Below are 114,109 nucleotides of genomic sequence, written 5' to 3'. Positions count from 1 at the left end.
CTTTCTGTTAACTATTGAACTTTAGAAGCTTGTGTAACACAGGTCGGACATGTTCCGTAAATCTCCATACGATGGGAATTCACTTTGAATCCAGTAACGTGAGAAGCTAAATGTTCCACTTCATCTAAACCTGGATAATGGAAATCAACAATTTTGCCACAATCATCACAAATGATGTGATAGTGATCGTTTGTAACGAAATCAAATCGGCTGGATGAATCGCCATACGTTAATTCTTTTACTAATCCGGCTTCTCTAAAAACCCGAAGATTATTGTAGACCGTCGCAACGCTCATGTTTGGGAATTTTCCTTCAAGCGCTCTATATATATCATCTGCTGTTGGATGAATCATGGATTGAATGAGAAATTCTAAAATTGCATGACGCTGTGGTGTAATTCTGACTCCTGTTGATTTCAAATTATCCAATGCGTCACGTAAATGCATTTCAGTCATCGCCATGCACCTCACTTCATAAAGATTCTTATTTTATAATCGTTACAATTAGTATAAGAAAGAAGTAAGGAAAAAGTCAACAAAAAACCCATTACATCCAGGTATTACTCTGCATGAAGCCCGATTTCCTTTTGACCAAGTCGCATGTTAATGAAGCGTGCAGCTACAAACAAGAAATCGGATAAACGGTTTAAATAGGCCAATACAAGAGGAGATACTTGTTCCCCTATACTTACTGCAGCACGCTCGGCACGACGTACAATGGTGCGGGCTACATGAAGAGTTGCCCCAGCTGGGTGACCGCTTGGTAAAATGAAATTTTGCAAAGCAGGAAGATGTGAATCCCATTCGTCAATTACATTTTCAAGTTTTGTGATTTCAGTTTCTTCCAATTTCCATTTCACTTCTTTTCCTGTTGGCGTAGCAAGTTCTGCCCCTACATGAAATAGTGTCGTTTGAATTTGATGGAAAACTCGTTGAACATCCTCTTTTTCTTCAATAAATTCATTCTGAATATAACTCATGGCAAGGCCAATCATGGAATTCGCTTCGTCGCATGTACCATATGCCTCTACCAATGCATCATTCTTCGCAACACGTGACCCGTAGATAAGTGAAGTTGTGCCTTTGTCGCCTGTTTTTGTGTAAATTTTCATGTTAGTACCCCTTTTCCAAGTCTATGACATTTTGAAAATTTGTTCCTACTCCAATCCATTCATGAAGGTTGTGTCTGAAAATCTTAAGAGCTCTAGGAACATATTCAGAAGAATGGCTGGAAACATGCGGTGAAACAATAACCCCTTCCATTTTCCAAAGTGGATGATTCTCATTAAGAGGTTCATTCTCGTAGACATCCAGGACTGCGTAGGATATTTGACGTTCCTGCATCGCCTGAATGAGTTGTTCCTCTTTTATAAGATCTCCACGGCCAAAGTTCATGAAAATAGCTTCTTTCTTCATTAATACAAAATGTTTGTATGTAAGTAGACCTCTTGTTTCAGGAGTGCTTGGCAAAACTGAAATGACAATATCAACTTTTGGTAGTACGTCACTTAATTGGTCAAAATTAATCATGGAATTCATATTAGGAGCATTTTTCCCAGAGCGATTGCAACCTATAGTCGTAACTCCAAATGTTTGAAGCAACCGGCCAATTTCACTGCCGATTGCACCCGGACCAATAATCAGTGCTGTACTTCCAAAAAGCTCAGTTGATCCCGAGCGCTTACTCCATTCACTATTTTCCTGTTGTTTATACATCCAGGGCAACGCACGTTTAATCGCGAGCAAGTGTGCCATGACGGATTCAGTCATTGGAGTCTTGTGTATCCCTTTGACATTGGTTACAAAAATGTTCCGCTCCGCGATTTCACTAAGTGGCATCTTCTCTAATCCCGCTGAAGCAACCATGAGCCATTTTAACGCGAGCGCTTGATCTAATGTAGAAACAGAAATATCTTCGCCATACGTAACAATGACTTCAGCACGTTCAAGTGCGTCTTGATCTTTGCTTGAAGAAAAAGTGAATTTTACCTCAGGAAATTCAGTGAGTAATTCTTCTATCAAATATTCTTTAACAGGGAAAGTAAAAAGGACATTAGTCATTGAGCAGTTACCAAATCACGCAAAGTTACGAGAGCGTCTTCCACGTGACCTTTCACTTTCACTTTTCTCCATTCTTTTATAACAGTTCCAGTCGGGTCAATTAGGAAAGTGGAACGTTCGATTCCCATATATTCTTTGCCATACATTTTTTTGAGAACCCATACACCATACGCTTCAGAAACTGTGTGGTCCTCATCAATCAATAATGAAAAAGGCAGACCATGTTTCTCAATGAACTTTGTATGTGCACGCTCACCGTCTGGGCTTACGCCTAAAATGACGGCATTCAAATCGCGGAAGGATTCGTGCATATCTCGGAAATCACACGCTTCAGTCGTGCATCCTGGAGTAGCGTCTTTCGGATAAAAATAAAGCAAAACATATTCTTTTCCAGCGTAATGATGAAGTGAGACTTCTTCCCCTTTTTCATTTCGCAATGTGAAATCTGGTGCTTGCATTCCTTCAAGTGTTGTCATGAACATTCCCTCCACTTTACCATTTCCTTAATCGTACCTAAGAATCGCAGGAGTTTCAATTTTCTTGGCGTTCTACTTCCTTTTTGTCTATTATTAAGGATGGATGAAAATGAACGGAGGATATATATATGAACAGAACAAAATCAGAAGCATTACATGAAGAAGCATTACAACATATTGTTGGTGGTGTTAACAGCCCATCTCGCTCATACAAAGCGGTAGGTGGCGGTTCTCCAACAGTAATGGAAAGAGCACAAGGAGCATACTTTTGGGATGTGGATGGAAATAAGTACATTGACTATCTTGCAGCTTACGGTCCGATTATCACTGGGCATGCCCATCCACACATTACGCAAGCCATTACAAAGGCAGCGGAAAATGGGTTACTTTACGGTACACCTACGCCTCATGAAGTGAAATTTGCCAAAATGCTGAAAGAAGCAATGCCTGGAATGGATAAAGTCCGTTTTGTGAATTCGGGGACGGAAGCTGTTATGACGACGATTCGAGTATCTCGTGCATATACAGGACGTACTAAAATCATGAAATTTGCTGGTTGCTACCATGGACATTCGGATTTGGTGCTTGTTGCTGCCGGTTCTGGTCCTGCAACACTTGGTACTCCTGATTCGGCTGGTGTTCCTAAATCAATTGCGAAAGAAGTCATCACCATTCCATTTAATAATCCAGAAGCATTCAAAGAAGCCATGGACAAATGGGGGGACGAAATTGCCTGTATTTTAGTGGAACCTATTGTAGGAAATTTCGGGATTGTTGAACCAAAGGAAGGCTTCTTACCTCTTGTACATGATATTGCTAAACAAAAAGGTGCACTTATTGTTTATGATGAAGTAATTACAGCATTCCGTTTTCACTACGGCGGAGCTCAAGATTTATTAGGTTTAACACCTGACCTGACTGCTCTTGGGAAAATCATCGGAGGCGGCTTGCCAATCGGGGCTTACGGCGGGCGAAAAGAAATTATGGAGCAAGTCGCACCACTCGGACCTGCTTATCAAGCGGGAACTATGGCTGGAAATCCTGCGTCTATATTATCTGGAATCGCATGTTTGGAAGTATTGAAGCAACCGGGTATATATGAAGAAATGGATCGATTGGGTGCACTCTTGGAAGAAGGCATTTTGAAAGCTGCTGCTAAACATAACGTGACAATCACAATTAATCGTTTGATGGGCGCATTGACAATTTACTTCACAGATGTGAAAGTAGAAAATTACGATCAAGCCGAAGCAACCGATGGTGAGATTTTTGGTCGATTCTTTAAACTGATGCTCGAACAAGGAATCAACTTGGCTCCTTCTAAGTATGAGGCTTGGTTCTTAACTACCGCTCATACAGAAGAAGATGTGAAACAATCGTTAATCGCGGTCGATCACGCATTTTCAAAACTTTAATAAACGATTTCTTTAAGAAGTATTGTCTTAAGAAATTAGAAAGGACATACCACATCTATGAAACTTGGTGCACGAATCGTTAAAACGGGAGTCGCAATCGTCTTTGCCCTGTTCTTGGCGGATTTAATGCATTTACCGTCACCCGTATTTGCGGGAATCGCGGCGATATTTGCCATTCAACCTTCCATTTATCGATCCTATTTAACGATTATTGAACAAATTCAATCAAATCTGATCGGTGCTGGTATAGCCGTAATTTTTGCTCTAATTTTTGGACACCATTATGTGGCAGTAGGTCTGGCTGCTGTTATCACAATTGCCATCATGCTGAAATTAAAGTTGGAGAAATCCATTTCATTAGCACTTGTAACGATTATTGCGATTATGGAAGTACAGAGTGATGATTTTATCACCTTTGCACTAATCAGATTTGCGACGATTGTCGTTGGTGTATTGGCTGCATTTGTAGTGAACTTGGTCTTTATGCCGCCAAAATATGAAACAAAGTTGTTTCAAGCAATCCATTCAACAACCGATGAAATCATCAGATGGACACGGTTAGCTGAACGACAGGCTTCCGAACATACGGCGACGAAGCAGTCACTAGAGAAACTACGGGAACGTCTGATAAAAGTAGATCAGTTTTATTTGTTTTATAAAGAAGAACGAAGCTACTTCCGGAATGAAAAACGTGCGAAAGCCCGCAAACTCGTGGTGTATCGCCAAATGATTTCAGCAGCCAATAAAAGCTGGGATGTGCTGAAACGACTTCATTTACATGAAAATGAACTAGCGAATTTACCGGATCAATTTCGTCTGATGATTCAAGAGCGACTGGACTTCTTACTGACGTATCACGAACAGCTTCATTTGAAATATACAGGGAAATTAAAACCTGAACATTCCTTCTTGAGCGGAAGTGAAGCAATGCTCCAACGCCATGAAGTGATGGAAGTATTCGCGAGAGAAATTGCCCTTTCCAACACAGAAGAGTCTTTTTCTTCCTATCATTTACTTCATGTACTGTCTGCTATATTGGACTATGAAGAACAATTGGAACACTTAGATACGCTGATTATTTCTCACCAGAATTACCACGGGGCAGAAATCAAAGTGGAGCTTGAAGATGGATTTTAAGTATTAAGCAGTCGTCTCTTATTGAGATGGCTGTTTTTATTGTAATTCGCTTACATATTTTACCTTTCACAAAGAAAGTCTGTATTTTTCCTACTAAAACCCTCTTTCGTACAACGAAACCTCCAAATAGTCCACCTAAACTCTCCTTTTGTCCAACTAACCACCGTTTCGCCAACAAAATACGTATAAAACCTCATAAAAAGAAGCCATCCCTTATAAAAGGAATGACTTCTTCTCTAACTATTAGCTCTTCATGCGTGGATCCAATGCATCCCGCAATCCGTCTCCCATTAAATTGAATCCCAGAACCGTAAGCATAATGGCGATACCTGGGAAAATCATGGTCCAAGGAGCGTTGATTAAATACATTTTGGAATCAGCCAGCATTTTGCCCCACTCCGGAGCTGGAGCTTCTGCACCAAGACCAAGGAAACCAAGTGCTGCCGCTTCAATAATGGCCGTTGCTATGGCAAGTGTACCTTGCACGATAACTGGAGCCATTGAGTTCGGTAAAATATGCGAGAACAGTATTCGTATATCCTGCATGCCGATTGCTTTAGCAGAAGTGATGTACTCTTCTTCTTTAATACTCAAAACTTTGGATCGAATCAATCGACCAAAGTTCGGAATATTAATGATGGCAATAGCAATCAATGCATTTTGCAAGGAAGGTCCCAATACCGATACAACAGCGATTGCTAGTAAGATACTTGGAAATGCCAGCATGATATCGAAAATACGGGAAATAATTGCATCTACCCACTTACCGTAATACCCTGCCACAATTCCTAAAATACTCCCTGCAACTACCGAACCGATTACTGAGAAAAATCCAACCCATAATGAAATACGTGCACCATGAATAATGCGAGATAATATATCTCGGCCCATATCATCTGTTCCGAACCAATGATCAACAGAAGGTGCCTGCAATCGATTAGGTAAATCTTGTTCATTTATGCCTTGTGGTGCTATCCAAGGTCCGATGAATGCCACGATGATAAAGAAGAGAACAATCCCAGCTCCGACTACGGCGACTTTACTTTTCTTAAAGCTTCGCCAAGCTTCATGCCAAGGGCCCGCTACTTTATCTTGTTGTGCTATTATATCTGATGGTTTAGGCGCGAATCCGACCATAATGAGATTCCTCCTTCTTAATCGTATTTAATTCGTGGATCAATCAAACTGTAAAGAATATCAATGAACAAGTTAATCATTACGAAGATAAATGCCACAACAAGAATCCCTGATTGGATAACTGGGTAGTCGCGGAAATTGATCGCTTCGTAAATATAACGGCCAACTCCTGGCCATGCGAAAATGGATTCCGTTAAAATGGCACCGCCAAGCAGTAATCCCATTTGAAGACCGATAATTGTCAGTACTGGAATGATGGCATTTTTCAATGCATGCTTGTACACAACCCAGAACATTTTTTGACCTTTCGCTCGTGCAGTACGAACATAATCCGATCTCATCACATCAAGCATGCTAGAACGAGTCATTCGGGCAATTATTGCCATCGGAATTGTTGCAAGGGCTAGCCCTGGTAAGACCAGATGTTTCAAAACAATGCCTAATTGATCAAAGCGTCCTTGAAGGATGGTATCCAGTACATATAAATTGGTCATCGAATCAATCGGATTCCTTACTTCCTCTCGGCCTGTTGTTGGAAGAATCCCTAGTTCAATGCCGAAAATATATTGCATCATCAAACCAAGCCAGAAAATCGGCATTGACACGCCAACTAGCGCTAATATCATGGCTGTATAGTCAAACCATGAGTTTTGGAACCAAGCAGAAATGATGCCTGCATTGACACCGACAATGACTGCTATAAGAACTGCAAATAGAGATAATTCAAATGTGGCAGCTAGATACGGCCATATTTCTTCAGATACTGGTGTAGTTGTTCGTAAAGATTCTCCAAGATCACCTTTTAACAAGCCACCTAGATAGTCAAAATATTGGACATACCACGGATTGTCTAATCCGAGCTTTGCTCGTAATGCCTCAATCGCTTCTTTCGTCGCTTGTTGACCCAAAATTACTTGTGCTGGGTCACCAGGAATGGCACGAATAATCATAAAAACGACAAACGTCATGCCCAGCAAAACTGGGATTAATTGCAATAGTCTTCTCCCGATATAGTGAAGCATTGTCTTCACCTCTCCATCTGATGCGATATGTAACTCATTTCGATTTTGCTTGTAAATAAAATGGGGAGAAATCACGTAGACTTCTCCCCATCAGTCAGTCTTTTACTTGAAGTCTACTTCTGCTAACTTATCAGAACCAGTCGGATGTGGTAAGAAATCTACCAAATTCGCTTTACCTGCAAGAAGTGGAGTAGAGTGAGCAAGCGGTACCCACGGAGCGTCTTCGAAAATGATTTCTTGAGCTTGACCGTAAAGTTCATTTCGCTTGTCTTCATCAACTTCTGATTGTGCTTCAATTAGGATGTCGTGTAATTCGTCGTTGCTATAGTATGAATAGTTATTGCTTCCAATATTGTCTTTATCAAGTAATACGTATAGGAAGTTATCCGCATCACCATTATCACCAGTCCAACCTAACATGAATGCATCTGCTTCTCCGTTACGAGCTTTTTCCAAGTATGTTGCCCACTCGAATGTAACGATTTTCGCTTTGATTCCAACATCAGCTAAGTTCGATTGGATAACTTCAGCCACTTTTTGGCCGTCTGGCATATATGGACGTGGTACAGGCATTGCCCAAAGTTCCATTTCAAAGCCTTCTGCTAAACCAGCTTCAGCCAATAATGCTTTTGCTTTCTCAGGATCGAACTCGTAACCTGGGATGTCGTCATTATAGCCACTGATTACTGGAGGCATTGGGTTTTTCGCTACTTCAGCACGACCTTCGAAGAATGCATCTACGATCGCTTGTTTGTCAATTGCATGGTTGATTGCTTGACGCACTTCCACTTTATCGAAAGGAGGACGAGTGCTAGTCAAACCTAAGTAACCAACGTTCATTGATGGACGTTCGAATAATTGCAATTTAGAATTACCTTCAACCGATTTACCATCAGCTGGGTTTACGCCATCAGCTAAATCGATTTCACCTGTGTTCAAAGCGTTCAAACGAGCTGAGTTATCAGGAATTGCTTTGAATACTACTTTATCAAGTTTAGGAAGGTCCTTAACCCAGTAGTCTTCGTTCTTTTCAATTGTGATAGAGTCGTTACGCTTCCACTCAACAAATTTGAATGGTCCAGTACCTACTGGATTATCACCGAATTTTTTACCTTGTTCTTCAAAAGCTTTAGGACTCGCAATACCAAACGGGCTCATCGCTAAGTTTTTAAGGAATGGTGCTTGTGGACGTTTTAACTTGAACACGACTGTGTTATCTCCATCTGCAGTTACAGATTCGATAACATGCCCTTCGTCACCTTTGTAACCACCGAACATTGAAGAATAGTAATAGAAGTCTTCACCAGAACCATTTGCCCAACGCTCAAAGTTAGCTACTACAGCTTCAGCATTGAAGTCAGTGCCATCATGGAATTTGATGCCTTCTTCAAGTTCGAATGTATAAGTCAATCCATCTTCTGCAGCTTCCCATTTTTTAGCTAGACCTGGGTTGATTTCTGTATCTTGTTTACCAAAGTTAACAAGTGTTTCAAAGATGTTTTGTGTTACTTTAAATGATTCGCCATCAGTTACTGTTGCCGGATCTAGAGATACAGAATCCCCACCACGACCAAATACTAAAATCTTCGGCTCTCCGTTGTCTTCGCCGTTGCCATCTGATGAATCAGATTGACAGCCCGCTAAAATCGTTGAGAGGACTAGCATTGTTAATAAAGCGAGTGACCACAGTTTCTTCTTACTCAAATTGACCCCTCCAAAATTGTTTTTTATATCATTGTTGCGCATGTTCACTGTATAGGTGGCAGGCAACAGAATGACCTGGTTCAACTTCTTCTAACTTTGGTACGATTTTTGTACAAACATCCATTTTAAAAGGACAGCGGGTATGGAATGTACATCCCGATGGAGGATTTGAAGGACTAGGAATATCTCCTTTTATAAGGATTTGCTCCCTTACAAAGTTCGGATCCGGAACTGGTACAGCAGACAATAAAGCCTGTGTATATGGGTGGAGTGGCTTATCATAAAGCAACTCACTTTCTGCAAGCTCGACCATTTTGCCAAGATACATAACCCCTACTCGATCACTTATATGACGAACAACCCCCAGATCATGCGCAATAAAGATATAAGTAAGATTTAATTCTTTTTGTAAATCCTGCATTAAGTTCAACACCTGTGCCTGAATCGACACATCGAGCGCTGAAACAGGCTCATCCGCGATAATTAGTTTAGGGTTTGTCATCAGTGCTCTGGCAATGCCGATACGCTGACGTTGTCCTCCGCTGAATTGATGTGGATAGCGTTTCGCATGGTAGCTGCTTAACCCGACAATCTCAAGGAAGTCATGGACTTTCTTTTTGCGCGTTTTCGCATCACCGATTCCATGAACAATCAAAGGCTCCTCCAAGATTTTCTCAATGGTATGTCTAGGATTTAATGAAGCATATGGATCCTGGAAAACCATTTGAATTTCCCGGCGTGCCTTTCGCATATCATCATTTGAAATACTCGTCAGTTCCTTACCATCAAAGACAACTTTTCCTTCTGATGGTTCTAGCAATCTCATAAGCATGCGGCCAGTAGTAGATTTTCCACAACCTGACTCGCCCACGATGCCAAGCGTTTCGCCTTTATTGACATAGAACGATACATCGTCAACTGCTTTTACATGCCCAGATACTCGACTGAGTATTCCTTTACGAATGGGAAAATACTTTTTAAGTCCTTCAACTTTCAACAAGGGTTCTGTCATGAGTAGATACCTCCTGATCTTCGTACAAGAAGCATCTTGTCTTGTGTACAGTTTCAGTTTGATACAATTCTGGATTCTGCGTTAGGCACTTGTCGAATGCAAATTCGCAACGTGCAGCAAAGCGACACCCCATATTTATGGAACCTGGTTTTGGTACATTACCAGGAATCGAATATAAACGTTGTTTTTTATACCGCATATCGGGCACGGATTGTAATAATCCTTTTGTATATGGATGTTGAGGATCTTTGAATATTGTTTGAACTGGACCTTCTTCAACAATTTGTCCAGCATACATAACAACGACTCTTTCACACGTCTCTGCAACAACACCCAGATCATGTGTGATTAATAGAACGGCTGTATTCAATCGTTCATTCAAGTCTTTCATCAATGCCAGGATTTGAGCTTGAATGGTTACATCAAGTGCAGTTGTTGGTTCATCTGCGATCAAAACTTTTGGATCGCATACGAGCGCCATGGCAATCATGACACGCTGCCTCATACCTCCTGATAATTGATGAGGATACTCTCTCATCAATTCGTCTGCACGAGGAAGACCTACTAGCGTCAACATTTCAATTGCACGAGCACTTGCCTGTTTTTTCGACCAGCCTTTTTTATGAATAAGAATAGCTTCCATCAATTGATTTCCTATAGTAAATAGAGGATTCAAAGATGTCATCGGCTCTTGAAAAATCATTGCTACGTCGTTGCCTCGTACATTCCGCATTTCTTTATCACTTAATTTAGTTAAGTCCTTGTCGCCGAAAAGTATTTTACCACCAGTAATTTTTCCTGGCGGGCTCGGTACTAACCCCATTATGGATAAAGATGTAACACTTTTTCCACAACCAGATTCCCCTACAATACCGAGTACTTCTCCTTCATGAACGGAAAAATCAATATTATCTACTGCGGGAATTACTCCGTCATCTGTGAAAAAGGATGTTTGAAGACCTTTTACTTGAAGAATCGCTTTACGTTCACTCATGATGTCCCTCCTTTTTCCTAGCATACGAAACGAAATAGTTTACTAGTATCATTGTTTCAGAAAATTCGATATGTTCTATATTATACAAACAATAATTATAATTGCAATACTTATTTTATAAGTCATACTTCTATTATTTTCATAAAAAAAAGGTTCTCCATTTAAGGAGAACCTTTCTAGTCGATATCCAGTTGTTGAACTTGAAATAAGTTGTAATATATTCCTTTAGATTGCATCAGTTCTTCGTGTGTTCCTTGTTCTTTAAGCTCACCATGATCAATAACAAAGATCTGATCAGCATGTGTGATGGTAGATAAACGATGAGCGACAATAATCGTTGTGCGGTTATGTGCCAATCGCTCTAAAGAGTCTTGTATCAAGGATTCACTCTCTAAATCTAGAGCAGAAGTTGCTTCGTCCAAAACTAAAATCGGAGGATTTTTCAAGAACACGCGCGCAATAGCCACACGTTGTTTTTGACCACCAGACAACTTAACTCCACGTTCCCCTACTTTCGTTTCGTACCCTTCCGGCAGCGATACAATAAAGTCATGAGCATTCGCAGCTTTTGCCGCTTCAATTACTTCGTCTTCCGAAGCGTCTGGACGTCCCATGAGTATATTTGCTTTCACCGAATCGCTGAACAGAATATTATCTTGCAAAACTATTCCAATCTGTTCGCGTAACGAATGAATTTTCACATCTCTAATATCTAGGTCATCTATTTTAACTGATCCACTTGTTGCATCATAAAAACGGGGAATCATGCTGATGATAGTTGATTTCCCACCACCACTCATACCTACAAAAGCGGCTGTTTGACCAGGCTCCACCGTGAAATTCATGTTGTTCAATACGAGATTATTTTCTTCTTCGTATCTGAAAGAAACATGATCAAACTGCAGCTTTCCTTTAATAGCCGGCATATGTTTAGCATTTGGTCCATCTTGAATATCGTATTTTTCATCCATCAACTCGAACACTCGGTCCATCGATGCAAACGCTTGTGTCAAAGTAGTAGAAGAACTAACCAATCGTCTCAATGGACTATATAGACGTTCGATATACGCGATAAATGCAACCATCGTTCCGACAGATAAATTCCCATGAATAACTTGATATCCTGCGTAGGCGATAACTAAAAGAGGTGCCACATCCGTTATGGTATTAACTACTGCAAAAGCTTTTGCATTCCATTTCGTATGATCAACAGCCTTTTCTAAAAACTCGCCATTTGCTTTATCAAAAATTTGCTGCTCATGTTTTTCGAGAGCAAAGCTTTTAATGATACTCATTCCTTGAACACGTTCATGCAAGTAACTTTGGACACCTGCAAGTGCCTGTGATCTTTTTCCAGTCAAATCTCTCAGTCGCCCGAAGAAGTATTTTACACTGAACGCATAAAAAGGGAATGCTAATAATGTGACTAGCGTTAATGGAACATCCATTGTCAGCATGATCGCAACAGCAATTAAAATCGTGGCTAAATCCAACCATAAATTCATTAACCCGATCATCACAAAGTTTTTGGTTTGTTCCACATCATTGATTACACGAGAAATGACTTCTCCCACACGAGTGTTCGAATAAAACCTTAAACTCAGTCGTTGCAAGTGACCATATAGCTCTTGTCTTATGTCATACAATATTTTGTTACTGACAAGCTGCGCATAGTATTGACGGTAATACTCAATCGGCGGTCTCACAATAAAGAAAACGAGCGCCGTTCCACCAAGCCAATAAAATAATTGACGAGTTTTCTCGGCATCCGTCATTGTATCAACAGTAACAATATCGTCAATCACAATTTTAATTAGTAATGGTATAAATAAAGGAATGGCAAATTTCAGAACTCCAATGGCAACCGTGAGAACAATTTGCCACGTATATGGTTTAACAAACTTCATGTATCTTTTCGTACTACTCATCCGTACACTTTCCTTTCCAAATGAAAAACCTGTTGGGATTCAACAGGCATCATTTACTCACGTATTCTCAGTTGCTTGTGAAATAGGTAACGGTTTGTCCACACCTCGATAAAATCTGGTGCAAATGGTCCTTTGCGTTGTTTAATCCAGCTAATTAGTTTTTCCACATTACGATGTAATATCGTATCAATAACCTCAGGATAATTCATTTGTTGTTTATGATCTTCAAATTCATCTTCGTCCAAAATGGTATACGTCATATCTGGGAAGACTTTAACATCTAAATCGTAATCAATGTATTTTAAAGATTGGTTATCGTAAACGAATGGTGAACTGATATTACAGTAATAGTACACACCATCTTCACGCAACATACAAATGATATTGAACCAGTGTTCAGCATGGAAATAACAAATCGATGGTTCCCGAGTTAACCAAGTGCGACCGTCTGACTCGGTTACGAGCGTTCGTTCGTTCGCGCCAATGACAATATTCCTTGTCCCTTTCAGAACCATTGTTTCTTGCCAGACGCGGTGGATTTTGCCGTTATGCTTGTAGCTGTGGATCTGAATCGTTTCTCCTTCTGCTGGTATTGACATGGATAAGCCCACCTTTTCGTCAAAGCACAATATATATATAATCTTGCATTGTGTACTCATTATAACAACCAATTTACAAAAACTGTAGCAAAAAAAATCAGCGAAGGCATAAGCCCTCGCTGATTGGTGGTGAATAACATTATTTTGTTGAATTATTGTTGCGGTTTGCTTGTGGACCAGAAGCATTGTTTTTCTTCTGAGCAGATTGTTGATTGCGTTGGATCACTTCATTTACATCAGTTTCAGAAGCGAACTCTGTACGGTAGTTACCTTGTGTACCAGTTGTTTTTTGCGCAGATTGTTGATTGCGTTGGATCACTTCGTTTACATCAGTTTCAGAAGCGAACTCTGTACGGTAGTTACCTTGTGTACCTGTCGTTTTTTGTGCAGATTGTTGATTTTGACGACGTACCTCTGCAGCGTTTGTTGGTTGGTTGTTGTTTTTGTTTGGCATGAATTTTCACCTCCATGCTCATTAATGTGTGCAATTAGGGAAAACTTATGCCAACAAAAAAATTTTTTTACATGACGATTGATCGTCCGCCATCTACAATGATGGTTTGTCCGCGAATCATATCCGAACCATCCGAAATTAAGAACATGGCTGTCTTGACCATATCTTCGATTTCAACCATGCGTCCTGCAGGTGTGTTTTTCCTTGCGTCATCCAATAACTCTTCGCGATTAGGGAAATGTTTTAATGCATCCGTATCAAGCGCTCCACCGGAAACCGTGTTTACTGCAATTCCTTTAGCCGCAAGTTCAACTGCTAAATAACGTGTAATGGATTCAATCGCAGCTTTGGATACACCGACAGTCGTATAATTTTCCAAATAACGAATGGAGCCCAATGAGCTAATTCCTACGATTTTGCCGCCGCGATCCATCAGTTTTGCTGCTTCTTGAGCACCAAAAAGCATGGCTTTAGCATTAATATTCATCGTCCAGTCCCAATGAGATTCTTCCAATTCCATTACTGGTCGAAGCACACCAGAAGCGGCATTGCTTACAAATACGTCCAGACGACCAAATTCTTCACGAATTGTTTCAAACATTGCTTTTAATTTTTCAATATCACCTACGTTTGCACGTACTAGTAGTGCTCTCTGCCCTAGTGCTTCAATTTCTTTCACTGTTTCAAGTGCTGCTGTTTTACTGCGTGCATAGTTTACAACAATATCATATCCGTTTTTTGCAAGTTCAATCGCAAGTGCTTTTCCAAGTCCTCGGCTGCTTCCTGTAACGAGTGCCACTTTGTTTGCTGTCATTGTCATTTTCCCCTCTCCATATATGCCTGCCAGATTTTCAACATCGGGACTGGCATCGGAACTTCTTTGATTTCTTCTATTGTTAACCACTTACAAGTTTCCGACAGACTTGTTTCAACTCCATGTCCAGAGAAACTATTCATCTCCCATGTTAAATGAGAAAAGACATGTTTGAAAGAACCTAAATCCATTTCTTTTGTAAAATGTATTCCATATCGATTTTGCAATAGTGGAATAGTCTCTTCACCTTTAATGATTTGTTCAACCATTGGGAATTGCCACATGTTCGCCAACAGTCCCGTTTCAAGTCTTTTTTCCATAAGAAATTGTTTGCGATCATTTTGGGCAATATAAACATCATAATGTTGTGCTTTCGTTTTTTTGTTTTTCGTCTTTATTGGCAAGTCATTTTGTTCACCTGCATAAAAAGCAGCACAATTTTCCCGAACAGGACACAACAGACACTTTGGCGATGTTGGTGTACAAATAGTAGCCCCGAGTTCCATTAACCCTTGGTTAAACGATGATGGATCCTGAGGGTCAATGATTTCGGTAACTGCTTGTTCAAAAGTTTTTTTCGTTTTCGGTTTTGCTATATCTTCTTTAATTAAAAGGACCCGCGAAAGTACACGCATGACATTCCCATCAACGGCATGTTCAGGTCTCCCGTATGCAATACTCAATATTGCACCAGCAGTATACGGTCCAACACCTTTCAGTGTAGATATCTCATCTCTTGTTGATGGTACAACACTGTTATAAGTCTCAACCACTTCCCTTACGCCTGCTTGCAAATTTCGAACACGGGAATAATAGCCGAGACCTTCCCACTGCTTCAATAATTTTTCTTCTTCGGCATTCGCCAATTCTTCAATTGTAGGAAAAGCTTCAATAAAACGATTGTAGTATGGGATGACCGTTTCCACTCTTGTTTGTTGAAGCATGATTTCTGAAACCCATATTTTATAGGGATCTGATGTTTCTCTCCAAGGAAGATTTCTTTTTTCTTCTAAGTACCAGTCGATTAACGATTTACGAAATTCAAATTTGTTGAATTCATTCATACTTTTCACCTACATTCTCGTTGATTACATGCTCCCCAATTCGGGTATACCAAATTGTAGAATGCAAGGAATCTCGGAAGTCTAACCGTTGTTATTTTATCAAAAATATCTTATGATGAACAAAATTATTCGGGCAGTCTCCGTTCAAAGGAGTTGATACAGTTGGATACAGGTACTCATGTTGTCATGGGAATCGCGTTAGGTGGACTAGCCATGATTGACCCAGTGGTCGCTGAGCATTCTTTGACTGCGACAGCTGTAATTGCCGGGACAATTATCGGATCTCAAGCTCCTGACGTAGATACAGTTTTGAAATTAAGAAATAATGCGGTATACATTCGCCACCATCGCGGCATTACCCATTCAATTCCGGCTGTATTATTATGGCCACTCGCAATTTCGGGTGTCCTTCATTTAATCATGCCTGGCGCTGATTTTCTACATTTATGGTTATGGACATTCATTGCCGTCTTTTTGCACGTTTTCGTGGATATCTTCAATTCATATGGAACCCAAGCACTTCGCCCCTTCTCAAATAAATGGGTAGCACTTGGCGTAATCAATACGTTTGACCCCATTATTTTTGGTCTGCATGTGGTTGCCTTGATGTTCTGGGCATTCGGAGCTAATCCGGTTTACACAATGCTTATATTGTACGCAATCGTATTTGTTTATTATTTACTACGATTCGCAGTCCAGCACGCGGTCAGACATGCGGTCAAAAATACAATTCCGACAGCAGATGAAATTATCATCGCTCCAACCATCCGTTTTTTCCAATGGCGTATTGCAGCCATTTCTAAAACGCATCACTATGTAGGAAGAGCATATGGACGTTCCATTAATATTTACGATCGTTTTGACCGTAAAACAATTCCAGATTCTCCTCTTGTAAAAGCTGCTCTCAAAGACAAGAATTTACAAGCTTTCATATCATTTTCTCCTATTTATCGATGGGAAATCACTGATCATGATCACATTCACGAAGTACGTCTCATTGATTTGCGCTACCGTAGTAATGACTACTATCCATTTGTGGCAGTTGCCCATTTAAATGAAGAGTTGGAAATCGTCAATTCGTATACCGGTTGGATATTCAGTGAAGAAAAACTCCACAAAAAATTAGATTTCATTTCAGATTAAAAAATACACGACAAATTTTGTCGTGTACTTTTTTTATTGTAGATTATCATCGTCCACTTGTAATAAATGGGCATATTTCGGATTGTTCCCTGCGAACTCATGAATCCGTTCGCCGTAGCTTTCAATCCATTGACGGATTACTTTTTCGGTTACTTCAGACCCTTTGTAATCATAGCCCGCTTTTGCATAAGAGGACTCAAAATCTGACCATAATAACTCGATCCATACACGTGCTTTTGAAACAGACAGCGACTCATTCTTTGCCGCAAGTTCCTGTACTAATTGTTCGATTTGCTGTTGCATTTATTTTCCCTCCTTCAATGATTTCAACATGGATATCGGCAATGCTTCTGTAAATTTCTCCCCACCAAGTCGGTAACCCCAGGCAAAACGGCCTTTTAAATAATCTACTTGGAAAAATACGCCTGGATCTCCTTCAATACGGTACATTTCTCCAGGTACGATCGACGACGGATCTACTAAATATGCTTGAGCCATAATTGCTTTTCGCTCCAGAACAGCATATTCATTTACATGACCAAGCTGACTTGCCTTTCTTGCCTGCTCCAATAAATTGGCAATGGCTTGGCGTAACTCCTGCTCAGTCATTTGACTATATTTTTTTTCAGTTACCATCTTCTTCGAGCTCCTTTTTTTCAATAAACATTTCGATTTGTTCTGCAGGAAAACCTTTTACATACAAGGCTTGCTTTACTCTGCGCTTACGATCAAATCCGGTATATTTCGAAGAAAATATCCGCCATATTTTATCTCCCTGATCGGCAATCATTTCTTCCCATTCTTCAGGTTCTGTTTCAAATTCTATATCTTCAATTGCTTTGCTTATAATGGCATATGAATAGCCCTTGCGCAATAAGGTGTCTTGAATTTTTTGCTTCACTTGCCTTGGCGTTTTGGAAGAATGCTGATTGGCTATTTTTTCTGCTAATCCTTGCGCAATTTGAGCTTGGTCTTCTTCCGTATACGTTTCTAGCACTTCTTCTTGAAGGGATTTATCAATTCCTTTTTTCTTCAGTTCCTGTTGAATCGCTCGCGGACCTTTTTTGCCTGTTTTCTTTTGCGTTTCAAGTAATGCCTTTGAAAAAGATTCGTCGTTTAAAAAATCTAATTGATACAATTTTTGAATGGCTTCCAAAACAACGGCTTCTCCGTATTCAGCATCAAGCAACTTCTTTTTAACTTCATGTTCACTACGCATGCGGAAACTTAAAAAATGAAGGGCTTTGTTAAAGGCTTTCCGGACTTCGTCGTCATAAACGATTTCATCTCTTTCCCAATCTTCCAGCACTTTACCTTTAGACAATTGGTACTTGATCAGCAGAGATTCATCTACTGCAAAAGCGTATTTTTCTTCTAGATAAACATTATAACGTTCGGGATTATTTTTTTGACGCATTATCTTTGTAATTACTGACACTTAACTCACCTCATTGTTCAAGTATACACGTAATTAGAGGCACATTCATTTGCGTACACTTATGGAAGAAAGGGTATTATACATCTAATAGGTTATATAAAGGAGGAATCATAAATGAAAGTAGCGATTACTGGAGGAAGTGGATTTGTCGGGCAGGAAATTACAAAGCAACTAACTGACAAAGGTCATGAAGTGTATATTTTGACGCGTTCCGATAAAAAATCGGACGGCTCGGTACATATGATTAAGTGGCTTGCAGATGGGGCCAAACCGGAAGAACATTTGGATGGAATGGATGCATGGATCAATCTAGCTGGTGCTTCTATAAATGAAGGACGTTGGACGCCGGAACAAAAACAAAAAATTTATGATAGCAGAATGAAAGCAACGGATGAAGTTCTGCGTATTTTTAAAGCAGTGTCAACCAAACCTTCTGTCTTGGTGAATGCAAGCGCAATTGGCATTTACCCTCCATCTGAACAAGCAACGTATACCGAACACTCTTCGGCTCGCGGGTCGGATTTCCTCGCAAAAACCGTTGAGGACTGGGAAAGTAAAGCAACTGAAGCGGAACAATTAGGAACACGTGTGGCTGCTGGACGGTTCGGCATAGTCCTTGGAAAAGACCAGGGTGCTCTTCCTCTTATGGCATTGCCTTATAAAATGGGTGTTGGCGGAAAAGTTGGAACAGGAGAGCAATGGGTTTCTTGGGTTCATGTAGCTGACGTTGCCAAAGCAATTCTATATGTCATTGAGAATGAAGATTTTACAGGTCCATTCAATTTAACTGCACCCGATCCAAAGCAAATGAATGATTTTGGGGAGATTTTGGGGGAAGTATTGCATCGACCTCATTGGATTCCTGTACCTTCCATCGCATTGAAACTTGTACTTGGCGACAAGAGTCAACTTGTATTGGAGGGACAAAGAGTCATTCCTGATAAATTACTTACGCATGGATTCAAATTCACCTATCCTGATTTGTATCGGGCACTTGAAAATATTTATGCATAAGATTATTGAGACAACGCAACCTATCTGAAAAGAAAGGTTGCGTTTTTTATGATATGGAAACATACAGTAGGCATCATTGCCTCTTGTGCAATATTAATTTTGGGCATCTTGTTGAATCCATTTCAAGTAGATGCAGAATCTCTATTTTGGGGATTCCAAAAATCAAAACAAGAAAAACAAGCTCAAGCTGGAAGTGCATTTGACGAGCTCCTAAAAAAATATGGTGCTTATTACAAAGGTTCTCCCGACGAAAAAATCCTATACCTGACATTCGACAACGGCTTTGAAAATGGCTATACCGCTTCTATTCTCGATACTTTGAAAAAAGAAAAAGCACCTGCCACATTTTTTCTGACAGGTCATTATGTAGAAAGCGCTACGGACCTAGTAAAACGCATGGTGAAAGAAGGACATGAAATCGGAAACCATTCATATGGTCACCCGAATATGGCCAATTTATCTGAAGAACGAATGAAAGAAGAGTGGCAGAAATTCGATCGAATTCTCGAAGAAAAAACAGGCGTCAAGAAAACACGCTTTGCTCGCCCACCTGAAGGGGTTTTCAGTGAAAAATTACTTGCCTATGGAAATGAACTCGGCTATCGCCATATGTTCTGGTCAATCGCGTTTGTTGATTGGCACGCTGATCGACCACAAGGTAAGGAATATGCTTATAACCATTTGATGAGTCAACTTCATCCTGGGGCAATCATATTGATGCATACGGTTTCTCCAGATAATGCCGCGGCATTACCTGATTTTATTCGTGACGCAAAAGCAAAAGGCTATACATTCTCATCGTTAAACGCATTGGTCAATGAAGCAACTGAATTCCCGTTGTCTTTTCATTAACTCGTCTGTCCTATATACTGTAGAAACCAGTAGTAAAGGACGTGAAACCATTTGTCTCAACAAAACATTATCGAAGTCGGCCAAAAATTCCCGCTGACCATCAAACGCCTTGGCATTAATGGAGAAGGCATTGGCTATTATAAGCGCAATGTCGTCTTCGTTAAAGGGGCCCTTCCAGGAGAAGAAGTGACCGCTCAAGTACAGGTAGTCAAGCGCAATTTTGCTGAAGCGGTTATTCTTAAAATCCGCAAAGCCTCACCTCACCGTCAAGAACCACCCTGCCCCGTTTATGAAGCTTGTGGCGGGTGTCAATTACAACATATGACTTATGAACAACAACTGAAAGAAAAACGCGACATGATTGTTCAATCACTTGAACGTTACGTAAAAGACATAGCGAACGATATTGAAGTCCGACCGACAATCGGCATGGAAAATCCTTGGCATTACCGAAACAAGAGTCAATTCCAGGTACGTAAAGATGGCAAGCGAGTAAAAGCTGGTCTTTTTGCGGAAGGAACACATCAGTTACTCGATATCGATGAATGTATCGTACAACACCCACATACAACGCTTGTGACGAATGCAGTAAAACGAATTCTCGAAAAGCTTAAAATACCGATCTACGACAGCGAAACTGGTAATGGTCTGGTGCGTACCATTGTTGTGAGGACTGGTATTAAAACCGGTGAAATTCAGTTAGTACTTGTAACTACACTTGCTGAAATGCCGAAGCGCCAACTTCTCATCGATAAATTGGCAGAGATCGATCCTGCCATTGTCTCGATTGTCCAAAATGTCAATCCGAAACAAACATCTTTAATCTTTGGTGAACGTACGATAGTTCTTCATGGCAAGAAAACACTGCACGAAGAATTAGGCGAACTTTCATTTGATCTATCAGCCCGTGCATTCTTCCAATTGAACCCGGCTCAAACCGTTCGTTTATATAACGAGATTAAATCTGCCGCAGCACTTACAGGTCAGGAAACCGTTGTAGATGCCTACTGTGGTGTAGGAACCATTGGATTATGGTTAGCCGATCAAGCAAAAGAAGTACGAGGAATGGATATCATTGCGGATAGTATTTACGATGCTAAGAAAAACGCAGAGAAAGATGGATTTACACATGCAACCTACGAAACCGGAACTGCTGAAGAATGGCTTGCCACTTGGAGTCGTGAAGGATTTTCTCCTGATGTCCTAACAGTGGATCCACCTCGTACTGGCTTAGCTGACAGTTTGTTGCACACGATTTTAAACGTGCGACCAAAGAGATTTGTCTACACGTCATGTAACCCATCTACGTTAGCGAAAGATTTAAGCGAATTACGTAAGGTTTACAATATTGTTTACATCCAACCTGTCGATATGTTCCCTCAAACGGCTCAAATCGAGAGCGTTACGTTGTTGGAGAGAAAATAACTTGTAGGTTATTTGGAGTTGCAACGGTTTTATATGGGGTTGGATAGCATTTAATTGGTGTTGCAGTGAGGATATCTGGGGTTAGAAGCCATTTAATTGGGGTTGCGGTAAAGATGACTGGGACTGGATGTAATTAACTCTGACTTGCAGCGACTCCTCCTCAAAAACATCTTTTCAAGAAGCTTATTTATCCGCGAAGGATAGAAGATATTCTTAGACATATTAAAGCATGCTCAAATTGAGCGTGCTTTTTCTTTTTGTTTAAAATGAAGGATTATTATTTTTCATTCTAGGGAATAAAGACAATAAGTTACGAAAAAGAAAAAAGCTAAATTGGATAGATGGAGGAATTGCTATGAAGTGGAGAGGTCGAGGGCAAAGTGCGAATGTTGAAGATCGCAGAGGAATGGGTGCCGGTGGAATAGGAATTGCCGGCGGTGGAATTGGTCTTGTTATCGTTATTATTATGACGTTATTAGGTGGCGGTGGTCCTGGCGACATTCTGAATAATATCCAAGGAAACGATACGAACCAAACTGGAACTTACGAAGAAACCGAACAGGAAAAAGAACTGGCTGACTTTGTTTCCGTAGTTCTGGCAGATACCGAAACTGTCTGGAGCGAGCTTTTCAAAGAGGCTGGGACTGAATACCAGGAACCAGTCATGGTTCTTTACAATGGTCAAGTCCAATCCGCTTGTGGCGCTGCTGGCTCATCTGTTGGACCATTTTATTGTCTGGGAGATTATAAACTTTACATTGATTTAAGCTTCTATGAAGAATTGAATAAGAAATTCCAAGCCCCTGGTGACTTTGCAATGGCCTATGTTGTTGCCCATGAAGTAGGTCACCACGTTCAAACCCTTTTAGGTACAAACAAAGAAGTAATGGCACTGCGCAATAAAATGAGCGAAGAAGAGTTTAATCAATATTTAATTCGACTTGAGTTGCAAGCCGATTATTATGCTGGCGTTTTCGCCCATTACGCAGAAGGCGAAGGATATTTAGAAGTTGGAGATATCGAAGAAGCGATTACAGCAGCAAGTGCAGTAGGCGATGATAATATTCAAAAGAAAACGCAAGGTTATGTCGTGCCGGAAAGTTTTACACATGGTACTTCAGAGCAACGCATGAAATGGTTCAAAAAAGGATATGAAGCAGGAACAATTGAAGACGGTGACACGTTTAAAGCAAAAGATCTATAAAGGCCTACTAACTGAAAACAGCCTGTCCTTCGATATCAAATCGATTGGACAGGCTGTTTTTTCGTTTTTACTAAACTTAATATACTTAATGTTAACAAAAATATGGCAATGAGCCATAAAAAGCTGAAGCCTTCAAAGTATTCAAGAAACACTCCGCCCAAAAATGGTCCAGTTAAACTCCCGATACTGAAGAAAATGCCACATAGTAAATTTCCTGTCGGCAACAAGGCTTTAGGCGTCATATCAGCCATGTAAGAAATCCCAAGTGAAAATGTGGAGCCGACGAATAATCCTGCAAGTAAAAATGCACCGATCAGTGTCAATACATTATTCTCTAAAAGCGCTGCTAAACTAAAGGAAAATGCGCCGCCAAATAACGAAAGTAACACCACTTTCTTTCTACCGATTCGATCACTCAGAGCACCTAAAGGTAACTGTGATAGAATTCCTCCCGTTGAAAATGCAGCTAATATGATGGAAACCATGGATACGTTGACATCACTGCGAAGCGCATAAACAGGGAAAATCGCATGCAAACTGGATTCCAAAAAGCCGTAACTAAACGGAGGAATAAAAGCTACCCATGCAAAACCGATTGTTGCGCCAAAGCGTGCCCATGTTCCTCGCATGGTGGATGTTTCATGCATATGCCCAGGAAAATCATTATCGATGAACAAGACGAGTGACCATGCTAACATACATAAAATCCCTGATATGATAAACGGCAAGCCTTCGTAAATTGAGACAAGCGGTAAAAATAAAGGACCTGCTGCGAAACCAATCCCAAATGACAAACCGTACAAAGCGATATTACGTCCTAAGCGTTGTTGGGGTGAAAAGCTGGTTATCCATGTTTGAGTCGAAAAATGGAGTGCATGGTCCCCTATTCCAATAAATAATCGAAGTATAAACCAGAAAATTACACTTTTCCATAATGGAAATAATAGCAATGACATAAAAACCAATATTCCACCGACCATGATAACTGGCTTGTAACCAAATTTGCGAAGCGGCTGTTCCATAAACGGAGAAATTAAAAGCGTTCCGATATATAGACCGGTTGCATTCAAGCCGTTCAATGATGAAGAAAGTCCATCTTGTTCGAAAATGACAGATATGAGTGGTAACAACATTCCTTGGGAAAAGCCTGATATCGAAACAATGACCACCAATATCCAAAATCTTCTTTTTTCTAAAGCTGTAAACTGATTCATGAAGGACCTCCTGCGTACGGGTTGAAATCATGTTCATTCCAACCAAGTTTCGGTACAATTCTATCATATAGGAGGGATTAGCGTTGAAATATGTGATGACAGAACATGGTTTAGAGACAGAGTTGGAGTTTGGAAAATTAACAATCTCGGGTGATGAAACAAAAGGATTTAGACCATATCAATTATTGGTATCTTCCCTTGTAGGTTGTAGTGGAGGAGTCCTGCGAAAAGTGTGCGAGAAAATGCGCATGCCGATTGAGGATATGGAAATCGAAGTATTGGAAGTGTTACGCAACCCCGAGGAAGCAAGTCGGCTCGAAAAAGTGCATATTCATTTCAAATTGAGAGGCAATCAACTTGAAGAAGCAAAAGTGGAAAAAGCAATGATCTTGACGAAGAAAAATTGTTCAATGGTTCGTTCTGTTGACCAATCAATTGAAGTCGTGGAAACGTTTGAACTTATATAGACAATGTCAAAGGCTCAGTCGATGATCTGCGAACAGATGATTGGCTGAGCCTTCTAAATATCACTAATATCCAATTGAGTATTCATAAATCGATTCACGGCTATTGTGCCGGTGAAATGTTCGAACCCCCTCCTTCTAACCGATTGATTGGTTTCGACTATTCACTACGGCCTCCCCTCTCTTGTTGAAGTAAGTTAACTTTAACACGTTAATTAACTTTTGTAAATATTCAAAATACATTAAATATTAAAATATCTCTTAAGTCCTACTGACAGTTGAAAATTCATGGCATATGGGCTACGATGTAAGTGTAAAGCGAGGTGGCTCACATGGGCAAGTCAATTTCAAATAAAGACCAACAAGTCACATACTTAAAAGAACGCCTTCACATTTTCTTAGAAGTATTAGATTCAATTGAACCAGAAACGACTGAACTTGAAGATATTGATCGCTTGATTGCGATGATGGACGACTTAGAAGAAAAGATGGAACAATTTAAAAACCGTCCAGAATGATTTTACGGAGAGTGCCTAATTATAGGTACTCTCTTTTTTATGTCTATTTAGAAAAGCCGCTTTAGTTCTTGCGCGAACGTTTTTTGTCCAGTCAGAATCTGTTTCTGTCCAGTCAGTCCCATTTTCCGTCCAGTCAGAAGCGATTTTCGTCCAGTCGTGAACTCTTTTCGTCCATTCACATTTTTTTCAACTTCATTCGATCTCCAATACCTTCTTTAGCATTAATTCATCCAAGCCCCTCTTCCTTCTTTATGTGAGCTTCCCTATCTCTGTTGTCTATTCATACACAATTTCCTTCCATTCAATCTTACAAATCATTTTAATCCCCTCCTTTCCAAACGATACCCACTCCTTTTTTTAGCCAACCGAAAAGAGTATAATGAAAAATGGAATTATGACTAAGCAATGTATGAGAGGGGTCTACACACATGTATTTAGAAACATTGGAAAAAAGCATATATGATTTAATTACTGAAACGTCAACAAATTTACCGAAAGACGTTCGTCGTGCAGTCCGTAAAGCAAAAGAAGCAGAAAATGCAGGCACTCGCGCTGCGATGAGTTTAGATACAATTACCAACAATATTCAAATGGCGGACGATAACGTTTCCCCTATCTGTCAGGATACTGGGTTGCCTACTTTTAAAATCAAAACCCCAATTGGCGTTAACCAACTCGAAATAAAAGCGGCAATCAAACGTGCAATGGTAACCGCCACGAAAAATGGTAAACTACGTCCTAATGCAGTAGATTCTTTAACCGGTGAAAACAGTGGCGATAACTTGGGCGAAGGTGTACCAGTTGTGAAGTTTGAACAATGGGAAAAAGATTACATAGAAATGAAGCTGATCCTAAAAGGTGGCGGATGTGAAAATAAAAACATTCAGTACAGCCTTCCTGCTCAACTTGAAGGAATCGGCAAAGCTGGACGTGATCTGGATGGCATTCGCAAATGTATTCTTCACTCTGTTTATCAAGCACAAGGTCAAGGGTGTTCAGCAGGATTCATTGGTGTCGGAATCGGCGGCGACCGTTCTTCTGGATATGACTTAGCGAAAGAACAATTATTCCGTTCTGTAGAAGATGTGAATCCTAACGCTCAATTGGCTGAACTTGAGGAATACATTGTAGAAAAAGCCAATACACTTGGCATTGGCACAATGGGCTTTGGTGGAGAAGCTACTTTACTAGGTTGTAAGATTGGTGTCATGCACCGTATCCCGGCAAGTTTCTTTGTTTCCGTAGCTTACAACTGTTGGGCTTACCGTCGTCTGGCGATTAACATTAACCCTTCAACTGGTGAAATCAACGAATGGCAATACCAAGAAGGCGAAAAAGTTGAGTTCAAAGACCAAGGTGCAGACCAGTCTGCTGAAGAAGCAGCTTCTCGTATTGTGGAATTGCGTGCGCCTATCAGTGAAGAAGAAATTCGCCAGTTAAAAGTCGGCGATGTTGTAAAAATCAGCGGCATGATGTATACAGGCCGTGACGCAATCCATAAATATTTATCTGAAAATGATGCTCCACTGGACCTGAATGGCCAGATTATTTATCACTGTGGTCCGGTTGTTTTGAAAGACGACGAAGGAAAATGGCATATTAAAGCCGCTGGTCCGACTACTTCCATTCGAGAAGAGCCTTATCAAGGCGATATCATGAAGAAATTTGGTATCCGCGCTGTAATGGGTAAAGGCGGCATGGGTCCAAAAACGCTTGAAGCACTTAATGAACACGGTGGCGTATATTTAAATGCAATCGGTGGAGCTGCTCAATACTATGCGGATTGTATAAAAGGCGTAGAAGGCGTTGATTTAATGCAGTTCGGAATTCCTGAAGCAATGTGGCATTTACGCGTAGAAGACTTTACAGCAGTTGTAACAATGGATTCGCATGGCAACAGCTTACATGCTGATGTGGACAAATCATCACTTGAAAAATTAGCTCAATATAGCGATCCTGTATATAAATAATTCATTTGATTGCCCGTTTGCAAACCTCTATGTTATAATGATTATAAATTAATAAATATTCTAATAAATGCTGGTATTCCCTATGGGAGTGCCAGCTTTTCGTACATTTTAGGGACTGTGATATTGAATTTCATTATCAGGAGGAATGTAAATGGAAGCAATAGAACACAATATTTCAACGATATTGACCAGTCGGATTAAGCCACATGCCGAATTAATTGCAGCACTTCTATCTGGTTTACTGATTGTAATCGCTTGGTTTGTTGGTAAAGGTGAGGAAAGTTCCCTATCCATATCTTTGTATTTAATCGCTTTTTTGATTGGCGGGTATGCAAAGGCTAAGGAAGGCATTTTACACACCGTTCGCCAGAAAGAATTAAACGTTGAGCTCCTAATGATTTTTGCCGCAATTGGCTCATCGATTATAGGCTATTGGACCGAAGGCGCTGTCCTTATTTTCATTTTCGCATTAAGTGGCGCATTGGAAACGTACACGATGAATAAAAGCCAACGCGAATTAACTGCATTAATGAAGTTACAACCTGAAGAAGCATGGCTTCTGGATGCAAACGGTCAATCCAAGCGGGTTGCTGTTAAAGACTTGCAAATTGGAAACCGACTACTTGTTAAACCTGGTGAACGAATTCCCGTAGACAGCATAATTATTAATGGAAATTCTTCGGTTGATGAAGCCGCAATCAGTGGGGAATCCATTCCAGTATCAAAACATGCTGGCGACAATTTATTTGCCGGTACCGTTAATTTAGATGGTGTTCTGACTATCGAAATGAACAAATCAAGCAGTGAATCGCTCGTCCAAAAAATTATTGAACTTGTACAGTCGGCACAAAGCGAAAAATCACCAGCTCAGCAATTTATTGAGAAGTTTGAGGGAAGATACGTAAAAATCGTTCTAATATCTGTGGGAATTATGATGTTTCTTCCCCACTTTCTATTTGACTGGGATTGGACAACGACTATTTACCGGGCTATGGTATTGCTTGTCGTGGCCTCCCCTTGTGCACTAGTTGCTTCAATAATGCCAGCAACCCTTTCGGCCATTTCCAACGGTGCGAAAAATGGATTGTTATTTAAAGGCGGCGTGCATTTAGAAAATGTCGGTTCCATGAAAGCAATTGCACTTGATAAAACGGGGACACTTACGCAAGGAAAACCCGAAGTTACCGATTTTATTGTTCGTGATGGAATGGATGACATTTCAGTCCTTACGACTTGGGCAAGTATTGAATCACAATCAACACATCCACTTGCACAGGCATTTACTAAATTTGCTTTAGATCAGGGAATCGTTACATCCCCCATTTCAAATATGAAAGATGTGCCTGGTTGGGGTATAAAAGCTATGGTCGGCTCAATGGAATGGAAGATTGGAAAACCGAGTTTCGTCGGCACCGATGTAGCGAATGAATTTCATGATGGCATATCCTCCATCTTGGCCAACCAAGGAAAGACCGTCGTTTTTGCTGCTGATGACGATGGAATCATTGCCATTGCAGCATTAAGAGACCAAGTTCGGTTAGAAGCGAAGGAAGCCAACACTTTATTACGTGAATCAGGCGTTTATACCATCATGCTGACGGGCGACAATGAACGAACTGCCAAAGTGATTGCAGAGGACGCGGGAGTGGACCATTATATTGCGGAATGTTTGCCTGAAACAAAAGTAAGCCATATGAAAGAACTTCTCTCAAAATACGGGAATGTCGGAATGGTTGGCGACGGCATCAATGACGCCCCTGCTTTGGCAACTGCCACAACAGGAATTGCTATGGGTGAAGGAACGGACGTTGCACTGGAAACTGCCGATGTTGTTCTGATGAAAAATGAATTAGCTCGGATTAATTATGCGATCCAGTTGTCCCGTAAAATGAATCGAATTGTTAAGCAAAATGTCTTCTTCTCAATTACGGTTATTTTCATCTTAATTATCAGCAATTTCTTTCAAGTCATCAATTTACCTTTAGGTGTCATTGGGCACGAAGGCAGTACGATTCTCGTGATTCTGAATAGTTTGCGTCTACTCAATCGAAACATATAAAAAGCAGGAGCGTCTAAACGACAGCTCCTGCTTTTTTCATAGCTGATTTTTCTTTTCTTTGCTGCATTACCGCGTTAATTTGTCCCCCAACCATTAAAATAGTTCCGGAGAAATAGAGCCACATCATCAATACGATGATTCCACCGATACTTCCGTAAGTAGCAGAGTAATTTGCAAAACTACTAACATAGAAAGAGAAAGCCAGAGATACGAGAATCCATCCTAGCGTAGCAAAGATTGCACCAGGTATGACACTCTTTAAATACAATTTGCGGTTCGGTGCAATCCAGTATAACAACATGAATACAACAAATATCATGACAGGTGGAATGGTCCATCTAATATTATTCCAGACGGTCAAGAATCCTTGTTCATAGCCAAGATACGAGAATATAAAGGTGCCGATTTGTTCTCCAAAAATCGGTAAAACAAGTGCTACAACAAATAACATAATAAGTAATAAAGTGAATATGACGGATATCGCTCTTGCAACAATGAAAGGTCTCGTTTCTTCAAGATCATACGAACGATTCAACGACTTAATCAGTGCGTTCATCCCGTTTGAAGCTGACCAAATGGTTGCTAGAATCCCGATTGATAACAAGCCACCATTGCGGTCGCTAAGAACTTCATCTAAGGTACCATCAATCAGTTTGTATACATCGTCCGGGGCATATGTACGCAAAATATGAAAAAGCTGGTCCTCTTGTAAATTTAAATACGGCAGTAATGTCACCAGGAAAATCATTAAAGGAAATAACGCTAATAAAAAGAAGAAAGCCAATTGTGCGCCAAGAGCCGTTACATCGACATGCTGAATGCGTGCCATCAACTCTTGAAAGAATCCTTTTGATGTCGTGACATCAAAAGGATGTTTAGGTTCTTTGTTTTTCTTTTTAAATTGCATTAATTTCAATTTGCTTAAAAAACTCGATGAAGAACGTTTGTTTTGACTACCTCTAGGTTGAATTGGTCGATCTTCATTAGCCATGCCATCGTTCCTTCCTTAAGAGAATTTTTTCTCTTCGTATACATGCTCAGGTAATACTGGCATCGTAAATTCATCTTCTCCGTCTTTTACAATTGTTTTGTATTCTTCTTTAGAATGTTCAAAAGCTTCTTTCGTATCAACAACCAACGTTTTCACTTGTGGTGTCAACGTTTTCAGCTCTTCCACTTTACCTGATAAATATTGAGCATCTTGGGAAAACTGATTGTAAACCGTTTGTAGTTTATCGGCTGTTTCCTGTAATTTCATTCTAAGGTCTTCACGGTTCTTCGAGTAATATTTCACGTCGGAAGATACTGTTTTCAACTTATATTTAACCTCTTCACGTGTCGCACGATCAAGTAAACTCATTCCCGCTCCTGCCAATGCTCCAACAACCATGCCTTTAAATAATTTACTTTCATTCATTATAAAAACCTCCTAAGTAGTAATAATCATTGTGCTTTAATATACCCAACTCTCTCCTCATTAAAACAACATTTGTATTGGATTTGACAATCTTTCTGTCCCGTGAAATGATTAATCATATTGTTTGAAAGGCAGGAATCCCAAATGAACTTGACTCAACCATCACAAGAAAATGTGGAATACATGATTGAACAAATAAAAGAAAAACTTCGTATGGTTAACGTGGATGCTATGAAATCTGAGCATTTTGATGACTCACAATATGAAGATTTACACTATTTGTACACAATGGTCATGAAGCGTGATACATTCAGCCCAAGCGAAATGCAAGCCATCGCATCTGAATTGGGATCATTACGTAAATAATTGATACATGAAACCTCTAGTCTTGTGGACTAGAGGTTTTTTTGTATTGAACAGCATACCAGCTTCCTTCTCTGATCACAGTGTGTATGCCTAATGAAGTTAATTTTGCTTCAGTTCCCCACTCTTCCAACTGCTCTTTATGTGGTAAAGGATGCAAGTTTTCAAATGAATGGAAGAAACTATTGAATGCAGCGACAAATGGCGGACTTTCCTGGCCACCTGAAATCGGTGTAATAACGGATAACACACCATCGTCATTCAACCACTCAGTCAAACGGTTAAATAGCTCCTGTCGTTTCTCTGGTGGGATATAATGAATAATATTGTTCATTAAAATTAAGTCATACTTCTGAGTCGGTTCATATTCCCAAAGATCACCTTGTTCAATGGATACATTATCGAGTGAAGCCGTTAAATTTTGTGCTGTTTTAGCGACTGAATCACTCACTTCAATACCCTTGAAACTGGAATTCGGAAAACGTTCAGCTAAACGTTTTATGTAACCACCTTCTCCACATCCAATATCCAGCACGTCTTGTGTGTCATGATCTTTAAGAAGTTTCGCAATTTTCGGCAACGCAATGACTTCCAGTAACCGACTCGTTTGGGCAACTGTGTCTGCATGCTTTTCTTCATCAAAATGGTTTCGTGTCTTCTTGCGCATCATCTCTGGATACGTAAGCAAACTAGGTATATGTAATTCCATCATTTCTTTTAAGATAACACCTGAAGAAGATTCGTTTTTAGGTCGAGGAAGTTTCCACATCGGACCCGTTTTATATCGGTTTCGGCTTAATGGTTTTAAATGACCAATTGACACGCCAACATTAACCCATTGATTAAGCAATGGTTCATCCACTTGATAAGCATCTGCAACATCTGCAGCCGTCACGCCACGTTCGAATGCTTTAAATAAGTCTAGTTCATACCCTACATATGCATGCCAGGAATATAAAAATGGGACATTTCTTTTCATCCACATTCGTGCTGTAAACATCTTCATCACATCAATCATCGTATATACCTCCCCATTTTTATCTCTTTTATTTACATACACCTTCGTTTTTATCTATAAACCTTTCGATGTGCTACGACAGTCCTTTCCACTTCCACGGATAATCATCTTCCGCCGAAAAAAGCTTCATTTCTTTTTTGTCATTTGGCAGCTCTTTCTTTCTGGTCGGCATCACGCCTCCTTGAATAAAGCGGTCCCGAACAGACTCTTTCCACATCCCTAACCCAGAAACATTTAGCATTTGCTTGAAATGCAGGACAGGGTCTTCTTCCATTCGTTCGAAAGTTTTACTTCGAAGCCAACTGACTGGTTGAAAAGGAAATGAATAGGCCAAGGCGGATAAATGACTTAATTGAATCAGATATTCCGAGCGTTCCATTCGAACATTTTCGTAATGCTTCAGATTCGATGGATTCAATGAAGAAGTCTTGTACATATCCACCAACAGTTCTCCTAAAATATCAGCATCCTGAATAGCCATATTCATGCCTTCACCTGCCATAGGATGAACCGCATGTGCAGCATCACCGATAATCGCTTTATTGCCTTTCACATAAGAATCCACATGATACATGATGGGAATCATCAACTGTATTTTCGACCAGTCTTCAAGCTTTTGAACATAGCCATCTATGGAAGGCGCTAGTTCTGTATACAATTTATGAAAATGATCGATTGGCTTTTCTCTAATTTTCTTATAATCCCCCGCTGGTATTAAGTAGACGGACCGCACTTGATCGTCAGGTAAAGGAAATAGCCCTAAAAATCGATTGTAGCTTGAAAATATTTGCCCGCCGACAAAATTTGTAGGTCTTGGGAAAGTGACCGTAATAAAGTGATGATTATATTTGATTGGATCTACTTTTATTCCCATGGCCTGGCGTGTGACCGAAGCTCTTCCTTCTGCACCTATGAAAAATTCCGCTTCCACTTTAAATTGTTCTTTGCCTTTTTGAACCGTAGCGGTCGTGACATCCATTTCTTTACATGAGGCCCCATTAAAATAATGGAAATTTGGGTATTTCTCCGCTTCTTGCCGTATGATTTTCTTTAATATTTCATGGTGTATCATAAACGCTGCATTATATTTACCGGGGATGACGGTGTAATCCATAAACGACTGTTCTTTTACTTTCAATGATTTCGACAGTTCAACTAAATCGAGAACTTCAATAATCTGGGCATTCGATTCAACTTCGTCATACACTAGCAAGCCATCAAAAATTTGCATACTTTTTGGTTGCAGCAATTCCCCTTTATAAACAGGTTGTTTACCTGGTAATTTTTCAACCATTACAACATCAATGCCAGCTCGTACAAGCTTTAAAGCAAGTGTTAACCCGCCAATCCCTCCACCAGTAATAAAAACGTCCGTCTTCATGCGAATCCCCTCCTTCCTATTAAGTTCCTCTAATACTGATATGCAAAACTTTTGAGTATATAAAAAAACACCATTCTATATTGAACGGTGTTCTTAGACTTATTAAATATTAATAATAAGGAGTGCAGGAAAACTGTCTGACGATTGCTTCTGAAATCTCATCTGCCATATGGAGTGCCTGTAATTCAACGAGGTCGAATGTGTTAATGGAAGCTGTATGATTCTTTTGTAGCAAATAAGTCGTCTCCGTTTTCAACAATTCCAAATGCTTATACATCATTTCCTGCATATCCTGTTTTGAAATAAACGGATTGATCGCGCTTAAAAATTCAGCAATATCGTCCGCATTGGCGTACCATTTTTTATCAATGGCTTCAAAGCTTTTCGTATCCCCTGCCTTGGCTGCTTTCACCAAATCCGCTGCAAGGACCAAATGTTCTTTTATTAACTCACTATATCGGTCACCCGCTTCCTTCCCGTAAAAAGGAACGAGTGCATCTCCCATTTCTGGAGCGTTACGCAACAATCTTGCTAGCACCATATCGAGATCAGGTGAATCATTAATCAAAGCGATGACGGCTGCTCTTGTCCAATAAACATGCTGTGACCATAGTAAACGCATCGTATTACGCAATTCCAGTTCTGCACGGCTTAGACAAGGATCGACTTGGCCAACGTATGGATTGAAATTCTGATACATTACATTACCTCCCATTGTTTTCTTTGTAAGGTATTCGAGATAGGCGATTGAAGTTCCCGAATTTTGGTACAACAATTTAATCATTATATTTATTCGATTGGGTTTCTACCTTTTCGCAGCCGTTTTATTCCCCTTCGCCATCCCTTTTTTCCGTCTCAACTTCTCTTTATTCCCATTCACTATTTTCTTCAACCAAACTCAACAAAAAAAGCCCTCACATGGAAGGCTCTCTAGCAAACTATTCATTAATTAAATTTTGATAAGCCACTGCAATACCTGTACCAACAACGGCATTATTCTTCACTAAGGCAATGTTTGATTCCAAACTCTTCCCTTCCGTCAATTCTTTCACTTTTCCAAGTAAAAATGGAGTGACATCTTTACCGGAAATGCCGTTTTCATCTGCTTCCGCCAACGCTTTTTCGATAATACCGTTTATAAAAGAAGCTTCCATTGCATCTTCTTCACGTATTGGATTAGCAATGACTGCTCCACCATTTAAGTTTAATGTCCATTTAGCTTTTAACATGGCTGCTACTGTTTGTGCATCATCTGCACGGAAGTTCACAGCAAAAGGACTCGTACGCGTATAGAAAGCCGGTAATGAATCTGTTTGATAGCCGACCACCGGGACACCTTTCGTTTCTAAATACTCTAGAGTAAGGCCAATATCCAAAATCGATTTCGCACCTGCGCAAATGACTGCCACATTGGTTTGTGCCAACTCTTCAAGATCGGCTGAAATATCCATCGTTGTTTCAGCACCACGATGTACCCCGCCTATTCCTCCTGTCACAAATACACGAATGCCAGCTAAATCCGCACAGATCATGGTCGCCGCTACTGTAGTAGCCCCTTTTTGTTTGGTTGCCAATAAGTAAGGCAAATCGCGACGGGAAGCCTTTGCAACGTCCGGGCTATTTCCAAGCACTTCTAATTCTTCGTCAGATAAACCAATCTTGATTTGACCATCCAAAATGGCAATCGTAGCCGGAACAGCTCCATTATCCCGAATCAATTGTTCCACTTCTTTAGCTGTCGTGACATTCTGAGGATACGGCATCCCGTGTGAAATAATCGTCGACTCTAACGCAACAACCGCTTTACCAGTTTCCAATGCTTCTTTAACTTCAGGTGAATACGATATGTACTGTTTCATTTATAATTCCTCCATTTCCTGTGTTAAACGTGTTGCTGAAAGTTCAGTTCTTACTGTATATGGAGAGGCTAGGGTTCTAGCAGCATTCAGCAACCCGGTGTGAATCGCTTGATGAATAGACAAACCATCTAGCCATCCATGAAGAGTTGCCCCGACAAACGCGTCACCTGCTCCAGTGACATCTACTATGGATGATGCTTTTATCGCTGGCACATGAACAACACCTTCTCCAGCAGAACCGAAATAAACACCTTTGCTTCCTGCTGTTATGACGGCGTATTTTGCCCCTTTTGCAATAAGTGCCAAGACCGCTTCTTGATAAGCTTCACTCGACTCAATTTTCGTATCTAAATACGTTTCAGCCTCACCAACATTACAAACTATCCAAGTGACACCGTGCAGTTCGTCAGGTAATCTGTTCATTTTGGGTGACGAGACAGGTACGATTGCTAAAGGAATTTGTTTATCAGAAGCAAATTTTTGAAGAAATTGGACCGTTTCTTTTGGGCAGTTTAAGTCAACGACTATAAGTGTCGCCCCACTTAAGATAAGTTCGTGTTTATTCAGATATGCAGGTGACAAATCTTCATAAACATCCATATTGGCAATTGCCAATATCAACTCGCCAGAAGAATCCAGGATTGCTGAGTAGGATCCTGTTGTGTGATTTGGAAGCTGTTCAATGGATTGTAAATTCATAAAACTTTGGGAAGCGCTTTCAATTGCTAGCCAATCTGCATCTTTACCTGCAGTTGTGAAGAGACGCACTTTATGTCCAAGGCGCCCTAAATTTTCTGCGATATTCCGTGCAACGCCTCCAACACTTTCAATCGCATTCGCAGGATTGGATGTTCCTAGTTGCACTCGTTGTTGCAGTTGGAATTTACGGTCGACATTGGCTCCTCCAATACAAAGAATTTCTCGTTCTTCAGGCAAAATATAAGCTCTACCTGCAATTTTTCCTTGCCTAATTAATCCGGATATTAAATTGGCTAAAGCTGGTCTTGAAATGGTCAATGTATCCGCCATTTCTTTTTGGGATAAAAATGGATTTTGGCGAATCAGATCAATGATTGCCTGCTCTTTTTCATTCATCACATCACCCCTTTTAAACATTTGTTTATAATATAAACTTTTGTAATGGAGTTTGCAATCCGAAGTTTTAAAAAAATCGCAAAATTCTTTCGTCTCACGAATATTGCAATTGATTTACTGCTTCGAATATTGCTACTATAGAAACAGACTGTATCTCAAAGGAGAAATTAAAATGACATCATTTAATGAGAAATTAAAGAAGTATGCAGAGTTAGCTGTCAAAGTTGGCGTTAACATTCAACCTGGACAAAGCTTGTACATTGCAGCATCAATTGACAATCCGGAATTTGTACGTTTATTGACGAAAACAGCTTATGAAGTAGGCGCTAAGCAAGTATATGTAGACTGGTCAGATGACGTCATTACACGTACAAAATTTGAAATGGCTCCAAGTGCATCTTTTGAAGAATTCCCAGCATGGAAAGTTCAAGAACGTGAACAACTAGCAGATCAAGGCGCTGCATTTATGAACGTTATGTCTTCTAGTCCTGATTTACTAAAAGGTATTGAATCTTCACGCATTGCCGCATTCCAGAAAGCGGCTGGAACAGCGTTGACGAAATATCGTCAGTACGTTCAATCGGATAAAATCAGCTGGACTGTAGTTGCAGCACCTTCGAAAGCTTGGGCTGCAAAAGTGTTTCCTGAAGTTGCCGAAGAAGAGCAAGTTTCAGCTTTATGGGAAGCAATTTTCAAAGCCGTACGTGCAGATGTTGAATCTCCTATCGAAGCTTGGACAAAACATGATGAGACTCTTCATGAAAAAGTCGATTATTTAAATGAAAAAAAATATCACAAATTGCATTACACGGCGCCTGGAACTGACCTTACAATTGAACTTCCTAAAGGCCATTTGTGGTGTGGGGCTGGAAGCATTAACGAAAAAGGCGATGCATTTATGGCAAACATGCCAACTGAAGAAGTATTTACAGTGCCTTTGAAAACTGGTGTTGATGGCGTTGTTTCAAGCTCTAAACCTTTAAGTTACGGCGGAAATATCATCGACGATTTCAAAATCACGTTCGAAAAAGGCCGTATTGTGAAAGTGGAAGCAGCCGAAGGTCAGGAAGTATTACAACAATTGGTGGATACAGATGAAGGCGCGAAGTATTTAGGTGAAGTTGCTTTAGTACCTCACCACTCCCCTATCTCAGAATCAGGATTACTTTTCTACAACACTCTTTATGATGAAAATGCATCCAACCACCTTGCAATCGGAAGCGCTTATGCATTCTGTCTTGAAGGCGGCAAAAAGATGTCCCAGGAAGAACTAGCGGAGAACGGCTTAAACCAAAGCATTACCCATGTGGACTTCATGATTGGTTCTGACAAAATGGACATCGACGGAATTTTGGAAGATGGTACGCGAGAAGCTGTATTCCGTGCAGGTAACTGGGCGATTTAATGAACAATTTTTGACAATCGTCAAAATGCCTTCAAGTATGCTCTTTCCTCCTGTATACTGATAACTATTGAATAAATAGGTTAGTAGAAAGGAGAGTTCTCATGACTTTCGGTATATTAACTGTAGTTGGCTTTATGATTATCATGGCTATTACTGGTCAATTCGTTATGCATTTCTTGGGTAGAGCACTAGTTGCTCACGATGCAGAAGTAATCGATCCTAAACCAGATACAAAATATTAATCATATAAAAGCAATTGTCCTCGGACAATTGCTTTTTGTTATGATTTAACATTTTGTTTACATTTACACTACATCGATATAACAACAACGTGACAATGCGCAACTTAATGCTTATTTATAGTCCTCTCTCCCCTTCTTTTATCCCAGTAATCACTGCAACAAATGATAACTCCCATTAAGTACCACATGGCATCCACACTAAAATCCTCTATACTAAGGAAGCAAACCGTTTTAAGGAGGAATCTGCATGTTTTCAGGTATTGATTTAGGGATTGATTTAGGAACAGCTAATATCCTTGTATATACAAAAAATAAAGGCATAATTTTAAATGAACCATCGGTAGTAGCGGTGGATACAAAAACTAGACAAGTTGTTGCTTTTGGTGAAGAAGCTAAAAGTATGATAGGAAAAACTCCAGGTTCCATTACAGTTATTCGACCATTGAAAGATGGAGTTATTGCTGACTTTGATGTGACAACTGATATGTTACGTATGGTAATGAAAAAAGTAGGTAAAAAAATGGGAAGCTCTGTCCGCAAACCAAACGTTATGGTTTGTACACCTTCTGGCGCAACTTCAGTTGAACGTCGCGCCATTCATGATGCTGTGAAAAACAGTGGAGCGAAAGAAGTGCACTTGATCGAGGAACCTGTAGCAGCTGCTATTGGTGCGGACCTGCCTGTCAGTGAACCGATTGCAAGTGTCATTGTTGATATTGGTGGCGGTACGACAGAAGTGGGCATCATTTCATTTGGTGGCGTCGTATCCTCAAACACTGTCAAAGTTGCGGGAGATCGTATGGATGAAGACATTATTCATTTTGTCCGCAAACAATTCAATGTGTTAATTGGTGAACGTACAGCTGAAAGAATTAAAATGGAAGTCGGGTACGCATTAATTCCACATACAGTGGAAACTATGGAAGTACGTGGCCGTGATGTCATGACAGGTCTTCCAAAAACGATTACAATCAGTTCTGTAGAAGTTCAAGAGACTTTGAAAGAATCGTTACTTTCTATTCTGGAAGCAATTCGTGCAACGCTTGAAAGCTGTCCTCCAGAACTATCTGGTGATATTGTTGACCAAGGTGTTGTATTGACTGGTGGCGGTGCTCTATTAAAAGGAATGCAAGAATGGTTATCTAACGAGATTTCCGTACCTGTTCATATTGCCCCTCAACCACTTGAGTCTGTAGCAATCGGTACAGGTCGCTCATTGGTTATGATGGATAAAATACAAAAAGTTGCCCGCTAATCAAAAATGATAGGGGCAACCGTGTGAGCGAGATGATTCTGTCATCTCGCTCATTTTTTTATATAAAGACGATCGTTTTTGTTTAAAGAAATTCGGAGTCAATTCCTCGTTTACAATTCCTTGATGAAATATCGGAGTCAATGCCGGTGAAATCGGTGGAATAAGCCAAGTCCAATCCCCTTTTACTTCTCTTTGCTGCTTTTCTTCCTTATCACGAAACGTTTGAAACTGCTGTGCAGCTGTATAATGGTCGACAATCTGTACACCTGCTTGTTTAAACGATGCATACACTGCGAGTTGAAGCTCTACAAGCGCTTTGTCCCTCCAAAACGTTGTCGTACTTGATGTATCAAGCCCCAAATGTTCCGCAACGTCCCTCAATCGGTTATATCGGTAAGAATCGACAAAATTTCTTGCTGCGATCTCTGTCTCCATATACCAGCCGTTAAAAGGCGCTGGATAACGTAAACCGCCTATTTCAAGATAGCGATCAGAAATAATCGGCACCGCATACCATTGAAGATTTAACGGACCCCAGTTTTGATGAACAGGATGATCGATTTGTACTTCAAGAATTTCTTCTTTTGTAATTGGTACCATGATTGGTGCCTCATCATTCCACTGAAAAATAACAGGCAACAAATCGTATGAACCCTCTTCACCTTTCCAACCCATCATCTGAGCAATCTTTGTTAATTCGATACATGCAGGGTCACCAATGACCTCATTATTAGCTAATGTATATCCTGCATAGCGAATCAACTGAGGACTCCACAATTGCACTTTTTGTGGTTCATTTTGTTTAAGTGGCGGAAAAACGGTGATTGTAGAACGGATTTTCCCTGCATTTGTAGCGTGTTGAATATGTTGATGCAAATACTGTGCTACTTCATCAGGTGATTTAACATGCCTTGCATCAAACACATCGAGAGTTTCCCAAAATAGCCTTCCAATACATTTGGTACTATTTCGCCAAGCAAGTTTTGCACCAAAAGTTATTTCTTCTAATGTATGTGTATATGTGCCAGTCGATTTGATTTCCTCAGAGACACAACGTTGTCGATCAATTATCGTATCCTTGGAAAGCCCATTTTCTTCCCCATACTGAACAAGGAATTTAGTTGCTTCATCCAGCAATAATAGGTTCATATTTTTCATCCTTTATGTTTCTTTATACTTATAGTGTAGAGAATATTTATGACCTACTCAAAAGATAAACGGTACACATTTCCTTGTTTCTAAAGAATGTGTCGTAAAAGTGGCTAATCCATACTAAAATCATCTACAATAAGAAGGGAATAATTAAGGAGGAACTTACACATGACTTTATTGAACGAAATTCTTTCTTTTAACGAAAAGTTCGTTGCTGAAAAACAATACGAAGAATTCATTACTACAAAATTTCCTGACAAAAAAATAGTTATTTTAACGTGTATGGACGCTCGGTTATTTGAATTATTACCAAAGGCAATGAATTTTAAAAACGGAGACGTGAAAATTGTCAAAAGCGCTGGCGCAGTCATTAACCATCCATTTGGCGGCATCATGCGCAGTTTACTTGTAGCTGTGTATGAATTGAAAGCAGAAGAAATTTATATAATCGGCCATTATGATTGTGGGATGAGCGCAATTAAACCGGAAGTCATGCTGCAAAAAATGATTGATCGAGGAATACCTCGTGAGACCATCGATATGTTGAGCTATTCGGGAGTGGAATTGAACGAATGGCTGCGTGGATTTGAAGATGTGAGTGAAAGTGTCAAACATAGTGTGGATATGGTCCGTAATCACCCGTTAATGGTTAAAGATGTTCCTGTTCATGGCTTAGTCATTGATCCCGCAACAGGCAGACTTACACTTGTGGATTAAGAAACACAAAAAAGAGCCCTTGGGCTCTTTTTTTATGTTGCTGATTTCTTGCGACGATAATTCCATTGCTGGTATTGAAAGCGTATGAAACACCCTATACAAAATCCCATAATAGCTACCAATGCCGCTAATCCCACCATGACGGTCGCAATGTTAAACAAAACACTCCAATTCATGAAGAAACTAATTGTCGCCACCAATAAAAATCCGACAGCCAACCATTGGTTAAATTGTAGTTGGTCATAATCTTCCTGTTCATACTGATCAGGTGATTTTAATAAGAATTGTTTTACTAAAGCTAAAACAGGATTGAATCCTGTAAATAAACTTAAAAGGCAAGAAACTAAAGGAATGAGTAAAATCCACGCAGATTGAGTGATGAGGGAAATGACAACTGATAATACAATTGTCCATTGATTTGCCAACACAAGAGGCTTCGGAATTGTTTTCATTTTAAAACCTACTATTCTTATTGGATTTGTAATCATAGTATATGATGGAATTAAAAATATGTAAACATTTCAGCCTAATCTGTCCTATATTTCCCGGGAAATCGACATAAAAAAACTGGTTTCTCAATTGAGAAACCAGCCATTCATCATTTTACGCCATTTCCGCCAAGCGGCCTTACCTTTTCAATAATCATTTTCTAAAACCGCATAGATGTAGTGATCTTCCCACTCTCCATTTATAAATAATAGCTGGCGGAGCAATCCTTCTCTTTGCATGTTTGCTTTTTCTAAGACACGTATTGAACCTACGTTTCGCGGCGATACATACGCTTCAATGCGGTGGAGCCCCACTACTTCCATCCCATACTTCACCAGAAGCTGAACAGCCTCAGTTGCAACACCTTTCCCCACATTCAATTCATCTATTGAATAACCAATGAATGCACTTGAAAATGGAAGCCGTTTAATACTGTACATGGAAATATGACCGATTAGTTCTTTAGTCCACTTATCATAAATACCGAAACTGAATTCACGTTGATTCTTCATATGGTGCATTGATTCTAATATTTTTTCTCTTTGAACAGCTACTGTAAAATAAGACTCTTGATGTCTCGGTTCATAAATGGACCAATAATGTCGATTTTTGAAAACAAGATTTGTAAGTTCTGCTGCATCTCTTTCATCTAAAGTTCGTAAAAAACAAGTTTGGCCTTCCAGTAAAATCATTGAAAATCACCCTTTAGATGAAGTTAACGATAGAAACTCTTCCACATCTTTAATACAAAGTGCTATGCCTTTTTCCCAGAACGCATGTTGAGTGATATCTTCTCCTAAATGCTTCATTGCTAAATCTTCAACCGACATAATGGCTGTATCTTGAAGCAGGGCAATATACTTTTCTTCAAAACTGCTGCCTTCTTCAATAGCTTTCGCATAAATACTCAGGCTGAATAAATAACCGAATGTGTATGGGAAGTTATAGAACGGTACACGTGTGATATAGAAATGTAGTTTAGAAGCCCAGAAATGCGGATGCACTTCACCCAATCCATCTCCAAATGCTTCACGTTGCGCTTCTTCCATCAATGTATTTAAACGGGCTGCCGAAACAATTCCTTTTTTACGCTCATCATAAAAACGAGTTTCAAATAAGAAGCGTGCATGGATGTTCATGAAGAATGCAACACTGCGTTGAATCTTATCTTCAAGCAATGCCAATTTTTCATCTGCTGTAGTCGCTTCTTTAACTGCAGCATCGGCTACAATCATTTCAGCAAATGTAGAAGCCGTTTCAGCTACCCCCATTGCATATTGACGATTCATCCAATGGACAGGACGAAGTGCATATGAATGGAAAGCATGACCAAGTTCATGTGCTAATGTGGCAACATTGGACATTGTGCCACTATACGTCATGAAAATACGTGATTGTTGTGACATTGGCATTCCGGTACAGAATCCACCCGGTCGTTTATTCGGACGATCTTCTGCTTCAATCCATTCATCTTCAAATGCCTTGCGGGAAAACTTCTCAAGCTCCGGACCAAATTTACCGAAGTGTTTTAGAATAAATTCCGCACCTTGCTGATACGAAACCTTCTGAGTCGATTCTGTCACTGGTGCGTCTAAGTCGTACCAATGCATGGCATCTGCTCCGACAAGCTCGGCTTTACGCTTTAAATACTCAACAAAAGGAGCTTTATGTGCAGTGATTGCGCCCCACATTGCATCCAATGTTTGTTGTTTCATGCGATTCATTTGCAAAGGTTCTTTTAAGATCGAATCCCAGCCACGTTTTTTGTAAACTGCTAAGCGGAATCCAGCCATATGGTTCAATGTTTTAGCAAAGAACTCTTCTTTGTCTGTCCATGCTTGTTCAAGAGCTTCGAATGAATCTTTTCTGACTTGTGCATCCGGATGAGAGCTTAAGTTGCTCGCTTGTCCTACAGAGAACTCTTTTTCTTCTCCGTCCACTGTGACACGAACTTTCACGTCACCCACTAATAAATCGTAAAGCTGACCCCATCCATGATAGCCGTCTACTCCAAGAGCGGTAATCATGTCTTCTTCTTTTTCAGAAAGCAATTCCTTTGCTTCATCACGCCATTCATTTAACACGAAAGCAAATTCTTTCAATTGCTCATCTTTCATTAAAGAAGTCCAGACAGTCTCTTCAGTTTTTGATAAGAGTTGTTGAACCACGAGCATAGAGGACGAGAAGCGAGCACCTAAAGAGCCAATTTCTCCTTGCAATAAGTTCGCTTGTTTATCAGTTGTATCCTGAGCGAGATAACAGCCGACAACCGCACCAGCTTGTGATAAATTCTCAGCCACTTGTTTTGTTTCTTCAATAATAGAAGAAATCTTAGCAGCGTCTGAATCGCCCGTTGGCACTTCAAATGTCGATAATGTTTTTTCAAAGGCATCTAGTTTTTCAGTTAAAGCATTCAAATGTTCTCGAAGTTCCGGAGAGGAGCTTCCCCCTTTAAAAAATACGTCCAAGTCCCAAACTTCAGAGTACGTCTTTGTAGTCAATATCTTTTCCCCCATGTCTTTCAAAATTTTCCGAAAATACTACGCTATTATATCATGCTTCTTCGCCTTGCGAAACATCGTTATTGAGTTTTGCAACGGGTATGCCTTTTTCTTTGCACACTTGCATAATATGTTCCAGAATGCTTTTTAAAACAGTCATTCGTGCATATTTCTTATCATTCGCTTCTACAATAACCCAAGGAGCGTCTTCTGTATGTGTTCGCTTAAACATTTCTTCTGCTGCGTTTAAATAATCTGTCCATTTTTCACGATTGCGCCAATCTTCATCTGTCAATTTCCATTGCTTATAGGGATCGTTACGTCGTTCCTCAAAACGTTCCAATTGTTCGTCTTTCGTGATGTGTAACCAACATTTCACTACAATGTACGATTCATCTGTAAGAGTTCTTTCAAAGTCATTAATTTCTTTGAAAGCTCTTTCCCACTCTGGTTTCCTAGCAAATCCTTCGATACGTTCAACTAGTATCCGACCATACCACGAACGATCAAAAATTCCGATTTGTCCATGTTGGGGAAGTTTACGCCAAAACCGTTGGAGATAATGGTATCTAAGTTCATGGGGATGTGGGGCTGAAATTGCGTGAACCATTAAACCACGGGGATCTAATCTTTCTGTTAACCTTTTAATGGCTCCCCCTTTACCGGCTGCATCCATGCCTTCAAATACCAGAACCAGTCCCACTTTTTGGTTGAATAAATGTTGTTGAACGTTTAACATGTCGTATTGGAGCTTTTTTAATTCTTTCTTATACTCTTTTTTGTTCTCATATCGTTGGTCCATACGCAACTTGTTTAATTGAACATCCATCCAAAGCCCTCCAATCTGTTAAACTTCATTTTACAGAAAGTTTTGGTAAATTGACATTTGTTGTTACTTAGTTATGACGTTATACTAAAGAATAGGAGGTGTACGCTGTGGTTCGTTTCGCAATTATGGTCATCGCACTAATCGGTGTGATTGCTGTTAATGCACTGGCAAATATCCTACCCCTTAATAATCAAACGACAGGTGAGATTTCCAATCGTCTTCCGGTCTTATTTACACCAGCAGGCTATGTTTTTTCGATCTGGTCTGTCATATATGTATTGTTGATCATTTGGTTGGTAGGCATGTGGAAAAAGAGTAAAGACATTGACGCTACCTATATTAAGCAGTCAAATCTATTTATCATCAGCTGCATTCTGAATATAGCTTGGATTATTTTATGGCATTATGAATATTTCTTATTAACAGTCGTTGTGATGATTACCTTCCTGGTGACATTAATTTTACTATACAGTACGTATCCGGTTTCAGATAACCGCCTTGCTGGTCGACTGCCAATATCTATTTATCTAGGATGGATCAGTGTTGCAACGATCGCGAATATCAGTTATGTCTTAACTGTATATCAATGGAATGGCTGGGGTCTGAGTGACCCGCTATGGGCTGTTATCATGATGACTATCGGAACTGCATTGGCACTACATATTCGTTTCCACCATTTCGATATCGCATATGTATTGGTCTTCATTTGGGCCTTTATCGGAATTGCTGTACGAAATGGCTTCGAAGAATTACTAGTTTCAACAGCAGCACTATTTTTGAGTGCTTTCATGCTGGCTGGCATCCTGTTCATCAAAAAAAGACCAACTGCGCGTTCGTAGCAGTTGGTCTTTTTTAAGATTAATCGATTTTAGTAATGAGAATTGGCGTATCTTTTGTAACGATGACCGTATGTTCAATCTGTGCAACCAGTGATTTATCTGGCGTCAAGAAAGTCCAACCATCACCAGACTCCACGATATGTTCAGCTTTTTCCGAGATGAAGGGCTCCACGGCTAAAACCATACCTTCTTTTAATATAGTAGGTTCCCATGCATCAAAATAGTTCAAAATATGCTGAGGCGCTTCATGCAATGATTTACCGATACCATGACCCGTTAAGTTCATAATGACCGTAAATCCATTTTGCTTCGCTTCACGTTCTACGGCTTTACCGATTTGATTCAAACGAGCGCCAGCTTTCACTTTCAACATCGCACGGTTAAATGCGTTTTCTGCCACTTCACATAACTTCTCTTTCTTAGCGTGGCCATTACCCACTACAAAAGAAATCCCTGTGTCTGCAAAATAACCATTGAATGATCCGGAAACGTCTATGTTGACAAGATCTCCATCTTTAATGACACGTGAACCTGGAATACCGTGTGCGACTTCTTCATTTACGCTGATACATGTGTATCCTGGGAAATCGTATTCCCCTTTAGGTCCTGAAATAGCCCCTTTTTCTTTAAACATACGACCAGCGATTTCATCAAGTTCTTTTGTAGTCACACCAGGTTTTGTTGCAGCTCGCATTTTATCGCGAATCTCGGCCACGATGCGACCTATAATTTTAAACGATTCAAAGTCTTCAGTAGTTTTTGCAATCATATTCGTAAAACCCTTTCTTCCTCAAATTATCTACCACATACTATACCACAAGAAAAGATGCTTTCCCATTTGCCAAAATCATTCTGAACATTCGGAAAACCTCTTGTAAAGTATGCGCTGAAGATAATTTCAGCTAATCGATTGTTTAACTGACTACTCATGTAGGGTTTTAAATTTATGTCCACTTAGCCCGAGTTTTTGTCCATTCAGTGAGGATTTCCATCCATTCAAAGCTCTTTTCCGTCCAATCACAAACGGTTTATGTCCACTCAATTCTGTTTTTCCAACCTAAAACGATTCCACTCCATAAAGACACACTTACCTAAAATTAAACCTTCCGAGGTTGAAGCAAACGCGGTGCAGCTAAGAACAATAGTGTGCATACAACGGCTGTCAGTAAAAATACTGGAATCATATAGGTTGCATTATAAACACTGGAATAGATGAACAAGTTGGCCCCTTCTTCAGCGTACATCCCGAAGAAGAAAATTCCCGTAATGACGTGCGTAATATAACGCAATAGCGAACCGATTAAAACGGCTGAGACAATGATTGTCATCATTTTCCCTCGCTTTTCCTGATGCGCATAGTTTAGATATTTTGGACGCAGTAAACCTGCGAAACCTACTACTCCATATGCTATTAAATAATCCAAGATTACTTGCATGACAACAAAACTGAATGACAAAGGCGTAACAGATATTAATCCTGAAACAATTTGCAACAATCCTATTAATAAACCAGTGATTATACCAGCCAATACACCTCTACGAAAAGCCATTAAGATGATTGGAATCATGACTAAACTAACTGATCCACCTTGAGGCATTTTAAACGCAACAAAATCCAATACAAACCCCAGTGCTGCAAAGATGGCAATTTCCACTAACAATAAAACTTTTTGATTTCTCATCTTTCTTCCTCCTTTTTGCGATGTACTGCTAATCGCGTGTCAGGGTGAAAAAAACCATAAAAAAACGATATCAAGGACAGAGCCTGACATCGTTGAAGTCGGTTTCTATCCACATCCCTGCGCAAGCATTAACTTACAGGTTCAAAGGGTTAGAACGTTCCTCGCTCACTCTCAGCCATTACAGGCTCCCCTTGTGGTAAATACATCTAATTTTGATATTACGGGTTAATTGTAACTAAAGAGGGAAAGAGAAGCAAGAGGCTTTCGCTAGTTCTGTGACTTTTGGAACAGCGGTCTGTATACTGAAAATACAAAATTTATTAAGGAAGTGGAAATAATGATCGATTTGTTGAAAAATTTAGTAGCGATTAAAAGTGACACTGAGGAAGGCGCAAATGACGCACTTCGATTCTGTTCGAAATGGCTGGATAGTCATGAAATCCCACATGAAGTATTAGAGAATGAGGGAAGATTAATGATTCACGCTGAAATCGGTCAAGGTCCAACGACCATTGTATGGAATGGACATGTAGATGTGGTACCCGGAAAAATCGAACAATTTAATCCGGTTATAGAAGGTGACCGACTATATGGCCGAGGTTCCGCGGATATGAAAGCTGGAGTAGCTGCCATGATGGAAGCATTCCGTCGCATCTATTCAGCTAGAGAACAGCTAAAACAACGAATTGTTTTGCATATTGTTACCGATGAAGAAACGGGAGGCAGAAAAACATCTGGTCACCTTGTAGAAATCGGACGAACTGGTGATTTTGTTATTTGTGGAGAACCTACCCACCTGAAATTAAGTGTTCAATCGAAGGGGATCCTGCATGCGAATGTAACACTTTTCGGAAAAGCTGCTCACGGATCCCGCCCGTGGGAAGGTACGAATGCGATTGAAGCAGCCTACAAGTTCAATGAGCAGTTAAAAACCTTGCCTTTTACAAAAGTAAGCAATCCTTATTACGAATATCCGTCTATAAACTTGGCGAAAATTCAAGCAGGCGATCGATACAATATGGTGCCAGATCAATGTGATGTTGCTTACGATATCCGCTTTGTCCCAGGGCAAAAATGGGAAGAGATTATTGAGCAAATGACAGAACTTGCACAATCAATCAATCCTGCTAATATCGTCAAACCGGGCGGCAAAACACCGGCAATTACAACAACTGAAGATAATGCATTTGTGCAATCACTTGCCGGCGTTACTGCGGAAATCACACAAAAAGATGCTGTATTGTTTGGACAGCACGGTGCTGCGGATACGCGTTACTATGCGAAAACGGGTGCAGGAGCAATTGAGTTTGGTCCAAGCGGTGATGACTGGCACGGACCAGGTGAGTACGTGTTAATATCCTCCGTTGAACAATATGCAGATATTTTAACGAAACATGCATTGGTTTGAAACCAACATTAAGTTTGTAACGTATTAATGGCAAGAAGTTTTGAAGGAGGAGTAGTTATGGATAATCAGCGTATATTATCCGCATTATGTTATTTTAGTATTTTATTCGCTCCATTCTTATTGCCATTAATCGTTTATTTCATATCACCGACCGTAGAGGTTAAGTATCATGCTAAACGTTCTCTTCTATCCCATTTGATTCCGGTAGCGCTCGGAATTGTTGGTTTCGTTGTTTTGATGATTGGTTCCGTTGCAATGTTCAGCACCACCGTTAATGGTACTGTGGAACCAAGCACATCATTTAATTTCCTTACTGCTGGACTGCCATTCTTGTTCATGATTGTGTACGGTATTCTATCTCTTATTGTACTAATCTGGAATATCATCCAGGGAATTAAAGTGCTGCAATAGGTTTACCTTGGGCTCCATACGGGAATTAAAAGAGTATACAACACTGACAGGAGCGATATATATGAGAATCGGTAGCTTAATTAAGACAGCTGTAAAGTTTGCACCAATCATTATTCCAATCGTAAAAAAAGTAATGGATTCAAGAAAAAGCTCAACAACAACTACATTTCCACGCAAATAAAAAGTTGGAACTCGTTAATCTGAGTTCCAACTTTTTTTATATCATGGGTTTCATTTCTGTCACTGCTATAAATTCTTCATCCAGATTGGATGATGGCAAAGCGGCAGATTGATTTCCCACTTCTAATGCCCCTTGTCGATCTTGCATGATTTCTTCAAATGTCCGTGGATTTGCCGGCGGGATTTCACCCGCTGTCACCTGCATGCCACCTTTTGCGTAGACATTGAAAAAGCTATTAGCCATTGCTCTATATCCTTCTGCATTCGGATGTACATCTGACGGATTGGGTACTTTACCGATTGCATCATCACCAAAAGCTGCATCTACTGAGACAAAATTCACACCAGCTTCTTTTGCCTCTTTTGCCAAAATTTCATTCAATCGTGTAAGTTGTTTCGCTGTGCCGACTTTTTGTGAGTCACGAGCATGCGGGTAGGCAAAATAATAACCCATGACATATATTTCTGCTTTTGGTGCAGTTTTTTTCAGTTCAGTAAGTATGGTCTTCATATTCTTTCGAACACTGTTCAATGAATAATCGGCCGGAATTTGCTGAAATGACAGTGAACCGGATTTTGCATCTGATTTTATTAATCTCAAAAGATCATTTGCTCCTGCAGATATCGTGATGACATTCGCATTTTGCAACAAAGGCTTCGCTTCTTTCGATTGGACTCGCTTCAGCACATCAGCAGTCGTAAATCCAGGAAACGCTAAATCTTTGGTGTAGAAAGCCAAAGGTTGATTTCGCGCGATTTCGAGAGCAATTAAGTCACTGTAACCAGTATCAATTTCACGGGTCGGGGTTTGACCAGCCGCCAGTGAATCACCTAGAGCTACATATGAAACTGGACCAAATACTTGTGCACTTGTCTGTAAAGGCACTAAAAATAACACTAGACCGAACAACACAAAAGACCATTTTGTATTTTTCATGATCTCACCTTAAAATGCCCAGTTACCTTTACGGAATATAGGTTCGATTGTTCCATCTTCGCGTTCGCCATCAATGTCCATTTCTGCACTGCCAATCATGAAATCTTCATGTGTGATGGATGTATTCAACCCTAAGGCACGAAGTTGTGCTTCTTCTAGATCGCGTGCACCCTCGACACAGGTTGGATAGGCTTCACCGATTGCTAAATGGTTTGATGCATTTTCATCGAACAATGTGTTATAGAATAAAATTCCTGAAGATGAAATTGGCGATTCGTGTGGCACTAATGCCAGCTCCCCTAGATACGCTGAGCCTTCGTCATTTTGAATTAGTTGTTGCAATAAGTCGTTCCCTGCTTCTGCGTGCGCCTTGATGATTTTGCCGTCCTCAAACGTTATTGTAAAATCATCGATGATATTACCTTGATAAACGAGTGGTTTTGTATTTCGGACATAGCCGTTAACTCCGAATTTCAGTGGAGCTGTATACACTTCTTCAGTCGGCATATTGGCTATAAATGCCGTTCTATTAGGTGTTCTACTGGCACCAGTCATCCAAATATGTTTATCTGGCAATTCTATCGTTAAATCAGTGCCTGGAGCTTTATAGATGATTTTCTTGAAACGCTTATCGTTTAAGGCTGTAGCACGTGTTTCCAAATTACGGATATGCGTTTTCCACTGATCAACAGCAGTTCCATCGCCAATGCGTACCGTTTTAAATATAGTTTCCCATAATGTAGATAGCTGTTCTTCTTTTGGCAAATCGGGGAATACTTTTGCTGCCCACATCTCAGAAGGAATTGCTACGATTGACCAAGCAATTTTATCTGACATAACAGACGCACGATATTTTTCCAATGCACGGCCTGCCACTTTTTGTTGATCAGAAATACGTTTTGCAGGTACGCCAGCCAACAAATCAGGATCCTCAGCATCAATCCATAATAAAGAGCCTTGCTGATCAATCAATTCTTCCCGTTGCGTGACCATCCATGCAGGAAATTCGTGCATTTCAGATTCTGGTGCCAAGTCATAAAAAGCACGGTTTGTCGGTCCATCCGAAAAATTCACATGGACACGTTTAGCTCCCGCTTCATAAGCTTTCTTTACTACCAATCGCGTAAAATCAAGGGTATCAGTCGTTGTATTGATTAATACATATTGACCAGGTTGGACATTGATTCCTACGCGAATAGCCAAATCTGCATATTCGGCTAATTTCTCTTCAAATGTCATTTCTTTTTCCCCCTTTGCTGCACCGTTTTTGAGGACCCTTCAATCAATTGGCCTTGATCCCATATTTTTTGTACGGGTTTTGAGGGCAATTCTTTCGTCCATTTTTTAAAATTCTTTTCATCTTTGTAAGTTAATAAAGACATTACTTCCCCGTCAGCACCTGCACGGCCTGTTCTGCCCGAACGGTGCAAGTATGGTTCAATTGCATGCGGAACATCGACGTGAATGACATGAGTCAATCCTTCGATATCAAGACCACGTGCTGCAATGTCCGTAGCAATGAGAATACTTACTTCACCTTTACGGAATGATGCAAGTGCCTGCTTGCGTTCTTCTTTTTTCATATCTGAATGCAGAGCAACGATTTTTGCATCACGGAATTTCAGTTTCGTTTCTTTCATCAATAATTGATCTAAATTATTAATAAATGCTAGTCCGCGCATGCCTTCTACGTGTGCCAGGCGGCGCAATAAATCAGTTTTGTCGCGCTCTTCTACTTTGACAAAGGAGTGCACTACTTTTCCTTGCGCAGGCAGCTCTTCATGACTGACATGAATGCGAATCGGTTCTTTCATCATACGACTTGCAACAAGCTCGATTTCTTCAGTAATTGTTGCCGAAACGACTACGATTTGTCTGTCATGATTTGAACCATCAATTAGTGACTTTACGATTCCACGATGCTCACGGGCCAATAGCTGATCGCCTTCGTCTAATATAATATGTCGTATATCATGCAGTTTAAGTTTCTTCGATTTGACTAATTCATTTAAACGCCCAGGTGTTCCAACGACAATTGTGGGCTTTTTCTTTAATTTCTCTAATTGACGAGCCATATTAGCTCCTCCAATTAGTTGAGCTACAGTAATGTCGGTATCAGCAGTCCAATCACGCAAAACTTCCACAATTTGCATGGATAGTTCCTGAGAAGGGGCAACGATTAGCGCTTGTGTTTTTTGAATGGCACCATCTACTTGATTCAATATCGGCAATACATAGGCCAATGTTTTCCCTGAACCTGTTGGCGATTGTGCTACCACATCTTTTCCTTCAAGCATATTAGGGATTAATTGAGATTGGACAGGCATTTCATATTCAAATTTCCATTTATTTTGAAGTTCTGGTTTTAAGTTTTCGATAAATGTCATGGGTTATTCCACCTTTATAAATACATGCTCCTAGTGTACCACAAATCGCTATATTCAGCCTTTTACAGATATATTCAGTCGTTTTTTCCCATAAAAAAACACTGTCTCATTGCAGAGACAGAGTTTGGTTAATCATTCAATTCGTAGCCACATGAAAGTATGGCACTTTCCGCTAATACCATCAATGAATCAATATATGTGTCATCGAGATTCAGTTCTTTTTTAACAATTGATAACTCCGTACAGCCTAATATTAAATGATCGCAACCAAGTTCGTTCATTCGATTAATGATTTGCTGCCATTTTAGGAAATCAACAGGTTGTCCTGCTTTGACGTCATCGTAAATAACAGACATGACCAACTTCTGAGTTTCCTCATCAGGTACAACTGGTTGTATGCCAGCGTCTTTACAAGCCAATTGGTAAACGGATGCCGTCAATGTGCCCGTAGTTGCAAGAATCCCTACTTTTTTTGCACCAATTTGAGCCGCTCGTTTTGCGGTCTCATTAATCATGTGCAAAACAGGAATTCCCGCTCCTTGTTGAATCTCTTTATAAAAAGAGTGCGCAGTATTACACGGAATCGCCAACACTTCGGCACCAATCGATTTCAGTTTCGCTGCATCTGAAATCATTACAGGTACCGGGTTAGCTTTCGAACGATCTAAAATATAGGTCGTCCGGTCAGGTATAGCCGTGTTATTAGTGATTACCATGTTGACATGCTGTTGATCGGTTTTCGCTTTCGTGCGTTTAACAATCATTTCACCAAGCAACATCGTAGCCAGGGGACCCACCCCTCCAATGATGCCTAATATTTTCGTATTCATAACTTATGACAAACCTTTGTTGTTGAAGTATTTTTTATATTTGCGGTAGTAATTCAAATTATTCAGCGTCAATTTCGCCCAACGTTTCGGATTAAAATCTTCTTTGTAGAACAAGTGATTCGTTACTTTACCATCAGCAATTAACTCTTTAGCTTCTTGTTTCAATTGCTCGTTTTGAGCATATTTGAATAACACACCTTTAGGGATGATCATCCATAAATGCTTGTCCTTCGCATATGTTAAGGTTTGTGGAATATCAAGCATATGGTCATCTGCCACATATTTCATCAAATTGTGTCCACTTGCCGTTACATAGTAGCTGCTGCGTCCATTTCGCAAGTTGATTTCAAACAGTTTGTATTCACCGTCGCGTAAATCAAGCTTCATATCAAAATTCGCAAAGCCAATGTAGCCGATATCTTCGAGGAATACACGAACTCGATCGAGCAGTGCTTCATCAAATGTATTGATGATTGCCGCATAGCTTCCGATACCTTCCGGAGAATGTTCTTCCAGGATTGGATTCCCAAGTGACATGAGTTTTACTTTGCCATCTTTTCCAACGTATGCGTTCAACACGCGCATGTAGGAATCGTCACCTGGTATGAATTCCTGGATGGTTAAATTATCTTTGTAAGATGAACTGTAAATTGCTTCGATAATGGCATTCTTTTCTGCTTCATCGTGTGCGACAAACACTTTTTTCTTACCAGGGAATGAGCAATTCCAGTACGCTACAGAGTTCGATGCTTTGATGATGATCGGGTACATAAAGTCAATCGTAAACGTATCCTTTGTGTCATATGTGCAAAGTGACGTTTTAGGATAAGCAAATCCGTATTGCTCGCAAATGTTATAGAAGTTTTCTTTTAGTACGATGCGATCCATCAATTTTTCATCAATATAAGGAACTGCAAAATAAGGAAGTAACTGCTCTTTATTTTTAATAATTAATTTTGCGTAATCATCGCCACATGCAAGAAGCAATAACTTTTTATCTGCATGTTCACCCGCTACTTTAATAAGGGCAGGAACGAATACGTCCTGTTCGTTTAAACGTGGGATTACCTGAAAATCCAGGATTTTGCTGTCTTGTGTTGCTGATAAGTTCATGCGTCCAAGGACTAGCGGCTTCAAGCCATAAGCTTCGTGAAAAGCTCGTGCCATTCCATAAGCATTCATATCAGAACCAAGTAATATAGGTAAAAATGAATTTGTTGTCATTGTGATATCAACTCTCTTTTCCAAAAAAACATAGTTTGTTTTTATATTGTACCGTGAATTACGGTTTTCTCCGAGCATTTACTTTTTGTTCAAATGCATAAGCCATTGTAATGAGCATGGGCTCACTCCAAGCTCTGCCTGAAAAAGTGATTTCAAATGGTTCTCCTGCTTTGGAAAAACCTGCAGGAACAGTAATAGATGGAGTACCTGCGGCAGCTCCTATACTGCATCCATGGTCTTGCGGAAAGACTAAAGCATCAAGTTGCAAATCATCCAACGATTTACTCAATGCGGTTTCATCAGTCAAAAACCGATTGCGTTCCAAAAAATTATATCATTTTTCCATAATTAATTTAAATGTCACTTTATATCTGTTTTAAGAAAAAACATTCACTTCTTCGTATACAAAAAGAGCCAGAGTAACAGGATTGCTCCTGCGACTCTGACACATTATTACTCAGCTTTTTCCATATGTTCTTTTAATAATTCATATAGGGATAATTCATATAATTGTTTTCCTTCAACTTTAAATACTCCATTTTCAACTAAATAATCTATAACGGTCATTTTCTTACCGTCCATTTTTGTTTCTACTGGTGGGATCATACTATAAAACTCCTTAATTTCTAGACTCCTTCGTTATTTACCCAGAGTTTTTAGTCTTAAACCATTTCTTGAAATTTTTTGGGAGCTTTCTAAACAATAAATAGCCAAAGGCAGTCCCCAGTGTATTAAGCCATAAATCGTCTACGTCACTACTGCGCATTTGGGGTAGCTGTAAAATTTCAATGGCTAACGACAGAAGCAATCCTGACCCGATTACTTTCCAGGCCCGATTAAATTTTTTCCATAACAACGGAAGAAAAAAGCCAATTGGAAGAAACATAACAATATTACCCATAAAATTGATAAAAAACGGTTGCCACAAGTTCAGATATTTAATAGCATTATACGTTTCAATCAAAACACGGAATGGTTCCAGGTTAATCGCTTGATGATCTCCATTTACAAAGTGCATTTCCCCGCTGTGGTTGCTCATTGAAGGTAAAATTGTCTGGGACAACAACCCCGCCATGAACATGAAAAACAGAACAATTCCACATTCCCGTAAGAGTACAACTTGTATATGATTTCGCTTTATTTGAATGATACGGACCACTAGTATGACAGGTAATATCAATACCATATAAAAGCCCATGTCTTGTATATATCTTATAATCGATTCCATCATACACCCATTATCTTTCTCGTAATACTATTATTCTAATGCTTAACGTTACATTTTCATATTGTTTTTAAGAAACAGCTACTTATCACGTATTCATCCAGGGTCCGCTGGATATACTGTCAAATAACAAGTATTTTCCAGTTACGAGAATACAATTTGACGATAAGGGTGGAACAAAATTGGGCTACATTAAATTAATCCTCACATTACTTTTTGCAGCATATTTAACAAGTCCACTATGGGAAAAACCAGTCAGTGGCTTCTTAGATGTATCATTTTTGGATAAAATTGATGCACAAGTAATAAAAGGATACGACTATTTAAAAGAACAGCCCATTATCGACGATTTATCCAAAAAGGTTGCTACCATTCCAGAAAAGTTGACGATGGAAGCTGGAGAAACGAAGTATGCGCCTGTCAATGAAGTAGAAAAACCTGCTTTGGCGACTCCTTCCGAAGGTTTATTCTCCGTCCATAACCTACAAATTGGGGATAACATGAAAATTGTTAATGCTGAACTTGGCAAAGCAAAGCGTATAACTAAAAATGAATATGGCACAGAATGGCATACCTATCATACAGACTATCAAAACTTTTTAATGGTTTCGTTTGATGAGGGTCAACAAGTAAACGGCTTATTTACTAATAACGACTTGATAGCGTCCTCATACGGCTTCAAGTTGAACAGTCCAAAATCTGTCGTTCACCAAGCTTTAGGGAAACCAATTCAATACATTCAAAAAGGCAACGTCCGATACCTGTTGAATACTGACGGAGAGATGGATACCTATTTAATTGAAAATGTTTATGTCACTGTTTTTTACGACGTTCATGAAAAAAACACAGTCACAGCTATTCAAATTATTTCGGAAAATATGGAAAATCAAAAAGGAGCTTTATACGGTAACACAAGTGAGGAATTACAAAAAGGCTTTGAATTCCAATTATTTGATCTGACAAATGCTGCACGTGTCCATCACAGTGTACCACCTGTTAAATGGGAATCTAAGGTCAGAGTGACGGCTTATAAACACAGTCTCGATATGGCGGAACAAAATTATTTCAGTCATACCAATTTATCTGGACAATCTCCGTTTGACCGCATGACGATGGATAACATTAATTATTCTGTAGCTGGTGAAAATTTAGCTTATGGTCAGTCCAGTAGTATTTTTGCACATGAAGGATTGATGAATTCAATCGGCCATCGCAAAAATCTTTTAAAAAGCGATTTTCAATTGCTTGGGGTTGGCGTAGCGTTTAACGATGAAAATCAGCCCTACTACACTGAGAATTTTTATACACCTTAAATATCTCTCGATTCAACCAATATTTATATGAAAAATGGTCGTTCCCTTCAGCTGGGAACGACCATTTTAATTTTGTAATGTTGCCGACAGTGACTTATGAAATTCGATTACATTACGTATACAACTGAAAATTAAATGTAAATATTGTTCCTGCTCCTACTTTACTCTTAACTTGAATCGTTCCATTCATTGCCTTGACAATACTGTTTACAACCATTACACCTAGGCCTGTCCCTTTATCACCTTTCGTTGAATAATAAGGTTCACCTAAACGTTCTATTTGTTCTTTCGTCATTCCAACTCCTGTATCCTGAATCTTTATGGTCACATGAGTAGTATTTGATTGCGAGGAAACTGATAACGTGCCTCCATTTGGCATTGACTCAATTGCATTTTTCATTACATTAACAAAACATTGATGAAATTTTTGACAATCGCCTTGTATATAATTTAAAGAATTATAGTCACTCACCACTTTTACTGAGTTCCAATTTGCGGACGGTTGCAATAATTTCAGTATTTGATTAAGCTCTTCTTCCACTTGAAATACTTCTACGGATTCTATTGTCGGTTTAGAGAATGTTAAATAGTCCTGTATTACATTTTCGGCTGATTGTAACTCCTCTTTTAAAATGGCGAGATATTGATTTCTCTTATCCAAATCAAGTTGATGATCTTCCAAAAGTTGTACAAAACCCATGGCAGACGTCAGTGGATTACGAATCTCATGAGAAATGGCGGCACCCATCTGTTCAACCGCTTCCAATTTTTCTGCTTTTACCAAACTTTGACGAAGAACAATGTTTCTTCTAATACACTCGATGATATAAGAAATCATGGCAACTCCCAGGGGTGGTACAAAAAGATAAGCAAACCAAAAATCGAAAGTATGTATAGGTGGTGAAAGAATCTCAAGGCCAACTAAAATAAGCAAACTTATCAATAAAGTCAATCCTACAGAAAAAAGTATTCTGTATTTAGATGACAGTCTCAAAAACCAAGGAGAAATGTACCATATTAACCAGCTGAATAACCCATAAAATAAAAAGGCCAGATAGAATCCGATATCAATCCCATAAAATCCACGTATAATAATTAGCACTAGACCCAATATCGGACTTAGCCCCAAATAGAGCCCACCTATCAAAAAAGGGACAATTCGCAAATCTAATATCATATCTTCGGTTAAGCGGTATGAAAATACATAACATAACACCAAAGAAACGATAAAATACAACGTAGCTGTTTCCCGGTACATATTCTTTTCATATGATTTCTCAGCCCATAAAACACAAAAAAACAGGAAGACAATTAATAGAGATAGATTAAAAAGAAAATGTACGGTTAGGGATTCCACAGTTTCACCTCTTCCATTATGTTAATAAATAAATATTATCTGTACTAAAAATATTAAACAACCTTTTTATTGATTATTTAATACAATCTGAATAATTTAATTTTTATAAATTATTGAAGTTTAATCACTAATAATATGCATATAAAAACGCCTGAAAGGAATAATCTTACAAGCGTTTCAATTTAGCTATTTTTAATTATATGCAACCATGGAAGATACGATATCATCCTTTTTTGCAGATTCTACTTGGTTTCGACCATTCTCTTTTGCCGCATAAAGTGCAATATCAGCTTCTTCAAGCAATTTCTTCGCCTCTATTACTGGAGAAGTTGCAATTCCAACAGATAATGTAATATTAATGATTAAATCTTCTACTACAATGGGATGCGTTTCTGTAGTATAACGTATTCTCTCCATAATTTGCCGAGCATCTTCTTCATTGCAAAAAGGTAATATGACAACGAATTCTTCTCCCCCATACCTTGAGATAATATCGATACTTCTCAGATTATTTTTAATCATACTGCTTACTTTTTGAAGAACAACATCTCCAACAATGTGCCCGTATTTATCGTTCACATTTTTGAAATGATCAATATCAATAAATGCCACCGAAAGAGGAAATACATCCTTTTTCTTCGTTGTATATAATTCATAATAATGCATGAAAGCACGTCGGTTATAGATCTGAGTCAACGGATCTTTCCTAGCAGAATTTATTAGCTGAGTTTTATATACATACTCGTCACTCAAATCTTTCACGATCCATAAAATGAAAAAGCTCAGTAAAATATTGATTGGTAAAGAAGAAGGTAATATAACTTGTAAATATTCCGAAAGGGGTATTACGCCTAAATAACCGATTGAACCTGTATTTACAATATTTAACGAGAACACGACTAAAAACATTTTTGAATAAACGCTCCAAGATCGAGTCACCCAAGAAAGAATCATTCCAACTCCTGAAAGAATAATCAGTGTAATGAAGCCAGCTGTAGCAGCTTCCGTGATTCCGAAAGAAAACCTCGCTATTCCAATGCCCACTCCAATAAGCAAAATATAGAGAGGGTTACGAGCGTACATGGTTGCAATAAGGATGGGAATAAACCGCAAGTCAAAAATAACCGAATCATTTAAGTGAATACCAAAGAACATTGAACACCAGCCAGCTAAAATTGCAATCACAACGAGGCTGAACGCAATTAATTTTTGGCTGGAATTCACTAAAAACTGTTTATATAAAAAACCAGCTAAATAAATAATCGTGATTAAAACTGAAAAATTGACCAAGTATTCCTTAATATACAGCATGTCTATCCCCCCTATCTGCAAATCATTTACTGAACGTTAATGTAAAAACGAGTTGTTATTTATATGACTTATTTATCACAAATGTTATATTTTCAAACATTTTATAGTCATTATTATTCAAGTCGATAATCCTATGGGCAGTATATCATAACCATTCAATATATTACATTTATTACCAAATTTTTTATTACGAATGTTTTTCAATAAATACAACTTTTAAATAGTCGCCCTCTTTAAAGTGTTCGATGGTTTTAAAGTCTTTCGGAAGAGAAAACTCTTCGCGAATTTTATAATTTTCACCAGATTGTTTAAACGCTTTTTCAATAAATCCCTTAAACTTTGTCATGCCAAATGTACTGCAGTTTGTTGAGGCGACAATTATGCCGTTTTTCTCCGTGATGGCAATTGCCTGCATAAGCAACTCTGGATAGTCTTTCCCTGCGCTGAAGGTATGCTTTTTCGAACGGGCAAAGCTTGGAGGGTCTAAAATCACCAAATCAAATTTCAATTCTTTTCGAACCGCATATTTAAAATAGTGAAAAACGTCTTCTACAATAATGTCTTGGGCTTCAAAATCAATTCCATTCACACTGAACTGCTCTATGGTTTTGCTTTTACTACGATTTGCAAGATCGACGCTCGTCGTTTTCACGGCTCCACCAAGTGCAGCTGCCACTGAAAATGCACCAGTATAAGAAAAGGTATTCAAGACACTTTTCCCTTTTGAATAATTATCCCGAATTGTTTTACGTACGTCACGTTGATCCAAGAAGATTCCAACCATCGCGCCATCGTTTAAATACACGGCAAAATTTATGTCATTTTCTTTTACAAGCAGTGGTTCGGGAGCCTTTTCACCCGAAATAAAATCTTCATCTTCCATATAAGAACCTTGAGATGCAAAACGTTTCTTTTCGTATAGCCCTTTTACGTCGACCAAATTGGATAATGCCTGAATCACTTCATTCTTAAACTGGTAAACACCTTCGCTGTACCAACTGATGACATAATATCCATCATAATAATCAATCGTAAAACCACCAATACCGTCACCTTCGCCATTAAAAATACGAAATGCAGTCGTTCTCTCGTCCTGGAATAATGACGTTCGATGTTCGATGGCCATTTTTAATTTCTGTTCAAAAAATGACACATCGAATGTTTCATGTTGATTTCGGCTCAATACCCATCCGCGACCCTTATTTTGTTTGCCGTAATAGCCTTTGCCTAGAAATCGTTGCTGATCATCAAAAAGCTCAATGATTGCCCCTTCCTCTTTTAAATCCTTCATATTTATAATTGCGTCTTCCGTAATGAGTGGATAACCCGCTTTCATATTTTTAGCAAATGAAGATTTCACTTTTAGCTTTATAGTTTGTTTCATAAAATCACCCTATCAATAGTTTTCTTTAGTTTACATCTGTTTCTGGTGAAAATCATATATCAGTCTGTTTAACGATGAATTTGCTTATCTTTTCAGTACTTTCTTTATTAGTTGAACCATATATTAGAGGAATATTTGTGTATTGGAAGGAGCTGAGTAATATTGGCCATAAAACCTCCACAACTGAAAACGGGTGACACAATCGGCGTTGTAACATTAGGGAGCCCATTAAGTGCCCAGATAATTGATGAAGGTATTGCCACATTAAAGAATATGGGTTTCAACGTGATTGTCGGAGATCATGCATATGATTCTACTGGTTTCCTAGCAGGGACTGCCGAAGAACGTGCTGCGGATTTGATGAAGATGTTTGAAAATAAAGCCGTTAACTGCATCCTACCTACCAGAGGAGGAGTTGGAGTTGCTGGCATTCTCCCTTTCCTTAACTTTAATGTCATCAAGCAAAATCCGAAAATCATTTCTGGATATAGTGACATAACGATTTTACTGAACGCTCTTTATGAGTACTCAGATTTAATTACTTTTCAAAGCTTATTGTTACTTGATTTCAACTCCCGTACCCCACCTTATAATTTCAACCAATATTTTGCTGCCACTTCAGCCATAACAGCGCCGTGGGAAATTGTGAACCCCCCAGAAATTCCATTCGTCAACAAAGTGTCTGGAGATGTCACCGGTCCGATTGTAGGGGGCAACCTTACTTCTTTTGTTGACACCTTGGGCACTTCTTTTGAGATAAATACTGAAGGAAAGATTCTGTGTCTCGAAGATACACATGAACCGATTAATACTGTCTTCCGTTATTTAAACCACTTAAAAATAGCCGGAAAATTCGAAGACTGCGTCGGCATTATGATGGGCGAATGTACAAATTGCGAACCAGCCTACGGTGTCACATACAATCAACTTATCGATGATTTTCTAGTTCCTTTAGGGAAACCATTATTAAGCAATGTGGCCACTGCTCACGGACGTTTCAAGGCAGCTATCCCGCTTGGAGCAAGAGTAAGGATGAACACAATTGAACGTAAGCTAACCGTACTTGAAGCCGTTGTGAGTCCATAAATTGTAAAAAAAAACCGATTGCATATGATTGCAATCGGTTTGTTGTATTTATTTTTTTAACAGGGAAGCCCATTCAGTTTCAAGCCACTTGTCAAATTCTCCGCCTTTTTCACCTTCGTACGCATCAAATACATCAAGTCTCATTTTTTTCAATTTCTCTTTAAACTCTTCGTATGAATGATCAGCAGGCAAACTCTTTTTAATGCGCAACAAAATTTTAGAAGTTCCTTTAATGATATCGAATTTTGTTTGCTTCGGTTTTTCAACATCTTCACCGAAATTTTTAAGTTGTCTGTAAGCTGCCTCTTGTACTTTAAAAACAGGATCGTTGTTCATACGGTTTGTAAGAACATCAATCACTTTACTGTGCTTGTGCTGGCCCAATTCTTCAACTGCATCAAAACGCGCTCTCCAACTAGAGGTGCGGTTTGCTTCCTTTTTCAGTTCTTCGTAATTTTCTGGTAGTTCATTTTGTACTTTGTTAGTCATGTATATCTATCTCCTTTAATAAAAAAACTCAGCACTTCTCAGCTGATGTTTTCTCATTTATTTATTATCGAAAAATTCATATTTGCTTATCAGTGTATATGAAACCATAGTGGATAAAAAACATTCAAGCAGTCTAAAGAATTTCCTATACTTAGTATTGTACCATTTTCTGAAGACTCACATACGCTGTTTCACGAATAGAGATGAATTAAAGTTATATTGACCGTTCTTTCTAATCAATATTTTCGATAATCTTTGGCAATTCCGACCAGTCTACAATTCTTGGAATGGTCAAATGCTGGTTGTAGGATTGATTCATAACAAAAGCTCTGAGCTGATCTGAAGTAAGCGTATTTAAAACATCTGGCTTATCATCAAAATAATAATCAAGTTGCAAGGATTGAATGATTTCGACTTTCTCCTGATCCTTCATGCCACAAAAGAATCGGTCATCTTGTACAGGAAACCCTTGTTCAATCATCCATTTTTTCGTACGTTCTCCATGTTTTCTTGGTCTAGCAGTTATATAGTAAATTTCATGCCCCTGGTTAGTCAGTTCTACCAATGCTTCGACAGCACCGGGATATGGTGGACATGCAGTATAATAAATTTCTTCCAAGGAACGATTCCACATGTCAGAACCCTGTTGTGCATCCAATCCGAAAGGTTCATGTATTTCAACTCTATTTAGTTCATGAAAAACGTCGATTGGTATATTTTGTTTTAAATTTTTATTATAAATATGAAAAGCATGTTCTCTCAATTTAATGAGTGTATCATCTATATCAAAGCCAAATTTCATTATCGAATCCCTCAATCTTCAATTCAAATTTTATATACTGGATATCCGGTAAATTTAAAATCTTTCCCGATTTTCATAAAATCAGTATCAACTAATTCAACAGCATCAGCCATTTTTTCAATTCCTGGACCTTCCATGAATGTAGGAGCAAGATAACCCCCGATTAATTTCGGTGCCATATAAATAATGGCTTTATCGATTAGTTTGTTTTCTAAAAAAGCAGCATTGATTGTTCCGCCACCTTCAATCAATACGGATGAAACCCCTTTTTCTCCCATTACCTTCATAACTTCAAGTGGGTTTACTTGTTTTGAATCTGAAGTAGAAAATACCGAAATACCCAATTTCTCAAGGGCATTTTTCTTATCTGTATCATAATTCGCACTGGTAAAAATCCAGGTATCTGCAAGTTTGTCTGTTACAACCTTGCTCTCCAAAGGAATTTTCAATGTTGAATCCAATATAATTCGGATTGGATTTCGTCCGTTTGGTATTCTCGTTGTTAATTCTGGGTTGTCCGCTATGACCGTATTAACTCCAACTAAGATAGCCAAGTTTTCATTTCGTAGTTTATGAACATCATTTCTTGCTTCTTCAGACGTAATCCATTTGCTATCAGAAGAGTGTGTGGCAATTTTTCCATCTAACGTAATGCCTGCTTTTAAAGTGACGAAAGGTCGATTTTCGACGATAAACTTATTAAATACTTCATTCATTTTCTTTGATGCATCTTCTTGAATGCCAACTATTACTTCAATTCCTGCATCTTCAAGAATTTTCACACCACGTCCTGAGACCATCGGGTTAGGATCGAGCGTTGCGATAACCACTTTCTTTAAGCCTGCTTCCACAATCGCCACTGCACAAGGACCCGTACGCCCGTGGTGGGAGCAAGGTTCGAGTGTGACATAAATAGTTCCCCCCCTCGCTTTGTCCCCTGCCATGCGCAGTGCATGAATTTCTGCATGAGGTTCGCCAGTTTTCAAATGAGCTCCGACACCAACAATTCGATTGTCATTTACAATGACTGAACCAACCAGTGGATTCGGATCTGTTTGGCCCTTCATTGCTCTTGCGTTATTAATGGCCAAATCCATATAAAATTCATGATTAGTCATTCGGACAAGTCCCTTCATCCTCGATTTCTAAGTGTCCCGAGCGTTTGATCTTCGTTTGCAAGTAAGCTTCATTGAATTCGGAAACATCTCCCCATAAAGGTGTACGACCTGAAATTGGCATACCGGCATCAACCAATGCAGCTAGTTTTTTCGGATTATTTGTCAACAAAGTAACGGGTTTAGCACGTAATACTTTGAGTACTTGGATGGCATCATCATAATTGCGAGAATCATCCACAAAACCGAGGCTTTCGTTCGCTTCCACTGTATCGTAGCCATTTTCCTGAAGTATATATGCCATGGCTTTGCTGAATAAGCCGATTCCTCTGCCTTCATGATTTGCTAAGTAAAACAAAGCTCCTGAACCATGATCGACAATCATTTGCATGGATTGTTTCAATTGAAATCCGCAATCACATCTTTTACTACCAAAAATATCACCAGTGTGACAAATGGAGTGCATCCTGATTAGGGCATCTTCATCATTTTCAAAGTCCCCATACACTAGGACGCTTGATTGCTGATATTCTGCAAGATTGGCAGAAGATAAATTATCGATGATTTGTTGAAAATCTTCGTTTTCATGCTTACTATTCAACCAGCAGTACCATTGGAATATGACCGTTTCCCCATACAAATTGACAGGTAGGCGAATGGGGCCGACTAAATAAACGGCACCATCATCTTTTTTTATTAATTTTATTTTATCTTTTAATATTGGAAGAGCTTCTTTGGAAACCATTTGAATATCGTTCATTCTATTTTCCCCCTTTTTCTAACTATCTATATAAGTTACTTTATGTAAGTAATTATATTTTCGTAACTCTAAATTGTCAAGTAAGCAAAGTGTCTAGATCAGAAATAGTTGTGTTTCCAAAAGAGATGAGTTATGGAATGTACAGCAGGACATTCAAAGAAAGTATAACTTCATCATTGAATAAAAAAGAAGATACAATTCATGATTAGACAAGCATCAATAATGGTTGCTTTTACTTATGCAAAACTGGAAATCTTGACTAAAAAGATTACTATTCTTTCGCTTTTTGAAATTCCACAATAAAAAGTTGGTCCATTACTGGAACCAACTTTTTAAGGCAAATTCTTTTCTGTACCGCCACCTACAGCATCCTTCGAAAGTGGCATTCCACAAGTTTGACAATCTTTATAAGGCTTTATCTATAAATGCCCATACCTATTTGGAGTAATTACGTCTAAATCCATTCTTTTTCAGTCACATCAAAATTCTTTTCTGCCCAAACGATTGCCTCTTCAAGTGATTGCAGATGATGATCGTCCTGAACTGTCCAGTCGCTATCACACATGAACAAATAATACCCACGTTCTTCTTCGTACTTTGTAATGGCTAACGCCGTTATTTGTACTTCAATTGTCTTGCCATCTTTTTCTTCAAAATACATCGTACTTAATTTTTGTGTTCCATCATTTTTCGTTTGTTTAATTACTTTTGCTCCATCCAGTTCATTCACCTTCGTCATAAGCTCATCCTCATTTCATTTTTTAGTTTAGTTTGTCTTTTGCTCTTCACGTTCTATTTTGGGATTCATCAAAGGTAGATGAAAAATCATGAATCGTTCATTTTCATTTTGATCATATAGCTCTGGTACTCTGACTTCTTTTAGAAATTTGAAGGTTGTCCTTGTTTCGAGAAACAAAAGATACGATGAGGATGGATAGTAAAGAATTAGGTCGATTGATCTTTTATGCTTATCCACCGAATCAAGAATATTTCCAACAAACTTCATGAAAATTTGTTCAGAAAAAGGATTGAAGAAATAGAATACATCATCTCTGGAATCGATTTTGTAGTCCTCAGCAAGACATCGTTCGAATGTAATTAGTCCCTTCGTTTTCTTCCCATTTATATCGTAGCTCTGCAAATTTTCTAGTGCATCTTGATAAAGTTTGCCACTCATTTCAATCCCTAGAGTTGGTATTTGAAAATGATGATGAATATAAAAAGACAGTCGACCTTTGCCACACCCAACATCCACTATTCGATTGCCCTTTGTTAATTCATAATGGTTGAACAGTTCATCTAAAGCACTATAGGGTGTTGCTTCATATCGATTATAATGCACGGACTGATTCAGCACTTCGAGTGTTCCTGCCGTTTTAATACGAAGCGTTCTATCCATTTCCTTCTCACTCATGAAAAACCCTCTATTCCTGCATTATAAACAATGCATTTGTTCTTCTGCCTGCTCCCAAGAAACTGTGTAGCCTTTTCCTTTTACGCAGAAAATCGAGGATGAACTATATTCAGGGTCTGCATCTTTATTGTAAGCAATTCTCTGAATGACTTCTTCTTCGTTATGACATCGCCCATATCCACCGAACAACAAATTAAGTACACCTTTTCCTTGTGTAAAAGAAGCAAGTTCCGCTGCGTAGTTCATAAAGGTTGCCACTGGGACCTTTCCAGTCAAAATCACTTTCTGTCCTTCAGTTTTAGGTGAATCAAAGCTCCCATGCGCCATTTGAATATCAGAAAGTACTTTTCCCATTTGATCCAAGTCAACTTTTATCCTAAAGTCATAAAAGGGCTCCAGCAAAAGATTTGATGCTTTTTCCATTCCCTGCCTCAATGCCCTGTATGTGGCTTCCCGGAAATCTCCGCCAGACGTATGCATATTGTCGGCTCGTCCTGTTAGTAATGTTACCTTAATATCTGTCAACGGTGAACCGGTTAACAAACCGTTATGCGCCTTCTCCAATAAATGATGCTTGACCAAGTTTTGATTGCCCACCGACAAGTGATTCGCATGACAGACATTATCAAATGTGATACCACTGTTTCTCTCAGCAGGTACCATTTTCAAATGCACTTCGGCATAATGTTTCAATGGCTCAAAATGCCCGTACCCTATGGTAGTCGAGTCAATGGTTTCTTTATAAAGTATTTGCGGTTCTTCAAATTCAACTTCAAAATGAAATCTTTCTGCGACCAGCTGTTTCAAAATTTCCAATTGAATTGCACCCATCACATGAATATGAATTTCCTGGAGACGTTCCTCCCAAATCACATTCAACGATGGATCTTCCACATCCAGTAGTTGAAAACACTTCAATGCATCTTTTATATGAACAGACGGAGGAATGACAATTTTGGATTTTAATGTCGGTACCATTTCATATTCAGCTTTCCCGTATAAAGTTCCTAATCCATCTCCTGAAACTGCATTTGTCAATCCTGAAACTGCAAAAAGTTCACCGGCCTTGACATGTTCTACCGTTTTGAATTTATTCCCATTGTAGACCCGTATTTGTGTGATTTTTTCCGTTAATGCTTGCTCTATCGGACCATATGTTATTTCATCTCTAACGCTCAAAGTTCCGCTTAATAATTTTATGAAAGTGATTCTTGTACCTTTTTCATCATGCCTAACTTTATACACTCTCCCAGAGAATGCTTCATCACTTGAATATTGCGTCTTGGTCAATTGATGAAATTTATCCAGAAATTCAACTACACCGATATCCTGCAAGGCTGACCCACTGGCACACGGAAAAACTTTATTTTCCTTAATCAAGGCCTTCATTGCGTTTAGCCATAATTCTTTATCATAGCCATTATCCATATAGAGTTCTAAAAGATCTTCATTGCGTTCCGCTATAAATTCTATTAGGGTTTCTGTCATTTCTCCTTCATAAAAAGATTGAGTGATATCAATGACGTCCGTTGAAAAGTCTTCCTGAATTTCTTGCACCACGTTTTTCACATCTGCCCCTGTACGATCCGTCTTATTAATAAAGAAAAATGTAGGAACATCATGTTTTTGAAGCAACTGCCAGATTGTTGCCGTATGTCCTTCAATACCTTCGACGGCACTTAAAATAACAATGGCATAATCCATTACTTGAACAGAACGTTCCATCTCAGGAGAAAAATCCACGTGTCCTGGATTATCAATCAAATAATACGTTGAATCTTTATATGTAAATATAGCTTGATCTGCGAATACAGTAATTCCTCTTTGTCTCTCAATATCATGGCTATCGAGGAAAGCGTCTTTATGATCCACACGCCCTCTTTGCTTAATACTTTTCGTATGATATAGAATTTGCTCGGACAATGTTGTCTTCCCTGCATCGACATGTGCAAACACACCTATTGTTTTATTCATCACAGCCACCTCTTACGTCAATTCTATCTTACAATTTATAAAAGATAAAAGCAGATACCTAAAAGGCATCTGCTTCACATAAGATTTGAATTCCAGGTTGACAGTTTAGCCTTCCAAGTTGCACAAAATGAAAACAGCCATGATATTTCATTTGAAGATTGTCCAAGGAATAGAATTCCAGGTAGACAGTTTGGTCATCTAGGTAGACAGAATGGAATTCCAGGTAGACACTTTCGAATTCCAGGTTGACAGTTTAGCCTTCCAGGTTGCACAAAATGGAAACAGCCCACTTTACTTCTTCTTCTGTTGTTCTGGAAAGACTTGCTCACTGCCGAATTCAGCTTGTTCGCTTCCCACAGTTTTTGCAATCAATTGTTTCACTTGATTGAATGTTAAACCTGAATTTGCGTTATTCCTTTTGACCTCTTCAATATCGGTTCCCGATTGTGTAAATGCACCGGGCTTGTTTTGATTATTCGTCATAAAATGACACCTCCGTTTCGATTTCTTTTATGTTTTCTCAAAACGGAGATTTTACTCTAAATTTAAGTTAAGTATTTTTCAAGTGGTTTCCAATCCACCTTTAGCGATCGCTATTTCGTATGATTAAATGTAGCCATTGATTCGAGATTTACCTTCTTCAATAATTTCTTTTCTTAAACCATCTATGGCTTCTTCACGACGTTCGTTTTTTTCCTTGATGGCGGCAAGTTCTTTCCCTTCAGCAAACGCCATTGCTTCTTCTGCTGCTTCCATATTGTCAATCGTTTTGTTAAGTCTTTCTTTGTTATCAGCTGAATCATTTGGCAGTGGTCTAGGCATCACAAATCCTCCTTCAATTGAATATTAGTCAAGAGTTAGCGTTCCCACATTACTGAATATTATCCTTTAATTCAATTAGAAATGATAAAAAAACACCGCAAATTAACATGCGGTGTTTATGGGTATTTATATTTAATTGATTTTCTACATCACTTTACAAATATTCCTACTTATTCAACTTGGAATTTTTTTGTGAGTAAACAAAGTAGATGACGACACCAATTAGCAACCAAATAACGAAACGAATCATTGTTTCTTGTCCTAATTGGAGAATTAAAAACCCACAGAACAGAATAGCTAACCCTGGGATTACCGGAACAGCAGGACAACGGAAAGCGCGTGGTAAATCCGGTTGTTTTACTCGTAACACTATAACAGCGACTGAGATTAGAACGAACGCTGATAACGTTCCGATGTTGACTAATTTTGCAAGTTCATCTAAAGGTATTAATGCCCCGAATAGTGCAGCAACGAATCCAAAGAACCAAGTTGCTTTATAAGGTGTACGGTATTTTTCATGTATATTTGAAAAGAACGCTGGCATTAAACCATCTCTCGACATCGCAAACATGATACGTGTCTGGCCGTATAACATGACCAACATAACCGTTGTCATTCCCAAAATTGCACCTATATCAATAATTCCAGCAATCCAATCTTGACCTGAATATTGCAACACTAAAGAAATTGGGTGATCAATATTTCCTTCGAATTGTTGGAACGGCACAACACCAGTCATGATGGCGGTAACAATCACGTAAAGAACTGTACAAATAATTAATGATAAAAGAATGCCTCGTGGTAAATCACGATTTGGATTTTTAGTTTCTTCTGCAGCTGAAGCAATTGCATCAAATCCAATAAAAGCAAAAAACACAAGAGCAGCTGCAGAAAATACGCCATCAAAACCAAACGGCAAAAATGGTTGCCAATTTTCAGGCTTAACATAAGAAAACGCAGCAGCAATAAATATTAGTACAACTGCAACTTTAATGACTACCATGATATTATTGATTCGTTTTGATTGCTTGATTCCGATTGAAAGTAAAAATGTAATTAGCATTACAATTATAAATGCTGGAAGATTAAAAAATGTTTTAGTCCCTTCAAGCGCTCCAGGAGCTGCTGAAAGAACAGTCGGTAAATTAATACCAAATCCGCTTAAGAGTGATTGGAAATAGCCTGACCAGCCTACAGAAACGGCACTAACCGCCAGTAAATATTCAAGTATTAAATCCCACCCAATAATAAATGCAATGAATTCACCTAATGTCGTATAAGTGAATGTATAAACTGAGCCGGAAACTGGTACTGTCGAGGCAAATTCAGCATACGACAATGCTGCAAATAAGCATGCAAGTCCTGCAATAACGAAAGACAATGTTAGACCAGGTCCAGCGGTTAATGCTCCAGCTCCAGTTAAAACAAAAATTCCTGTTCCGATAATGGCACCAATGCCTAGCATCGTTAAATCAAATGTTCCTAGTTCTTTTTGTAATGTATTACCTTGTGAAGAAGCGTGCAATAAATCCTGAATGCTTTTCTTTCTAAATAACTTGTTAGCCATAATCTCATTCCTTTCCAGTGTCAAAGGTGCGTTAAACTTTTTCCTTGTTGATTCGACAAATTTCGCAAAATACTTACAACAATCTCCTAAACTGAAATTGTTTGAAGCTTAGAGTGTTTCATTCCTTAAATCAACTTTTACAGTTTTTGTAAAATCTTTGTAAAATTCAAACGATTCACTCTTTTCATTTTCGCAATCATAACATAAGAAAAATCAGTATGTATATACAAAAATTCAAATTTATCAGTCATTTGTACATGTAATTTTTCCCTTTACATTCAGCATTTTCAAACTTACATAAGGAAAACATTAAAACTCGATAACGGAATTTATAAAAAAATCCCGGCTCAACTGTAGAGCCGGAATTTTTTAAGCTTGCTTTAATTCCAGTCTGCGTGCAACTAAGGATAAAGCAAAGTTAATGATAAAGTACATCAAGGCAATAGTGACGAAAATAGGTGTGACACCCGATCCGTTCTGTGCGTATAAAATTTGAGCGTTATGCAATAGTTCCGGCAACGCGATGACGACAGCCAAAGATGTATCCTTAAGAAGGGAAATAAATTGACTGACAATCGGTGGAACCATTCTTCTTAGAGCTTGAGGCATGATGATATAACGTAATGTCTGTATGTAATTCAAGCCAGACGATCGTCCTGCTTCAATCTGTCCTTTTTCAATGGAATTCAATCCACTTCGGATGATTTCCGATAGCATCGCGGATTCAAAAATCGTTAACGCTACAATGGCAGCTGTCATTATTTCCATATCAATTCCGATTTCAGGCAACGCGAAATAGGTAAAGAAAATAATCAACAGTAAAGGAAGGTTACGAATTGTCTCCACAACCAATGCAACTACTTGTGAAAGAACAGGAATCTTCGCATATCTGATTGTCCCCATCAGACCACCAATAATAAAGCTAAGCACAATTGAAATGGCAGCTACCTTAAGTGTGACCCAAAAGCCTTCGAGTAAAAATTTTATATTTTCTGGAGTTAATACTTCAGTGAACGGTGCCAGGAAATCCATCTATGCACCTCCTTAATTACTTCTAGCCAGGCGTTTTTCCAAAAATCCTACGCCAAAACTTAAAGGTATAGTCAAAATCAAATAAAACAATGCTACGAAAATATAAGTATCAAAAGTGGAGAATGTCTTTGCAGATATTAAATCCCCTTGATACATCAAATCCCCACCCGCTACGACGGCTAATAGTGATGAATTTTTAACCAAATTGATGAATTGATTGCCAAGCGGCGGGATAACAATTTTTATTGCCTGTGGCAGGATGACAGTCCTCATTGCTTGTCCATAAGTCAATCCTGATGATCTTGCAGCTTCCATTTGACCCTTTGGAACTGACATAATCCCTGCACGAATTGCTTCAGCAATAAAAGCCGCTGTGTAAACAGTCAGTCCTATAATCCCTGCCGTCATTCCACCATAACTACCAGCCAAGTAAGTGAAAAACACAATGACCAGAACAGGGATGTTACGGACAAATTCCACATATGCCGTTCCAATCCAGTTTAGCGGTTTAAATGGTGCAATTCGCATAACTGCAATAAGAGTTCCTAGAATAAAACTACATACTAATGCTATTAAACTAGCAATAACGGTAATTTTAAATCCTTCCAAAAATAAATCCATATTATCTGTCAGTATCGAGAAATCCAGCAAACGATCTCCTCCTAATTAATCAGGATGAGCAGTCCGTAATTCTACTTACGGAATACTGCCCATCCTGACAAGAAACCTAATATAAATAATTATTTCTTAATCCATTTATCTTTGATTTCATCATATTTTCCTGAGTCCTTTAAGCTTTGTAATGCTTTGTTTAACTCATCGACAAGTTCTTTATTTCCTTTTTTAACAGCAATTCCATAAGGCTCTTCCGTGAAAGTTCCACCGACAAGTTCAAATGATGGATCTTCTTCAGCCATACCATAAAGGATAGCATCATCAGTAGTCAGGGCATCACCCTTACCAGATTTTAATGCTGTAAAAGCTTCAGCATAGTTTTCAAACTCAAGAACTGTCGTTTCGGGAGCTTTCTCACGAATATTTATTGCAGATGTAGAGCCTTTAACAGCAAGCACTTTAGTTCCTTTTGTTAAGTCTTCAATGCCCTTAATTTTACTTCCCTTTTCTACAAGCAATGATTGTCCTGCATCAAAATAAACATCCGTAAAATCAACTTCTTTTTTACGCTCTTCATTAATTGTCATCGTAGCGACAACCGCATCGATTTTACCATTATTTAAGAGCCCTACTCGCGTTTTAGAAGTAACTTCTTTGTACTCAGGTTTAACATCCGGACCGAACATTTCTTCTGCTAGTGCTTTGGAAAGATCGATATCAAAACCTTCAACTTCACCCGTTGAAGGATTTTTCAATCCAAAAAGACGAGTATCGTATTTTACACCAAACACAATTTTTTTGTCTTCTTTGATTTTGGCAAGTACATCTTTGTCCTCACTTGCCTTATCGTCCCCGCCGCAACCAGCAAGAACAATAGCGACCATTGTAGATACAAAAGCCATTTTTAATAGTTTTTTTGTTTGAAACATTCCATTTACCCCCTATTAATGATTTAAAATACGACCGAGGAACAGACGAGCCCGTTCTTCACGGGGATTCTCGTAGAATTCAGCCGGAACTGCTTCTTCTAAAATTCTTCCTTCATCCATAAATACAATTCGGTCCGCAACCTCTTTTGCGAACCCCATTTCATGAGTAACTACAGCCATCGTCATTCCCTCTTTTGCAAGGGTTTTCATAACATCCAGAACCTCACCAATCATCTCAGGATCAAGTGCCGAAGTCGGCTCATCAAAAAGCATGATTTCGGGTTTCATAACCAGACCACGAGCAATTGCCACACGTTGTTGCTGGCCACCAGATAGCTGGGAAGGGAAAGCATCTGCCTTTTCAGATATACCTACTTTATCCAAATAGTACATAGCCGTTTCCTTAGCTTCTTTTGCCGATTGCCCTAAAACTTTCATTGGTGCTAGCATGATGTTTTCAAGCACTGTTTTGTGTGGATATAGATAAAAATGCTGAAATACCATACCGATATTGCGTCTTAGTTTATTGATATCCGTTTTTTTATCTCCTACTGATACCTCATTTACAGTAAGGGTCCCTTCAGAAATTGTTTCTAACCGATTCATACAGCGCAGCAATGTACTTTTCCCTGAACCCGAAGGTCCAATGATGACAACTACTTCGCCCTTATTGATTGTGAGATTGATATCTTTCAAAACGTGAAAATCTCCAAAGTACTTATTTACGTCTTTAAATGCAATCATTCTTTACCTCCTGAATTTTAACTCTTATGTATATATACTCTATTCATTCTAACGAAAATTTTCAGAATTAATAAAATTATATTCACTACCTAATGCAATAGTCAAATACTATGTTATTTTTCCTGGTTTTTGTCTTTAAGTCCTCAATTCCTAAACATTATGTATATTAACTAAATATTCATATACCTCAAAATTGATTTATTAAACCAATATTAATAATAAAAAATTATTTAGAATATTAATTTTATTTGAAAATCGATATACTTTCGTTAAGAATCAAATCCATTTATACTAGGGATCATATTATTGTTTTTATAAGCTTCACGATTTATATAATATTACTTAATTAAAGGGAGCATGATTATGCAACGTGTAGAGCTAACAGAAGATTTATCATTTTCAAGAATCATTCATGGATTATGGCGTCTTTCCGAATGGAATATGACAAACGAAGAAGTTTTAGAGCTTATAGAGGAGTGTTTAAAAGCTGGTATAACAACGTTTGATCATGCCGATATTTATGGGAATTATACATGTGAAAAAATGTTTGGGGATGCCCTTGCTTTAAAGCCGGAACTTCGAAATCAAATGGAACTTGTCACGAATTGTGGCATTAAACTCGTTTCCGACAATCGTCCAGATCATCGAGTCAAATCTTACGATACAAGTAAGGAACATATTTTGGCTTCGGTCAATCAATCATTGACTAACTTTCAAACCGATTATATCGACGTCCTGCTTATCCATCGTCCCGATCCATATATGAACCCAGCAGAAGTGGCTGAAGCCTTTACTCAACTGAAAAATGAAGGCAAAGTCCGTCATTTCGGGGTTTCTAACTTTAAACGCTCACAGTATAAAATGCTTCAATCCTACCTAGATTTCCCGCTTGTCACCAATCAAATTGAACTATCCGCATACCAACTGGAGAATTTTGAGGATGGAACGCTTGATTTATGCCAGGAAGAACGTTTAGCACCTATGGCTTGGTCACCTTTAGCTGGAGGGGAAATCTTCAAGTCTCAAGATGAGAAGACGATAAAGTTGCGGAGTAAGCTTGAAGAAATCGCAATTGAAGTTGATGCTCAGGGCATTGACGAAGTTCTTTATGCATGGTTACTTAGCCACCCAGCACATATTATGCCAATAGTAGGCTCAGGCAAAATGCCACGGATTGAGTCAGCTATAAGAGCTCTCGATTTAACTTTAACAAGAGATCAGTGGTTTGATATTTTACAGGTCGCGATGGGAAGAGAAATTGCCTAGATTCTATTCATAATCTATCAACTATCGCAATATACTAGAGCAAGATACCCCGAGTAGTGATAGAACTGCTCGGGGTATCTTTGTGTTTGTATTTTGGAGATCTTATAGCAAGCTTTGCCCTTTTACATAGAACTTTTTCATGTCATCTTTCGGTACCAGTGCTCCCCCCGTCGCCCAAACAATATGTGTGGCTTGAGAAGTATCTAAATTTTTTTCTTTCACATAATCTGAAGCTAGTATTTGTCCTGGTCCAATTAAGCCAGAAGTGGCTGATGGTTCTAAGTGAATCCCTTCACTATCAGCTAACAAGGTTAATAATTTAAATAGCTCATCGTCTTCCATTGTATATATACCGCTGACAAGTTTTTCACTGATAGAAGATGCGAAGCATGAGGGTCTTCCTACAGCCAAGCCATCTCCTTCCGTCAAGTTGTCGATACCGAAATTTTGTACACACACTTTTTCTTTTTCGCCTGTCAACAGCCCCACTAATACGGCGGGAGAATGTGTAGGTTCTACAAAGAAACAATGTACATCATCACCAAATATTTGTTTAAGACCGAACGCTATTCCGCCTGGTGAACCTCCAACACCGCATGGTAAATACACAAATAGAGGATGTTCTGCATCTACCAGCACGTTTTGTTCTTGAAGTTGTTTTTCCAAACGGATGGCAGCAACACTATAGCCGAGAAATAAGTGCTTGGAATCTTCATCATCAACAAAATAGCCATTCGAATTATCTTTTGTTTGCTGTCTTCCTGCAAAGATTGCCTCACCAAAATCTCCTTTAAATTCATGGACTGTTGCCCCATTTGCACGCAATAAATCTTTCTTCCATTGTTTGGCGTCAGAAGACATATATACGGAAACATGAAAACCTAATTTTGCGCCAATAATACCTATACTTAATCCTAGATTTCCTGTAGATCCAACACCAATTGAGTATTGGCTAAAAAACTTTTTGAATTCATCACTGGCAAACACCGTGTAATCGTCATCTTTGTTGACCATTCCCGCTTCCAATGCCAACTTTTCAGCATAGTAAAGTACTTCGTATACTCCGCCACGTGCCTTTATGGAACCTGCAATCGGAAGTTCGTTGTCACATTTTAAAAATAGTTCCCCGTTTATTTTGGAAGCGTATTTCGCATTCAGTTCATTTTTCATTTTTGTGATTTTTCTTAAAGGAGACTCGATGATGCCATTTGTCTGCTTCGTTTCAGGAAAAACTTTTGCCAAATATGGAGCAAACCTTTCCCATAGTTCAGCTGCATCCTCCATGTCTGCTTTCGTAACTGGCAAGGAAGAGATTTCGTTCATTTTTCGCAAATTGGGATTTAACCAAACTACTGGTTCCAATTGAATAATGTTGTCCAAAAGTGGATAATTTTGAATCCATTTATCTAACTCCGATTGTTCAAAAATCATGCTCTTCACCCTTTCTTTTAGAGGTTGCCGTAACCATAAAATAAAACTGTTTCGAAACTTATCTCAATTATTCCCATCATACATGTCATATGACGATTATCTCCACTAATGATAAATAGTATGTGCAAAAAATGATTGTCTTTCCATTTTCACCTGAGGTTCTCTCTACAAGCATTCCATTTAAATGGTCGTTTTTTCTACTTATGATTTATTCGGAATGGGATATTCTAAGGAATGATTCACTAAGGAGGTTTATTTGGTGCGACAAACTTTTGTTTTTACACTATATGCGCTTACATTGTGCTTTCTCTTCTTCTCTGTCGTTGATGCTAAAGAACAGCCACAGAAGAAAGTGGATGTTTTGGATGAGCGGATGTCTTATTATTTACAATTTGAAAACACTTTTGTGCCCTGGTATTATCTAGCCGCCGTGGATCAGTTTGAACGCAACATACAACAAGTTCGCAAAGATATTCCGAAAAAAGAAGGCGCGATTGCCATACAATTCTCAGACGATTATTGGGTTGGCCCCCTCAATCCTGATAAGGAAGACACATCTTACGAATCAATTGCTTTTTTTGGAGGACATGGACTTGATGGAAATGCAGACGGCATGGCAAATCCAGAAGATAATGTGGATGTACTGCTTACGATGTCTTCCTATTTAGCCAGTTACGGACAAACCGAAGACGACTTTAAGTTAGCCATTTGGGAATACTACAAAAGTGAAAAAACCGTCAATCAAATAATGACGATTGCCACTCTATATAAACACTTCAATACACTCGATTTAGGTGAACATGTTTTCCCTATTCCACTTTCCCACAATTACAGTTATAAAGGGACCTGGGGAGCAAATCGGGGATGGGGTGGTCGGCGCATTCATGAGGGCACCGATTTATTTGCCGGTCATGGAGTTCCAGTAAAATCAACCTCATACGGCATTATCGAAGAACTTGGTTGGAATGAATTTGGCGGCTGGCGCGTAGGTATTCGTGATATTCAAAATACCTATCACTATTATGCTCATTTAGCTTATTTCAATGAAGGAATACAAAAAGGCGATATCGTGGAGCTTGGAACAGTCATTGGCTATGTAGGCAGTTCAGGATATGGGAAACAAGGAACTTCCGGTCGATTCCCACCACATCTACATTATGGGATGTATAAATATAATGGGCGGACCGAGTGGGCCTTTGATCCGTATCCTCACTTAAAAATATGGGAACGAGAAGCAAGGGAAGCCAAACGTAAAAAATAAACATGTGACTCCCTCAGTAAAGAACTCTTTTATTGGGGGTGTTGATTTTTATTACATGCTTCTATAAATGCACTAAAAATTTTCCTCGAAGATTCATCTCCACCAAAAAACATATTTTCAGGATGCCACTGGACACCTAGCACGAAAGAATGGACTTCACTTTCAATAGCTTCAATTACCCCGTCACTTGCACTTCCGCTGACTCTTAATGGAAATGGCACATTACGATTTGCTTGATGATGGCGACTATTGACCTTCAAACGTTTTACACCCGTGACTTGGTGCAACAAAGACCCAACTGTTACATCTACAAAATGAGATCCATGTGACTTAGGTGCTCGTTGCTGGTGTTGCAAATAATCTTCCTTTATTTGTGCACCAATATCTTGATACATATCTCCACCAATCGCGATATTTATCGTCTGGGACCCTCGGCAGACACCAAGAATCGGCTTGTTTAATGTTAAAAATTTTCGAATAAGGGCTAATTCAAACTTGTCTCTAGCAGGATCTATTACGCCTAGCTGCGGATGCGGCTCTTCTCCAAAAAGTGTTGGGTCAATATCATAACCTCCCGTAAGATAAAGACCATCTAAAAATTGCGCCATCTCATCTATATCTGACATTTTCTCTAAATGTGGCAGCATTATCGGCATTCCCCCGGCTTGTATTAGGGCATGGGCATTGGCCATGGATACAGAGTATTCGTCCCCATCGTATTCCACAGACGAACTAATTCCAATAATCGGTTTCATGATCTGTCACCTTATTTTCATTCGAAATTTAGTCCATGCTTTTTAAACGGACTATAGTTTTTCATATGCACAAAGAAGGCTTTAAAGACGTGTTATGAAAACAATTCGGCTTGTTTCATAAAAAAAGACATGGAATCGTTACCCATTTTCGGGGAAGATCTTGCAAGCACTCTTTAGATTAGCACTGGAAGAAGTTAAGACAGGAGTCGCTTTTAGTTGGACGAATTGAAGATTTAGTTGGAGTAATTGCAAGTTTCATTGGACAAAATTAAGATTTAGTTGGAGTATTCGCAGGTTTTATTGGAAAAGTGTAATTGGTTCGAAGTTCCCGCAAATACGCGATAAACAGCCTCAATTGATAACTAAGCTAAAATAGCAAAAACCCCAATCATATGATTAGGGTTTTTGCTGTTTACATTGATCGTATTAAAATATCGCGGACACTTTCCCTGTCCAACTCTTTGTATACGCCAACACCTGGTTTAATAAAGGTTTTATCAATAATGGAGTCAATGTCACGTTCGTCGATATCATAGTCGTTCAAGCGATTCGGAGCATCGAGAGAATCCCAGAATGCGCGAAGGGCTTTCGCTCCTTCTTTCGCGACTTCCACGTCTGTTTTTCCTTCGTCAGAAATTCCGAAAACATTCATTGCTAGCATTTTCACACGAGAAGGATCTTCTTCAAGAACATGTTCTAACCAATTAGGGAACAAGATGGCAAGTCCTCCACCGTGGGGAATATCGTACACAGCTGATATAGCATGTTCAATTCGATGAGTCGCCCAGTCACCACCATCTGTTCCATTCGATAATGTTTCATTAAATGCGGTTGTGCTGATATACATCATTGTTTCCCGATGATCATAAGAAGATAAATCTTCGAGCAGTTTAGGACCAGTCTGTATGGCTGTACGTAACAATGATTCGATAAATCCATCAATCATCGGCGTATTTTTCGTGCGATGGAAATAATGTTCAAGAGCATGAGACATACTGTCAACAATGGCATAAACAGTTTGTTTGCGGGACACCGAAAACGTATATGTCGGGTCCAAAATCGAAAATCTCGGGAATACCAGTGGTGATCCCCAACCGAGCTTATCTTTTGTCTCCCAGTTTGAAATAACCGATATTGGATTCATTTCAGAACCAGTTGCTGCTAATGTCAATACCGTACCAAGTGGCAGAGCCGAGTCAATCGGAGCTTTACGAGTGATTAAATCCCAAACGTCTCCGTCATACTTAGCGCCAATTGCAATTGCTTTTGTACAATCAATTACACTTCCGCCACCTACTGCTAAAAGAAAATCAATTCTCTCAGTTTTACATATTTCAACGCCTTTATGAACGGTAGTCAAACGTGGATTTTGTTCGACACCTGGTAGTTCAAATATGGTTGCTCCCGCTTTTTCAAGTTCTTTCATAACATCTTCATAAATACCGTTTTGTTTGATGCTTCCGCCACCGTAAACAACCAGCACTTTCTGCTGACCGACTTCACCAGATAACTGGCTGATTTGTCCTTTTCCGAAAAATAGTTTAGTCGGATTATGTTGTAAAAATATATTCATCTAATGCACCTCATTGTAATTGTTTTACCTTTGATTTAATCGGAACGCTTATATACTCTACCACTTTTCCAGCTTCAACGTTATATGTACATACATAGTCATACAATTAAAGCACATGATAAGAGTATTCTCTGCCTTTTATAAAGATTTGAAAGGATGAAAATCCATGAAGAAGAAAGTGTTTACCGAAGAAGATCGCGACTTGGCAAAAGGTCCTTATATGGACAGTCCTGATGCAGTGAAAACGGATAAAGTCAGCCTATTTGATATGCATGAGGATATGAAGTTGGTTGATGCACAAATTATTGATGAGTTAAACAAACAAGTCATTAATGACCCTGCACGCAAAATAACTTTGGACCCTTCAGCAAATGAAGAGATCCATCCAAATTAAACACATAACCAAACACCTCTATTCCATGCATTCTGTCATGGAATAGAGGTGTTTTAATGATTTGTTGGAGGGATATTTCACAAGGTCTAATTACGGAAGCAACCGTAAAAATGATTCCTGTAAACCAAAACACGGTTCTATAGATTGGCCATTGTTTCTGATATCGACGCTGGGTCAATATCACTGCATATACATATAGAAATACAGCGATAACAAATGGCAGTGCAGTGTAAAAAAGATTCGACCGATTAGTTCGAATTAAGAAATTGACTCATTAAAATTAAACAAATAAAGGTGTGGTGTATTTACCGTAGGACCCTATGTCTATTCTGATAGTGAGCGGCTATAATGAAAGAAAAATAGATAAGGAGATGACGACGTGGAACTAAAGCAAAAACTGCACAAATGGCAAGATGCAGGATTGATCGACGAATCAACGATCGAAAAGATTCTTGCTTTTGAGAGTAAGCAACCTAGACCATTAAAACTTCCACTACTTTTGATTATCGGGCTGATTTTCTTTTCACTTGCCGTGTTTAGTTTCATTGCAGCCAATTGGCAAGAGATGCCTGATGTTTTAAGAATTACACTTGTCCTGTCTGTGATGTGGCTGTTTTACATTATAGGGCATTTTTCTGAAACGAAAAAAATCGGGCATCCCATTTTATTCCGACTGATTGGGCTGGCCATGTTTGCAGCAAGTATCGTTGTAACAGTTCAAACCTTTCATTTTTCCCTTTTTAATTCATTTTTACCCTGGGCCATCTTCATTGCCGCACTCGGGCATTATTGGTACTGGCGTCAATTTCCTTACGCGATTGTCGCATTTATGTTTGGGATTCAAGTGTTATTTACTTCTGGTGAAACGTTGGGGTGGTTCGAATGGGGAGCATTCCTTGCTGTTTCATTAGCGTGGTTTTATTTAAGCAAAACGGGCATCTCGATTTCACTTAGTTGGATTCTACTTTTTGGCGCTGGTTTGTCACTTTGGTCAGTTGTTGAATATGAGAATGTTCTTTGGACTATTTGGACATTATTTGTGGTTGTCGCTATCGCTCTTTGTTTCCCTGAGAAAGAATGGATTGTACGTCCTTTCTATATAATCATCGGAGGACTGCAGCTTCTCGTTTATTTAGCCGTGTTGGGTGAAACCCAACTTTCATTCATCAAGATGAATGTAGTTGAATCAATTGCTCTAGCCATTGCTGGAATAGTCATTCTCGGGTTCTATTATATGCGCTTCAAGAAAATAGCCTGGATTTTTTCACTTGGACTGGTTGGAATTCTGCTTTATGACACATCGGCAATCGGCCTCGCCATTTTAGCCGAAGTCGTTGCACTTACCTACTTAGTGACTGAGCATCGTAAAGACAGATTACTTGCACCCGGCTTTGTATTTTTCATTCTCGTTCAGTTTGTCCTATATTTCATTTATGCTTGGGGGAGAATGGATGTATCTCTATTTTTCCTAATCGGAGCACTTTTACTTTTTGCATTGTCCGGTATCGCCTGGAGAATTAACAAAAAGAAAGCAGGTGTCTCGTCATGAAATCCTTTTTAATTCCAGCCATACAGACACTAATGATTTTCTTAATTGCTTTGAGTTTCTTCGCCACTTCATGGTTCGGAGACGAGTATGTTTTGCGAGCCGAACCATACGACCCGTATGATCCGTTTTACGGCGAGTATGTGCTGCTAAAATATCCTGATTTAAAACCTACCGATTCTGCCTCAGAAGGCGATATTTTTTTCTCTTTAAAAGAAGGCGATGATGGTTATGCCATGATTGATCGTATAGATAGCGAACCTTTTTGGGGAGCTATGAAAGGTACAAATTATGGAGGTCAGATTACGACACCACAGCTAGAACAGTATTATGTGGAACAAGGTACAGGGCCAGGTTTAGAGGAAGCGAAAGATTTGGCACTGACGCTTGATGTTTCTCCATGGGGTGCTATCCGTCCAACATTTTTAGAGAAAAGACAAGAACAGAAATAGAAAAAACGGCAAAAGCTCAATGCTTTTGCCGTTTTTTTACCTCCGATATTCAATTAGCCAACAATCCCGAAACTCACCTTCATGGAGTTCGTTTTTTTGCAAAACTCTAACCTTCTTGAATCCGCATTTTTCATAACAACGTATGGCTCGCTCATTCCATGTCTGTGGGTCCATCACGACGAGATCAGCATGTTTTTGCTCAACTAAGAACTTTACCATGGATTTCACAAGAGCCGTTCCTATTCCTCTATTCCAATATGCTGGGTCCCCTATAAATTGGTCCATTCCGTAAATCTTTGATGCAGCATCAATATATCCATAATGATTTCTCGTCTCTTCATCCAGTTCGTAATACTGAATGTAGCCAATTTCCACTAAATCGAATTCAACCATACATTTCATTTCATTTTCATCGCAGTTATAAAATTTTTCATTTACTTTTTCCAGGTCAAAGGGATTGTCCCTACCTTCATAATATTGAAGGACTTTCGGATCCGAAAGCCATTTTGCCAATATGTAATTATCCTCTTTCCTTAGTTCTCGAACTGTTATGGGTCCATCTTTATATATCAACATTGTTTCCTCCATTACTATCTATCTTCTAATAGAGGTATTCGTTTCTTTTCTTGAAATTCCTTCCAAGGTAATATTTCCAAAAAACTTTTCGACAAATTTCTCACTTTTTCGTTGTTGTGGATAACTTTATACACATTTTCCCGGGTGGTAAGTATACATTTTCATGCTTTATCAACAAGTTAATCACATTTAATCCACCGATAACTGTGGATAAGAGAACGCTTGTTCCGAACAAAACTATCTGATAGATTAATAATACATCAAAGATTTCTACCAATTTTTTAACAACTCTATTAAATTTGCAAATTGGAGGTGAATTCATTTATGAGTAAACTGTCTTCTGAATTATTAATTGAATCATACGTTAAGGCAAAAGAATTAAAGTTATGTCCTGAATTTATCAACTTGTTGGAAACTGAAATTCGCCGACGTTCCCTACACATCTGACACACGCTGTATGTAATCATATACATGTAAATATTCTTTTTTAAAAAGGGATTCACTAGCTAGTTATCTAGCTTTTGGATTCCTTTTCTCATTTTATTAAATCAATTATAGCGTTTGGGTTGAAAGCCTAAAAAGAATCTATTAATCAACATATGATGTGTTAGATGAAGGATGAGCAACCTTTATCTAACAATCTGGTTTGGAAACAATTAAAGATAAGGAGTAAAAGAAAGATGCTAGAAAAAACATTTATTAACAACAGCTTAGCGACATTGCAGATTACTCTCTTTTTACGTGAAGGAGATAATCCAAGTATCCTGGATGAAGCATCGTCATTCAGTTTGAACCCTGGAGAAACAAAAGGTATTACCTATGGGGACGGGGAGGATCAAGAAATCTTTTTGGGCGGTATTCTAGTTGCCGACATTGATGAAAGCGATTCCATCACTATTACTCAACATGTCACGCAGAGGAATAGTGAATTTGATCATGTTCTTAATACGAGTACTACATTGAGTATTAACAAAGTGCAGACTGGCTATGTCATTTCGGGAAACAACATCTTTTTGGACGCTGTAAACGACGCCCAAACATTGGTTGACATGCAGTTTGCAATTGAAGATCCAGGGTTCGGATTGAATCTAACAGCGTATCATGCACTTCCTGAAAATCTGAAGACTGAAGTAGATAATCGTTTATTAAGATCCCGTCCATTTGATGGGTATCCTAACGCCGAGAATTTTCAAAGTTCTCTTGATTTAGCAATTAGCGTATTGCCGGCAGCAACAACACCCGAAATAAAAAAGAAGCGCAAATCATTTTGGAATTTTTTCAAAAAAACGGTAAACAACTGCATCAAAACGTTCTTCCAAAGACAGCTTTAGCCTTCGTTTGGTACTAAACTGAAAATGATATGTGTAAAGAATTCCGGATGCTACATTAGGCCGGAATTTTTTGTTTGAAATGTATACTCCCCCAACATGGTGAATCCAAAATAAAGTCTACTCGCTTGATTTAACCTACGTAAACCGAAGGGATATTCCTATTGCTCAAGTAATCGTCGAACAAAAAAAATTCCAACATCTTTAAAAGATACTGGAATTCTAACAGCCATTATAATAAACGTCGTGAAACTTTTTTACCATCATAGATATAGACAATGGGTTTGTTTTCGACATATGTTTCTAGATAAACTGATCGTCCCCACAACTGATAAATGTATGGCAGGACATGCTCTAAATATGGAGGATCCAATTCTGTCCCTTCATAGCCATGTTTTAAATACAGTTCGCCATTTTTCGAGTAATCACCATCCTCCACCACGATATAAGGAAAGCTTCCATTGACCCTCATCGATATCAGTTGGTCACGCACATGTTCATATTCTTTGTCAGTAATTTGATAGTTTCCATTCTTCTTTTCGAACAAATACAGATCTTCCTGTTTCACCAACTCTTTCGTCAAATAATTCCGGATGAACGAAATGTCCGATTCAATTTCTCTTACTTCAAACATTTTTTCCCTGCCCGAATTTTCTTTGACGCCGAGTTTTTTCATTTTATCTGTGGGGTGATTGTATCGCTTTTCAATATCCTCAAAGATCTTTAATCCAAGATAATATGGATTGATACTTGTTTTAGAAGGCTGGACTACACCTGCATTCAATTTCGCAAATTCGATAGTTTCAGCTGACGTCAGATCCATTTCCCTTAAGATTCGCTGATGCCAATAGCTGGCCCATCCCTCATTCATGATTTTAGTTTCCATCTGCGGCCAGAAATACAGCATTTCTTCCCGCATCATGGTCAAGATATCCCGTTGCCATTCTTCCAACTCACGGCTGTATTCCTGGATAAATAATAGGAGATCTTTTTCAGGTGAAGGCGGGAATTTTTTTCTTTTTTGAATGTTTGCTTGATTATTTCCTGCATTTTTATCTAAGTTCCACAAGTCATCGTAAGGTGTCTTCCGGACGAATTCTTTTTCTTCCTCGGTTTCGTAGTCGAGTAATTTATGTCTGATGATGGAAGGATCCACATGCTCCTGAATGGCCATCGCAGCATCCAAAAAGCGTTCTACTTCAACTTTTCCATAAATCATTTCATAATTGGCTATCCGTTCGGCTGTTGCCGTCATGCTTTCGACCATATCACGCTTTGTATTTGAAAAGCGGACATTATTTTTAAAGAAGTCACAATGGGCAAGAACATGGGCAATAATCAATTTGTTTTGAATGAGACTATTTGTATTGAGCAGAAACGCATAACAAGGATTTGAATTTATGACCAACTCGTAGATCTGGCTTAACCCTAAGTCGTATTGTAGCTTCATTTTATGAAACTGTTTCCCAAAGCTCCAGTGGCTGAATCGAGTGGGCATTCCGTATGCACCAAACGTGTAAATAATATCGGCAGGACATATTTCATAACGCATCGGATACGTATCCAGGCCAAATCCAGCTGCAATTTCCGTAATTTCATCAATTGCTCGATGAAGAGCATCTGTTTCCATTTATCGAATCCCTCCGATGGTTTATTCAATGACAAGTGCCAGGCATGAACCATTTCAAACGGAAGTTATTTCTTTTTGGAAAAAGCTTTTTAGCGCTTTATAAACATCATGTTTTTCGCTCAATATATAATGGCGGAATTTCGGATTTGAAATTTTTTTATAAGTTGACATTAATGTAGAATATCGATTATTTGGATTTACTTCTCCATAGCCAAACATGCTCGAGACTGACATTAGTTCATTAACCAATTTCAAGCATCTTTCATTATCATTTGACATGTTTTCACCGTCTGAAAAATGGAACGGGTAAATATTGAATCGTGAAGGATGATATTTTTGTTCAATAAGTTCCAACGCTTTTTGATAAGCAGATGAACAAATGGTGCCTCCACTTTCACCTTTTGTAAAAAAGTTCTCTTCCGTAACAACTTTTGCTTCTGTATGATGGGCGATAAATTCGATCTCTACGGTTTCGTATTTGGTTCGGAGAAATTTGGTCATCCAGAAAAAAAAGCTACGTGCTACATATTTTTCAAATGGCCCCATGGATGCACTCGTATCCATCATCGCAAGCACAACTGCTTTAGATTCCGGTTTTATTTCTTCATTCCACGTTTTGAATCGTAAATCTTCATTATGAATTGGTGAAATTTCCGCTTTTCCATTCGCTGCGTTGCGTTTAATCGCTGTTAAAATCGTGCGTTTTTTATCGATATTGCCCATGAGCCCTTTTTTACGAATATCATTGAATTCTATTTTCTCTTTGGTAATTTGAGCTTGTTCTTTTTGCTTTAAATTCGGTAACTCAAGTTCATTGAAAAGAGCACTTTCCAGCTCTTCCATGGTAATTTCCACTTCATAGTAATCCTTACCGGCTTGATCCCCTGCTTGTTTCCCTTGCCCTGAAGCTGGTTTTCCTTCCCCAGAACCACGGGCGACGATATCTCCTACCTGGCTATCACCGTTGCCTTGCCCCACATGTTTCGACTTGTCGTAATTGTAGCGAATTTTGTACTCATCCAATGAGCGAATCGGAATTTTTATGACATCCCGCCCGTTCGACATGACGATGCTTTCCTCACTGATTAAGTCCGGCAAATTGTTTTTAATGGCTTCTTTGACTTTATCCATATGACGCTGTTGATCTTGATAGCCTTTTCGATGGAGCGACCAGTCTTCCTGTGAGATGACAAAACGACTATTTGGTTTTTCGTTCAATTCCACCCACACCCATCCAGTATTAAAAGTTTTTAATTTCAGTATCATATGCGTTGGCGAACAAGTTATTGACTTCAGAGGGTAAGAAAAAAACAAGACGAATTCTTCTCATTCGCCTTGTTTTTTCACTTATACATCTCCTTATCGATTCAGCAGGCTTCCCACGTAACGCAGTAATTCATTGGCTGAAATTGAGTTATAGCCATGTTCATCAATCAGTCTGGCAACTACTTCATTTATCTTTTTAAGCTGTGATTCATCAGGAGTTTTAGACGATGTTGTAATTTTCACTACATCTTTTAAATCCGCAAAAAGTTTCTTCTGAATCGCTTCACGTAATCTCTCATGTGAGTTGTATTCAAAGCGTTTACCTTTTCTTGCGTAGGCAGAAAGACGAATGAGAATTTCTTCCCTGAACGCTTTTTTCGCATTTTCGGAGATACCAATTTGTTCTTCAATAGAACGCATCAGTTTTTCATCTGGATTCATTTCTTCTCCGGTCAATGTATCTCTAATTTTATTTTTATTGCAGTAGGCTTCTACATTGTCCAAGTAATTATCCATTAATGTGATGGCTGACTCTTCATAGGAATACACAAAGGCTTTTTGAATTTCTTTCTTGGCGATCTCATCATATTCCCTTCTAGCAATGGAAATATAATTCAAGTATTTCTCACGATCTTCTTGTGTGATGGAAGCATGTTGGTCCAGACCATCTTTCAAAGCACGCAAAACATCCAGCGCGTTAACTGAAGGGACTTCTTTGCGGATAATGGCTGAAGATATGCGGTTAATCACGTAACGAGGATCAATCCCGTTCATGCCCTCATTCGGATATTCCTTCTGCAGTTCCTCCACATCGATTTGATTAAAGCCTTCTACATTTTCCCCGTCATAGAGACGCATTTTCTTCACAAGATCAATGCCTTGTTTTTTAGGTGGTTCCAACCTAGTGAGTACAGAAAAAATGGCGGCAGCGCGCAAAGCCTGAGGAGCAATGTGAATATGAGTCATGTCGCTTTCCCTGATCATTTTTTCATAAATCCGTTCTTCTTGACTCACTTTCAGGTTATACGGAATTGGCATGACAATAATTCGGGAATGCAGTGCTTCATTCTTCTTATTCGAAATAAACGAAGCATACTCGGTTTCATTTGTATGCGCGACGATGAGTTCATCCGCACTGATTAATGCAAACCTTCCTGCCTTGAAGTTTCCTTCCTGGGTTAAAGATAACAACAGCCAAAGGAATTTTTCATCGAGTTTCAACATCTCCTGGAATTCCATCATTCCGCGGTTCGCTTTATTCAGTTCCCCGTCAAATCGATAAGCGCGTGGATCTGATTCCGCCCCGAATTCGGCAATTGTTGAAAAATCAATACTTCCTGTTAAATCTGCAATATCCTGTGATTTTGGATCTGATGGTGTATAAGTCCCAATCCCTACTCGTTTGTCTTCAGAGAAGAAGATTCGCTCCACCATTACATTTTCCAGACGTCCTTTGTAATCTTTCTCCAAACGCATCGTATTCAGAGGAGATAAGCTGCCTTCAATACGGACACCATACTCTTCAAAAAATTCATCACGTAATTCGTGGGGAATGAGGTGAAGTGGATCTTCATGCATCGGACAACCTTTTATCGCGTAAACCGCACCTTCATCGGTTTTTGAATATTTTTCAAAGCCACGTTTCAACAATGTCACAATCGTAGATTTACCGCCACTTACAGGACCCATCAATAATAAAATACGCTTTCGAACATCCAATCTTTTTGCCGCAGGGTGAAAGTACTCTTCCACAAGTCGTTCTATGGATGTTTCAAGTCCGAATATTTCTTCACCAAAAAAATGGTACAGTTTATGTCCATTCTTTTCCGTCAACCCATGGCTATTGATCATATTATAAACACGTGAATGAGCCGATTGGGCAACTTCTGGTCTTTCTTTTACAATGGCCAAGTATTCAGCAAATGTGCCTTCCCACTTCAAGCTGTTTTCTTCTTCTCGGAAGCTCTTCACCTTATTCAGAATATCCATTTTTTCCCTCCAGTCAGGGTTTGATTTATTCATAGTATGAAATGAGACAACTTCTGATAACCGGGACTTTTCACAATTGACTCATTCCGCTTAAAGAACTTTCAAAAAAAAAAAACATTCATGAAGGTACCTTTACTCATCCTTTTCATATTGTGTAAAGCCTTGAAAACACACTCATGATCTTCCTCTCATACATTGGTTAAAAGAATAATTGATTGGAGATGAAAAATTGAAGAAAAATTATTTGCGATGGTCCGAAGTGCCTTACGCAGGTGAAAAGAGATTACCGGTAAATCCTGTTACACCATCTGCAGGATCTTGGTCCTTGAATTATTTAAAAAGAGATAAAGATAAGAACTTCCTAAATCCAAACGGCACCATCATGCATTTCCCAATTAAAAAACCCAGTGCGATTGATTTCGAAAAAGAATTAAAGATTGTTCAACGTACGCTCAGCCATCTGACACACAATCAAGAACAATTGGCCATTTTTTATGGAACTGGTGCCCCTACCAAACAATGGACTCCCATTATTGACCGTCTAGTAGATACCTATGGTGTCAGTCCTGTCTATGCCAGCAGAATAATAGCTGCGGTACAAATGGCTATAAATGACACCATGATTGTCGTCTGGGAATTGAAGTATAAATGGGATGTTGCTAGACCAAATCAATGTGACGAAGAGATGGAGACGATTCTTTGTACGCCGAGATTTCCATCCTATCCTTCTGGCCACGCCAGCATGTCTGGCTGTGCAGAAGTAGTGTTAAGCTATTTCTTCCCAATGGAAGCAAAAAAATTGCGCAAAATCGCTTTCGACGATGCGTACAGCCGTTTATATGCAGGAGTTCATTTTGAAGTCGATAACAGCGAGGGCTTGAATTTAGGGAGATATATTGGAAATATGATAGTGGATCACTTAAAGACACAGAAAAATGAAGATGGCAACTCCATTGATCATCCTTATCGAGAATACCGAAACGCCAATATTTCACCGGATGATTACAAGCAGGTCATTCACTTTGATTTTAAAGATGATTGTACGTCTCGATTAAAAGTCAAAAAATCGAAAGAATCTAAAGAATTAATGGAATCTATAGAATCCATAGATCCATGGATGGAATCATTGGAATCAATAGAAGATCAGAAATCTCATCAAAAACATATCCCTCGCAAGTCACCATGGCATTTTTAGTGAAACGACCATTAATTCATTTTAAATGACTTCTGAGAGCAGCCCTCTATTAAAGTTTGCTCTTGTAAAACAATTACGTTGATTTCCGTTTCAAGCGGACGCTTTCCGCGGGCGGTTCGTGAGCCTCCTCGTCGCTAGCTCCTGCGGGGTCTCACCTGAACACGCTATTCCCGCTGGAGTCGCCGCCTTCCACTACAATCATTTAATAGTAAACATCCGCTATTAGCTTTTGATAGAATTGTTAAGGCATAAAAGGTTAGAAAATCGACTCATTTTACTCTTTTTTTTATTTTAAGGAGACAGGCAATTTTGAGTGAATGGACAGAAATCATTGATGACTGGACAGAAAATGATTCTAACTGGACATAAGCTACAAAGTGTCGAGCTATAATCTTTTTAAAAAATTTCTTTCTACATGACATATTTTTTAAAATTTGAAGAATGAATCCGTCTTTTAAAACCATGTTAAGAAGGAACGATACTTTTGAGGAGGTTTTTTGATGGGAAGTGACAATCATAAAGGAGCAATTAACTTTACAAGTCCCTTGTCTCAAACACCAAAGAAGAAAGATTTTAATGCGACTTCACCAAAAGAAGAGATATCAATGGAGTTCGTGGAACAGGGATTCTTAAAACCAAAACATGAGCCAATGACATCGAATCATCGTAAAAGAAGTGAACGAGAAAAATCTTACAAATCTTAAGGTATCGTGAAATTGAATAGAAGAAAAGACACCTCCAATTGAATAGCTAATTGGAGGTGTCCTATTTTCCCAACTTAATTGCAGTGAACTTCCTAATACCCTTAAACTTTAACCACTGTATGCTTTCCAATGACTTCTTGAACAGATGAAATTTTAGTGATGGTGTGAAAATCTTCCCCAAAGCTAATGGCTTTTCTAGCAACTTCCGGCCGAATACCAGAAATATAACTTTCAATGCCCATCAAGTTCAACACTTGGACAAGTTGAGTTAACTGAAATGCGACAGCCTCTTCGATTTCGATTACACCAGAAAGATCGATGATTAGACTTTCTACCTGATTCTCACTGCACTTTAATGGAATATCATTCAATAAAGATAACCCACGTTCTGAGTTAATGATGCCGATTAACGGTAGTACGGAAACTTTATCACATATCTTGATGAGTGGAATTTCAAGTAACTTAATCAATGCCTGATGCTCGGATAATCGTTTTTCGTTAAATTCATGGTAATATGTCGTGAATTTTACAATCATCTCGTCAAATCCAGAATGAAGAATCTCACTCCATTCTGCCACATGTATTTTGTTAATATCCTCATTCGTATCATGGATAAATCGTTGAATATATCGCCAAAAGAGTACTCTCGTTTTTCCTAGAAATTCAACGACTACATGTATGGCTATCCTGTTTTCCACTCGCGACATTGCGACAGTTTGCGCCCAATCCTCTAGCTTTTCCTGAAATTCAATTTCATCCTCATTTAAGCTCGATATCAATAATTGAACGGTTTGTTTATGTTGCTTTCTCAAGAGTCTTTCAACATCCGGTGAAGTTTCACAAGAATAGAAAGAACCTGGTTCTTTCGCTCTGGCATTCAACCAATCTTCCGTAATTTGATCTGCCTGTTCTTTAAGATTGTTTAATAATGCGAATGTAGACATCTGGAGTGTACTCCTTTATGTGAAGTAGTTTTAAATTTATATTTGATTATTTCCAAATGTTAAATTATTACTTATGATATCGGATTTTTAGTGTTTCGTAAAATTTTAGCAGATGTATATTTTGATAGCTTTGAGTTCTACATATAAAACAAAAGAGACTAACTGCGAAGTTAGCCTCTTTTGTTTTATATCTTATCTGTTTCATTCTCTTCTACAGGAACTGAAACATATAATGTTTTTGTTTTCGCATGGTCATGTTTGAAATTTAAAATTAAAAATGATTACTTTGCATTAAGCCATGTTTTTTAGCTAACAAAGCCCGCATAACATTCCATTGGTCACACATAATACACATGTAATTTTCTCCGCTCCAAGGAGAATGTTTAATTCATGAGGAGGAATAGTGAATGGGTATTTTAAGTGGTAATCCTAAAAATGAACCTTTGCATGAAGGTGAAGTATTTGGAGTCTGGTCTTATATTGCATCCAACAATGGGTTAATCAGTTTGTACCAAGCGTTTATTAATCATGTTGGGGACAGAGACCTGGGAAGCATGCTTGAAGATGCGGTTAAAGCCATGAAGGACGAGAATCAAGAAGCATCAGAATTATTGAAAGCCAATGGTATTGCAATTCCCCCTGCCTTGCCTGATCGCCCAATCGCAACAGCGGACGAAATCCCTGTTGGAGCACGAATTACGGATCCAGAAATCAGTGCCATCCTATCTGTAAATGCAGCCCAAGGGCTAGTGGGATGCAGTATGATTATTGGCCAAGCCATCCGCGAAGATATTGGGATGATGTTTGGCAAGTTCCATTCAAACAAAGTACAATTTGGTGCGAAATTATTGAGAATGAACAAAGAGAAAGCATGGTTGATTCCTCCTCCACTAAATGTGTCACCAGCCGCAACACACTAACAACACACTAATAATTAAAGCCTTATACACTTCAGCCCTTGAATACTCAATGAGTTATTCAAGGGTTTTTAAATCATAATATTGACACTCAGAAGTTTCCGCATGTGAACTATTTAAAGCCTTATTGTATTTTGTGCAACCTGGAATGTGGAACTGTCTACCTGGAACTCGATTCTGTCTACCTGGAATGCTGAACTGTCTACCTGGAGCTCCATTCTGTCAACCTGGTTATATTGTGATCACTTTATGACCTGTAATGTCGAGATCTTACATATTGTCTGACTAATTCTTTTCAATACATACCCTATTAGGGTATACTACCTTTAACAAATTCAAAAATAAGAGGTGTAAGTACTAATGAAAAAGAAACTTCTCTATTTAAGTGCTGCGGCAATGGTGGTTTTAAGTGGATGTGGAAATGATACAAGCAGTGACAAGGAAGCTAATCATGAAGAAATGGATCATGGCGACTCTCATTCAAGTTCTGGTGAGGTTCCTGAAGGTTTAAAAGAAGCAACAAATCCTACTTTTGAAGTTGGTAGCAAAGCAACAATTACGAATGCTCATATGAAAGGCATGAAAGATGCCGAAGCAACAATCGTAGGAGCTTACGATACGACTGTTTACACAATTTCCTACACACCTACTACTGGTGGAGAAAAAGTGAAAGATCATAAATGGATTATTCATGAAGAAATAAAAGACGCTACTGCTGATCCATATAAAGCTGGTGATGAAGTTATCGTTGAGGCAGATCATATGGAAGGCATGAAAGGCGCAACGGCAAAAGTTGATTCAGCCGAACAAACAACTGTTTATATGGTAGATTACATCTCTACTGACAGTGGTGAAGAAGTGAAGAACCATATGTGGGTTACTGAAAGTGAACTTACTGCTGAATAATTGCCCCCAAAACTAAAAGAGAGAAACGGCGAGATCGTCATCGTTTCTCTCTTTTTTGGCTTTTATCGATTCGATGGTATTCGGAAAGTTGGACCACTCGGACATTTCGAGTATTCAGCTCATGATATATGCCTCTGCTATCGCGAAATGATATATATTGATCCCTTTCACTTTGTATCAACTCTTCCGCAATTTCCATGGATTCCACATGGATAAATCGTCGAATGTAATGCTCTTCGTCAAAAAAATAAGTAATTTTAAATTCTTTCATAACATATAGCTCCTGCTTTTTATTTGGATTGTCTAAGTATACCCATGCAAAAGCCTCCCTATTATTAGAATAATGGGAGGCATTAAAGTTTTAATTTATTAGATTTTCAATTCAATTTTAGCGTCAGCTTTTAACTCTTCAACATGTTTTGCCAATAGTTCTTGTTGCTGTTGTTGTTGAAGAATTCCTTTGATCTCTTCTTTAGCTTCTTCAAGTGGAGGAAGCTCTTGTCCTGCTGCTTTTGCTTGTGATGCAGATTGATCGTAATAATCTTTAATTTCTTTTTCTGTTACTTCTTTGGCAGGCACTACTTTATCCTGATATTTTTCAAATAGAATCGATTCAGCAATTTGGTCTTTTAACATCTTCGAGTCCATGCTTTGTGCTTCCAGTGCTTTATTCATCGCTTCTTCGCCACCGTATTGCTCTTCAAAAGTTTTATATCTTTCATCAATTTCTTTTTCAGTAGCTGTGATTTTCGCTTCTTTCGCTTTTTGTAAAATCAACGTTTGACCTACAAGAGAATCCAGTACTTGTTTTTTCACCTGCTCTGCAGCTTCTTTACTACTCGGATCTTGACCTGACTGTTGCATTTGACCTTGAATTGAAGCCAACGCCGCATTATATTGGTCACCTTTTAATTCTTCATCATTAACGACTGCTACTACTTTTTTCTCGTCAACTTCCTGCTCAGCCATTTTCTTCTGCATTTCTTTAGCAGCTGCTGCCTGATCTTTTTCAGTTGGTGCTTTCGCCGCTTCCTGCTTCGTTTCTTCTTGTGGCTTTTCTTCCTTTGTTGCTTTATCTTCGTCATTACAAGCAGATAAACTTAAAGCTAATGCACCTGCTGCTAGAGGTAATAATAATTTTTTCATATTCATTCTCATGTAAACCCCTTTCGATTCAAAACTACGCGTTTATGACCACGCATAGATTGCATCTTAACGGACATTCATGAAAAGTTAAACCAATACCCCTTCGTGTCATCGAATTGTTATCTCTTTGTCATATGTGGACCATAATTAGGTTTGGCATGAAGATTAATGATACTATTTTATTTTTTTCGCATACACACCTAACAATTTCGATTTCTTTCAATTAAATATTCATTCACATACCCTTTTTATAGAAGACTAGCGTAGTGTGTTCATTAATTCTTCGTTTTTCTCCTGTTAGGACATATCCCATTTTTTCATAGAGATGACAGTTACGCTTTTCCTCTAAGATTGTTGCTAGCTCCCAGCTCAATGCGTGAGGGAATCTTTCCTCGGCTAGAAGGATTGCTTTTTTCGCTACACCTTGGCCTTGATATTCAGGAAGGATAAACATAGGACTTATCCAAAAACGAACATCTTCTTTCCAAAAAATACAGATGGCTCCTACAAATTTAGTGTCCAACCAAATTTTATAAAACACACCATTAGGATTAGTTATTCGAGTAATAACGCGTTCGATTGTTTCGTTCGCTGGGTTAATAGTGTAATCCTTATACTTTTCCAAGAGTGGTGTAAATGCTCTAACTTGCATATCAAATAGAGCCTCGGCATCATTTATTGTTGCTCTTTCCAGACTCACTTCGTTTACCAAGGAAGTTCCATCATCTCGATCTCTTAATACTAAATCATTTAAATCGGGTTTCATCGACATTGAGCATTCACCCCGATACTTTTCTTCATTAGAACTAAATAATCTTCTTGGAGAATTCCATAGACGGCACAGTCTTTGTATTGATTTTTAGCATTGAGAATCATATGCCGGATCAATCCTTCTTGTTCCATTCCAGCTTTTTGCATGATTTTTCCGGATGCAGGATTATCAGTGTTATGAGCTGCAGATATCTTATGAATATTCATATGCTGGAAGCCAAATTCCAAAACAGCTTTCAACGCTTCAGTTCCATATCCTTGATTCCACCAGTCATAGCCAAGTGAAAATCCAACCTCACAATTTTCTGTGGTATCGTCAAAATTATAAAAATCGATTGATCCAATTAAATCTCCTGTTGCTGTTAATTCAATTCCCCAGTAGCAAAATTCTTGATCCTCATATTCATTAACAATATTCGTGACCCTCTCGACTGACTCCGAGATTGATTTGTGCGCTCCTTTGATGAGATTATCCGTAACCCGGTCATCAGACATCCAATTGTTGAAGAAGCTAGGTGCATCCTTCTCGACTATTTTTCTAAGGATCAATCGATTGGTTTTCAACGTTTGTGTTCCGTAAAAATTAATCATGTGCTCGCCTCCTTTAATTTAATTTTTCCGTTTCATCTTGAAGAACCCACGACATTAAAGCTACAAATTCCATCTGTACGAGAGGATACGGGAAGTCTTCTGGCACAAAGTCCAAGTCATTTGAAAAACCAATTGTAAAGTTTTTTAGTTGAACTGTATTCGAAGCGTTCCAATTTTCCTTGTTGCACAAATCTCCGTTTAACACCTTGCCGATGAAGTGATAACTCCCTATGTATTCATGCTTACCTTCCTCCATTGCCCGAAAATCCGAAAGATGTCCAGGTTTTAATGGATCAATTCCCAGATTTTCAAACACATCTGCTACCGAAGGTTCTACATTTTTGATAGACTCAAAAAAGTTTGTACAGTTTAGACATCCACATATCTCAAAATCTTTGCTATAAAATTCTCGTGTCTGTTCCACATCGACTTCTAGTACCCATTTTGCTAGTTTAATTTCCTGCATGTTTGCACCTACTTTTATCAATCTCTTAATCGCAATAATAAGAGTAACTTCTTCACCTATAAATAAAATCCCTCTATTGCCACTTCATTTGCAAAGCTTAAACAGAAAAAAGACACCTCCAAAATCAGTGGATGTGCCTTGATGTCATTATATTATTGGATTCTCTCATTACCTTCGTAAATTTTCACACTCAATGGTGCGGCTAAATATTGAGGAGCTTTACTTACAAATGTAGTGAAGTGATCACTCTTGTTATGAATTTCAACAGAATTCATATCCTGCCATACCTCGACCATCATGTATACGTGTTCTTTTTCTGTATCTCTCATTAAGTCATATGAAACATTCCCATTTTCATTTCGAGAAGCGGTAATCAGTGTGCGTATTTCTTCTAGAAATGATTGTTCTTTGTCTGCTTGTACCTGAAATCCAGCGTGAATAAGTATCATTGTATTCGTCCTTTTCTCTTCTAAATTTGGGTGATTTTTATTTCCATTCTGTGATGGCATCCACAGGGAGACGGACAGATTGATACCCTTTATCTACCGCTTTTCCAATTGAAATGAGCATAACGGGGTAGTAACGCTCTTTATCCAATCCGAAGGCTTCCGCAATTTGATCCTTTTCGTAGCCTCCGATTGGATTAGTGTCATAGCCGTGAGCTCTAGCTGCGAGCATTAGTTGCATCGATACTAAACCGGCATCAATCAAGTTCATTTCCTTCAATTGTTCCGGTGGCAATGTAGACACCAAACCTTTTATAGCTGGCAATTGTGCATCTCTGACTTCAGCCGGCATCAGACCTTGTTCTACAGCTTTCCCATAAATGTCGTCCGCATAGTCGATACTATTCATATCTGCAAACACGGCAATCATTGCTGCAGAAGTTGCCACTTGGTTCTGATTGAATTTGGCCAGTGGAGCCAATGTCGCTTTGCCTTCAAGGCTGTCGATGACTACAAAACGCCAAGGTTGGAGATTAACGGATGAAGGGGCAAGCGTGGCTGTTGTTAATATTTCAGTCATTTCTTCACGACTGATTTTAACTGCAGGATCATAATTACGAATCGAACGACGTCCTGTTACGATTTCATTAAAGTCATTAATAAGTGTTTTGTTCATTTAAATTCTCCTTTATTTTTACATTAGTTTGCTGCTTTACAACTAATCGTTTGGATCAATTTTTGAGACATTGTCCTGGATTCGAGTAAGCATATTTAAAAGCAAAGAACGTTCCTTTGCATTGAATCCAGTTAAAACTTTAGAAATGAATTGCTGTTTCTCGTCTTGGTATGCAACGATTCTTTCGCGACCTGCGTCTGTCAACCGAACAAATGTGAAACGATTATCTGCTGGATTTTTGCGTCGTGAGACCAATCCCTTTTCTTCGAGTTGCTTTAAGTGCCTGGTTACAGCAGCATGATCTATGTTCACTTCTTTTTGTAGCTCGGTCTGACTGATTTCATCTACTTCGAACAGTTTGGTCAACAAATCCAACCGGGATTGACTGATGCCTGTACATCGCTCAAACTTTGGGCTTGTTTGTTTATTTATCTCATACAGTCGATAGACGATTTTTCCCTCGTCGGAACATGAGTTGGACATTGTATCCACCACTTTCGATAATTGATAGGTCAATCATTGACCCGTCAATTAATATATTACATTTCTATTTAAATATCAACTAATTAAGTCTAGACATTACATTCCAATCAAAAAAAGAAATCTCCAATCTGACAACCTAAAGCTTTTTACATCTCAAATGTTCGACATTTCAATTAGAACGCCCAGGCATAATTGCTACAATTTCTTTTATATGTGACAATATAACTAAACAGAGTCAAACTTTCCACAATTTAAGGAGTCCCTCAATGAAAAAAAGCCACGATATTTACAGATTCATTCCTTTTATCTACTTAATAATAGGTCCTATTTGGGTTTTCGGATCAGATTATTTATTACAAGATTCTATCAACACAATCTCTGAAAATGTCCTGTTTTTCCAGACTTTTAAAAGTCTGTTATTCGTTTTCTTTACCTCCATGCTTTTGTTTGTTTTTGTTAATAATTTAAGAAATACAAAACTGATTGAAGAAGAAAAAGAGAAGCTCACATTGTTAATAGATACCATGCCAGATGCTGTTTCATTTAAAGACGGTGAAGGGAAATGGCTTCAAATTAATAAATTCGGCGCTCAATTATTCGAACTTGAAGGCGTTGATTACAGGGGAAAGACCGATAAAGAAATGGCCACTTACACTGACTTTTATCATGATGCATTGATTTATTGTATCGATACTGACGAGGAAGCATGGAGAGCCGGGAAAGTCACTCGCTGTGAAGAAACCATTCCATTAAGAGATGGCTCAAGCAAAACATTCGATGCATTTAAAATTCCCATTTTCAATCCGGACGGTTCGAGAAAAGGACTGGTTGTCATCGGGCGGGATATTACCGCTTTAAAGGAAACGGAAAGTATGTTGAGACAGACAGAAAAAATGTCTGTGATTGGGGAATTGGCTGCAGGCATTGCTCACGAAATTCGAAATCCATTGACCACCATTAAAGGATTTCTACAGATGGGGAAAGATCAAACACTTAATCTTGAACCACATACCGACATGCTGATTGATGAAATAGATCGAATTAATACCATCGTTAACGAGCTATTGATTGTCTCCAGACCATCGGATGTTATTTTCACTAACAAGAACATAAATACGATTGTGAAAGAAGTCATTCAATTGTTGTCGACAGAAGCATCTCTTCAAAATATTCAACTTAACTTAGTTGAGATAGAAAACTTCGAAACATATTGTAATGATAGTAAATTAAAACAGGTATTTATCAATATTCTAAAAAATGCAATGGATGCAATCGCTACACAGGGTGAAGTCAATATCACTATAGCTGATAAAGATGAAAACTATTTTACGGTTACGTTTGAAGACAATGGCTGCGGCATTGATGAAAACCGTTTGAAGTACATTGGCGAGCCGTACTATAGCGTAAAAGAAAAAGGCATTGGATTAGGAATGACGGTTAGTTTTAGCATTATTGAGAGCCATAAAGGAACGATTACTTTTTCAAGCGAAGTGAACCAAGGAACTAGCGTGGAAGTTTTGTTACCTAAATCAAAATTGCAAGCAGTTTTATAATTTTGCTAAGTTTCTTATGAAAAGATTGTACGCATCTCCTACGGCTTTACTTATGTCTCAGCAACATAAGTAAAACCGTAGGAGGACGGCGTGCATTTTTTATTCTATAAAAAAAGAAACCTTCTATTATACAATCGAAGGTTCCCAACATTAGAATTAAATTTTGAAAGTAAATTATATTATAGCCGGTTCGTCATCTGAAAAGTTTTCTGTCCAGCGTTAGGTGTCCAAGTCTTCAAGAATTTCTCTGTGCTAATGCGCCCTCTCTCGATCAACGCTTCTTTCATTTCATCATCCAAGTCAAACTGCGTTGCACTCACATCGTCCACGGGAATGAAAATAATATCTTTTTCGTGTTTTCGGGAAATGTATTTTTCATCATGTGCATTTTGCATCGTGGAAAAGAGCGCTTCAAACAATTGAAGACCATTGTTAATTTTATGACCTTGCGAACCATCATGCCCCCGTGCTATTTTCAAGCCGAGTAATGGACGTTTTCTACTCTGGTCTCGATTCTCGAATAACCACATCGGAAAATTGCTCAGCACTCCCCCATCCACAATGATCGTATCTCCATATCCTACTTTCAATTTCACAGGTTCAAAGAAGAACGGAATACCGCAACTCATTCGTAAAGCACGTGCAAGTGGAAATGTTTCTGGAGATATCCCATAGTTAGGTAAGTCATCTGGCAGTACCATGATTTTGCCATTCGTTAAATCTGAAGCAATTACTTTTAAAGATTCAGGTGGTAAATCACCAAATGTATACACACCTTTTGCTGCAAGCTTCTTAAAAAACCAATCTTCTAATGCCTTGCCTTGGTAGAGTCCCATCTTAAAATAAAGAGAGAACCATTTCATGATGGGCAACGGAATAATGGTCCTTCTTGGATCCAGTAGGGCCTTAAAATCCTGCTCATCCAGCATGGTTTCAATTTCCTTGGCTGAATACCCTGCTGCTATGAAACAAGCAAGAATAGCCCCTGCGCTTGTTCCCGCAACTCGCTCAAAACGATACCCTTTCTCCTCCAACACCTGATACGCCCCAACCATTGCGAAATCCTTCAAACCACCACCTGAAAAGACCCCGTCAATTATCATTGTCAACGCTCTCCCTCATTTTGTCGTTGATTCAATGTAATAAGAAAGATGTCGATTTAGAACTTAATTCGACAATGATTTTATTGGGCAAAAGCATATTAAAAGAAGTGAAAAGCCTTCCTCGCTAGGTTTGGAAGGCTTCACTCATGTTTTCGTTTGATGTATTGGGGCAACTTTTCGAGATATTGGGGCAACTATTGGTGTTATAGGGGCAACTTTCCCCGTGATTGGGGCAACTAACCAATTATCTCCTAATTCCTTCCGAGAAAAATATTCAAATTCAAGACACCTCCCATCAGGAATAATGCAGTTAGGAGGTGTTTTCATCATCATCTATAATTTTTTTCTGAACGAAAAACACCATTTATCATAATCCATTCGATCTTCATAGAACCTATGAGCATCGGCTCTTTGGATTCCCGATTCCAGCGCTACAAATTCTGCACCATTTTCTTTTGCCCACTCGTGAACAAAATTTAATAATGACTCCCCATACCCATGTGAGCGTTTTGAGACGTCCGTCACTAAATCATATATATAAACGTGGCGGCCGCTGTAAAAATTTGTTCTCAAGCTTACGCCTGCCAAAGCTACGATTTGATTTTGAGCAAATAGGGCAAAAAGTCGATATCCGTCTTTTGTCATTTGTCCGAGTAATTCTTGAAAAGACTCCATCGTCAAATCCAATCTTAACTGTTTCATTAGTGGAAATGCAGTTTCGAATTGATCTGTTCTGGTTAGTTCTAAGATTTTATGGGTTGAATCATCCATCTTCATTCCTCCGTCAAAATTAGTTTCCGTCACAAGTCCCCATGTAACACAAAAGTCTTCATCTATTTAACAGCTTCTACTGTTCTTAGTTTTTCCTTTATAATTTGAACAATCGTATGTACAGGAACGTTCTCCGTATTGATGTACTCCCCAAAATCATGTTCTTTAAAAGCATTTAGGCATTTCGATGTTTGTTGAAAGCACCAGTTTCCTTCTTCCTCTCCTCGTTCCTTAAGTCTATTGAATATAGTTCCCTCTGTTGCTGTTAAACAATAATGATAAGTTTGTTCATCAATCTGCTTTAACCCTTCAATAATGTAATTGAAATATTCGACTTTCCGAATGGTCATTGGAACAATCAAGTCCATTTTATACTGTGCGATTAGATGCCCAGCTACGGTAACGGTAAATTTTCTCCATAACTCCAAATCTTGAAAATCTCCTGTTTTCGCTTCAAGAGCAATAATATCTACTGGGAGAATCTTGCCTAACATAGTACCGATTTCTTCCGGATCGAAAATCATACTATTTTCGACTACTTTCTGAAGTTCATTGGAAACGGTTGTTTTCCCCACTCCAAACGCTCCATTTATCATGATAATCATACTTTCGCCCATCCTTTTCAAGTTGCTTCATCCTTCTACAAGCATCAAATATTTTTTAAGTTGCTGATTGTACTCAACAAGGAGGAATCCGCCATCTTCTTTTACAGAAAATATTTTTGTCCCGACTGGCAATTTATTGGCTGTCCCATTTATAAAATCATCGGGATTAGTTGAGTTTTTTGTAATCTCACCAATTTGTTCATCCTTTGTTAATTCAAGTTTTTCTACCCATTCAACATTTGTTGTGTATATAATATCGCCCCATTGAAAGATATCCGCTTCAGAATTTAAACCAAGTATTTCGTTGGCATCAGGATTTCCCGGTGTAACAGTTACTGATTCCGCTCGAGAATTTCCACTTGAGCTTCCTTGTGAACAGCCTGCTAAAACGAAAATAACAACAGTAAATATTACTGGAACAGACAACACTCTTTTCAACTGACAACACCTCTTTTCAGATTAGTCGTAATGCAAATGTTATTGTTACATTTTACCATTATTTCATTTTTGATTCCGTGAAATTAAAACATAAAAAAACACCGCATAATACGGTGCAGTGAAATTTTCATTATGACCCAGAAAATCATGAGTTGTCATATTCAATTGGTTTTAGAGCTTTGGTTTCTTCTAGATAAATGAATGCGTCATAACGGCTTCCCATTTTGGAAGGTACATAATTTCCGTAAGCTTCAAACTCAGGATTGTAGACCACGCCAATTGCTCGATGACCTATCCATTCATCAAACAAGTAGCGATTTTCATCATTGAATATCAACAACTTATTGAAATCGCCGGCTACATGCATAGCGTGTTCCCATGATTTTTTTATGGCAGCTGGCACTTCCATTATTTTAAATGGCTCTGCCCACTGATCCGCTGCGATCACTGTTCCTTTATATGTTCCAAACCCTACTGAGTAGACATTTTCTTTTCTGTTCTGCAGACGGAGAATCTGCCCTACGTTCACCATTCCAGCCGCTTCCATATACATTGCTGAAGCATCCCCGATATGTGTGTTGTGTTCCCAAATGATGATTTTTGCATCGGGTCCATGATAGTCCATGACTTCATTAATCACTTCCACCATATGTTCATCACGTACATTCCAGGAAATTTCATCACTCCGTACCATAGCTCGGTAATATTCTTCGGCGTTTTGCGCTACCATTGCATTGATTTTCAAGTTCAAATCGGCTTCCTGAACATGATGATAGTTCTTTTCATGAGCTCTGATTGATTTTAGGAGCTTCGACACTTCATCCACACAAGCTTCGGAAATGTTGATGGACGACATAGCGTACGTTTCGGGATGGCGGTTGAATGGTTCAAAACAAGCAAATGCTTTTTTGGCCAGTTCCAGATCCTCACTTTCAGGATTTGTGTTGCTTAAATAAGTGATGACTTCGTCCAGTGATTCCCACAAACTATAGATATCTATTCCGTAAAAACCTACCCGGTGACTTCCTTCACTTTTTACATTGTGTTTCTTAAGCCATGATATAAATTCTGCCATTTCCTCATTTGCCCACATCCAGGTTGGCCAACGTTTGAATGCTTTTAACACATCTCTCACATCTTCTTTTCCTTCTGAGTAGCCTTTAATATATTGATTAACTTGCTGGCTGGATGGCCAATCACCTTCAACAGCAATTATGTTGAATCCTTTTTCCTCAATCAACCTTTTTGACAGTTCAGCACGAACCGAATAAAACTCGGAAGTACCATGACTTGCTTCTCCCAACAGAATGATTTTTGCATCCCCAATTGCCTCTATAATCGTCGTTAAATCATGTTGTGTTTCAAAAGGAATGGCAAATTTTTTTATGGACTCTTCAAGGGAACTCATCGAAACACTCCTTTTTCAGTTGAGTTTGCGTTTTTTCTCATATCTGTTAATGTTCCTTAACTTCCTATATTTATCATTCTAAATTCCCCTTTTTACCAACCTTTATTCTTATAAAATTATCTCTTTAAAAATTGGATACAAATGGCATGCAACAAATTCATGAAACGGGAAAAGATAAAAAATTGAATGAAGAATTTTTTTAAGGGGCGGGTATCGCATGTCGATGGAATGGTTTAACCGAGTAACTGCTGAGCTTCAGGATCAGCTGAATTCGCTTTGTGATGAATTCGATAAAGTCGGTCAAATGACGATTGATCATAGTGCCAAACATCCGAGAATTGAGTTTTTCGTCGAGACCGAAGATAACGACCGGGAGTTTTTCTGCACCATTCTATTTGATCCTTATAACGAAGAATTTTATATGGAAACATTCGATTTCGAATATGAAATGCAGGCAAGAATCATTCTCCCTGATATTGAATATGTTATTGACGCCATTCACGAAAGCTTCCATTCTTTTATGAACGGAGATAGTGAAGCGTTTTATGTAGATGAATTTGATGATGAAGATGATTATGTCTTAGAAGAAACGTATGTATCAGAAGACGATGAAGATGGAGATGGCGATGAGTATTATGTCGGTGAGATTTTACAGGATGACTATGATTCTGAAGAACTTGGCGTTGAATGGGAATCTCCTGAAGTCACAGCTTTCCACATAGAGGATGAAGTAGAAATCACCTATCAATTCGGGTTGGTTGGCGATACTGGCCACGGCGTTCTTAAGAGAGTCAACCGATATTGGATTGATGATGAACTTCATAAAGACGAAAGCATCTTTACATTTTCTAAAGAAGAGGCTAGTACAATGATTGCCATGATTGCGAGCCATATGGACTCGATGACAGAATATAAAGAGCTTTAATTTCATGAACAGGTATCAGGGAAATTCCTTCTGATACCTGTTTTTTATTTGTAACAAATCCTCTTAATAGCCCGTGTTGTCTTGAATGTACTACAATAGAAGAATGAAAGTAACGCTTAGTGAAAGGTTGTTAAATATATGAAACCTGTTAACAATATAACCGATTTGATTGGGGATACCCCTGTCGTCAAGTTAAATAGAATCGTTCCGGACGGAGCAGCAGACGTTTACGTGAAGTTAGAAATGTTCAATCCAACTAAAAGTGTAAAAGACCGTGCGGCTAACAATATGATCAAACTTGCTGAAGAACAAGGGTTAATTCACGCAGGCGCGACGATTATTGAACCAACTAGCGGCAATACCGGAATCGGCCTTGCGATGGTGGCTGCGGCTAAAGGCTACAAGGCTATTTTAGTGCTTCCGGATAATGCTACTCAGGAACGCATCAACCTTTTAAAAGCGTTCGGTGCCGAGGTTGTATTGACGCCAAACGAAGAAAAAATGCCTGGTGCCATTAAAAAAGCACTGGAATTAAAAAATGAGATTCCGAACAGTTTTATTCCACAACAGTTCGAAAATACAGCAAATCCGGATATCCACAGGACAACTACTGCATTAGAAATCCTGGAGCAAATGAATGGTGAACTGGATGCTTTCGTGGCAACTGCAGGTACAGGTGGAACCATCACAGGTACAGGTGAAACGTTAAAAGAAAATTTACCCGGTTTGTATGTCATTGTTGTTGAACCAAAAGGATCTCCTGTATTGTCTGGTGGTCAACCAGGTAAGCACAAGCTGGTCGGGACAAGCCCAGGCTTTATACCCGATATTTTGAATACAGAAGTTTACGACGAAATTATGCAAATCGAAGATGACGAAGCAATTGACATGTTCAAAAAACTGGCACGCGAAGAAGGCGTTTTTGTTGGACCTTCTGCAGGTGCTGCCGTTTATGCAGCTATCGACATCGCTAAACGTTTAGGCAAAGGCAAAAAAGTGCTGTGCATTGCTCCGGACACTGGAGAACGTTACTTGAGCATGAATTTGTTTGATTAAAAATGTTTTACTGAAATTATAAAAAGCTCGGTCCATTTGGGACTGAGCTTTTTTTGGCAATAGTTAATGGTAACGGGTTCTCTTTTGGAGTACAAAAAGTTAAAAAACACAGAGAATCCCATATAAATTAGCAAACGAAAAGGCACAAATCGCAGTGCTTTTAGCATTTTTATTGATTGCAATTGGACAGATCTTCATTCTTTGTAATCGCACCCTTTTACTTCAATTACATTTTTTTAAATAAATCTTTTTAAATATTCGCCAAATATTTTGTTCATAACTTTGGGGGTGTTTTCTAAATAAACATTAATTTGTTCAATGTTCGATTCGAATTTATCAGAGTTTCTTTCATCTGTTGGAAAATCAGATATCCCTTTAATAATAATGCATTCAACATCATTCTTCTTACAGATATAAGCAATTGAACCCGCTTCTGTATCGGCTATTGTTATTCCGTTTTCTATAAGTTCTAAATAGTCCTTCCACATAACTACTGCTTTATCAGCGGTGCCAATTGTTCCAGTATAAAAATCATTTCCATATTTGGATAAATCAATATCTACTATGAAGGATTGTTTAATAAGAGGCTCGATTTCTTTTACTGTGCAATCATATTGAACGGCTTTATCGGGTACAAAAATATCTAAATTACTGAAATTATCATCTATTCCTGCACAAGTTCCAGCAACGATTACTTTAGTTAAATTAAATTTAGAAATCATATACTGATTACCACCGACACCATTTACTTTTCTTACACCTGTACTATAAAAAACAAGTTCGGTATCATCAATTGTTCTTATGAAATACTCGCCATAAGGATAATCGAAACGGTCATTATCTTTTATGCCGAAATATTCCAATGAAGCTTCATATTCCCACTTCGTTGCTATACTTATTCCTATCATCGATTTATCACCCTACGAATTATTGAATGCACACGGTCTGAATTTCATTTTTATCCTATCTTTCTTTACTCTGTTCATCAACAATTGGTTGTACTCCAAAAGAGAACCCGTTAAGTTAATGGCAGTATCTTTTATGAATGTGAAAAAATCGGAAATTCGCAATTAGTGCATTATAGTATCTTGCAAATAAAGAATTGTTTGAGGAAAACTAGGACTCGTCAGTTGAACAAATAGTTCACAGTATCCTTAGTTTTCTTTATTTAGAGTGGACAATAACGGTTCGTTTCTGACTTCCAATATATATTCACTATAAACATGATCTCTACCACCATTTTTCTCGTACCAGTCTTTAATTCGTTTTACGTGAGCAGCGTCACCTTTTACATTATTCTCTATTTCTATGTAATCCTCATAACTGTCATATTCCCAAATGGCAAAAATTTCTACGGTATTATCTTTGTTATCCTTCATCCATCGCCCTACCAAACGTGCTCCGTACTTTAGTTGATTAGGTAAATTAGTTTTGTTGAAATGTTCATTAAATTTCTCTACAAAATCGATTTTAACTGTGTAAAATTTTCTCCTATAAAACATAAATGTACCTCCAATAATGTTTTTATTTAAAGATCTTCCTTAACAAAGCGATTTAAAGGAATATCTAAATACTTTATATACTTATTTGTTTCAATCTCTTGATAAACTCTTACAAATCTAACATCGAAAGTAGGAAAAGGGCTAAGTTCTTTCTCTGCTAATTCTTTCATATCTATAAGTTCCAGCTTTGATAAACCATAAGTTGTTTTTCCTAGCGTCAGATGTGGCACAAAATCTTCGAGTTCAAAATACTTTTTAATTAAGTCCTTGGAAGGAGAAACTTCTTGGACAATACTTCTATGTAATTCAAATAATTCTTCTGAATTTGCACTTAAATAAAGAATGTCGTCTCCGAATAACATTGGTTGATCCAGTGTTATTTGAAAGGGTTGAAAGTTATGACATACTTCTCTAACTTTACCTAACCACTCTTCATCTGGGGATAATCCACCTTGCGCCTTCAGCGTGATATGTGGTTCGACAACATCTGTAATCCGGTTATTTTTCCATTTCTGCTGAAATTCTATTAGTTTTATTTTGTATTCATCTGAAGGTACAATCCCAATAAAATATTGCAATAAATATCACTCCCTGAAAAAATTAGTTTGTGCTGTTGTTGAAGATGGACTGGACTTTTATAGCAACTTCTTTAGGCTTAACGTCAAGGTTTGATAGGTTTTCAATATCGATCCGTATTGGCAAATATGTACCTCTATCACTATTTACACGGGTGTATTCTTCACCCTGTCCTGTGCCAAAAGTTCCGTCAACAATTTCAGCTAAGAAAAAGTATTGTGTACCGTTAAACTCAACCTTTGAAAAGCACTCACTCACATTTACATTTACACCTAATTCCTCAAAGGCTTCTCTCTTTGCCGCTGTTTCAGGATCTTCCCCCTCCTCAATACCTCCACCAGGGAAAACATAATAAACCGAATTGTTCCTAATTCTTTTAATCAGCGCAACCTGATTTTTTTCTATGATAATAACTCCTGCTCTGTCTCTCAAATTACCCACCGTACTTTCACACACTACTTAAAGTTAATTTCGTGTTTTCGTTTGTATTTGTTTTACACAATCTTTAATCGCTTCAATGACGACTGATGGTTCTGTTAATTGGGGGAAGTGTCCACTTTTTTCCGCGATAATATGTCTACTATTTTTAGAGATTGTCAGTAGTTCCAATTGATTCGCAAGTCGTTTTTTCCGAATATCCTTTGGCATCATTCGATTTTCTTTTCCACCCGTAATGACAATTACAGGTATTTCGGGGAAAGCATCTAATTGTTGAATTTGATTCACAGTTTCTTTCACAAAATGAACTTCAATGAATTGTTTATGTGGGGACAAGGAATCAAACAGTGTAAACATTTTATTGATTGCTCGTACGGACTTACCTTGATATTGATTTAGACTTAAATCTTTCGGGTGGCTGGATTCTAAAAAGACTATTCCCGTTACCTCTTCTGGATAAAGTCGAGCATACAAATTTGCATATAATCCACCTAAGGAATGTCCAACTAATAAGAATGGAGGTTCAAATCCCACGATTGTTAAAGCTTCGCGAAGAGTATTAATAATGGTGAATCCATCTTGTGATTCTTGTGGTTTATCACTACCACTAACTCCAAAACGATTGTAAGCAAATACAGATGATGACTCCGAAATTTCCGGTAGTACTTTCATCCAACCTTCTAATGGCCCTGAACCACCATTAATCAATACAATATTTGGTTTGCCGTTTTCACAAATATTATATTGTAGCTTTCCTTTAGACGTTTCCATTGTATATTTCGTTAGTTTCAATAGGTCCACCTCACTTTGTTAATGTTTCTTTCCTGATGATAGGAAAAAAGAGCTGTTCTAGCAGCTCGTTGATTTTGACTCATGCACCGATTTAATTTAGGAATATCATATCTGCTTGTTTCTTAGGAGATTCAGTCTCCAAATAATAATCTTCTGCTTTCCAGTATCTATTTCTAAATTTCTCAATATTTAGCTGTGTTGTTTCACTTTCACGATTAAATCTTTTCTCTCTCGGACAATCCAAGTAAATCAAATAATCATAAAAACTTCGCCACTCTTTTCGTTGTAGAAATACCCCTTCGATGATAATAAGACAAGTCTCAGGGAAACTGACGACTTGTGATTTTCGTGTATCGGATGAAGCATCGTATGTTAGTAAATGTAGTTCCTCGGACGATTTAAGTTTCTTGAACAAATGATCTTTTAACCACTCCGTATCCCATTGCAAATGGTAATACTCATACCACTCTTCACGACCAGTGTTATAACGGTTATTTCTCTCAACTATGTAGTCATCAATATGAAAAATGAACAAAGGGATATCTTTTTCTTGGAAATGCTGTTCAACGTTTTTTACAAAAGTTGTTTTTCCAGAACGACTTAATCCATCTATTCCTAGAACTAACCTTTGACCTTGTTTAACTTTTGGAATTTCTTTCAAACTCGAAAGTATGCAATCTTGCATTCAGTCCCAACCCCTAAAATTAACCTTTTACATGCATACACATCGCGGGTATATCACTACTAAATTGAAAAATAATAAAAATGATTTGACTCTCTTACAAAACCAATTCTTTCGTAAAGTCGTTGTGCTGGGAAGTTTTCCTTACCTGTCTCAAGTGAAACTCCTTTTGCACCTGTTTCTTCAGCAAATTGAATGGCCATATTAATCAGTTTCTCTGCAGCCCCTTTTTTACGAGCATTTTCTTTTACATATAAATCATTTAAAACCCATGAACGTTGCATACTTACTGAAGAGAATATAGGAAATAGCTGAACGAAACCAACAGAATTATTTTCATCAAATGCTATAAATACTACTGACTCTTCGTGAATCATCCTTTTTCTTAAAAATTCTCTTGCTCCTTCAAGATCAGATTTTTGTTTATAGAATAACCTGTATAAATCAAATAGTTCTGTTAGTGAATCAAGCTCGTTTAATGTTGCTTTTTGAATTCTCATTTATTTAACCCACCCATTTTTTGCTCAATGTAAAACATCGGTTACAAAACTAAATCTCTTTTTTTACTGGCATAAATAAAGAAGGATTTAGTTCAATACTTTCAATAACAATAGCCGTTAATCCTTCAATTGTTTTCGTTTCGTGCCACTCATCCTTCTCCCAAAATACAGCTTCTCCAGCCTGGACTTTAACGTCTTCTTCTTGATCATTACGTACAATACCTTCTCCTGTTAAGATCAGCAAAAGTTGTGGTACGACGGCTTGGTGGTAGCCTACAATTCCATTCTTTTCTAAATGCATACATCCAATGTTAGTTGCCTTATCAGTTTGGATAATACGAGACATAATAAAATCCGAATTGAATTTTGAAATCTGCTTACCACTTTCTTTGTTAAATGAATAAAACTCCATGAGGTACCTCGCTTTAGATTTATTTCAATCACAAAAGAATGACATCGTTATAAACAAACCTATAACTCCGGCAAACAAATAAGCGTAGCCAATTATAAAACTATTTCTATTTTTATTTTTCTTAAAAAATGCAAAATGTAGCCCAAACCCAAAAATAATTATTGTTAATATGAGGCTTATAAGATTAAATAGCATCATTACAAAACACATCCCACTTTTAGATTAATTATGTAACTTTGCGTGTAACTGTAGGTGAAAGTGAAATACCTTTTGTAACCGCTTTTTCAGAAAGTTCATTAGCTTTAACTTCATGTTTTCTTGAGAAAGTTCCCCTAGCTCGCAAAGTTGTTTCTTTATTTACATTAATAATGATGGAAGTTATATCTGCCAAATCAGTTACTATGTAATCCGGATTCACTTGATTCCATTGAGAATCTCTTTTCCACATACTTTTCATTCCAGCATTTTTGGCTGCTTTCACATCATTTTCTGGATGATCTCCGACAAATACACTTTGAACTGGGGTCACATTAAGTTGATCCAATGCTCTCATAAATATTTGAGGGTCAGGTTTTTTAATTCCTTCCCATTCAGAGACTAAGATGATTTCAAAATACGCTTCAATACCTAAAGCCTTAATATTATCCATTTGGAACTGACCATATCCATTAGTGATGATTCCTAAAACAAGATTATTGCTTCTTAATTCTCCCAACATAAGGTGGAGATTAGGAAATGGGAAACAATGATTCTTGAATTCACTTTTATAGTCTTCAAGTAAATACGCCCAATCGACACCAGTAATCTGAAATTCAGTGACTAACTGTTGATATACTTTATCTTTCCAGACATAGCCACGGCGATCTAACTCAATAAATCTAGACATATATACGTTTTTGGGAATATGACCTACCCGTTTATTCAATCGCTCATATTGGTAGCCAATAAAGTCTTTTACTGATCGGTCCCGGTCTAATAATGTACCATCTAGGTCAAATAAGACCACTTTAATCATTGGTCCTCACCTTCCTAAAAAAACGCCAACTTTATATATTTAAATCCTTTTTCAAATAATAATGCTTGAATTCCCTGCCCACATTATCAATACTTCCGAATACTTGATAGCCATTTTTTTCATAGAAATCTAACGCTTGAAAACTTAAGGTATCTACCTTTATAAAATCGCATTTTTTCTCTAATGCAATTTGCTCGATTTCTGACAAAAGTTTTGAACCATATCCAAATTTCCGAATATCTTCATCTACCATTAATGTGTGAATCTCTAACCAATTCCAACACACTTCGCCTAATAACCCACCTCGAACACGACCATTTTCATCTTTAAGATATAAACTTATTTGTTCATATCGGCCTCTTAAATCCTCAGGGAAATGAGCCAAGTTATAATAAAACAGCTGATTATTCACATGTTCTTTGTCTTCATGATTGTTTTCTCTTGTGATGTGATAACTCATTTTTTTCTCCTCTTAGCCTGTTAATTAGCACTTACATATCATTAAATGATTTCCATCTGGGTCTAGTAAATTAAAATAGTGATCATGTTCGATTTCTGTTATTAATTCAACCTGTTTTTCCTTCAAGTACTGATATGCTTCTTCGATATTTGTTGTATTGAGATGGAACAAAGGTGTTTTAATGATCTTATCTTCTGAGAAGATTTTGCTATCCAAAACAATCCCTGTGCCACTCATAGGTATGACATAAATATGACCGAACTGGATATCCTCATCTGCTGGGATACCTAAAAGGTCACAATACCAATCCCGCGATTTTTCTATGTTACTTACAGGTATAAAAACCGTGCCGATTTGATTTAAAATAGGACTTTTCAAAAGAAAACCTCCATTTTTTATGTATCGTTTAATTAAGTAAGCAATAGACCTTTTTAGCAGCCAATTCTCCACGATTTTTTCTTTTCATTCACTGCACGAAACTAGT

General features: G+C 38.6%; 124 protein-coding genes and 1 riboswitch. Of the genes, 35 read left to right on the top strand and 89 right to left on the bottom strand.

What is annotated here, in order from left to right; all coding sequences use genetic code 11:
- Positions 1–11: 11 nt before the first annotated feature.
- The 4 genes from perR to bcp form a co-directional block, all read right to left on the bottom strand.
- Positions 12–455 carry a peroxide-responsive transcriptional repressor PerR gene (perR, locus tag ACQKEV_RS14205; RefSeq protein WP_269926064.1) on the bottom strand — a complete coding sequence of 148 codons (444 nt, stop codon included), beginning with the start codon at positions 453–455 and terminating at the stop codon, positions 12–14.
- Between the two features lie 104 nt (positions 456–559).
- Positions 560–1,111 (bottom strand): cob(I)yrinic acid a,c-diamide adenosyltransferase, encoded by a 552-nt coding sequence (locus tag ACQKEV_RS14200; RefSeq protein ID WP_427447090.1) that lies wholly within the window; start codon positions 1,109–1,111, stop codon positions 560–562.
- Between the two features lies 1 nt (position 1,112).
- Entirely contained in the window at positions 1,113–2,060 is a 948-nt protein-coding gene (locus ACQKEV_RS14195) for a D-2-hydroxyacid dehydrogenase (protein ID WP_427447088.1), read from the bottom strand.
- On the bottom strand, positions 2,057–2,536 hold the full coding sequence (gene bcp / locus ACQKEV_RS14190; RefSeq protein ID WP_427447086.1) for a thioredoxin-dependent thiol peroxidase: 480 nt from the start codon (positions 2,534–2,536) through the stop codon (positions 2,057–2,059). The genes ACQKEV_RS14195 and bcp overlap by 4 nt, the downstream gene beginning before the upstream one ends.
- Positions 2,537–2,664: 128 nt before the next feature.
- On the opposite strand from bcp, the gene ACQKEV_RS14185 reads away from it, so the two are divergent.
- A complete protein-coding gene (locus ACQKEV_RS14185) occupies positions 2,665–3,951 on the top strand; it encodes a glutamate-1-semialdehyde 2,1-aminomutase (protein WP_427447084.1) in 1,287 nt (428 codons plus the stop codon).
- A 57-nt stretch (positions 3,952–4,008) separates the two neighbouring features.
- Positions 4,009–5,088, top strand: coding sequence for an FUSC family protein (locus ACQKEV_RS14180; RefSeq protein ID WP_427447082.1), 1,080 nt, complete (start codon positions 4,009–4,011; stop codon positions 5,086–5,088).
- A 243-nt stretch (positions 5,089–5,331) separates the two neighbouring features.
- Here ACQKEV_RS14180 and ACQKEV_RS14175 read toward each other — a convergent pair whose 3' ends face one another.
- From ACQKEV_RS14175 to mutY, 10 genes are all read right to left on the bottom strand, one after another.
- A complete protein-coding gene (locus ACQKEV_RS14175) occupies positions 5,332–6,225 on the bottom strand; it encodes an ABC transporter permease (RefSeq protein WP_427447081.1) in 894 nt (297 codons plus the stop codon).
- A 17-nt stretch (positions 6,226–6,242) separates the two neighbouring features.
- On the bottom strand, positions 6,243–7,247 hold the full coding sequence (locus ACQKEV_RS14170; RefSeq protein WP_269926071.1) for an ABC transporter permease: 1,005 nt from the start codon (positions 7,245–7,247) through the stop codon (positions 6,243–6,245).
- 102 nt (positions 7,248–7,349) lie between these two features.
- Positions 7,350–8,951 (bottom strand): ABC transporter substrate-binding protein, encoded by a 1,602-nt coding sequence (locus ACQKEV_RS14165; protein ID WP_427447080.1) that lies wholly within the window; start codon positions 8,949–8,951, stop codon positions 7,350–7,352.
- Positions 8,952–8,979: 28 nt separating this feature from the next.
- Complete coding sequence (locus ACQKEV_RS14160) at positions 8,980–9,963, bottom strand: ABC transporter ATP-binding protein (RefSeq protein ID WP_427447079.1); 984 nt, start codon at positions 9,961–9,963, stop codon at positions 8,980–8,982.
- Complete coding sequence (locus tag ACQKEV_RS14155) at positions 9,938–10,957, bottom strand: ABC transporter ATP-binding protein (protein WP_427447076.1); 1,020 nt, start codon at positions 10,955–10,957, stop codon at positions 9,938–9,940. The genes ACQKEV_RS14160 and ACQKEV_RS14155 overlap by 26 nt, the downstream gene beginning before the upstream one ends.
- Before the next feature lie 176 nt (positions 10,958–11,133).
- Positions 11,134–12,885, bottom strand: a complete 1,752-nt coding sequence (locus ACQKEV_RS14150; protein WP_427447073.1) for an ABC transporter ATP-binding protein — start codon at positions 12,883–12,885, stop codon at positions 11,134–11,136.
- Between the two features lie 53 nt (positions 12,886–12,938).
- The gene (gene ntdP, locus ACQKEV_RS14145; protein WP_269926076.1) at positions 12,939–13,484 is read right to left on the bottom strand and encodes a nucleoside tri-diphosphate phosphatase; all 546 of its coding nucleotides are present in this window, start codon (positions 13,482–13,484) and stop codon (positions 12,939–12,941) included.
- 139 nt (positions 13,485–13,623) lie between these two features.
- A complete protein-coding gene (locus ACQKEV_RS14140) occupies positions 13,624–13,938 on the bottom strand; it encodes a gamma-type small acid-soluble spore protein (protein WP_427447071.1) in 315 nt (104 codons plus the stop codon).
- Between the two features lie 67 nt (positions 13,939–14,005).
- The gene (fabL, locus tag ACQKEV_RS14135) at positions 14,006–14,752 is read right to left on the bottom strand and encodes an enoyl-[acyl-carrier-protein] reductase FabL (RefSeq protein ID WP_427447068.1); all 747 of its coding nucleotides are present in this window, start codon (positions 14,750–14,752) and stop codon (positions 14,006–14,008) included.
- Positions 14,753–14,754: 2 nt separating this feature from the next.
- Entirely contained in the window at positions 14,755–15,816 is a 1,062-nt protein-coding gene (mutY, locus tag ACQKEV_RS14130) for an A/G-specific adenine glycosylase (RefSeq protein ID WP_427447066.1), read from the bottom strand.
- Between the two features lie 162 nt (positions 15,817–15,978).
- On the opposite strand from mutY, the gene ACQKEV_RS14125 reads away from it, so the two are divergent.
- A complete protein-coding gene (locus tag ACQKEV_RS14125) occupies positions 15,979–16,959 on the top strand; it encodes a metal-dependent hydrolase (protein WP_427447064.1) in 981 nt (326 codons plus the stop codon).
- Between the two features lie 33 nt (positions 16,960–16,992).
- Here the strand turns inward: ACQKEV_RS14125 and ACQKEV_RS14120 are convergent, their stop codons facing one another.
- The 3 genes from ACQKEV_RS14120 to recX are packed head-to-tail and all read right to left on the bottom strand — an operon-like array spanning position 16,993 to position 18,397.
- Complete coding sequence (locus tag ACQKEV_RS14120; protein ID WP_427447062.1) at positions 16,993–17,262, bottom strand: YfhJ family protein; 270 nt, start codon at positions 17,260–17,262, stop codon at positions 16,993–16,995.
- Positions 17,263–17,595, bottom strand: coding sequence for a YfhH family protein (locus ACQKEV_RS14115; protein ID WP_427447061.1), 333 nt, complete (start codon positions 17,593–17,595; stop codon positions 17,263–17,265).
- On the bottom strand, positions 17,585–18,397 hold the full coding sequence (recX, locus tag ACQKEV_RS14110; RefSeq protein WP_427447059.1) for a recombination regulator RecX: 813 nt from the start codon (positions 18,395–18,397) through the stop codon (positions 17,585–17,587). The genes ACQKEV_RS14115 and recX overlap by 11 nt, the downstream gene beginning before the upstream one ends.
- Positions 18,398–18,511: 114 nt before the next feature.
- Here recX and ACQKEV_RS14105 point away from each other — a divergent pair, with 114 nt between their 5' ends.
- The 4 genes from ACQKEV_RS14105 to ypfJ all read left to right on the top strand — a co-directional run bounded on the left by ACQKEV_RS14105 (position 18,512) and on the right by ypfJ (position 22,892).
- Positions 18,512–19,411, top strand: a complete 900-nt coding sequence (locus ACQKEV_RS14105; protein ID WP_427447058.1) for a TIGR01777 family oxidoreductase — start codon at positions 18,512–18,514, stop codon at positions 19,409–19,411.
- A 48-nt stretch (positions 19,412–19,459) separates the two neighbouring features.
- Positions 19,460–20,263 (top strand): delta-lactam-biosynthetic de-N-acetylase, encoded by an 804-nt coding sequence (pdaA, locus tag ACQKEV_RS14100; protein ID WP_427447056.1) that lies wholly within the window; start codon positions 19,460–19,462, stop codon positions 20,261–20,263.
- Positions 20,264–20,314: 51 nt separating this feature from the next.
- Positions 20,315–21,688, top strand: coding sequence for a 23S rRNA (uracil(1939)-C(5))-methyltransferase RlmD (gene rlmD, locus ACQKEV_RS14095; RefSeq protein ID WP_427447053.1), 1,374 nt, complete (start codon positions 20,315–20,317; stop codon positions 21,686–21,688).
- Between the two features lie 355 nt (positions 21,689–22,043).
- Entirely contained in the window at positions 22,044–22,892 is an 849-nt protein-coding gene (gene ypfJ / locus ACQKEV_RS14090; RefSeq protein ID WP_427447050.1) for a KPN_02809 family neutral zinc metallopeptidase, read from the top strand.
- A 35-nt stretch (positions 22,893–22,927) separates the two neighbouring features.
- On the opposite strand, the gene ACQKEV_RS14085 is transcribed toward ypfJ, so the two are convergent.
- On the bottom strand, positions 22,928–24,106 hold the full coding sequence (locus tag ACQKEV_RS14085; RefSeq protein ID WP_427447048.1) for an MFS transporter: 1,179 nt from the start codon (positions 24,104–24,106) through the stop codon (positions 22,928–22,930).
- An 83-nt stretch (positions 24,107–24,189) separates the two neighbouring features.
- Between ACQKEV_RS14085 and ACQKEV_RS14080 the strand changes: the two genes are divergently transcribed.
- The 4 genes from ACQKEV_RS14080 to ACQKEV_RS14065 all read left to right on the top strand — a co-directional run bounded on the left by ACQKEV_RS14080 (position 24,190) and on the right by ACQKEV_RS14065 (position 29,117).
- Positions 24,190–24,573, top strand: coding sequence for an OsmC family protein (locus tag ACQKEV_RS14080; protein ID WP_427447047.1), 384 nt, complete (start codon positions 24,190–24,192; stop codon positions 24,571–24,573).
- A gap of 329 nt (positions 24,574–24,902) precedes the next feature.
- Positions 24,903–25,088, top strand: coding sequence for an SE1561 family protein (locus ACQKEV_RS14075; protein ID WP_016429246.1), 186 nt, complete (start codon positions 24,903–24,905; stop codon positions 25,086–25,088).
- Positions 25,089–25,516: 428 nt separating this feature from the next.
- The gene (locus tag ACQKEV_RS14070) at positions 25,517–27,058 is read left to right on the top strand and encodes a fumarate hydratase (protein ID WP_427447046.1); all 1,542 of its coding nucleotides are present in this window, start codon (positions 25,517–25,519) and stop codon (positions 27,056–27,058) included.
- 151 nt (positions 27,059–27,209) lie between these two features.
- Complete coding sequence (locus tag ACQKEV_RS14065) at positions 27,210–29,117, top strand: heavy metal translocating P-type ATPase (protein ID WP_427447045.1); 1,908 nt, start codon at positions 27,210–27,212, stop codon at positions 29,115–29,117.
- Between the two features lie 13 nt (positions 29,118–29,130).
- Here ACQKEV_RS14065 and ACQKEV_RS14060 read toward each other — a convergent pair whose 3' ends face one another.
- Both ACQKEV_RS14060 and ACQKEV_RS14055 read right to left on the bottom strand, forming a co-directional pair.
- Complete coding sequence (locus tag ACQKEV_RS14060) at positions 29,131–30,108, bottom strand: YihY/virulence factor BrkB family protein (RefSeq protein WP_427447044.1); 978 nt, start codon at positions 30,106–30,108, stop codon at positions 29,131–29,133.
- Between the two features lie 15 nt (positions 30,109–30,123).
- A complete protein-coding gene (locus ACQKEV_RS14055; RefSeq protein WP_427447043.1) occupies positions 30,124–30,534 on the bottom strand; it encodes a YtxH domain-containing protein in 411 nt (136 codons plus the stop codon).
- Between the two features lie 144 nt (positions 30,535–30,678).
- Here ACQKEV_RS14055 and ACQKEV_RS14050 point away from each other — a divergent pair, with 144 nt between their 5' ends.
- Entirely contained in the window at positions 30,679–30,900 is a 222-nt protein-coding gene (locus ACQKEV_RS14050) for a DUF1128 domain-containing protein (RefSeq protein ID WP_269926093.1), read from the top strand.
- Positions 30,901–30,916: 16 nt separating this feature from the next.
- On the opposite strand, the gene ACQKEV_RS14045 is transcribed toward ACQKEV_RS14050, so the two are convergent.
- From ACQKEV_RS14045 to ACQKEV_RS14025, 5 genes are all read right to left on the bottom strand, one after another.
- Positions 30,917–31,915, bottom strand: coding sequence for a class I SAM-dependent methyltransferase (locus ACQKEV_RS14045; protein WP_427447041.1), 999 nt, complete (start codon positions 31,913–31,915; stop codon positions 30,917–30,919).
- A 73-nt stretch (positions 31,916–31,988) separates the two neighbouring features.
- Positions 31,989–33,296, bottom strand: coding sequence for an FAD-dependent oxidoreductase (locus ACQKEV_RS14040; protein WP_427447039.1), 1,308 nt, complete (start codon positions 33,294–33,296; stop codon positions 31,989–31,991).
- A 109-nt stretch (positions 33,297–33,405) separates the two neighbouring features.
- Positions 33,406–33,996, bottom strand: coding sequence for an acetylglutamate kinase (locus ACQKEV_RS14035; protein WP_427447038.1), 591 nt, complete (start codon positions 33,994–33,996; stop codon positions 33,406–33,408).
- A 238-nt stretch (positions 33,997–34,234) separates the two neighbouring features.
- Positions 34,235–35,155, bottom strand: a complete 921-nt coding sequence (locus tag ACQKEV_RS14030; protein WP_427447036.1) for a pseudouridine-5'-phosphate glycosidase — start codon at positions 35,153–35,155, stop codon at positions 34,235–34,237.
- Entirely contained in the window at positions 35,156–36,250 is a 1,095-nt protein-coding gene (locus ACQKEV_RS14025; protein ID WP_427447034.1) for a carbohydrate kinase, read from the bottom strand.
- A gap of 172 nt (positions 36,251–36,422) precedes the next feature.
- Between ACQKEV_RS14025 and ACQKEV_RS14020 the strand changes: the two genes are divergently transcribed.
- From ACQKEV_RS14020 to mreBH, 3 genes are all read left to right on the top strand, one after another.
- Positions 36,423–37,655, top strand: a complete 1,233-nt coding sequence (locus ACQKEV_RS14020; protein ID WP_427447033.1) for an aminopeptidase — start codon at positions 36,423–36,425, stop codon at positions 37,653–37,655.
- Positions 37,656–37,756: 101 nt separating this feature from the next.
- Entirely contained in the window at positions 37,757–37,897 is a 141-nt protein-coding gene (locus ACQKEV_RS14015; RefSeq protein WP_427447030.1) for a hypothetical protein, read from the top strand.
- Between the two features lie 247 nt (positions 37,898–38,144).
- Positions 38,145–39,152, top strand: a complete 1,008-nt coding sequence (mreBH, locus tag ACQKEV_RS14010) for a rod-share determining protein MreBH (RefSeq protein ID WP_016429258.1) — start codon at positions 38,145–38,147, stop codon at positions 39,150–39,152.
- On the opposite strand, the gene ACQKEV_RS14005 is transcribed toward mreBH, so the two are convergent.
- Positions 39,153–40,301 (bottom strand): nitric oxide synthase oxygenase, encoded by a 1,149-nt coding sequence (locus ACQKEV_RS14005; RefSeq protein WP_427447029.1) that lies wholly within the window; start codon positions 40,299–40,301, stop codon positions 39,153–39,155. It abuts the gene before it with no gap.
- Between the two features lie 171 nt (positions 40,302–40,472).
- On the opposite strand from ACQKEV_RS14005, the gene ACQKEV_RS14000 reads away from it, so the two are divergent.
- Positions 40,473–41,021 carry a beta-class carbonic anhydrase gene (locus ACQKEV_RS14000; RefSeq protein ID WP_427447028.1) on the top strand — a complete coding sequence of 183 codons (549 nt, stop codon included), beginning with the start codon at positions 40,473–40,475 and terminating at the stop codon, positions 41,019–41,021.
- A gap of 32 nt (positions 41,022–41,053) precedes the next feature.
- Here the strand turns inward: ACQKEV_RS14000 and ACQKEV_RS13995 are convergent, their stop codons facing one another.
- The 4 genes from ACQKEV_RS13995 to ACQKEV_RS13980 all read right to left on the bottom strand — a co-directional run bounded on the left by ACQKEV_RS13995 (position 41,054) and on the right by ACQKEV_RS13980 (position 44,840).
- Entirely contained in the window at positions 41,054–41,473 is a 420-nt protein-coding gene (locus ACQKEV_RS13995; RefSeq protein WP_427447027.1) for a DUF4395 domain-containing protein, read from the bottom strand.
- Positions 41,474–41,656: 183 nt separating this feature from the next.
- Complete coding sequence (locus ACQKEV_RS13990) at positions 41,657–42,202, bottom strand: GNAT family N-acetyltransferase (RefSeq protein ID WP_427447026.1); 546 nt, start codon at positions 42,200–42,202, stop codon at positions 41,657–41,659.
- Positions 42,203–42,208: 6 nt separating this feature from the next.
- Positions 42,209–44,011, bottom strand: coding sequence for a M3 family oligoendopeptidase (locus tag ACQKEV_RS13985; protein WP_427447025.1), 1,803 nt, complete (start codon positions 44,009–44,011; stop codon positions 42,209–42,211).
- A 52-nt stretch (positions 44,012–44,063) separates the two neighbouring features.
- Positions 44,064–44,840 carry a polyphosphate kinase 2 family protein gene (locus ACQKEV_RS13980; RefSeq protein ID WP_427447024.1) on the bottom strand — a complete coding sequence of 259 codons (777 nt, stop codon included), beginning with the start codon at positions 44,838–44,840 and terminating at the stop codon, positions 44,064–44,066.
- Positions 44,841–44,947: 107 nt separating this feature from the next.
- Between ACQKEV_RS13980 and ACQKEV_RS13975 the strand changes: the two genes are divergently transcribed.
- The gene (locus ACQKEV_RS13975; protein ID WP_427447023.1) at positions 44,948–45,679 is read left to right on the top strand and encodes a TspO/MBR family protein; all 732 of its coding nucleotides are present in this window, start codon (positions 44,948–44,950) and stop codon (positions 45,677–45,679) included.
- Between the two features lie 19 nt (positions 45,680–45,698).
- Here the strand turns inward: ACQKEV_RS13975 and map are convergent, their stop codons facing one another.
- On the bottom strand, positions 45,699–46,448 hold the full coding sequence (map, locus tag ACQKEV_RS13970; protein ID WP_427447022.1) for a type I methionyl aminopeptidase: 750 nt from the start codon (positions 46,446–46,448) through the stop codon (positions 45,699–45,701).
- 328 nt (positions 46,449–46,776) lie between these two features.
- Positions 46,777–47,361, bottom strand: coding sequence for an energy-coupled thiamine transporter ThiT (thiT, locus tag ACQKEV_RS13965; RefSeq protein ID WP_427447021.1), 585 nt, complete (start codon positions 47,359–47,361; stop codon positions 46,777–46,779).
- 97 nt (positions 47,362–47,458) lie between these two features.
- Positions 47,459–47,563: riboswitch (TPP riboswitch) on the bottom strand.
- Between the two features lie 135 nt (positions 47,564–47,698).
- Here thiT and ACQKEV_RS13960 point away from each other — a divergent pair.
- Together ACQKEV_RS13960 and ACQKEV_RS13955 are read left to right on the top strand one after the other, a co-directional pair.
- Entirely contained in the window at positions 47,699–48,769 is a 1,071-nt protein-coding gene (locus tag ACQKEV_RS13960) for a M20 family metallopeptidase (protein ID WP_427447104.1), read from the top strand.
- A gap of 57 nt (positions 48,770–48,826) precedes the next feature.
- Positions 48,827–49,180, top strand: a complete 354-nt coding sequence (locus ACQKEV_RS13955) for a hypothetical protein (protein WP_427447020.1) — start codon at positions 48,827–48,829, stop codon at positions 49,178–49,180.
- Between the two features lie 217 nt (positions 49,181–49,397).
- Here ACQKEV_RS13955 and ACQKEV_RS13950 read toward each other — a convergent pair whose 3' ends face one another.
- The 8 genes from ACQKEV_RS13950 to ACQKEV_RS13915 all read right to left on the bottom strand — a co-directional run bounded on the left by ACQKEV_RS13950 (position 49,398) and on the right by ACQKEV_RS13915 (position 55,813).
- Positions 49,398–50,297, bottom strand: coding sequence for an SGNH/GDSL hydrolase family protein (locus ACQKEV_RS13950; RefSeq protein ID WP_427447018.1), 900 nt, complete (start codon positions 50,295–50,297; stop codon positions 49,398–49,400).
- 9 nt (positions 50,298–50,306) lie between these two features.
- The gene (locus ACQKEV_RS13945; protein ID WP_427447017.1) at positions 50,307–51,536 is read right to left on the bottom strand and encodes an aminopeptidase; all 1,230 of its coding nucleotides are present in this window, start codon (positions 51,534–51,536) and stop codon (positions 50,307–50,309) included.
- Positions 51,533–52,684: a DEAD/DEAH box helicase gene (locus ACQKEV_RS13940; protein ID WP_427447015.1), complete on the bottom strand. Its 1,152-nt coding sequence runs from the start codon at positions 52,682–52,684 to the stop codon at positions 51,533–51,535. The genes ACQKEV_RS13945 and ACQKEV_RS13940 overlap by 4 nt, the downstream gene beginning before the upstream one ends.
- Before the next feature lie 128 nt (positions 52,685–52,812).
- The gene (locus ACQKEV_RS13935; protein ID WP_427447012.1) at positions 52,813–53,514 is read right to left on the bottom strand and encodes an aspartate/glutamate racemase family protein; all 702 of its coding nucleotides are present in this window, start codon (positions 53,512–53,514) and stop codon (positions 52,813–52,815) included.
- Between the two features lie 3 nt (positions 53,515–53,517).
- Positions 53,518–54,738, bottom strand: coding sequence for an ATP-grasp domain-containing protein (locus ACQKEV_RS13930; protein WP_427447011.1), 1,221 nt, complete (start codon positions 54,736–54,738; stop codon positions 53,518–53,520).
- 58 nt (positions 54,739–54,796) lie between these two features.
- The gene (locus tag ACQKEV_RS13925; RefSeq protein WP_427447008.1) at positions 54,797–55,063 is read right to left on the bottom strand and encodes a hypothetical protein; all 267 of its coding nucleotides are present in this window, start codon (positions 55,061–55,063) and stop codon (positions 54,797–54,799) included.
- A gap of 128 nt (positions 55,064–55,191) precedes the next feature.
- Positions 55,192–55,344 carry a Fur-regulated basic protein FbpA gene (gene fbpA, locus ACQKEV_RS13920; RefSeq protein ID WP_427447006.1) on the bottom strand — a complete coding sequence of 51 codons (153 nt, stop codon included), beginning with the start codon at positions 55,342–55,344 and terminating at the stop codon, positions 55,192–55,194.
- Positions 55,345–55,381: 37 nt separating this feature from the next.
- A complete protein-coding gene (locus tag ACQKEV_RS13915) occupies positions 55,382–55,813 on the bottom strand; it encodes a VanZ family protein (protein ID WP_427447003.1) in 432 nt (143 codons plus the stop codon).
- A 332-nt stretch (positions 55,814–56,145) separates the two neighbouring features.
- On the opposite strand from ACQKEV_RS13915, the gene ACQKEV_RS13910 reads away from it, so the two are divergent.
- Positions 56,146–57,276 (top strand): CAP domain-containing protein, encoded by a 1,131-nt coding sequence (locus ACQKEV_RS13910; RefSeq protein WP_427447001.1) that lies wholly within the window; start codon positions 56,146–56,148, stop codon positions 57,274–57,276.
- 112 nt (positions 57,277–57,388) lie between these two features.
- Here the strand turns inward: ACQKEV_RS13910 and ACQKEV_RS13905 are convergent, their stop codons facing one another.
- From ACQKEV_RS13905 to ACQKEV_RS13895, 3 genes are all read right to left on the bottom strand, one after another.
- A complete protein-coding gene (locus ACQKEV_RS13905; RefSeq protein WP_427446998.1) occupies positions 57,389–58,513 on the bottom strand; it encodes an ATP-binding protein in 1,125 nt (374 codons plus the stop codon).
- A gap of 312 nt (positions 58,514–58,825) precedes the next feature.
- Positions 58,826–59,944 carry a GGDEF domain-containing protein gene (locus ACQKEV_RS13900; RefSeq protein WP_427446995.1) on the bottom strand — a complete coding sequence of 373 codons (1,119 nt, stop codon included), beginning with the start codon at positions 59,942–59,944 and terminating at the stop codon, positions 58,826–58,828.
- A 187-nt stretch (positions 59,945–60,131) separates the two neighbouring features.
- Complete coding sequence (locus tag ACQKEV_RS13895) at positions 60,132–61,328, bottom strand: class I SAM-dependent rRNA methyltransferase (RefSeq protein WP_427446993.1); 1,197 nt, start codon at positions 61,326–61,328, stop codon at positions 60,132–60,134.
- A gap of 162 nt (positions 61,329–61,490) precedes the next feature.
- Here ACQKEV_RS13895 and ACQKEV_RS13890 point away from each other — a divergent pair, with 162 nt between their 5' ends.
- A complete protein-coding gene (locus ACQKEV_RS13890; protein WP_427446991.1) occupies positions 61,491–62,414 on the top strand; it encodes a S66 peptidase family protein in 924 nt (307 codons plus the stop codon).
- A gap of 48 nt (positions 62,415–62,462) precedes the next feature.
- Here ACQKEV_RS13890 and ACQKEV_RS13885 read toward each other — a convergent pair whose 3' ends face one another.
- The 14 genes from ACQKEV_RS13885 to ACQKEV_RS13820 all read right to left on the bottom strand — a co-directional run bounded on the left by ACQKEV_RS13885 (position 62,463) and on the right by ACQKEV_RS13820 (position 74,677).
- Entirely contained in the window at positions 62,463–62,903 is a 441-nt protein-coding gene (locus ACQKEV_RS13885; protein ID WP_427446989.1) for a HEAT repeat domain-containing protein, read from the bottom strand.
- Between the two features lie 232 nt (positions 62,904–63,135).
- Positions 63,136–63,705 (bottom strand): 5' nucleotidase, NT5C type, encoded by a 570-nt coding sequence (locus ACQKEV_RS13880; RefSeq protein ID WP_427446987.1) that lies wholly within the window; start codon positions 63,703–63,705, stop codon positions 63,136–63,138.
- 23 nt (positions 63,706–63,728) lie between these two features.
- Positions 63,729–64,823, bottom strand: coding sequence for a bifunctional diaminohydroxyphosphoribosylaminopyrimidine deaminase/5-amino-6-(5-phosphoribosylamino)uracil reductase RibD (ribD, locus tag ACQKEV_RS13875; protein WP_427446984.1), 1,095 nt, complete (start codon positions 64,821–64,823; stop codon positions 63,729–63,731).
- Positions 64,816–65,580, bottom strand: coding sequence for a GTP cyclohydrolase II (locus ACQKEV_RS13870; RefSeq protein WP_427446982.1), 765 nt, complete (start codon positions 65,578–65,580; stop codon positions 64,816–64,818). Before ACQKEV_RS13870 ends, ribD begins: the two co-directional genes overlap by 8 nt.
- Before the next feature lie 454 nt (positions 65,581–66,034).
- Positions 66,035–66,319, bottom strand: a complete 285-nt coding sequence (locus ACQKEV_RS13865; protein ID WP_427446979.1) for a hypothetical protein — start codon at positions 66,317–66,319, stop codon at positions 66,035–66,037.
- Positions 66,320–66,346: 27 nt separating this feature from the next.
- A complete protein-coding gene (locus ACQKEV_RS13860) occupies positions 66,347–66,994 on the bottom strand; it encodes an SAM-dependent methyltransferase (RefSeq protein ID WP_427446978.1) in 648 nt (215 codons plus the stop codon).
- A 21-nt stretch (positions 66,995–67,015) separates the two neighbouring features.
- Positions 67,016–68,968: a GTP-binding protein gene (locus ACQKEV_RS13855; RefSeq protein ID WP_427446976.1), complete on the bottom strand. Its 1,953-nt coding sequence runs from the start codon at positions 68,966–68,968 to the stop codon at positions 67,016–67,018.
- Positions 68,969–69,259: 291 nt separating this feature from the next.
- Positions 69,260–69,451: a hypothetical protein gene (locus ACQKEV_RS13850; protein ID WP_427446975.1), complete on the bottom strand. Its 192-nt coding sequence runs from the start codon at positions 69,449–69,451 to the stop codon at positions 69,260–69,262.
- Between the two features lie 123 nt (positions 69,452–69,574).
- Positions 69,575–69,790 carry a small, acid-soluble spore protein tlp gene (locus ACQKEV_RS13845; RefSeq protein WP_427446973.1) on the bottom strand — a complete coding sequence of 72 codons (216 nt, stop codon included), beginning with the start codon at positions 69,788–69,790 and terminating at the stop codon, positions 69,575–69,577.
- A 166-nt stretch (positions 69,791–69,956) separates the two neighbouring features.
- Positions 69,957–71,357, bottom strand: a complete 1,401-nt coding sequence (locus ACQKEV_RS13840; protein WP_427446971.1) for an amino acid permease — start codon at positions 71,355–71,357, stop codon at positions 69,957–69,959.
- A 369-nt stretch (positions 71,358–71,726) separates the two neighbouring features.
- On the bottom strand, positions 71,727–72,389 hold the full coding sequence (locus ACQKEV_RS13835; protein ID WP_427446969.1) for an amino acid ABC transporter permease: 663 nt from the start codon (positions 72,387–72,389) through the stop codon (positions 71,727–71,729).
- A gap of 12 nt (positions 72,390–72,401) precedes the next feature.
- Complete coding sequence (locus ACQKEV_RS13830) at positions 72,402–73,040, bottom strand: amino acid ABC transporter permease (RefSeq protein WP_427446968.1); 639 nt, start codon at positions 73,038–73,040, stop codon at positions 72,402–72,404.
- An 89-nt stretch (positions 73,041–73,129) separates the two neighbouring features.
- The gene (locus tag ACQKEV_RS13825; protein WP_427446967.1) at positions 73,130–73,933 is read right to left on the bottom strand and encodes a transporter substrate-binding domain-containing protein; all 804 of its coding nucleotides are present in this window, start codon (positions 73,931–73,933) and stop codon (positions 73,130–73,132) included.
- A 15-nt stretch (positions 73,934–73,948) separates the two neighbouring features.
- Entirely contained in the window at positions 73,949–74,677 is a 729-nt protein-coding gene (locus tag ACQKEV_RS13820) for an amino acid ABC transporter ATP-binding protein (protein ID WP_427446966.1), read from the bottom strand.
- 363 nt (positions 74,678–75,040) lie between these two features.
- Here ACQKEV_RS13820 and ACQKEV_RS13815 point away from each other — a divergent pair, with 363 nt between their 5' ends.
- Complete coding sequence (locus ACQKEV_RS13815; protein WP_427446965.1) at positions 75,041–75,943, top strand: aldo/keto reductase; 903 nt, start codon at positions 75,041–75,043, stop codon at positions 75,941–75,943.
- Positions 75,944–76,045: 102 nt separating this feature from the next.
- On the opposite strand, the gene ACQKEV_RS13810 is transcribed toward ACQKEV_RS13815, so the two are convergent.
- Positions 76,046–77,374, bottom strand: coding sequence for a D-serine ammonia-lyase (locus tag ACQKEV_RS13810; protein WP_427446963.1), 1,329 nt, complete (start codon positions 77,372–77,374; stop codon positions 76,046–76,048).
- Positions 77,375–77,633: 259 nt separating this feature from the next.
- Between ACQKEV_RS13810 and ACQKEV_RS13805 the strand changes: the two genes are divergently transcribed.
- Positions 77,634–78,635 carry a M23 family metallopeptidase gene (locus tag ACQKEV_RS13805; protein ID WP_427446962.1) on the top strand — a complete coding sequence of 334 codons (1,002 nt, stop codon included), beginning with the start codon at positions 77,634–77,636 and terminating at the stop codon, positions 78,633–78,635.
- 29 nt (positions 78,636–78,664) lie between these two features.
- On the opposite strand, the gene ACQKEV_RS13800 is transcribed toward ACQKEV_RS13805, so the two are convergent.
- Both ACQKEV_RS13800 and ACQKEV_RS13795 read right to left on the bottom strand, forming a co-directional pair.
- Positions 78,665–79,390, bottom strand: coding sequence for a gamma-glutamyl-gamma-aminobutyrate hydrolase family protein (locus ACQKEV_RS13800; protein WP_427446960.1), 726 nt, complete (start codon positions 79,388–79,390; stop codon positions 78,665–78,667).
- Between the two features lie 412 nt (positions 79,391–79,802).
- Positions 79,803–80,963 (bottom strand): iron-containing alcohol dehydrogenase, encoded by a 1,161-nt coding sequence (locus ACQKEV_RS13795; RefSeq protein WP_427446958.1) that lies wholly within the window; start codon positions 80,961–80,963, stop codon positions 79,803–79,805.
- A gap of 166 nt (positions 80,964–81,129) precedes the next feature.
- Here ACQKEV_RS13795 and ACQKEV_RS13790 point away from each other — a divergent pair, with 166 nt between their 5' ends.
- From ACQKEV_RS13790 to ACQKEV_RS13780, 3 genes are all read left to right on the top strand, one after another.
- Positions 81,130–81,357: a hypothetical protein gene (locus tag ACQKEV_RS13790; RefSeq protein ID WP_427446956.1), complete on the top strand. Its 228-nt coding sequence runs from the start codon at positions 81,130–81,132 to the stop codon at positions 81,355–81,357.
- Positions 81,358–81,736: 379 nt separating this feature from the next.
- Entirely contained in the window at positions 81,737–82,906 is a 1,170-nt protein-coding gene (locus ACQKEV_RS13785; protein WP_427446955.1) for a DUF2157 domain-containing protein, read from the top strand.
- Positions 82,903–83,355 (top strand): GDYXXLXY domain-containing protein, encoded by a 453-nt coding sequence (locus ACQKEV_RS13780; protein WP_427446954.1) that lies wholly within the window; start codon positions 82,903–82,905, stop codon positions 83,353–83,355. Before ACQKEV_RS13785 ends, ACQKEV_RS13780 begins: the two co-directional genes overlap by 4 nt.
- Positions 83,356–83,391: 36 nt before the next feature.
- Here ACQKEV_RS13780 and ACQKEV_RS13775 read toward each other — a convergent pair whose 3' ends face one another.
- On the bottom strand, positions 83,392–83,931 hold the full coding sequence (locus ACQKEV_RS13775) for a GNAT family N-acetyltransferase (protein WP_427446952.1): 540 nt from the start codon (positions 83,929–83,931) through the stop codon (positions 83,392–83,394).
- A 324-nt stretch (positions 83,932–84,255) separates the two neighbouring features.
- Between ACQKEV_RS13775 and ACQKEV_RS13770 the strand changes: the two genes are divergently transcribed.
- On the top strand, positions 84,256–84,378 hold the full coding sequence (locus ACQKEV_RS13770; RefSeq protein WP_427446950.1) for a sporulation histidine kinase inhibitor Sda: 123 nt from the start codon (positions 84,256–84,258) through the stop codon (positions 84,376–84,378).
- 233 nt (positions 84,379–84,611) lie between these two features.
- Positions 84,612–85,262: a hypothetical protein gene (locus tag ACQKEV_RS13765; protein ID WP_427446948.1), complete on the top strand. Its 651-nt coding sequence runs from the start codon at positions 84,612–84,614 to the stop codon at positions 85,260–85,262.
- 229 nt (positions 85,263–85,491) lie between these two features.
- Here the strand turns inward: ACQKEV_RS13765 and ACQKEV_RS13760 are convergent, their stop codons facing one another.
- The 3 genes from ACQKEV_RS13760 to ACQKEV_RS13750 all read right to left on the bottom strand — a co-directional run bounded on the left by ACQKEV_RS13760 (position 85,492) and on the right by ACQKEV_RS13750 (position 90,144).
- A complete protein-coding gene (locus tag ACQKEV_RS13760) occupies positions 85,492–86,889 on the bottom strand; it encodes a SpoVR family protein (RefSeq protein WP_427446946.1) in 1,398 nt (465 codons plus the stop codon).
- A gap of 54 nt (positions 86,890–86,943) precedes the next feature.
- Entirely contained in the window at positions 86,944–88,155 is a 1,212-nt protein-coding gene (yhbH, locus tag ACQKEV_RS13755; RefSeq protein ID WP_427446944.1) for a sporulation protein YhbH, read from the bottom strand.
- A gap of 93 nt (positions 88,156–88,248) precedes the next feature.
- Positions 88,249–90,144: a PrkA family serine protein kinase gene (locus ACQKEV_RS13750; protein ID WP_427446942.1), complete on the bottom strand. Its 1,896-nt coding sequence runs from the start codon at positions 90,142–90,144 to the stop codon at positions 88,249–88,251.
- Positions 90,145–90,373: 229 nt separating this feature from the next.
- Here ACQKEV_RS13750 and ACQKEV_RS13745 point away from each other — a divergent pair, with 229 nt between their 5' ends.
- Positions 90,374–91,339, top strand: coding sequence for a vanadium-dependent haloperoxidase (locus ACQKEV_RS13745; protein WP_427446940.1), 966 nt, complete (start codon positions 90,374–90,376; stop codon positions 91,337–91,339).
- Positions 91,340–91,839: 500 nt separating this feature from the next.
- Positions 91,840–92,043 (top strand): hypothetical protein, encoded by a 204-nt coding sequence (locus ACQKEV_RS13740; protein ID WP_427446938.1) that lies wholly within the window; start codon positions 91,840–91,842, stop codon positions 92,041–92,043.
- Between the two features lie 101 nt (positions 92,044–92,144).
- Here the strand turns inward: ACQKEV_RS13740 and ACQKEV_RS13735 are convergent, their stop codons facing one another.
- Positions 92,145–92,987, bottom strand: a complete 843-nt coding sequence (locus ACQKEV_RS13735; protein WP_427446936.1) for an STAS domain-containing protein — start codon at positions 92,985–92,987, stop codon at positions 92,145–92,147.
- 407 nt (positions 92,988–93,394) lie between these two features.
- Between ACQKEV_RS13735 and ACQKEV_RS13730 the strand changes: the two genes are divergently transcribed.
- Positions 93,395–93,907, top strand: coding sequence for a DUF3231 family protein (locus ACQKEV_RS13730; RefSeq protein WP_427446934.1), 513 nt, complete (start codon positions 93,395–93,397; stop codon positions 93,905–93,907).
- Positions 93,908–94,264: 357 nt separating this feature from the next.
- Positions 94,265–94,810: a YdhK family protein gene (locus tag ACQKEV_RS13725; protein WP_427446932.1), complete on the top strand. Its 546-nt coding sequence runs from the start codon at positions 94,265–94,267 to the stop codon at positions 94,808–94,810.
- Positions 94,811–94,847: 37 nt separating this feature from the next.
- Here ACQKEV_RS13725 and ACQKEV_RS13720 read toward each other — a convergent pair whose 3' ends face one another.
- The 8 genes from ACQKEV_RS13720 to ACQKEV_RS13685 all read right to left on the bottom strand — a co-directional run bounded on the left by ACQKEV_RS13720 (position 94,848) and on the right by ACQKEV_RS13685 (position 99,389).
- Positions 94,848–95,081 carry a hypothetical protein gene (locus tag ACQKEV_RS13720; protein ID WP_427446930.1) on the bottom strand — a complete coding sequence of 78 codons (234 nt, stop codon included), beginning with the start codon at positions 95,079–95,081 and terminating at the stop codon, positions 94,848–94,850.
- A 98-nt stretch (positions 95,082–95,179) separates the two neighbouring features.
- Complete coding sequence (locus tag ACQKEV_RS13715; protein ID WP_427457941.1) at positions 95,180–95,962, bottom strand: SurA N-terminal domain-containing protein; 783 nt, start codon at positions 95,960–95,962, stop codon at positions 95,180–95,182.
- A 229-nt stretch (positions 95,963–96,191) separates the two neighbouring features.
- A complete protein-coding gene (locus ACQKEV_RS13710) occupies positions 96,192–96,608 on the bottom strand; it encodes a GNAT family N-acetyltransferase (RefSeq protein WP_427447103.1) in 417 nt (138 codons plus the stop codon).
- A gap of 110 nt (positions 96,609–96,718) precedes the next feature.
- The gene (locus ACQKEV_RS13705) at positions 96,719–97,318 is read right to left on the bottom strand and encodes a GNAT family N-acetyltransferase (RefSeq protein WP_427446926.1); all 600 of its coding nucleotides are present in this window, start codon (positions 97,316–97,318) and stop codon (positions 96,719–96,721) included.
- A gap of 13 nt (positions 97,319–97,331) precedes the next feature.
- On the bottom strand, positions 97,332–97,784 hold the full coding sequence (locus ACQKEV_RS13700; protein ID WP_427446924.1) for a hypothetical protein: 453 nt from the start codon (positions 97,782–97,784) through the stop codon (positions 97,332–97,334).
- 152 nt (positions 97,785–97,936) lie between these two features.
- The gene (locus ACQKEV_RS13695; RefSeq protein WP_427446922.1) at positions 97,937–98,233 is read right to left on the bottom strand and encodes a putative quinol monooxygenase; all 297 of its coding nucleotides are present in this window, start codon (positions 98,231–98,233) and stop codon (positions 97,937–97,939) included.
- A 37-nt stretch (positions 98,234–98,270) separates the two neighbouring features.
- Positions 98,271–98,906 (bottom strand): nitroreductase family protein, encoded by a 636-nt coding sequence (locus ACQKEV_RS13690; RefSeq protein ID WP_427446920.1) that lies wholly within the window; start codon positions 98,904–98,906, stop codon positions 98,271–98,273.
- Positions 98,907–98,948: 42 nt separating this feature from the next.
- The gene (locus ACQKEV_RS13685) at positions 98,949–99,389 is read right to left on the bottom strand and encodes a MarR family winged helix-turn-helix transcriptional regulator (RefSeq protein ID WP_427446918.1); all 441 of its coding nucleotides are present in this window, start codon (positions 99,387–99,389) and stop codon (positions 98,949–98,951) included.
- 266 nt (positions 99,390–99,655) lie between these two features.
- Between ACQKEV_RS13685 and ACQKEV_RS13680 the strand changes: the two genes are divergently transcribed.
- Entirely contained in the window at positions 99,656–100,942 is a 1,287-nt protein-coding gene (locus tag ACQKEV_RS13680; protein WP_427446916.1) for an ATP-binding protein, read from the top strand.
- Between the two features lie 179 nt (positions 100,943–101,121).
- Here the strand turns inward: ACQKEV_RS13680 and ACQKEV_RS13675 are convergent, their stop codons facing one another.
- The 5 genes from ACQKEV_RS13675 to ACQKEV_RS13655 all read right to left on the bottom strand — a co-directional run bounded on the left by ACQKEV_RS13675 (position 101,122) and on the right by ACQKEV_RS13655 (position 105,267).
- The gene (locus tag ACQKEV_RS13675) at positions 101,122–102,045 is read right to left on the bottom strand and encodes a patatin-like phospholipase family protein (RefSeq protein ID WP_427447102.1); all 924 of its coding nucleotides are present in this window, start codon (positions 102,043–102,045) and stop codon (positions 101,122–101,124) included.
- Between the two features lie 333 nt (positions 102,046–102,378).
- The gene (locus tag ACQKEV_RS13670) at positions 102,379–102,816 is read right to left on the bottom strand and encodes a GNAT family N-acetyltransferase (protein ID WP_427446914.1); all 438 of its coding nucleotides are present in this window, start codon (positions 102,814–102,816) and stop codon (positions 102,379–102,381) included.
- A 62-nt stretch (positions 102,817–102,878) separates the two neighbouring features.
- Positions 102,879–103,421: an AAA family ATPase gene (locus ACQKEV_RS13665; RefSeq protein ID WP_427446912.1), complete on the bottom strand. Its 543-nt coding sequence runs from the start codon at positions 103,419–103,421 to the stop codon at positions 102,879–102,881.
- Positions 103,422–103,448: 27 nt separating this feature from the next.
- Positions 103,449–103,850 (bottom strand): hypothetical protein, encoded by a 402-nt coding sequence (locus ACQKEV_RS13660; protein WP_427447100.1) that lies wholly within the window; start codon positions 103,848–103,850, stop codon positions 103,449–103,451.
- Positions 103,851–104,004: 154 nt separating this feature from the next.
- A complete protein-coding gene (locus ACQKEV_RS13655; protein ID WP_427446910.1) occupies positions 104,005–105,267 on the bottom strand; it encodes an erythromycin esterase family protein in 1,263 nt (420 codons plus the stop codon).
- A gap of 217 nt (positions 105,268–105,484) precedes the next feature.
- On the opposite strand from ACQKEV_RS13655, the gene ACQKEV_RS13650 reads away from it, so the two are divergent.
- On the top strand, positions 105,485–106,192 hold the full coding sequence (locus tag ACQKEV_RS13650) for a hypothetical protein (RefSeq protein ID WP_427446908.1): 708 nt from the start codon (positions 105,485–105,487) through the stop codon (positions 106,190–106,192).
- A 138-nt stretch (positions 106,193–106,330) separates the two neighbouring features.
- Positions 106,331–107,248, top strand: a complete 918-nt coding sequence (cysK, locus tag ACQKEV_RS13645; protein ID WP_427446906.1) for a cysteine synthase A — start codon at positions 106,331–106,333, stop codon at positions 107,246–107,248.
- 236 nt (positions 107,249–107,484) lie between these two features.
- On the opposite strand, the gene ACQKEV_RS13640 is transcribed toward cysK, so the two are convergent.
- The 11 genes from ACQKEV_RS13640 to ACQKEV_RS13590 form a co-directional block, all read right to left on the bottom strand.
- Positions 107,485–108,156: a permease gene (locus ACQKEV_RS13640; RefSeq protein WP_427446904.1), complete on the bottom strand. Its 672-nt coding sequence runs from the start codon at positions 108,154–108,156 to the stop codon at positions 107,485–107,487.
- Between the two features lie 246 nt (positions 108,157–108,402).
- Positions 108,403–108,750, bottom strand: a complete 348-nt coding sequence (locus tag ACQKEV_RS13635; protein WP_427446902.1) for an NIPSNAP family protein — start codon at positions 108,748–108,750, stop codon at positions 108,403–108,405.
- 26 nt (positions 108,751–108,776) lie between these two features.
- Complete coding sequence (locus tag ACQKEV_RS13630) at positions 108,777–109,328, bottom strand: 2'-5' RNA ligase family protein (RefSeq protein WP_427446900.1); 552 nt, start codon at positions 109,326–109,328, stop codon at positions 108,777–108,779.
- A 22-nt stretch (positions 109,329–109,350) separates the two neighbouring features.
- Entirely contained in the window at positions 109,351–109,758 is a 408-nt protein-coding gene (locus ACQKEV_RS13625) for an NUDIX hydrolase (protein WP_427446898.1), read from the bottom strand.
- 33 nt (positions 109,759–109,791) lie between these two features.
- On the bottom strand, positions 109,792–110,556 hold the full coding sequence (locus tag ACQKEV_RS13620) for an alpha/beta fold hydrolase (RefSeq protein WP_427446896.1): 765 nt from the start codon (positions 110,554–110,556) through the stop codon (positions 109,792–109,794).
- A 91-nt stretch (positions 110,557–110,647) separates the two neighbouring features.
- Positions 110,648–111,241, bottom strand: coding sequence for a kinase (locus tag ACQKEV_RS13615; protein WP_427446894.1), 594 nt, complete (start codon positions 111,239–111,241; stop codon positions 110,648–110,650).
- Positions 111,242–111,300: 59 nt separating this feature from the next.
- Positions 111,301–111,738, bottom strand: coding sequence for a GNAT family N-acetyltransferase (locus tag ACQKEV_RS13610; RefSeq protein ID WP_427446892.1), 438 nt, complete (start codon positions 111,736–111,738; stop codon positions 111,301–111,303).
- 49 nt (positions 111,739–111,787) lie between these two features.
- A complete protein-coding gene (locus ACQKEV_RS13605) occupies positions 111,788–112,150 on the bottom strand; it encodes a cupin domain-containing protein (RefSeq protein WP_427446890.1) in 363 nt (120 codons plus the stop codon).
- Positions 112,151–112,376: 226 nt separating this feature from the next.
- Entirely contained in the window at positions 112,377–113,165 is a 789-nt protein-coding gene (locus tag ACQKEV_RS13600) for an HAD family hydrolase (RefSeq protein WP_427446888.1), read from the bottom strand.
- A 31-nt stretch (positions 113,166–113,196) separates the two neighbouring features.
- On the bottom strand, positions 113,197–113,625 hold the full coding sequence (locus ACQKEV_RS13595) for a GNAT family N-acetyltransferase (RefSeq protein ID WP_427446886.1): 429 nt from the start codon (positions 113,623–113,625) through the stop codon (positions 113,197–113,199).
- A gap of 24 nt (positions 113,626–113,649) precedes the next feature.
- Positions 113,650–114,003, bottom strand: a complete 354-nt coding sequence (locus tag ACQKEV_RS13590) for a VOC family protein (protein WP_427446884.1) — start codon at positions 114,001–114,003, stop codon at positions 113,650–113,652.
- Positions 114,004–114,109: the final 106 nt, after the last annotated feature.

The sequence above is a fragment of the Paenisporosarcina sp. NPDC076907 genome, from assembly GCF_050269735.1.
GTDB lineage: Bacteria > Bacillota > Bacilli > Bacillales_A > Planococcaceae > Paenisporosarcina.
This window is presented reverse-complemented; position numbering and strand designations above follow the sequence as displayed.

Excerpts from the sequence above, each read along its gene's own strand:
- perR (WP_269926064.1), bottom strand. The coding sequence starts at position 455 with ATGACTGAAATGCATTTACGTGACGCATTGGATAATTTGAAATCAACA.
- ACQKEV_RS14200 (WP_427447090.1), bottom strand. The coding sequence starts at position 1,111 with ATGAAAATTTACACAAAAACAGGCGACAAAGGCACAACTTCACTTATC.
- ACQKEV_RS14195 (WP_427447088.1), bottom strand. The coding sequence starts at position 2,060 with ATGACTAATGTCCTTTTTACTTTCCCTGTTAAAGAATATTTGATAGAA.
- bcp (WP_427447086.1), bottom strand. The coding sequence starts at position 2,536 with ATGACAACACTTGAAGGAATGCAAGCACCAGATTTCACATTGCGAAAT.
- ACQKEV_RS14185 (WP_427447084.1), top strand. The coding sequence starts at position 2,665 with ATGAACAGAACAAAATCAGAAGCATTACATGAAGAAGCATTACAACAT.
- ACQKEV_RS14180 (WP_427447082.1), top strand. The coding sequence starts at position 4,009 with ATGAAACTTGGTGCACGAATCGTTAAAACGGGAGTCGCAATCGTCTTT.
- ACQKEV_RS14175 (WP_427447081.1), bottom strand. The coding sequence starts at position 6,225 with ATGGTCGGATTCGCGCCTAAACCATCAGATATAATAGCACAACAAGAT.
- ACQKEV_RS14170 (WP_269926071.1), bottom strand. The coding sequence starts at position 7,247 with ATGCTTCACTATATCGGGAGAAGACTATTGCAATTAATCCCAGTTTTG.
- ACQKEV_RS14160 (WP_427447079.1), bottom strand. The coding sequence starts at position 9,963 with ATGACAGAACCCTTGTTGAAAGTTGAAGGACTTAAAAAGTATTTTCCC.
- ACQKEV_RS14155 (WP_427447076.1), bottom strand. The coding sequence starts at position 10,957 with ATGAGTGAACGTAAAGCGATTCTTCAAGTAAAAGGTCTTCAAACATCC.
- ACQKEV_RS14150 (WP_427447073.1), bottom strand. The coding sequence starts at position 12,885 with ATGAGTAGTACGAAAAGATACATGAAGTTTGTTAAACCATATACGTGG.
- ntdP (WP_269926076.1), bottom strand. The coding sequence starts at position 13,484 with ATGTCAATACCAGCAGAAGGAGAAACGATTCAGATCCACAGCTACAAG.
- ACQKEV_RS14140 (WP_427447071.1), bottom strand. The coding sequence starts at position 13,938 with ATGCCAAACAAAAACAACAACCAACCAACAAACGCTGCAGAGGTACGT.
- fabL (WP_427447068.1), bottom strand. The coding sequence starts at position 14,752 with ATGACAGCAAACAAAGTGGCACTCGTTACAGGAAGCAGCCGAGGACTT.
- mutY (WP_427447066.1), bottom strand. The coding sequence starts at position 15,816 with ATGAATGAATTCAACAAATTTGAATTTCGTAAATCGTTAATCGACTGG.
- ACQKEV_RS14120 (WP_427447062.1), bottom strand. The coding sequence starts at position 17,262 with ATGCAACAGCAAATCGAACAATTAGTACAGGAACTTGCGGCAAAGAAT.
- ACQKEV_RS14115 (WP_427447061.1), bottom strand. The coding sequence starts at position 17,595 with ATGGTAACTGAAAAAAAATATAGTCAAATGACTGAGCAGGAGTTACGC.
- ACQKEV_RS14105 (WP_427447058.1), top strand. The coding sequence starts at position 18,512 with ATGAAAGTAGCGATTACTGGAGGAAGTGGATTTGTCGGGCAGGAAATT.
- pdaA (WP_427447056.1), top strand. The coding sequence starts at position 19,460 with ATGATATGGAAACATACAGTAGGCATCATTGCCTCTTGTGCAATATTA.
- ypfJ (WP_427447050.1), top strand. The coding sequence starts at position 22,044 with ATGAAGTGGAGAGGTCGAGGGCAAAGTGCGAATGTTGAAGATCGCAGA.
- ACQKEV_RS14085 (WP_427447048.1), bottom strand. The coding sequence starts at position 24,106 with ATGAATCAGTTTACAGCTTTAGAAAAAAGAAGATTTTGGATATTGGTG.
- ACQKEV_RS14075 (WP_016429246.1), top strand. The coding sequence starts at position 24,903 with ATGGGCAAGTCAATTTCAAATAAAGACCAACAAGTCACATACTTAAAA.
- ACQKEV_RS14070 (WP_427447046.1), top strand. The coding sequence starts at position 25,517 with ATGTATTTAGAAACATTGGAAAAAAGCATATATGATTTAATTACTGAA.
- ACQKEV_RS14065 (WP_427447045.1), top strand. The coding sequence starts at position 27,210 with ATGGAAGCAATAGAACACAATATTTCAACGATATTGACCAGTCGGATT.
- ACQKEV_RS14060 (WP_427447044.1), bottom strand. The coding sequence starts at position 30,108 with ATGGCTAATGAAGATCGACCAATTCAACCTAGAGGTAGTCAAAACAAA.
- ACQKEV_RS14055 (WP_427447043.1), bottom strand. The coding sequence starts at position 30,534 with ATGAATGAAAGTAAATTATTTAAAGGCATGGTTGTTGGAGCATTGGCA.
- ACQKEV_RS14050 (WP_269926093.1), top strand. The coding sequence starts at position 30,679 with ATGAACTTGACTCAACCATCACAAGAAAATGTGGAATACATGATTGAA.
- ACQKEV_RS14045 (WP_427447041.1), bottom strand. The coding sequence starts at position 31,915 with ATGATTGATGTGATGAAGATGTTTACAGCACGAATGTGGATGAAAAGA.
- ACQKEV_RS14040 (WP_427447039.1), bottom strand. The coding sequence starts at position 33,296 with ATGAAGACGGACGTTTTTATTACTGGTGGAGGGATTGGCGGGTTAACA.
- ACQKEV_RS14035 (WP_427447038.1), bottom strand. The coding sequence starts at position 33,996 with ATGTATCAGAATTTCAATCCATACGTTGGCCAAGTCGATCCTTGTCTA.
- ACQKEV_RS14030 (WP_427447036.1), bottom strand. The coding sequence starts at position 35,155 with ATGAAACAGTACATATCGTATTCACCTGAAGTTAAAGAAGCATTGGAA.
- ACQKEV_RS14025 (WP_427447034.1), bottom strand. The coding sequence starts at position 36,250 with ATGAATGAAAAAGAGCAGGCAATCATTGATCTGATTCGCCAAAATCCA.
- ACQKEV_RS14020 (WP_427447033.1), top strand. The coding sequence starts at position 36,423 with ATGACATCATTTAATGAGAAATTAAAGAAGTATGCAGAGTTAGCTGTC.
- ACQKEV_RS14015 (WP_427447030.1), top strand. The coding sequence starts at position 37,757 with ATGACTTTCGGTATATTAACTGTAGTTGGCTTTATGATTATCATGGCT.
- mreBH (WP_016429258.1), top strand. The coding sequence starts at position 38,145 with ATGTTTTCAGGTATTGATTTAGGGATTGATTTAGGAACAGCTAATATC.
- ACQKEV_RS14005 (WP_427447029.1), bottom strand. The coding sequence starts at position 40,301 with ATGAACCTATTATTGCTGGATGAAGCAACTAAATTCCTTGTTCAGTAT.
- ACQKEV_RS14000 (WP_427447028.1), top strand. The coding sequence starts at position 40,473 with ATGACTTTATTGAACGAAATTCTTTCTTTTAACGAAAAGTTCGTTGCT.
- ACQKEV_RS13995 (WP_427447027.1), bottom strand. The coding sequence starts at position 41,473 with ATGAAAACAATTCCGAAGCCTCTTGTGTTGGCAAATCAATGGACAATT.
- ACQKEV_RS13990 (WP_427447026.1), bottom strand. The coding sequence starts at position 42,202 with ATGATTTTACTGGAAGGCCAAACTTGTTTTTTACGAACTTTAGATGAA.
- ACQKEV_RS13980 (WP_427447024.1), bottom strand. The coding sequence starts at position 44,840 with ATGGATGTTCAATTAAACAAGTTGCGTATGGACCAACGATATGAGAAC.
- map (WP_427447022.1), bottom strand. The coding sequence starts at position 46,448 with ATGATTGCAAAAACTACTGAAGACTTTGAATCGTTTAAAATTATAGGT.
- thiT (WP_427447021.1), bottom strand. The coding sequence starts at position 47,361 with ATGAGAAATCAAAAAGTTTTATTGTTAGTGGAAATTGCCATCTTTGCA.
- ACQKEV_RS13960 (WP_427447104.1), top strand. The coding sequence starts at position 47,699 with ATGATCGATTTGTTGAAAAATTTAGTAGCGATTAAAAGTGACACTGAG.
- ACQKEV_RS13955 (WP_427447020.1), top strand. The coding sequence starts at position 48,827 with ATGGATAATCAGCGTATATTATCCGCATTATGTTATTTTAGTATTTTA.
- ACQKEV_RS13950 (WP_427447018.1), bottom strand. The coding sequence starts at position 50,297 with ATGAAAAATACAAAATGGTCTTTTGTGTTGTTCGGTCTAGTGTTATTT.
- ACQKEV_RS13945 (WP_427447017.1), bottom strand. The coding sequence starts at position 51,536 with ATGACATTTGAAGAGAAATTAGCCGAATATGCAGATTTGGCTATTCGC.
- ACQKEV_RS13940 (WP_427447015.1), bottom strand. The coding sequence starts at position 52,684 with ATGACATTTATCGAAAACTTAAAACCAGAACTTCAAAATAAATGGAAA.
- ACQKEV_RS13935 (WP_427447012.1), bottom strand. The coding sequence starts at position 53,514 with ATGAATACGAAAATATTAGGCATCATTGGAGGGGTGGGTCCCCTGGCT.
- ACQKEV_RS13930 (WP_427447011.1), bottom strand. The coding sequence starts at position 54,738 with ATGACAACAAATTCATTTTTACCTATATTACTTGGTTCTGATATGAAT.
- fbpA (WP_427447006.1), bottom strand. The coding sequence starts at position 55,344 with ATGATCCCACCAGTAGAAACAAAAATGGACGGTAAGAAAATGACCGTT.
- ACQKEV_RS13915 (WP_427447003.1), bottom strand. The coding sequence starts at position 55,813 with ATGGCGGGGTTGTTGTCCCAGACAATTTTACCTTCAATGAGCAACCAC.
- ACQKEV_RS13900 (WP_427446995.1), bottom strand. The coding sequence starts at position 59,944 with ATGCTGTATATTAAGGAATACTTGGTCAATTTTTCAGTTTTAATCACG.
- ACQKEV_RS13895 (WP_427446993.1), bottom strand. The coding sequence starts at position 61,328 with ATGAAACAAACTATAAAGCTAAAAGTGAAATCTTCATTTGCTAAAAAT.
- ACQKEV_RS13885 (WP_427446989.1), bottom strand. The coding sequence starts at position 62,903 with ATGACTAACAAAGTACAAAATGAACTACCAGAAAATTACGAAGAACTG.
- ACQKEV_RS13880 (WP_427446987.1), bottom strand. The coding sequence starts at position 63,705 with ATGAAATTTGGCTTTGATATAGATGATACACTCATTAAATTGAGAGAA.
- ribD (WP_427446984.1), bottom strand. The coding sequence starts at position 64,823 with ATGACTAATCATGAATTTTATATGGATTTGGCCATTAATAACGCAAGA.
- ACQKEV_RS13870 (WP_427446982.1), bottom strand. The coding sequence starts at position 65,580 with ATGAACGATATTCAAATGGTTTCCAAAGAAGCTCTTCCAATATTAAAA.
- ACQKEV_RS13865 (WP_427446979.1), bottom strand. The coding sequence starts at position 66,319 with ATGACGAAGGTGAATGAACTGGATGGAGCAAAAGTAATTAAACAAACG.
- ACQKEV_RS13860 (WP_427446978.1), bottom strand. The coding sequence starts at position 66,994 with ATGAGTGAGAAGGAAATGGATAGAACGCTTCGTATTAAAACGGCAGGA.
- ACQKEV_RS13855 (WP_427446976.1), bottom strand. The coding sequence starts at position 68,968 with ATGAATAAAACAATAGGTGTGTTTGCACATGTCGATGCAGGGAAGACA.
- ACQKEV_RS13850 (WP_427446975.1), bottom strand. The coding sequence starts at position 69,451 with ATGACGAATAATCAAAACAAGCCCGGTGCATTTACACAATCGGGAACC.
- ACQKEV_RS13845 (WP_427446973.1), bottom strand. The coding sequence starts at position 69,790 with ATGCCTAGACCACTGCCAAATGATTCAGCTGATAACAAAGAAAGACTT.
- ACQKEV_RS13840 (WP_427446971.1), bottom strand. The coding sequence starts at position 71,357 with ATGGCTAACAAGTTATTTAGAAAGAAAAGCATTCAGGATTTATTGCAC.
- ACQKEV_RS13835 (WP_427446969.1), bottom strand. The coding sequence starts at position 72,389 with ATGGATTTCCTGGCACCGTTCACTGAAGTATTAACTCCAGAAAATATA.
- ACQKEV_RS13825 (WP_427446967.1), bottom strand. The coding sequence starts at position 73,933 with ATGTTTCAAACAAAAAAACTATTAAAAATGGCTTTTGTATCTACAATG.
- ACQKEV_RS13820 (WP_427446966.1), bottom strand. The coding sequence starts at position 74,677 with ATGATTGCATTTAAAGACGTAAATAAGTACTTTGGAGATTTTCACGTT.
- ACQKEV_RS13815 (WP_427446965.1), top strand. The coding sequence starts at position 75,041 with ATGCAACGTGTAGAGCTAACAGAAGATTTATCATTTTCAAGAATCATT.
- ACQKEV_RS13810 (WP_427446963.1), bottom strand. The coding sequence starts at position 77,374 with ATGATTTTTGAACAATCGGAGTTAGATAAATGGATTCAAAATTATCCA.
- ACQKEV_RS13800 (WP_427446960.1), bottom strand. The coding sequence starts at position 79,390 with ATGAAACCGATTATTGGAATTAGTTCGTCTGTGGAATACGATGGGGAC.
- ACQKEV_RS13795 (WP_427446958.1), bottom strand. The coding sequence starts at position 80,963 with ATGAATATATTTTTACAACATAATCCGACTAAACTATTTTTCGGAAAA.
- ACQKEV_RS13790 (WP_427446956.1), top strand. The coding sequence starts at position 81,130 with ATGAAGAAGAAAGTGTTTACCGAAGAAGATCGCGACTTGGCAAAAGGT.
- ACQKEV_RS13780 (WP_427446954.1), top strand. The coding sequence starts at position 82,903 with ATGAAATCCTTTTTAATTCCAGCCATACAGACACTAATGATTTTCTTA.
- ACQKEV_RS13775 (WP_427446952.1), bottom strand. The coding sequence starts at position 83,931 with ATGTTGATATATAAAGATGGACCCATAACAGTTCGAGAACTAAGGAAA.
- ACQKEV_RS13770 (WP_427446950.1), top strand. The coding sequence starts at position 84,256 with ATGAGTAAACTGTCTTCTGAATTATTAATTGAATCATACGTTAAGGCA.
- ACQKEV_RS13765 (WP_427446948.1), top strand. The coding sequence starts at position 84,612 with ATGCTAGAAAAAACATTTATTAACAACAGCTTAGCGACATTGCAGATT.
- ACQKEV_RS13760 (WP_427446946.1), bottom strand. The coding sequence starts at position 86,889 with ATGGAAACAGATGCTCTTCATCGAGCAATTGATGAAATTACGGAAATT.
- yhbH (WP_427446944.1), bottom strand. The coding sequence starts at position 88,155 with ATGATACTGAAATTAAAAACTTTTAATACTGGATGGGTGTGGGTGGAA.
- ACQKEV_RS13750 (WP_427446942.1), bottom strand. The coding sequence starts at position 90,144 with ATGGATATTCTGAATAAGGTGAAGAGCTTCCGAGAAGAAGAAAACAGC.
- ACQKEV_RS13740 (WP_427446938.1), top strand. The coding sequence starts at position 91,840 with ATGGGAAGTGACAATCATAAAGGAGCAATTAACTTTACAAGTCCCTTG.
- ACQKEV_RS13735 (WP_427446936.1), bottom strand. The coding sequence starts at position 92,987 with ATGTCTACATTCGCATTATTAAACAATCTTAAAGAACAGGCAGATCAA.
- ACQKEV_RS13730 (WP_427446934.1), top strand. The coding sequence starts at position 93,395 with ATGGGTATTTTAAGTGGTAATCCTAAAAATGAACCTTTGCATGAAGGT.
- ACQKEV_RS13725 (WP_427446932.1), top strand. The coding sequence starts at position 94,265 with ATGAAAAAGAAACTTCTCTATTTAAGTGCTGCGGCAATGGTGGTTTTA.
- ACQKEV_RS13720 (WP_427446930.1), bottom strand. The coding sequence starts at position 95,081 with ATGAAAGAATTTAAAATTACTTATTTTTTTGACGAAGAGCATTACATT.
- ACQKEV_RS13715 (WP_427457941.1), bottom strand. The coding sequence starts at position 95,962 with ATGAATATGAAAAAATTATTATTACCTCTAGCAGCAGGTGCATTAGCT.
- ACQKEV_RS13710 (WP_427447103.1), bottom strand. The coding sequence starts at position 96,608 with ATGCAAGTTAGAGCATTTACACCACTCTTGGAAAAGTATAAGGATTAC.
- ACQKEV_RS13705 (WP_427446926.1), bottom strand. The coding sequence starts at position 97,318 with ATGATTAATTTTTACGGAACACAAACGTTGAAAACCAATCGATTGATC.
- ACQKEV_RS13700 (WP_427446924.1), bottom strand. The coding sequence starts at position 97,784 with ATGCAGGAAATTAAACTAGCAAAATGGGTACTAGAAGTCGATGTGGAA.
- ACQKEV_RS13695 (WP_427446922.1), bottom strand. The coding sequence starts at position 98,233 with ATGATACTTATTCACGCTGGATTTCAGGTACAAGCAGACAAAGAACAA.
- ACQKEV_RS13690 (WP_427446920.1), bottom strand. The coding sequence starts at position 98,906 with ATGAACAAAACACTTATTAATGACTTTAATGAAATCGTAACAGGACGT.
- ACQKEV_RS13685 (WP_427446918.1), bottom strand. The coding sequence starts at position 99,389 with ATGTCCAACTCATGTTCCGACGAGGGAAAAATCGTCTATCGACTGTAT.
- ACQKEV_RS13680 (WP_427446916.1), top strand. The coding sequence starts at position 99,656 with ATGAAAAAAAGCCACGATATTTACAGATTCATTCCTTTTATCTACTTA.
- ACQKEV_RS13675 (WP_427447102.1), bottom strand. The coding sequence starts at position 102,045 with ATGATAATTGACGGGGTCTTTTCAGGTGGTGGTTTGAAGGATTTCGCA.
- ACQKEV_RS13670 (WP_427446914.1), bottom strand. The coding sequence starts at position 102,816 with ATGGATGATTCAACCCATAAAATCTTAGAACTAACCAGAACAGATCAA.
- ACQKEV_RS13665 (WP_427446912.1), bottom strand. The coding sequence starts at position 103,421 with ATGATTATCATGATAAATGGAGCGTTTGGAGTGGGGAAAACAACCGTT.
- ACQKEV_RS13655 (WP_427446910.1), bottom strand. The coding sequence starts at position 105,267 with ATGAGTTCCCTTGAAGAGTCCATAAAAAAATTTGCCATTCCTTTTGAA.
- ACQKEV_RS13650 (WP_427446908.1), top strand. The coding sequence starts at position 105,485 with ATGTCGATGGAATGGTTTAACCGAGTAACTGCTGAGCTTCAGGATCAG.
- cysK (WP_427446906.1), top strand. The coding sequence starts at position 106,331 with ATGAAACCTGTTAACAATATAACCGATTTGATTGGGGATACCCCTGTC.
- ACQKEV_RS13640 (WP_427446904.1), bottom strand. The coding sequence starts at position 108,156 with ATGATAGGAATAAGTATAGCAACGAAGTGGGAATATGAAGCTTCATTG.
- ACQKEV_RS13635 (WP_427446902.1), bottom strand. The coding sequence starts at position 108,750 with ATGTTTTATAGGAGAAAATTTTACACAGTTAAAATCGATTTTGTAGAG.
- ACQKEV_RS13615 (WP_427446894.1), bottom strand. The coding sequence starts at position 111,241 with ATGCAAGATTGCATACTTTCGAGTTTGAAAGAAATTCCAAAAGTTAAA.
- ACQKEV_RS13610 (WP_427446892.1), bottom strand. The coding sequence starts at position 111,738 with ATGAGAATTCAAAAAGCAACATTAAACGAGCTTGATTCACTAACAGAA.
- ACQKEV_RS13605 (WP_427446890.1), bottom strand. The coding sequence starts at position 112,150 with ATGGAGTTTTATTCATTTAACAAAGAAAGTGGTAAGCAGATTTCAAAA.
- ACQKEV_RS13600 (WP_427446888.1), bottom strand. The coding sequence starts at position 113,165 with ATGATTAAAGTGGTCTTATTTGACCTAGATGGTACATTATTAGACCGG.
- ACQKEV_RS13595 (WP_427446886.1), bottom strand. The coding sequence starts at position 113,625 with ATGAGTTATCACATCACAAGAGAAAACAATCATGAAGACAAAGAACAT.